The 115,343-nt window shown below is 34.3% G+C and carries 109 protein-coding genes, 15 pseudogenes and 1 other annotated feature (2 of these 125 only partly in view); of the genes and pseudogenes, 96 read left to right on the top strand and 28 right to left on the bottom strand.

The annotated features are described in order from the left end of the window. Positions 1-96, bottom strand: partial view of a glucose PTS transporter subunit IIA gene (locus tag AADV52_RS03260; RefSeq protein WP_003626438.1) — the start only. It extends 1,839 nt beyond the left edge of the window; 96 of the gene's 1,935 nt are visible here — the first part of the coding sequence; the start codon lies at positions 94-96; its stop codon lies off the left edge, out of view. Between the two features lie 195 nt (positions 97-291). Between AADV52_RS03260 and treR the strand changes: the two genes are divergently transcribed. Together treR and treC are read left to right on the top strand one after the other, a co-directional pair. Continuing rightward, the gene (gene treR / locus AADV52_RS03255) at positions 292-1,017 is read left to right on the top strand and encodes a trehalose operon repressor (protein WP_003626436.1); all 726 of its coding nucleotides are present in this window, start codon (positions 292-294) and stop codon (positions 1,015-1,017) included. Positions 1,018-1,027: 10 nt separating this feature from the next. Continuing rightward, on the top strand, positions 1,028-2,689 hold the full coding sequence (treC, locus tag AADV52_RS03250) for an alpha,alpha-phosphotrehalase (RefSeq protein WP_014918827.1): 1,662 nt from the start codon (positions 1,028-1,030) through the stop codon (positions 2,687-2,689). Between the two features lie 46 nt (positions 2,690-2,735). On the opposite strand, the gene AADV52_RS03245 is transcribed toward treC, so the two are convergent. Beyond that, a complete protein-coding gene (locus AADV52_RS03245; protein ID WP_227028422.1) occupies positions 2,736-4,307 on the bottom strand; it encodes an SH3-like domain-containing protein in 1,572 nt (523 codons plus the stop codon). 157 nt (positions 4,308-4,464) lie between these two features. Between AADV52_RS03245 and AADV52_RS03240 the strand changes: the two genes are divergently transcribed. The 7 genes and pseudogenes from AADV52_RS03240 to AADV52_RS03210 form a co-directional block, all read left to right on the top strand. Continuing rightward, positions 4,465-4,902 (top strand): hypothetical protein, encoded by a 438-nt coding sequence (locus tag AADV52_RS03240; RefSeq protein ID WP_014918825.1) that lies wholly within the window; start codon positions 4,465-4,467, stop codon positions 4,900-4,902. Between the two features lie 160 nt (positions 4,903-5,062). Continuing rightward, entirely contained in the window at positions 5,063-5,632 is a 570-nt protein-coding gene (msrA, locus tag AADV52_RS03235) for a peptide-methionine (S)-S-oxide reductase MsrA (RefSeq protein WP_003626428.1), read from the top strand. Beyond that, a complete protein-coding gene (locus tag AADV52_RS03230) occupies positions 5,632-6,000 on the top strand; it encodes an ASCH domain-containing protein (protein ID WP_014918824.1) in 369 nt (122 codons plus the stop codon). The genes msrA and AADV52_RS03230 overlap by 1 nt, the downstream gene beginning before the upstream one ends. 29 nt (positions 6,001-6,029) lie before the next feature. Beyond that, the gene (locus AADV52_RS03225; RefSeq protein ID WP_014918823.1) at positions 6,030-6,413 is read left to right on the top strand and encodes a VOC family protein; all 384 of its coding nucleotides are present in this window, start codon (positions 6,030-6,032) and stop codon (positions 6,411-6,413) included. Between the two features lie 304 nt (positions 6,414-6,717). Continuing rightward, positions 6,718-6,915, top strand: coding sequence for a YSIRK-type signal peptide-containing protein (locus AADV52_RS03220; RefSeq protein WP_079227780.1), 198 nt, complete (start codon positions 6,718-6,720; stop codon positions 6,913-6,915). Beyond that, positions 6,821-7,369, top strand: coding sequence for an MBG domain-containing protein (locus tag AADV52_RS03215; protein ID WP_014918822.1), 549 nt, complete (start codon positions 6,821-6,823; stop codon positions 7,367-7,369). The genes AADV52_RS03220 and AADV52_RS03215 overlap by 95 nt, the downstream gene beginning before the upstream one ends. A 297-nt stretch (positions 7,370-7,666) precedes the next feature. Further along, positions 7,667-7,858: pseudogene (locus AADV52_RS03210) on the top strand (ISLre2 family transposase); the annotation flags it as partial. A 58-nt stretch (positions 7,859-7,916) separates the two neighbouring features. On the opposite strand, the gene AADV52_RS03205 reads toward AADV52_RS03210, so the two are convergent. Next, positions 7,917-8,375, bottom strand: coding sequence for a hypothetical protein (locus AADV52_RS03205; protein WP_014918820.1), 459 nt, complete (start codon positions 8,373-8,375; stop codon positions 7,917-7,919). A gap of 83 nt (positions 8,376-8,458) precedes the next feature. Between AADV52_RS03205 and AADV52_RS03200 the strand changes: the two genes are divergently transcribed. The 22 genes and pseudogenes from AADV52_RS03200 to AADV52_RS03095 all read left to right on the top strand — a co-directional run bounded on the left by AADV52_RS03200 (position 8,459) and on the right by AADV52_RS03095 (position 37,735). Further along, positions 8,459-9,391: a helix-turn-helix transcriptional regulator gene (locus AADV52_RS03200; RefSeq protein ID WP_014918819.1), complete on the top strand. Its 933-nt coding sequence runs from the start codon at positions 8,459-8,461 to the stop codon at positions 9,389-9,391. 72 nt (positions 9,392-9,463) lie between these two features. Next, positions 9,464-9,850, top strand: coding sequence for a hypothetical protein (locus tag AADV52_RS03195; RefSeq protein ID WP_006351716.1), 387 nt, complete (start codon positions 9,464-9,466; stop codon positions 9,848-9,850). A gap of 131 nt (positions 9,851-9,981) precedes the next feature. After that, on the top strand, positions 9,982-11,346 hold the full coding sequence (locus tag AADV52_RS03190; RefSeq protein ID WP_014918818.1) for an NAD(P)/FAD-dependent oxidoreductase: 1,365 nt from the start codon (positions 9,982-9,984) through the stop codon (positions 11,344-11,346). Positions 11,347-11,478: 132 nt separating this feature from the next. Continuing rightward, a pseudogene (locus tag AADV52_RS03185) lies at positions 11,479-11,765 on the top strand (zinc-binding dehydrogenase); the annotation flags it as partial. Next, positions 11,756-12,139, top strand: a pseudogene (locus AADV52_RS03180) (MATE family efflux transporter); the annotation flags it as partial. The pseudogenes AADV52_RS03185 and AADV52_RS03180, both read left to right, overlap by 10 nt. A 117-nt stretch (positions 12,140-12,256) precedes the next feature. Beyond that, complete coding sequence (locus tag AADV52_RS03175) at positions 12,257-14,143, top strand: heavy metal translocating P-type ATPase (protein WP_014918815.1); 1,887 nt, start codon at positions 12,257-12,259, stop codon at positions 14,141-14,143. 36 nt (positions 14,144-14,179) lie between these two features. Beyond that, positions 14,180-14,410, top strand: coding sequence for a heavy-metal-associated domain-containing protein (locus AADV52_RS03170; protein ID WP_014563600.1), 231 nt, complete (start codon positions 14,180-14,182; stop codon positions 14,408-14,410). Then, complete coding sequence (locus AADV52_RS03165) at positions 14,410-14,961, top strand: DNA-binding protein (RefSeq protein ID WP_014918814.1); 552 nt, start codon at positions 14,410-14,412, stop codon at positions 14,959-14,961. The genes AADV52_RS03170 and AADV52_RS03165 overlap by 1 nt, the downstream gene beginning before the upstream one ends. An 18-nt stretch (positions 14,962-14,979) precedes the next feature. Next, entirely contained in the window at positions 14,980-15,609 is a 630-nt protein-coding gene (locus AADV52_RS03160) for a Crp/Fnr family transcriptional regulator (RefSeq protein WP_014563598.1), read from the top strand. Positions 15,610-15,736: 127 nt separating this feature from the next. Further along, on the top strand, positions 15,737-16,489 hold the full coding sequence (locus AADV52_RS03155; protein ID WP_014918813.1) for a linear amide C-N hydrolase: 753 nt from the start codon (positions 15,737-15,739) through the stop codon (positions 16,487-16,489). Between the two features lie 158 nt (positions 16,490-16,647). Further along, a pseudogene (locus AADV52_RS03150) lies at positions 16,648-16,793 on the top strand (ISLre2 family transposase); the annotation flags it as partial. 40 nt (positions 16,794-16,833) lie between these two features. Continuing rightward, entirely contained in the window at positions 16,834-17,025 is a 192-nt protein-coding gene (locus AADV52_RS03145; protein ID WP_162470549.1) for a hypothetical protein, read from the top strand. 191 nt (positions 17,026-17,216) lie between these two features. Further along, complete coding sequence (locus AADV52_RS03140; RefSeq protein ID WP_014918811.1) at positions 17,217-19,184, top strand: DUF262 domain-containing protein; 1,968 nt, start codon at positions 17,217-17,219, stop codon at positions 19,182-19,184. Positions 19,185-19,301: 117 nt separating this feature from the next. Beyond that, a complete protein-coding gene (locus AADV52_RS03135) occupies positions 19,302-19,907 on the top strand; it encodes a DUF1819 family protein (protein WP_014918810.1) in 606 nt (201 codons plus the stop codon). Next, positions 19,907-20,506 (top strand): DUF1788 domain-containing protein, encoded by a 600-nt coding sequence (locus AADV52_RS03130; RefSeq protein WP_014918809.1) that lies wholly within the window; start codon positions 19,907-19,909, stop codon positions 20,504-20,506. Before AADV52_RS03135 ends, AADV52_RS03130 begins: the two co-directional genes overlap by 1 nt. 9 nt (positions 20,507-20,515) lie before the next feature. Next, a complete protein-coding gene (brxC, locus tag AADV52_RS03125) occupies positions 20,516-24,250 on the top strand; it encodes a BREX system P-loop protein BrxC (RefSeq protein ID WP_014918808.1) in 3,735 nt (1,244 codons plus the stop codon). Positions 24,251-24,336: 86 nt separating this feature from the next. After that, complete coding sequence (gene pglX / locus AADV52_RS03120; RefSeq protein ID WP_014918807.1) at positions 24,337-27,873, top strand: BREX-1 system adenine-specific DNA-methyltransferase PglX; 3,537 nt, start codon at positions 24,337-24,339, stop codon at positions 27,871-27,873. An 88-nt stretch (positions 27,874-27,961) separates the two neighbouring features. Then, complete coding sequence (locus AADV52_RS03115; RefSeq protein ID WP_014918806.1) at positions 27,962-31,369, top strand: ATP-binding protein; 3,408 nt, start codon at positions 27,962-27,964, stop codon at positions 31,367-31,369. Further along, positions 31,370-31,690 carry a hypothetical protein gene (locus AADV52_RS03110; protein WP_014918805.1) on the top strand — a complete coding sequence of 107 codons (321 nt, stop codon included), beginning with the start codon at positions 31,370-31,372 and terminating at the stop codon, positions 31,688-31,690. 163 nt (positions 31,691-31,853) lie between these two features. Beyond that, on the top strand, positions 31,854-34,340 hold the full coding sequence (gene pglZ, locus AADV52_RS03105) for a BREX-1 system phosphatase PglZ type A (protein WP_014918804.1): 2,487 nt from the start codon (positions 31,854-31,856) through the stop codon (positions 34,338-34,340). Between the two features lie 59 nt (positions 34,341-34,399). After that, positions 34,400-36,277: a TerB N-terminal domain-containing protein gene (locus AADV52_RS03100; RefSeq protein ID WP_014918803.1), complete on the top strand. Its 1,878-nt coding sequence runs from the start codon at positions 34,400-34,402 to the stop codon at positions 36,275-36,277. Between the two features lie 198 nt (positions 36,278-36,475). Continuing rightward, positions 36,476-37,735, top strand: a complete 1,260-nt coding sequence (locus tag AADV52_RS03095; RefSeq protein ID WP_375162946.1) for a transposase — start codon at positions 36,476-36,478, stop codon at positions 37,733-37,735. A 153-nt stretch (positions 37,736-37,888) separates the two neighbouring features. On the opposite strand, the gene AADV52_RS03090 is transcribed toward AADV52_RS03095, so the two are convergent. Continuing rightward, positions 37,889-40,366 (bottom strand): 5'-nucleotidase C-terminal domain-containing protein, encoded by a 2,478-nt coding sequence (locus AADV52_RS03090; protein WP_014918800.1) that lies wholly within the window; start codon positions 40,364-40,366, stop codon positions 37,889-37,891. Between the two features lie 491 nt (positions 40,367-40,857). Here AADV52_RS03090 and AADV52_RS03085 point away from each other — a divergent pair, with 491 nt between their 5' ends. The 9 genes from AADV52_RS03085 (at position 40,858) to AADV52_RS03045 (ending at position 48,431) form a co-directional block, all read left to right on the top strand. Next, the gene (locus tag AADV52_RS03085; protein WP_014918799.1) at positions 40,858-40,965 is read left to right on the top strand and encodes a hypothetical protein; all 108 of its coding nucleotides are present in this window, start codon (positions 40,858-40,860) and stop codon (positions 40,963-40,965) included. An 830-nt stretch (positions 40,966-41,795) separates the two neighbouring features. Next, the gene (locus AADV52_RS03080) at positions 41,796-42,065 is read left to right on the top strand and encodes a hypothetical protein (RefSeq protein WP_014918798.1); all 270 of its coding nucleotides are present in this window, start codon (positions 41,796-41,798) and stop codon (positions 42,063-42,065) included. A 20-nt stretch (positions 42,066-42,085) separates the two neighbouring features. Further along, positions 42,086-42,634, top strand: a complete 549-nt coding sequence (locus tag AADV52_RS03075; RefSeq protein ID WP_014918797.1) for a SagB/ThcOx family dehydrogenase — start codon at positions 42,086-42,088, stop codon at positions 42,632-42,634. 4 nt (positions 42,635-42,638) lie between these two features. Further along, entirely contained in the window at positions 42,639-43,535 is an 897-nt protein-coding gene (locus AADV52_RS03070; protein WP_014918796.1) for a hypothetical protein, read from the top strand. Then, complete coding sequence (locus tag AADV52_RS03065) at positions 43,525-44,172, top strand: YcaO-like family protein (RefSeq protein ID WP_014918795.1); 648 nt, start codon at positions 43,525-43,527, stop codon at positions 44,170-44,172. The genes AADV52_RS03070 and AADV52_RS03065 overlap by 11 nt, the downstream gene beginning before the upstream one ends. Before the next feature lie 128 nt (positions 44,173-44,300). Then, on the top strand, positions 44,301-45,479 hold the full coding sequence (locus AADV52_RS03060; protein WP_012211245.1) for an IS256-like element IS1201 family transposase: 1,179 nt from the start codon (positions 44,301-44,303) through the stop codon (positions 45,477-45,479). A 50-nt stretch (positions 45,480-45,529) separates the two neighbouring features. Further along, positions 45,530-46,219 (top strand): YcaO-like family protein, encoded by a 690-nt coding sequence (locus AADV52_RS03055; protein WP_014918794.1) that lies wholly within the window; start codon positions 45,530-45,532, stop codon positions 46,217-46,219. A gap of 525 nt (positions 46,220-46,744) precedes the next feature. Next, positions 46,745-47,665, top strand: a complete 921-nt coding sequence (locus AADV52_RS03050) for an ABC transporter ATP-binding protein (protein WP_107775336.1) — start codon at positions 46,745-46,747, stop codon at positions 47,663-47,665. A gap of 1 nt (position 47,666) precedes the next feature. Next, positions 47,667-48,431, top strand: coding sequence for an ABC transporter permease (locus AADV52_RS03045; protein ID WP_014918791.1), 765 nt, complete (start codon positions 47,667-47,669; stop codon positions 48,429-48,431). Between the two features lie 392 nt (positions 48,432-48,823). On the opposite strand, the pseudogene AADV52_RS03040 reads toward AADV52_RS03045, so the two are convergent. The 4 genes and pseudogenes from AADV52_RS03040 to AADV52_RS03025 form a co-directional block, all read right to left on the bottom strand. After that, positions 48,824-49,994: pseudogene (locus AADV52_RS03040) on the bottom strand (IS256 family transposase). Positions 49,995-50,169: 175 nt separating this feature from the next. Continuing rightward, entirely contained in the window at positions 50,170-51,855 is a 1,686-nt protein-coding gene (locus tag AADV52_RS03035) for a hypothetical protein (protein WP_014918788.1), read from the bottom strand. A gap of 124 nt (positions 51,856-51,979) precedes the next feature. Next, positions 51,980-53,112, bottom strand: a pseudogene (locus AADV52_RS03030) (acetate/propionate family kinase); the annotation flags it as partial. A gap of 227 nt (positions 53,113-53,339) precedes the next feature. Continuing rightward, positions 53,340-55,286 carry a M13 family metallopeptidase gene (locus AADV52_RS03025; RefSeq protein ID WP_014918786.1) on the bottom strand — a complete coding sequence of 649 codons (1,947 nt, stop codon included), beginning with the start codon at positions 55,284-55,286 and terminating at the stop codon, positions 53,340-53,342. A 194-nt stretch (positions 55,287-55,480) separates the two neighbouring features. Here AADV52_RS03025 and AADV52_RS03020 point away from each other — a divergent pair, with 194 nt between their 5' ends. The 5 genes and pseudogenes from AADV52_RS03020 (at position 55,481) to AADV52_RS03000 (ending at position 61,542) form a co-directional block, all read left to right on the top strand. Beyond that, complete coding sequence (locus AADV52_RS03020; protein WP_014563576.1) at positions 55,481-55,846, top strand: pyridoxamine 5'-phosphate oxidase family protein; 366 nt, start codon at positions 55,481-55,483, stop codon at positions 55,844-55,846. Positions 55,847-56,120: 274 nt separating this feature from the next. Continuing rightward, positions 56,121-57,322, top strand: a pseudogene (locus AADV52_RS03015) (amino acid permease). Positions 57,323-57,363: 41 nt separating this feature from the next. Continuing rightward, the gene (locus tag AADV52_RS03010) at positions 57,364-58,611 is read left to right on the top strand and encodes a DUF2075 domain-containing protein (protein ID WP_014918784.1); all 1,248 of its coding nucleotides are present in this window, start codon (positions 57,364-57,366) and stop codon (positions 58,609-58,611) included. A gap of 66 nt (positions 58,612-58,677) precedes the next feature. Further along, on the top strand, positions 58,678-59,997 hold the full coding sequence (locus AADV52_RS03005) for an FAD-containing oxidoreductase (RefSeq protein WP_014918783.1): 1,320 nt from the start codon (positions 58,678-58,680) through the stop codon (positions 59,995-59,997). An 84-nt stretch (positions 59,998-60,081) separates the two neighbouring features. After that, positions 60,082-61,542, top strand: a complete 1,461-nt coding sequence (locus AADV52_RS03000) for an SLAP domain-containing protein (protein WP_014918782.1) — start codon at positions 60,082-60,084, stop codon at positions 61,540-61,542. Between the two features lie 63 nt (positions 61,543-61,605). Here AADV52_RS03000 and AADV52_RS02995 read toward each other — a convergent pair. Next, positions 61,606-63,129 (bottom strand): annotated as a pseudogene (locus tag AADV52_RS02995) (YfcC family protein). A 247-nt stretch (positions 63,130-63,376) separates the two neighbouring features. On the opposite strand from AADV52_RS02995, the gene hpt reads away from it, so the two are divergent. The 4 genes from hpt to AADV52_RS02975 all read left to right on the top strand — a co-directional run bounded on the left by hpt (position 63,377) and on the right by AADV52_RS02975 (position 65,320). Further along, positions 63,377-63,910, top strand: a complete 534-nt coding sequence (hpt, locus tag AADV52_RS02990; protein ID WP_014918781.1) for a hypoxanthine phosphoribosyltransferase — start codon at positions 63,377-63,379, stop codon at positions 63,908-63,910. Positions 63,911-64,121: 211 nt separating this feature from the next. Next, positions 64,122-64,283 (top strand): replication initiator protein A, encoded by a 162-nt coding sequence (locus tag AADV52_RS02985; protein WP_014918780.1) that lies wholly within the window; start codon positions 64,122-64,124, stop codon positions 64,281-64,283. 134 nt (positions 64,284-64,417) lie between these two features. Next, on the top strand, positions 64,418-64,969 hold the full coding sequence (locus tag AADV52_RS02980) for a metal-dependent hydrolase (RefSeq protein ID WP_014918779.1): 552 nt from the start codon (positions 64,418-64,420) through the stop codon (positions 64,967-64,969). A 111-nt stretch (positions 64,970-65,080) separates the two neighbouring features. Further along, entirely contained in the window at positions 65,081-65,320 is a 240-nt protein-coding gene (locus AADV52_RS02975; RefSeq protein ID WP_003626373.1) for a hypothetical protein, read from the top strand. Position 65,321: 1 nt separating this feature from the next. On the opposite strand, the gene AADV52_RS02970 is transcribed toward AADV52_RS02975, so the two are convergent. Further along, positions 65,322-66,512 carry a MalY/PatB family protein gene (locus tag AADV52_RS02970; RefSeq protein WP_014918778.1) on the bottom strand — a complete coding sequence of 397 codons (1,191 nt, stop codon included), beginning with the start codon at positions 66,510-66,512 and terminating at the stop codon, positions 65,322-65,324. Positions 66,513-66,628: 116 nt separating this feature from the next. Here AADV52_RS02970 and AADV52_RS02965 point away from each other — a divergent pair, with 116 nt between their 5' ends. The 4 genes from AADV52_RS02965 to brnQ all read left to right on the top strand — a co-directional run bounded on the left by AADV52_RS02965 (position 66,629) and on the right by brnQ (position 70,076). Beyond that, entirely contained in the window at positions 66,629-67,624 is a 996-nt protein-coding gene (locus tag AADV52_RS02965; RefSeq protein ID WP_014918777.1) for an SLAP domain-containing protein, read from the top strand. After that, complete coding sequence (locus AADV52_RS02960; RefSeq protein ID WP_014918776.1) at positions 67,581-68,105, top strand: FIVAR domain-containing protein; 525 nt, start codon at positions 67,581-67,583, stop codon at positions 68,103-68,105. Before AADV52_RS02965 ends, AADV52_RS02960 begins: the two co-directional genes overlap by 44 nt. Before the next feature lie 5 nt (positions 68,106-68,110). After that, positions 68,111-68,314, top strand: a complete 204-nt coding sequence (locus AADV52_RS02955; RefSeq protein WP_014918775.1) for an SLAP domain-containing protein — start codon at positions 68,111-68,113, stop codon at positions 68,312-68,314. A gap of 63 nt (positions 68,315-68,377) precedes the next feature. Next, positions 68,378-68,627, top strand: a binding site (T-box leader). 69 nt (positions 68,628-68,696) lie between these two features. Continuing rightward, positions 68,697-70,076, top strand: a complete 1,380-nt coding sequence (brnQ, locus tag AADV52_RS02950) for a branched-chain amino acid transport system II carrier protein (protein ID WP_014918774.1) — start codon at positions 68,697-68,699, stop codon at positions 70,074-70,076. 60 nt (positions 70,077-70,136) lie between these two features. Here brnQ and AADV52_RS02945 read toward each other — a convergent pair. After that, a pseudogene (locus AADV52_RS02945) lies at positions 70,137-70,867 on the bottom strand (DUF554 domain-containing protein). 89 nt (positions 70,868-70,956) lie between these two features. Between AADV52_RS02945 and AADV52_RS02940 the strand changes: the two are divergent. The 4 genes and pseudogenes from AADV52_RS02940 to AADV52_RS02925 form a co-directional block, all read left to right on the top strand. After that, positions 70,957-71,554, top strand: a pseudogene (locus AADV52_RS02940) (UbiD family decarboxylase); the annotation flags it as partial. Positions 71,555-71,567: 13 nt separating this feature from the next. After that, positions 71,568-72,128, top strand: a complete 561-nt coding sequence (locus AADV52_RS02935) for a UbiX family flavin prenyltransferase (RefSeq protein WP_014918773.1) — start codon at positions 71,568-71,570, stop codon at positions 72,126-72,128. A gap of 1 nt (position 72,129) precedes the next feature. Continuing rightward, entirely contained in the window at positions 72,130-72,399 is a 270-nt protein-coding gene (locus tag AADV52_RS02930; protein WP_014918772.1) for a hypothetical protein, read from the top strand. After that, positions 72,374-72,868 (top strand): ROK family protein, encoded by a 495-nt coding sequence (locus AADV52_RS02925; RefSeq protein WP_014918771.1) that lies wholly within the window; start codon positions 72,374-72,376, stop codon positions 72,866-72,868. Before AADV52_RS02930 ends, AADV52_RS02925 begins: the two co-directional genes overlap by 26 nt. Before the next feature lie 256 nt (positions 72,869-73,124). Here AADV52_RS02925 and AADV52_RS02920 read toward each other — a convergent pair whose 3' ends face one another. Further along, positions 73,125-73,958: a LysR family transcriptional regulator gene (locus AADV52_RS02920; protein WP_014918770.1), complete on the bottom strand. Its 834-nt coding sequence runs from the start codon at positions 73,956-73,958 to the stop codon at positions 73,125-73,127. 150 nt (positions 73,959-74,108) lie between these two features. Between AADV52_RS02920 and AADV52_RS02915 the strand changes: the two genes are divergently transcribed. Further along, positions 74,109-74,753, top strand: a complete 645-nt coding sequence (locus AADV52_RS02915; RefSeq protein ID WP_014918769.1) for a nitroreductase family protein — start codon at positions 74,109-74,111, stop codon at positions 74,751-74,753. A gap of 19 nt (positions 74,754-74,772) precedes the next feature. Next, a complete protein-coding gene (locus AADV52_RS02910) occupies positions 74,773-75,663 on the top strand; it encodes an SDR family NAD(P)-dependent oxidoreductase (RefSeq protein WP_014918768.1) in 891 nt (296 codons plus the stop codon). 75 nt (positions 75,664-75,738) lie between these two features. Here AADV52_RS02910 and AADV52_RS02905 read toward each other — a convergent pair. Then, positions 75,739-76,747 (bottom strand): annotated as a pseudogene (locus AADV52_RS02905) (zinc-dependent alcohol dehydrogenase family protein). A 168-nt stretch (positions 76,748-76,915) separates the two neighbouring features. Here AADV52_RS02905 and AADV52_RS02900 point away from each other — a divergent pair. Together AADV52_RS02900 and AADV52_RS02895 are read left to right on the top strand one after the other, a co-directional pair. Then, positions 76,916-77,047 (top strand): hypothetical protein, encoded by a 132-nt coding sequence (locus AADV52_RS02900; RefSeq protein ID WP_014563559.1) that lies wholly within the window; start codon positions 76,916-76,918, stop codon positions 77,045-77,047. A 157-nt stretch (positions 77,048-77,204) separates the two neighbouring features. Further along, a pseudogene (locus AADV52_RS02895) lies at positions 77,205-78,652 on the top strand (FAD-binding oxidoreductase). 67 nt (positions 78,653-78,719) lie between these two features. Here the strand turns inward: AADV52_RS02895 and pepV are convergent. Continuing rightward, entirely contained in the window at positions 78,720-80,123 is a 1,404-nt protein-coding gene (gene pepV / locus AADV52_RS02890) for a dipeptidase PepV (RefSeq protein ID WP_014918766.1), read from the bottom strand. A gap of 172 nt (positions 80,124-80,295) precedes the next feature. Here pepV and AADV52_RS02885 point away from each other — a divergent pair, with 172 nt between their 5' ends. Then, positions 80,296-81,339, top strand: coding sequence for a serine hydrolase domain-containing protein (locus AADV52_RS02885; protein ID WP_041808710.1), 1,044 nt, complete (start codon positions 80,296-80,298; stop codon positions 81,337-81,339). Positions 81,340-81,456: 117 nt separating this feature from the next. Then, positions 81,457-84,195, top strand: coding sequence for a phosphoenolpyruvate carboxylase (gene ppc, locus AADV52_RS02880; RefSeq protein ID WP_014918764.1), 2,739 nt, complete (start codon positions 81,457-81,459; stop codon positions 84,193-84,195). A 35-nt stretch (positions 84,196-84,230) separates the two neighbouring features. On the opposite strand, the gene AADV52_RS02875 is transcribed toward ppc, so the two are convergent. Further along, positions 84,231-84,404, bottom strand: coding sequence for a winged helix-turn-helix transcriptional regulator (locus AADV52_RS02875; RefSeq protein WP_003626363.1), 174 nt, complete (start codon positions 84,402-84,404; stop codon positions 84,231-84,233). Between the two features lie 101 nt (positions 84,405-84,505). Between AADV52_RS02875 and AADV52_RS02870 the strand changes: the two genes are divergently transcribed. Further along, complete coding sequence (locus tag AADV52_RS02870) at positions 84,506-85,201, top strand: hypothetical protein (protein ID WP_014918763.1); 696 nt, start codon at positions 84,506-84,508, stop codon at positions 85,199-85,201. 106 nt (positions 85,202-85,307) lie between these two features. Here AADV52_RS02870 and AADV52_RS02865 read toward each other — a convergent pair whose 3' ends face one another. Continuing rightward, the gene (locus tag AADV52_RS02865) at positions 85,308-86,537 is read right to left on the bottom strand and encodes an IS110-like element ISLhe4 family transposase (RefSeq protein WP_126096183.1); all 1,230 of its coding nucleotides are present in this window, start codon (positions 86,535-86,537) and stop codon (positions 85,308-85,310) included. Positions 86,538-86,852: 315 nt separating this feature from the next. On the opposite strand from AADV52_RS02865, the gene AADV52_RS02860 reads away from it, so the two are divergent. Further along, positions 86,853-87,053: a hypothetical protein gene (locus tag AADV52_RS02860; RefSeq protein ID WP_014918761.1), complete on the top strand. Its 201-nt coding sequence runs from the start codon at positions 86,853-86,855 to the stop codon at positions 87,051-87,053. A 158-nt stretch (positions 87,054-87,211) separates the two neighbouring features. After that, the gene (locus AADV52_RS02855) at positions 87,212-87,709 is read left to right on the top strand and encodes a GNAT family N-acetyltransferase (protein ID WP_014918760.1); all 498 of its coding nucleotides are present in this window, start codon (positions 87,212-87,214) and stop codon (positions 87,707-87,709) included. A gap of 35 nt (positions 87,710-87,744) precedes the next feature. Here the strand turns inward: AADV52_RS02855 and AADV52_RS02850 are convergent, their stop codons facing one another. Next, complete coding sequence (locus tag AADV52_RS02850; RefSeq protein ID WP_014918759.1) at positions 87,745-88,158, bottom strand: DUF3021 domain-containing protein; 414 nt, start codon at positions 88,156-88,158, stop codon at positions 87,745-87,747. A gap of 1 nt (position 88,159) precedes the next feature. Next, positions 88,160-88,597 (bottom strand): LytTR family DNA-binding domain-containing protein, encoded by a 438-nt coding sequence (locus AADV52_RS02845; protein WP_014918758.1) that lies wholly within the window; start codon positions 88,595-88,597, stop codon positions 88,160-88,162. A gap of 177 nt (positions 88,598-88,774) precedes the next feature. Here AADV52_RS02845 and AADV52_RS02840 point away from each other — a divergent pair, with 177 nt between their 5' ends. Continuing rightward, entirely contained in the window at positions 88,775-89,050 is a 276-nt protein-coding gene (locus AADV52_RS02840; RefSeq protein ID WP_003628700.1) for a hypothetical protein, read from the top strand. 195 nt (positions 89,051-89,245) lie between these two features. Here AADV52_RS02840 and AADV52_RS02835 read toward each other — a convergent pair whose 3' ends face one another. Next, positions 89,246-90,397, bottom strand: a complete 1,152-nt coding sequence (locus tag AADV52_RS02835; RefSeq protein WP_126096182.1) for an IS256 family transposase — start codon at positions 90,395-90,397, stop codon at positions 89,246-89,248. Between the two features lie 122 nt (positions 90,398-90,519). Continuing rightward, positions 90,520-91,149 carry an endonuclease III domain-containing protein gene (locus AADV52_RS02830; RefSeq protein WP_014918756.1) on the bottom strand — a complete coding sequence of 210 codons (630 nt, stop codon included), beginning with the start codon at positions 91,147-91,149 and terminating at the stop codon, positions 90,520-90,522. Positions 91,150-91,311: 162 nt separating this feature from the next. On the opposite strand from AADV52_RS02830, the gene AADV52_RS02825 reads away from it, so the two are divergent. From AADV52_RS02825 to AADV52_RS02785, 9 genes and pseudogenes are all read left to right on the top strand, one after another. Beyond that, positions 91,312-91,488: a helix-turn-helix transcriptional regulator gene (locus AADV52_RS02825; RefSeq protein WP_014563549.1), complete on the top strand. Its 177-nt coding sequence runs from the start codon at positions 91,312-91,314 to the stop codon at positions 91,486-91,488. Further along, positions 91,475-91,927, top strand: a complete 453-nt coding sequence (locus AADV52_RS02820) for a hypothetical protein (protein WP_014918755.1) — start codon at positions 91,475-91,477, stop codon at positions 91,925-91,927. Before AADV52_RS02825 ends, AADV52_RS02820 begins: the two co-directional genes overlap by 14 nt. Positions 91,928-91,938: 11 nt before the next feature. After that, the gene (locus tag AADV52_RS02815) at positions 91,939-92,802 is read left to right on the top strand and encodes an NAD(P)-dependent oxidoreductase (RefSeq protein ID WP_014918754.1); all 864 of its coding nucleotides are present in this window, start codon (positions 91,939-91,941) and stop codon (positions 92,800-92,802) included. Then, positions 92,802-94,067, top strand: coding sequence for a replication-associated recombination protein A (locus AADV52_RS02810; protein ID WP_014918753.1), 1,266 nt, complete (start codon positions 92,802-92,804; stop codon positions 94,065-94,067). The genes AADV52_RS02815 and AADV52_RS02810 overlap by 1 nt, the downstream gene beginning before the upstream one ends. Positions 94,068-94,161: 94 nt before the next feature. Next, on the top strand, positions 94,162-94,392 hold the full coding sequence (locus tag AADV52_RS02805) for a hypothetical protein (protein WP_014918752.1): 231 nt from the start codon (positions 94,162-94,164) through the stop codon (positions 94,390-94,392). A 116-nt stretch (positions 94,393-94,508) separates the two neighbouring features. Continuing rightward, positions 94,509-95,402, top strand: coding sequence for an NAD(P)H-dependent flavin oxidoreductase (locus AADV52_RS02800; protein WP_014918751.1), 894 nt, complete (start codon positions 94,509-94,511; stop codon positions 95,400-95,402). Positions 95,403-95,404: 2 nt separating this feature from the next. Beyond that, a pseudogene (locus AADV52_RS02795) lies at positions 95,405-95,954 on the top strand (RNA 2'-phosphotransferase). Positions 95,955-95,962: 8 nt separating this feature from the next. Beyond that, positions 95,963-96,823, top strand: a complete 861-nt coding sequence (locus AADV52_RS02790) for an Abi family protein (protein WP_014918750.1) — start codon at positions 95,963-95,965, stop codon at positions 96,821-96,823. 54 nt (positions 96,824-96,877) lie between these two features. Further along, positions 96,878-97,024 carry a hypothetical protein gene (locus tag AADV52_RS02785; protein ID WP_014563541.1) on the top strand — a complete coding sequence of 49 codons (147 nt, stop codon included), beginning with the start codon at positions 96,878-96,880 and terminating at the stop codon, positions 97,022-97,024. A 216-nt stretch (positions 97,025-97,240) separates the two neighbouring features. Here AADV52_RS02785 and AADV52_RS02780 read toward each other — a convergent pair whose 3' ends face one another. The 5 genes and pseudogenes from AADV52_RS02780 to AADV52_RS02760 form a co-directional block, all read right to left on the bottom strand. Further along, entirely contained in the window at positions 97,241-97,738 is a 498-nt protein-coding gene (locus AADV52_RS02780; RefSeq protein WP_227028476.1) for an amidohydrolase family protein, read from the bottom strand. Positions 97,739-98,048: 310 nt separating this feature from the next. Further along, the gene (locus AADV52_RS02775; RefSeq protein WP_014918749.1) at positions 98,049-98,726 is read right to left on the bottom strand and encodes a sugar O-acetyltransferase; all 678 of its coding nucleotides are present in this window, start codon (positions 98,724-98,726) and stop codon (positions 98,049-98,051) included. After that, positions 98,701-99,309, bottom strand: a complete 609-nt coding sequence (locus tag AADV52_RS02770; RefSeq protein WP_014918748.1) for a putative quinol monooxygenase — start codon at positions 99,307-99,309, stop codon at positions 98,701-98,703. Before AADV52_RS02770 ends, AADV52_RS02775 begins: the two co-directional genes overlap by 26 nt. 196 nt (positions 99,310-99,505) lie before the next feature. Further along, positions 99,506-99,580 (bottom strand): hypothetical protein, encoded by a 75-nt coding sequence (locus AADV52_RS02765; protein WP_227028481.1) that lies wholly within the window; start codon positions 99,578-99,580, stop codon positions 99,506-99,508. Between the two features lie 108 nt (positions 99,581-99,688). After that, positions 99,689-100,100 (bottom strand): annotated as a pseudogene (locus tag AADV52_RS02760) (MerR family transcriptional regulator). 374 nt (positions 100,101-100,474) lie between these two features. Here AADV52_RS02760 and AADV52_RS02755 point away from each other — a divergent pair. The 12 genes from AADV52_RS02755 (at position 100,475) to AADV52_RS02700 (ending at position 109,167) form a co-directional block, all read left to right on the top strand. After that, the gene (locus AADV52_RS02755) at positions 100,475-101,134 is read left to right on the top strand and encodes an amino acid ABC transporter permease (protein WP_014918746.1); all 660 of its coding nucleotides are present in this window, start codon (positions 100,475-100,477) and stop codon (positions 101,132-101,134) included. Further along, complete coding sequence (locus AADV52_RS02750; protein WP_014918745.1) at positions 101,115-101,789, top strand: amino acid ABC transporter permease; 675 nt, start codon at positions 101,115-101,117, stop codon at positions 101,787-101,789. The genes AADV52_RS02755 and AADV52_RS02750 overlap by 20 nt, the downstream gene beginning before the upstream one ends. Before the next feature lie 9 nt (positions 101,790-101,798). Then, the gene (locus AADV52_RS02745) at positions 101,799-102,539 is read left to right on the top strand and encodes an amino acid ABC transporter ATP-binding protein (RefSeq protein WP_014918744.1); all 741 of its coding nucleotides are present in this window, start codon (positions 101,799-101,801) and stop codon (positions 102,537-102,539) included. An 11-nt stretch (positions 102,540-102,550) separates the two neighbouring features. Then, complete coding sequence (locus AADV52_RS02740) at positions 102,551-103,411, top strand: transporter substrate-binding domain-containing protein (RefSeq protein WP_014918743.1); 861 nt, start codon at positions 102,551-102,553, stop codon at positions 103,409-103,411. 145 nt (positions 103,412-103,556) lie between these two features. Further along, positions 103,557-103,991, top strand: a complete 435-nt coding sequence (locus AADV52_RS02735) for a transposase (RefSeq protein ID WP_003626328.1) — start codon at positions 103,557-103,559, stop codon at positions 103,989-103,991. Then, the gene (locus tag AADV52_RS02730) at positions 103,973-104,212 is read left to right on the top strand and encodes a helix-turn-helix domain-containing protein (protein WP_227028475.1); all 240 of its coding nucleotides are present in this window, start codon (positions 103,973-103,975) and stop codon (positions 104,210-104,212) included. The genes AADV52_RS02735 and AADV52_RS02730 overlap by 19 nt, the downstream gene beginning before the upstream one ends. A gap of 16 nt (positions 104,213-104,228) precedes the next feature. Next, positions 104,229-104,546, top strand: coding sequence for a transposase (locus AADV52_RS02725; protein WP_014918742.1), 318 nt, complete (start codon positions 104,229-104,231; stop codon positions 104,544-104,546). Positions 104,547-104,670: 124 nt separating this feature from the next. Further along, a complete protein-coding gene (locus AADV52_RS02720; RefSeq protein WP_126096181.1) occupies positions 104,671-106,077 on the top strand; it encodes an ISLre2 family transposase in 1,407 nt (468 codons plus the stop codon). An 88-nt stretch (positions 106,078-106,165) separates the two neighbouring features. Next, positions 106,166-106,867, top strand: a complete 702-nt coding sequence (locus tag AADV52_RS02715; protein WP_014918740.1) for a DDE-type integrase/transposase/recombinase — start codon at positions 106,166-106,168, stop codon at positions 106,865-106,867. Positions 106,868-106,931: 64 nt separating this feature from the next. After that, the gene (locus tag AADV52_RS02710; protein WP_014918739.1) at positions 106,932-107,480 is read left to right on the top strand and encodes a DNA adenine methylase; all 549 of its coding nucleotides are present in this window, start codon (positions 106,932-106,934) and stop codon (positions 107,478-107,480) included. A 311-nt stretch (positions 107,481-107,791) separates the two neighbouring features. Then, a complete protein-coding gene (locus AADV52_RS02705; RefSeq protein ID WP_014563534.1) occupies positions 107,792-108,430 on the top strand; it encodes a hypothetical protein in 639 nt (212 codons plus the stop codon). A 116-nt stretch (positions 108,431-108,546) separates the two neighbouring features. Then, complete coding sequence (locus AADV52_RS02700; RefSeq protein WP_014918738.1) at positions 108,547-109,167, top strand: tyrosine-type recombinase/integrase; 621 nt, start codon at positions 108,547-108,549, stop codon at positions 109,165-109,167. A gap of 256 nt (positions 109,168-109,423) precedes the next feature. On the opposite strand, the gene AADV52_RS02695 is transcribed toward AADV52_RS02700, so the two are convergent. Both AADV52_RS02695 and AADV52_RS02690 read right to left on the bottom strand, forming a co-directional pair. Continuing rightward, positions 109,424-109,702: a hypothetical protein gene (locus tag AADV52_RS02695; RefSeq protein WP_014918737.1), complete on the bottom strand. Its 279-nt coding sequence runs from the start codon at positions 109,700-109,702 to the stop codon at positions 109,424-109,426. Positions 109,703-110,000: 298 nt separating this feature from the next. After that, the gene (locus AADV52_RS02690) at positions 110,001-111,341 is read right to left on the bottom strand and encodes a dihydrolipoyl dehydrogenase family protein (RefSeq protein ID WP_003626318.1); all 1,341 of its coding nucleotides are present in this window, start codon (positions 111,339-111,341) and stop codon (positions 110,001-110,003) included. A gap of 164 nt (positions 111,342-111,505) precedes the next feature. Between AADV52_RS02690 and AADV52_RS02685 the strand changes: the two genes are divergently transcribed. The 8 genes and pseudogenes from AADV52_RS02685 to AADV52_RS02650 form a co-directional block, all read left to right on the top strand. Next, positions 111,506-112,024, top strand: a complete 519-nt coding sequence (locus AADV52_RS02685; protein WP_014918736.1) for a GNAT family N-acetyltransferase — start codon at positions 111,506-111,508, stop codon at positions 112,022-112,024. 155 nt (positions 112,025-112,179) lie between these two features. Then, positions 112,180-112,788, top strand: a complete 609-nt coding sequence (locus AADV52_RS02680) for an alpha/beta hydrolase (RefSeq protein ID WP_014918735.1) — start codon at positions 112,180-112,182, stop codon at positions 112,786-112,788. Continuing rightward, on the top strand, positions 112,789-112,989 hold the full coding sequence (locus AADV52_RS02675) for a hypothetical protein (RefSeq protein ID WP_014918734.1): 201 nt from the start codon (positions 112,789-112,791) through the stop codon (positions 112,987-112,989). After that, positions 112,970-113,113 carry a hypothetical protein gene (locus AADV52_RS02670; RefSeq protein ID WP_023061128.1) on the top strand — a complete coding sequence of 48 codons (144 nt, stop codon included), beginning with the start codon at positions 112,970-112,972 and terminating at the stop codon, positions 113,111-113,113. The genes AADV52_RS02675 and AADV52_RS02670 overlap by 20 nt, the downstream gene beginning before the upstream one ends. Further along, entirely contained in the window at positions 113,103-113,336 is a 234-nt protein-coding gene (locus AADV52_RS02665) for an alpha/beta hydrolase (protein WP_023061129.1), read from the top strand. The genes AADV52_RS02670 and AADV52_RS02665 overlap by 11 nt, the downstream gene beginning before the upstream one ends. 151 nt (positions 113,337-113,487) lie before the next feature. Continuing rightward, on the top strand, positions 113,488-114,246 hold the full coding sequence (locus AADV52_RS02660; protein WP_014918733.1) for an NADPH-dependent oxidoreductase: 759 nt from the start codon (positions 113,488-113,490) through the stop codon (positions 114,244-114,246). A gap of 155 nt (positions 114,247-114,401) precedes the next feature. Next, positions 114,402-114,668 (top strand): ACT domain-containing protein, encoded by a 267-nt coding sequence (locus AADV52_RS02655; protein WP_014918732.1) that lies wholly within the window; start codon positions 114,402-114,404, stop codon positions 114,666-114,668. Between the two features lie 23 nt (positions 114,669-114,691). Next, positions 114,692-114,879 (top strand): annotated as a pseudogene (locus tag AADV52_RS02650) (DUF711 family protein); the annotation flags it as partial. Here AADV52_RS02650 and AADV52_RS02645 read toward each other — a convergent pair. Beyond that, on the bottom strand, positions 114,822-115,343 hold the 3' portion of the coding sequence (locus AADV52_RS02645; RefSeq protein ID WP_014918731.1) for a cupin domain-containing protein. The gene runs 156 nt beyond the window's last position; the window shows 522 of its 678 coding nt (coding positions 157-678); the start codon falls outside the window, past its right edge; the stop codon is at positions 114,822-114,824. The pseudogene AADV52_RS02650 and the gene AADV52_RS02645 overlap by 58 nt on opposite strands.

Here is a 115,343-nt window from a genome sequence, read left to right as displayed (position 1 = left end):
CATTGTTCCTTTACTAAAAATAGGATCGCTTGTTTTGCTTAATGCAATTACTTCTCCGTTAGCAGGTGCAAGTAATTCAATTTCACCATGTCCCATAAAAAAAGCCTCCTCGTTAACTTAAAAAACGCTTTCATTCAACTTGTTGATTATTATAATAAACATGTATATACATGCTGTCAAGATATTTTTTGAAAATGGTTACTTTACTGATAAATTAGTAAATAAAATAATTATTTACATGTCCATACATGAATAATATAATAAACTTGATTTGAAGAAAGGAAAGATAATATGGCTAAATCAAAATCAGATTTAATTGCTCAAGATCTGGCCTTAAAGATTCAGCACAAGCAATTTCAGTGGGGCGAATTTCTACCTGGTGAAAATCAACTGGCTGAGTTATACGGTTCCTCACGTGAGACCGTGCGTAAGGCACTAGAGCAATTAACTTCTTTAGGATTAATTCAGAAGATTAAAGGAAAAGGTTCAATAGTTCTGGACCTGGGAAAATATTCTTTTCCTATATCAGGGATTTCCAGTTTTGCGGAATTAAATAAGTCGCTGGGAATGAATGCTAAGACTGAATTGCTGGATTATGAAAAGATGGAAGATCTGCCTTCTTTATTTAAGAAGCATTTTCCAGAGCAGGAAAAGCAAGCGGGTACTTATATTGAACGTTTACGTTTAATTGATGGTGAACCAGAAGTGCTTGACTGCGATTTCTTATTTAATCCGCCAATTAAAGATTTACCTAAGGAAGCTGCTGAAAAATCTATTTACGTATACTTAGAAAATGAATTAGGATTAGATATTTCGTATGCAACTAAGGTAATTACTGTAGAAAAAATAGATAAAGAATTACAGAATAAATTGCAGTTATCAGATAAGATGGCTGTTTTGATTGCTAGTCATAATTTCTTGGCGGACACAACTTTGTTCCAATTAACTTTATCTTTCCACAATCCAGATAAATTCGAATTTATTGATTTTGCACGAAGACAAAAAATTAAGTTTTAGGAGGATTTATATGAATGATTTAGGCAAAAAAGTTATTTACCAAATTTATCCCAAATCTTTTTATGACTCTAATGGTGATGGAATTGGCGATATTCCAGGCATTATTCAAAAAATTGACTATATTAAGAAACTTAATGTTGATATGCTTTGGTTTAATCCATTTTTTGTATCGCCGCAGAATGACAGCGGCTATGATATTGCAGATTACTATAATATCGATCCTCGCTTTGGTACGATGGCTGATTTTGAAGAATTGGTTGCTAAATTAAAGGAAATCGGTGTTGGCGTCATGTTAGATATGGTGCTTAATCACTGTTCTACTGAGAATATTTGGTTTAAAAAAGCATTGGCAGGGGATGAAAAGTACCGCAAGTTTTTTTATTTGAGAAAGGCTAAGCCAGATGGCAGCGTACCTAATAATTGGCAAAGCAAATTCGGTGGTTCTGCCTGGGCCAAATTTGGTGATACAGATTATTATTACCTTCATTTATATGATCCAACTCAGGCTGACCTTGATTGGCATAATCCTGAAGTTAGAAAAGAGTTGTTCAAGGTAATTAACTTCTGGCGCAGCAAGGGCATACATGGCTTCCGCTTTGATGTAATTAATGTTATTGGCAAGGATGAAGAATTGGTTGATTCAACTGATCCAGTTGAAGAAAAAAGTTTGTACACAGATACTCCTGTAGTTCATAAGTATTTAAAGGAAATGAACGCTGCAACTTTTGGTCAAGATCCCGATTCTGTAACAGTAGGAGAAATGTCATCAACCACAATTGCTAATTCAATTGAATACTCCAAGCCAAGTGAACATGAATTATCCATGGTCTTTACTTTCCATCATTTGAAAGTTGATTATAAAGATGGTGAAAAATGGTCTAAGATGCCATTTGATTTTATGAAGCTCAAGGAATTATTTACTGAATGGCAAGAAAAGATGGACCAAGGTGGGGGTTGGAATGCGCTATTTTGGAATAATCATGATCAACCTTGGGCGTTGAATCGTTTCGGTAATACTGGAAAGTATCGTGAAAAGTCCGCAGAGATGCTTGCAACTGCAACTCATTTAATGCGTGGTACGCCATACATTTATATGGGTGAGGAAATCGGAATGATGGATCCAGATTATTCATCTATGAATGATTACGTTGATGTTGAAGCAAAAAATGCATTTAAAGAATTAACGGCAAAAGGCATGAGTGAAAAAGACGCTTTTGAAATCATTAAGACCAAGGCAAGAGATAATTCACGTGTGCCAATGCATTGGGATGATAGTCAATATGCTGGCTTTAGCGATGTAAAGCCATGGCTGATGCCAACTGATCAAAAGCAAGTTAATGTAGAGAAAGAACTATCAAGTGGCGAAATTTTTGACTATTATCAAAAACTAATTAAGTTGCGTAAGAATGAAAAGTTAATTTCTGATGGGCATATTAAGATGTTCTTGAAGGATCATCCACAAGTTTTTGCATATGAACGCTTCTTAGATAATAGTGATAAAAAATTATTAGTCTTTACTAACTTCTATGGCAAGGAATGTCAGGCTAAATTACCTAAAGAATATGTTAATAAGAACTATCAAGTTTTAATTAGCAATTATGAACATAACAGTAACCAATTTAAACAAGAGATCATCTTAAAGCCGTATGAGGCTTTAGCAGTTGTGATTTAGATAAGATAATAAAAAAGAATTGATAATCATAGTTAATTTGTGATTATCAATTCTTTTTATTTTGTTGATTTTTTATTTGTAGCAATTCGGGTCTGCGTGCCAATTCAATATAAGGGCGATCATTTTCTACAGCTATCCCTTCGGTTTCGCGCAAGGTATGAAATTGGTAGTGCTGTATGAGTTTTCCTGGATGGGTAATTATGAATAAATTATCGTTAAAAGCTAGGTAAAACTTAGAACGACTAGAGGTAAAGCCTTGCAGAGGTGAATTGTTTTTTACAAAATCAGATTGAGTTGCTCCGATTTCTGTTGGCATCCATGTATTTCCGTTTCGACTTAATTTCCAGTATTCATATAATCCTTTGCTGGCATTATGAAAAGTAACGTACATTAAGTGACTATTAATAAAGCAAGCGTTATGAAAATAGCGTGGATAATAGCTAGAACGATTCCATACTTTTATAGTCCAAAGATGGTTAATTTGGTAGTTTTTTCTAGAAATTTGAAAAATTTCTTCGGATTTATCGGGATTAGCTTCTTTGTTGCTGCTAGCCAGTACATAAATATATTTTTTAGTCATGCCGATAGATTGTCCGTGCCCCAGCTTCATATATGGAGATATTGCAATATTGCGTGATGTGTTTTTAAATTCTCGCCACTTCATAGTAAGTAAATTTTGTGATTTAAGTGGATCGGACAAATGATTGAGATTATAAGTAACTAGATGTCCCCATTCAACGTTAGGTTCACTGAAATATGAAACAGTTAATTGATTTTGTTTAAGGCTGATCCCTTGAGGAATAACTCCTATTTGATTAAGAGGAGTAGGTTGGGGCGTTAATGAATGAAAACGAGGTTGGTAAAATTGGGTTATCATCAAATTATGCTTATTATCATAATATCTATTAATTTTGGTTTCAGGCTGATAATTATTTTCGGGATTCCAATTTGGAGAAGAAGATTTGGAACTACCAGAGAATGTTTTTACTAAAGAAGGTCCAGCAATAGCAGTTCTGTTTGCGACAGTAATGCCTTCGTTTAAATTAGGTCTAACATGAACGTTGATTGTTGTTTTTAAATGATGGTATTTTAATTTAATTGTAAATTTCCCAGGAGTTGTAGAATTAACAAAATTTTGGGATGCAGATACTTTTTTAGGATCGATTAAGGTGCCGTGCTTGTCTGCAATATAAGAAATTGCATCCCTCACTGGGAAAGAGTAATAGGGATTACGAGTTAAAGATACATGCTTTGCCGCAAGTAGTTTGCTACGTAAAAAGAATTTTTCATTAACCCAACCAATTTGTCTACCGTTGACTGTTAATTGATAAAAACGTCCTTGCTTGGTTTGCGCTGATTTAAGAGATTGAAGCAAACCGTTCCTGAAATCCTTGGTAGAAGTGAAAGCATTGATACCACCGTCTTTAGAAATATTGCGATAAATTGGAAAATCATGGAGTCCAGCCAATTTAGTTTGAACATTAGTGTAAGTAGTTACTGGTGCAGGCTTTAACACGATAGATCCGTTTTTTAACGGATTAATTTTTAAAGGTAAATAAAAATATAGAATGAATAAAATTAATATCGGTAAAATTATAAAATATAAAAACTTTTTCATGATATTCATATTATCTACTAAATCTAAGGACGTGACTAAACTATTTAGATTATAGATGTAAGATTAAGAGGTTTAATTGAATCTTGAAAGCTTTTTTCATTGATAAAATTCTGTATAATAAAGCTTAAGCATATTAAAGGAAGTTGATTAATTAACTATGTTAAAAGAAGAGAAGAAATTTGATCAATTTGGGCAAAAATTATTTATGCAAGGCACTTTGCAAGAATTTGAAAAGAAAAATGGCCCAATTAAGGGTAGAATGGCAATTACTGAGGGTAAAATTCCACCTGAAATGTTAAATAAATTGCAACCTGAATTAATGAAAAATCCTAAATGGAAAGTAGTCGAAGGCAGTTTTGATTTTTCAAACTATACTATTGGGATGGTAGTAGGTCTTAATCCAATCAAGCCATTGAGTGAAGGATGGCTAGTTCCTCAATTAGGTCATCCCGGTGGACAACCAGATAAGCATTGGCAGGAATTCTTTATGGAAAAAGTAATGAATTTAATTGACGAAAATGGTCATATTGATTTGCCATTGTTTACTTGGATTTCAGATAAGAATGATTTGACGAAATCTGCAAAAGATATGTAGTAAAAAAGCCACTTAGAAGGATGAAAGACCTTCTTGGGTGGCTTTTTGCATTTTATTTTAAAAAATTATGAAAAATTATTATAATCTAGTTTATAATTCGGTTTAAGATTGAAAAACGAAAAAAACGAAAACTTCACGGAATTTGGAGGAATTTAAAAGAATGACAGAGAACAACAAACAAGCCAAAGCCACTGATACCAAGCCTAAAGGCGCATTAGACACGGCAATCTTTGCTGGGGGATGCTTTTGGTGCATGGTGAGCCCATTTGATAAGCTGCCCGGAATAGAAAAGGTAGTTAGTGGGTATACTGGTGGCCATGTTGCCAATCCAACTTACGAAGAAGTCTGCACGGGTAAAACTGGGCATACAGAAGCCGTTGAAATTACTTTCGATCCTGAAAAAATGCCTTATCAAAAGTTGCTTCAATATTATTGGCAGGTTACTGATCCCACGGATGCAATGGGGCAGTTCCAAGATCGTGGCGATCAATATCGTCCCGTAATTTACTATAACTCACCAGCACAGAAGGAAGCTGCGGAGAAGTCCAAACAAGAATTAGCTGAAAGCGGCAAGTTCGATGATCCGATTGTAACGCAAATTGAACCAGCTCAACCATTTTATCCAGCAGAAGAATATCACCAAGATTTCTATAAAAAAGATCCGCTTCGTTATGCAATGGAAGAAGCGGGTGGCCGAGAAAAATTTATCAAAGAACACTGGGATAAATAATGAAAGCTTTGTCTGTGCGTGGTGACTATGTCATGCAGATGATTAACGGCACCAAGAAAATAGAATATCGCACGTGGAAAACTAATTATCGCGGACCGATTTTGATGTGCTCTACGGCAAAAAGAGTGCCGAATTCTGCACCAGGATATGCACTTTGCGTGATGGATCTGTATCGAATAGACTGGAATGATGTCGATCAATGCTATTATTGGTACATTAAACTTAAGAATTTGATTGATCCGATTAAAGTAAAAGGACAGCTTAAGCTTTTTAATGTTGATGATGATGTAATTATTCCAATTAAGAGCTCAGAATTTGAAAAACAAGTTATTCCATTGATTTATCGTTCCAAAAATAAAAACGTTTAATAATATAACTTATGTAAAGCAGTGAAAATATGACAATTATTGCTTTGGATCATTTTGTAATTACTGTGACTGATTTAAATAAATCTAAGAATTTTTATCATGAAATTCTAGGATTGCCTATTGTTGATGAACAAAATGGCTTCGTTTCTCTTCAATGTGGTGATCAATTAATTCGACTGAGAAAAAAGACTAATGGGGTTAACGCAATTGTGGCTAAACAATTGGAAACGGGAGTTTTTGATTTTTGTCTTCAAACTGATCAACCTATTAAAAATGTGATAGCTAAGTATAAATCAAATAATCAAAAGATTATTTCAGGCCCAGTAGAGAAGCATGGTGCACATGGAAAAATGACTTCTGTCTATACTAGGGATCCAGATGGAAACTTGGTCGAAGTCTGTTCTTATGAATGATTACTATATAGCTAGTGCTAAACATTGAGAAAAGGTTCATTTTTTAATATTAAAAAATGAAAAAAGCTGATAAAACTTTGTTCTGTGAATGAGGATATCAGCTTTTTTCTGTCTTAAATCAAATATTAAAAAATAACAATTTTTAAGAAAATTAATATAAGCCCAATGGTACTCTTATTACATATTACTTATAAAAAGTAATAAAATACTTAAAAAAAGATATACATAATGATCTATTAATACTTATAGCTATGTTAAATATATTCATATAGAATAAACATGCTTTAAGTGATGTGATATTAAGATGTTATCTGAAAATAACTATAATGAGAAAATAAGGAAATCTAATAATAAAAGAAATAAATCTTCAATTAGGAAACTATCAGTTGGAGCTGTCTCAGCTTTGATTGGAGTTTCTTTTTTCTCAAGTAGTGAGTGCAGATACCGGAATAAATACTGCTGGTGCTATAAGTCATCATGTAGTATGTGCAGATACTGCTGATAATAGCAGCAACGGACATAATAATCCGGCAACTGATTCAGATACTTGGCAAATTGGAAGTCAAAACGCTAAGGAATATGACGGAAAAGAAACTAATAAGATTGATGTCAATAAGTTTAGTTTGTCAGATGGTGATAAAAAACTAAATACCAGCAGCATCAATAATGATAGCTTTCAATGGGTTGATAAAAATGGTGATGCTATTGTAGAAAATCCTAAAAATGTTGGTACATACTATGCTAAATTAACAGATTCAGTTGCTAAAAAGTTGAGAAAAGATAATCCTACTTTATCCAAAGATCCAGGAATTGTTGGTACTTATACAATTGCTCAGGGTAAGGCAAGCGCTGAATTAAGAGGCTATGATTCAAAAGCAGCGGATGCTGGATTTAATGCAGTGGCTAAAAGGTATGAAGATTTAGGATATGTGGTAGAAACCACAAAGACTGGATAATGATAAGCCAGTTCAACCTGAAACTGTTGAAACAAACGATAATTCCTTGCCTCAATCAGGAGAAGAATCACTTTCATGGCTAGGCATACTTTTATCAAATCTAGGCTTAGGCAGCATGTTTATTAAGCGAAAAAAGAAATAGCTATACTCATCAATGATTGCTAAGTGTAAAATAGTTTGCGGTAACGTTTAAATATAAATCAAAAAGAGTCAAATCCATTTTAGGACTTGACTCCAAAACAAAAAGACCAGTAGTCTGATGTTAAGAACAAAAAACACATTAGAAGCTGGTCTTTTATGGAATCTATTATAACTGATATCGTGAAAATTATTAAGTCTGAAAATAATGTTATTGCTCGTGAAAAGGCATTAATGTGCTACTTCTTTGATTTGATTAGAGAATTAATGAAATTAGCACTAGAAGAAGTTGATGCCGACTTAGTTGAAGAAACTAAAAAGCAAGGCTATCAGATTGAAAAGAAAAATAAGCTAGTCTTTCGACCAGCTTATTTTTTAATGCGGCAGTTATTTAAATAACTGGGCAAAACTAAAACTTAAATTTTCGCATAAAGATTGGATGGGTACGATGATCAAGATAGCCAGCCTCTAACGGAGTGATTTCCAATACTCTTAGATCTTCTTTAGCCACTTCAACGTTATCAGCATATATTTCATTTAAGTAATCGTTTTTTTCAAATATTTCATCAATGTATTCATGTCCAACATTTTGGATAGTGCCGCGGATAGAAAAGCCACATGAATCCATGGTGCCATTACCTTTGTAGTCATTAACGATGACCTTTGGTTGTTTGATTAAATCTTTGAAGAATGGATTTTGACTTGAAGTAGCGATATATAGTTTTCCATTCTTGTTTAAAAGCAGATCACATACTTGAGCACTTGGTTCACCACGATGAGTAGTGGCAACATCTACATTATGAATTTGCTCTACAGTGAAGTCTGAGAATTCTTGATTAGTAGTTTGATTAGTTAAAATATCCACCATAATAATACCTTCCTTGCTCTAGTAGCTTGTTAGTTTTATTATAAGCTTAAAGACTGACATGTTTTGACAGGAAAGACTAGAAAATGAAAAAATCTGAACGACTTAACCAAGAATTGATCTATCTAAGCGATAAAAAAGTATTTCACTTAAAGGAATTAGAAGAAGCTTTTGCTATATCTGAACGCACTGCTTTACGGGATATTGCGGATTTGGAACAATTAGGATTAGCTTTTTATAGTGAAACTGGTCGTAGTGGTGGTTATCACATTACTAATAGTAAACTGCTATTGCCAATTCGTTTTAATACAGCAGAAATTAATGCTATTTTCTTTGCCCTACAGGCGATTAAAAATATTAGTGAAACACCGTATAGTAATGCATATCAAAAAATTCAGGTCAAGTTATTAAAGAATTTGCCTACTAGGTTGCAGAAACAAATAAATCTTCAGGAAGAATTTGTTCAGTATGTTAGTCAGCCTAGTTTGAATAAAGTGACATTTTTTGATTTGCTACTTAAGGCATGCATTAATAATGATTTGGTATTGGCTGAAAATCAGCAGTTTATTAAAGAAAAACAAAAGTTGCAACTACTTGATTTGTTTTATCAAGCAGGGAATTGGTTCTGTCATGCTTATAATTTAGATTTGAAACGTTGGTTTGTTTTACGTCTGGATAAATTTAAGGTGGTCAAACAACTGAAACCTGATCGAGTAATAATGAGTAAAAATGAATTAAGTGAAAGCTACCAAGAATATGAACAAAAGCATTATTGTATCCCATATCAGTGTTTATTAACTAAAGCTGGCGAGCAGAAAGTAAAATATAATTCATATCCAATTATGAAAGTGATTCATAACCGACAAGGAATTTACTTAAATGGCAGTTACAATAAAGAAGAACTGCATTATCTAGTGGATTATTTGATTTCACTTGGTTCTGAAGTAAAGATAATTAAGCCAAGAGAATTAAAAGAAAAATATTTGGAAAAGTTGCAACGAATTATCCAGCAATATTAATTTTGAAATTCTGTCATAACTTGGCGGTGTTTAGGAATATAGTTGAATAGCAGAACATAGGAGGTAAAAATCATGACAAAAATAATGAACGAAGATTTTTTAGATGTTTTACAAGACAAAGGGCCGGCAACGATTGTCTCGATTAATGGTAATCCAGCTAGCGTAGTTAATACTTGGTCACAATATATTAACGTGGTTTCTGATGATATAATTTTGATTCCAGCTGCGGGGATGCACTCGATTGAACAAGATTTTGAAAAAGATCCAAAACATGAACTGATCATTACGATTGGTTCTTACAATTATTCAGGAACCGCTGGAATGGGTCGCGGTTATCATATTCATGGCAGTGGTCAATTCATTAATGAAGGCGCATATTTTGATCAAATGAAAGCCCAATTTGATTGGATTCGCGCTGTATTAGTTGTGAAGATTCATGATGTTGAGCAGAAGATATAGCAAAAAAGTTTGGAGCGTCAACTCCAAACTTTTATTTTTAATCAATTTATTGAGCAAAATATGATAGACATTAAGTAATAAGTGTTACCCTTAAAAATGTAATGAAGAAACTATTGTGTTAGGAGGATTTTATGGATAAACGTAAAATTGTAATTGTTGGTGCTTCACATGGTGGTCATGAATCAGCAATTGAGCTGTTGGATAAATATAATGATGTAGATGTAACTGTTTATGAAGCTGGCGACTTTATTTCATTTATGTCCTGTGGTATGCAATTATACTTAGAAAATAAAGTTACGGCTGAAGATGACGTCAGAAACTTTGCTCCTGAAGATGTTGAAAAGAAGGGCGGTCATGTTTATGCCAACCATGAAGTAACCGCGATTCATCCTGAACATAAGACAGTAACAGTTAAGGATTTAACCAATAATTCTGAAGAAGAAGTTCAATATGATAAGTTAATTCTTTCATCAGGTGTAACGCCAAAGGTTTTACCAGTACCTGGCAATGATCTTAAGAATATCTATTTAATGCGTGGACGTGATTGGGCTTCTAAGTTAATGAGTGCTGTTAACAATCCAGCAATTAAGAATGTTGCTATTGTTGGTGCTGGTTATATTGGTACTGAAGCTAGTGAAGTATTTGCTAAAGCTGGCAAGCATGTAACTTTAATGGACATGATTGATCGTCCATTAGGAACTTACTTGAACCCTGAATTGCTTGATGTTTTGGAACCTACCTTTAAGAAGAATATGGACTTGAAGATGGGTGTTAAAATTGAAGGCTTCAACGGTAATGAAAAAGTTGAAAGCGTCAAGACCGATCAAGGCGATGTACCAGCTGACTTGGTTGTTGTTTCAGCAGGGGTAACTCCTAATACTGATTGGCTAAAGGGCACCGTTGATTTAGATCAAAGAGGCTGGATTAAGACTGATCCATACTTGAGAACGAATGTTAAAGACGTTTACGCTATTGGAGATGCAATTTTGCCACTTTCTATTCCAGTAGGTAAGCCAATGCCAATTGCTTTAGCTACTACTGCTAGAAGAGAAGCACAATATGTGGTTGATCATATCTTTGAAGATAAGCTAGATCGCGCTTTCAAGGGTGTTATCGGTGCTTCAGCTCTTAGCGTCTTTGACTATCACTTCGCTACTGCGGGATTAAATAAGTTTTCAGCTGCTAAGAATAAGCTTGATTATCAAACTAGCTTCTATGAAGATCATATGCGTCCAGCTTATGTTCCAGAAGCAGATAATCCTAAGGTATATGTCAGCTTAACCTTTAATCCATATACTCACCAAATCTTAGGCGGTGCTGTCCTTTCTAAGTATGATATTACTGCTCAAGGCAATGTTTTAGCTTTGGCAATTAGTCATAAGATGCGCTTGGAAGACTTGGCTGAACAAGACTTCTTCTTCCAACCAGGATTTGACCGTCAATGGAGTTTGCTTAACCTAGCTGCTCAACATGCATTAGGTATGGCAAGATTCTAATTTAATCGTTAATAAAAATAAATTATAAAGATAAAAACTAGTCATGTTTTAACAACATGGCTAGTTTTTTTGGCTCTATAATTTTTCCTGTTGATTGCTTATCAATATGATAAGCTGTTAACAGGTTTTTTAGGTTATCATGCAGCACGTGTTGCTAATGTTCAACCAGGAGATTCGGTAATTGTGTTAGGTGACGGTGCTGTTGGTCTTTCCGCAATTATTGCAGCTAAATTGCGCGGAGCTAAACAAATTATTTCAACTAGTCGTCACGCAGATCGTGAAGCTTTAGCACATGAATTTGGCGCAACTGATAATGTTGCTGAACTGCTGAACGTGATGAGGAAGGAATCAAGAAATTGCTTGATGTTACTCGCGGCGGTGCTGATGCAGTACTTGAATGTGTTGGTAGCAAGTTATCTATGCAATTATTGTTGGTGGCTTATTGATCATCTTTGCGCGACCAGTAATTGCTTTATTCATGAATCAGCCTGATATTGTTAATGCTGGTAGCTATATGTTACTAGCGACAATAATTACAACACCAGTTGTGGGGATTGTCTTGGTTTATACAACTATTTTTCAATCAATTGGTAATGTTTGGGGTGCTTTCATCATGGCGATTGCTCGTCAAGGTGTGGTCTACTTCCTAGTTTTGGAATTAATGAAAATAATTTTAAGCTACCACGGAATTGTTTGGTCGCAGGCGATTAGTGATGTTATTACTTGCGTGATTGGTTTCTTGATCTACGAAAAGAGCTTGGATCTGAAGGATAAGATTAAAGATAAAGAATAATTTGTTAGTTTTAAAGCACTTAGTTTTTAATATTAAGTGCTTTTTTCTTGATGGTCGTCAATTTCTGCTAACAACATTTCTCCTAAACTAAAACATGAAAAGCAAAGGAGAATATAAATGGTAAAAATTCAACAATTTTTTGTTAAACATCAAAAAATAATTTTGGCACTTAATACTGTGCTGATTTTACTTGCGGAAGCAGCTAAATGGTTATTCCATATCAATGCTGCTTATCAAGTTCTGATGCTAGTAGTAGGAGTTATTGGTTTAATTCCAATATTGTTAACAGCTATTTCATCATTGAAAGTAAAATTAGTTTCCATTGATGTTTTGGTGTCATTGGCAGTAATTGGCGCTATTATTATTGGCGAATTTAATGAAGCAGCAATTGTTACCTGGCTTTTTGCATTGGGTGATGTTCTGGAAGAACTTACTCTTAAAAAGACGCGTAAAGCTGTATCTGATTTAACTAAAATGGCGCCACGAACCGCGTTAGTCTTGCAAGATGACGGGACAACGGAAGAAGAGGATGTAGATTTTATTGATCCTGGTGAAAAGATTTTGATTAAAACCGGAGATCAAGTCCCAGTTGATGGAAAAATTGTTGCGGGTTCAGGTTATCTAAATGAAGCTAATGTTAACGGTGAGTCGAAACCAGCCGATAAAAAACAAGGTGATCAAGTCTATGCTGGTACAATTCTAGAAGATGGCACCTTGACAGTAGAGACTACAGCAGCCGGAGATGATACTACCTTTGGCAAGATTATCGAAATGGTAGAGAAAGCTCAGGATTCCAAATCTCATACTGAGAAGTTGATCAATCGTTTTTCTAAATACTACACTCCTGCGGTATTAGTGATTGCGATTATTGTAGGCTTAATTACAAGAGACTTCAAATTAGCAATTACAGTAATGGTTCTAGGTTGTCCAGGTGCTTTGGTTATTGGAGTTCCCGTTTCAACTGTTGCCGGTATTGGTAACGGAGCTAAAAATGGCGTGATGTTTAAGGGCTCTCAAGTAATGGATGCAGCTCGTAAAGTCGATGAAATTGCCTTTGATAAAACTGGTACTTTAACAGTTGGTCACCCAGAGGTTAATAAAATTGAAGTTCTGAGTGGTAATAAGGACGAAGTTGTTAACCTAGCTGCTAACATTGAGTCTCAAAGCAATCACCCGTTAGCTAAAGCAATGGCTAAGCTTAGTGAGCAAAAGATTGATCAAATTGAGACTAAGACAGTTAAGGGCAAGGGTATGATAGCTGACTTAGATCGAGAAAAGTATTATTTAGGTAATTTAGCTTTAATTGAAGAAAATACTTTTGCTAATCCTGAATTAACTCAAGTAGTTAATAAACTAAGTAACTTAGGAAACTCTGTTGCAGTCTTGGCTAATAGTAATCAAAGTAAATTGGCTATTTTTGGCATTAAAGATCGCCTTCGTCCAGAAGCAGAAACCGCGTTAATGCAATTGAAGCAACTAGGTATCAAGAAGTTGGTTATGCTTTCAGGTGATAATCAAGAAACTACTCAACAAATTGCGGCTGATTTGCCAATTGATGAAGTTCATGGGCAAATGCTTCCAGCGGATAAAGCACAATTTGTTAAGCAGGAACAAGAAAATGGTCATCACGTTGCCTTTATCGGTGATGGGGTTAATGATAGTCCTGCATTAGCTAATGCCGATGTGGCTATTGCAATCGGTAGCGGTACAGACGTTGCAGTTGATGTTTCGGATATTGTCTTAGTCAAAAATGACTTGCGTAAAATTGCCTATGCTTTATCAATTTCTAAGCGGACCGTTTTAAATATGAATGAAAATATTGTAATTGCATTGTTAACTGTTTTGTTACTGTTCATTGGGTTATTTGCAGGTTATGTCGAAATGGCTAGCGGTATGTTTATTCATGAATTTAGCATCTTAGTCGTAATTTTAAATGGTATGCGCTTAATTAGAAATCGTCGAAAAGTTGATAACCATCAATTTTCTGATAAAGAAAAGATTTAGCATTAAACATGTAAGGAATAAGAAAGGAAGGTTTTTATGCAAAAAGTAATGATGAAGTTAGGTGGGATGACTTGCCCATCTTGTTTAACCAAGATTGAAAAAGCTGTTGAAGATGTCGATGGTACAGATCAAATTAAGGTATTATTTAATGCCGGTAAGTTAAAGTTCATGATGAATGCTGATAAGGCTGATGTTGATGATGTTAAAACAGCAATCGAAAAGATGGGCTATGAAGTTAAGGATGTAAAGGCAAAGGAGTTAAACTAATGAAGGCTGAAGAAGCATATAAGGCAGAGTTAAAGCAAAGTGACATTGATCATCATATGCCTACAGCTGGTGCAATGGTTGGTCACATTATTGCCAATTTACTGATTCACACTTTAAAAATTAATCAGGCCAAGTTCTTCGCCAAGGGTCAAGCTAGTTTGTTTTTAGAGCAGCATGCTGATGAGTGGATCAGATATGAACAGAATGAGTTTAACCAACTAAATCGAATTTTGGTTAATAACGGTGAAAGCATACCTACCATTACTGATCAATTTAAAGAATATACTATGCTTGAGGAAGACGGAGCAAGCAAGTACGAAGATGACCAAGACCAACTTTTTGCTTTAGTAAAAGATTTTGATACACAAATCTTATTTATTACTAAGGCAATTGCCTTAGCTCAAAAAGAAGCTTGGCCAGAATTGAATGCCAATTTAATTGAATTTCTAGCATGGATTAAGGAACAAATTTGTCAATCACAAAACTTCTTAGGTCATGAATTGCGTGAAGGATTATATACTGAAGAAGATGATGATGACGGTGATTTTTAAGTAAAGGAAGTTTTTTGGATGGCAGAGTTGTGTGTACACTTAGTTCCATTATTTAATGCATTACCGACAAATGATCAAATGCAAATAGAAGAGCTAGTTCGTCATCAGAATTATCAAAAAAGTGAATTAGTAATGGATCCTACATCAAGTAATAACTTAGTAATTGTTGCGCATGGTGGTGCTCGCCTTTATACTTTAGACGAAAATGGGCGCGAAAATGTTACCCAGATTTTAAAAACGGGTGATTATGCTGGTGAAAACTGGTTATTTGGTGAAGTAAATACAAATACTTATGTTGAAGCTACGGAAAATAGTGAGATTTGTTTGCTTAATCAAAATGACTTTTTAGCGCTAATGAAAAAAAAACCAGAGTTAAGTATTCAACTCTTAGAGCAAAATATCATTAAAGTACGTGCTATGCATAGGCAAATTCAATTACTTAGTTTGCCTAAGGTGGAAGATAGACTATTGAGTTATTTGCAGACTTATGCAAAACAAGTGAATAAAAATTCATTTACTTTGCCATTAAAAATGAAAGATTTAGCCTTGTATTTAGGTACTACTCCCGAAACTTTATCGCGTAAATTCGTGCTATTAGAAAAGCAAGGAACCTTAAAACGAAAACTACGTCACATTGATTTATTCTAATTATTATTAAAGATCTACGAGCCAAATGGTTCGTGGATTTTTTCATTAAGAATTATCGCATGGTAGTTTTTAAATTAGCGAAAAACCAACTCCTTTGATAAAATTTTATTTAGAGTAGGGAGACACTATGTCACTAATTTATATTCGTCAAGCTGCCAAAAATGACCTTGAACAAATTATGCCGATCATTGATGAAGCAAAAAAGTTTTTAAAAGAAGAGGGGAACCCGCAATGGCAGAGTGATTATCCCAATGTTGAAACAATTACAGCCGACATTGAAGAAGGCGTAGCCTGGGTCTTAATCGTTGATCAGAAAATTGCTGGCTACACTGCAATTACTGATGGACCTGATCCCAATTATAAAAAGGTTGATGGCAAATGGAATAATGATCTTGATCCTTATGTGGCCATTCACCGTGTAGCGATTTCTGATGAGTATCGCGGGATGCATATTTATGACGATTCAGTGAATGTCTTAACCAACTTTTCAGTTTTCCTAGCACAAATTGAAAAGTTGGCTGATTTTGCGGCTGTCTCACCAGCACAACCTAAGAATACAATTGTTCCTAATGTTGATTTGAATATGTATAGTAGAAGTCTAGGGACACGTCATTTGCTTGGCGGAATGGATTCTAGCTCACGCTTTGTTAAGGTAGCATTTACTTTGGCACATGCACCTAAGAGTGATGACGAAACTGAAAGTGTAACGAATTTCTTCAATATCTTGCATTCAGTCGAACAAGCAAAGAGATTGGACGAAATTGAACCTGGTAAATTTGAATATACAATGTATTCAGACTGTATGAATTTATATAAAGGAATTCTGTACTTTACTACTTATGATAACAATCAAATTGACGCAGTTGACATGAATAACTAAGTGTATAATTTTTTGCGGTAAGTTGAATAAATAATTAAAAAAGCTCAAGTCCTTTGAATTTGGACTTGAGCTAAAACAAAAAGACCAGTAGTCTGATGTTAAGAACAAAAAACACATTAGAAGCTGGTCTTTATGGAATCTATTATAACTGATCTGATATCGTAAAAATTATTAAGTCTGAAAATAATGTTATTGCTCGTGAAAAGGCATTAATGTGCTACTTCTTTGATTTATTAGAGAATTAATGAAATTAGCACTAGAAGAAGTTGATGCCGGCTTAGTTGAAGAAACTAAAAATTGGGGAAGAGCTAGCTTTTGGAAGGCACATGGCATTAAATATTTGAATGATGGGCTGGATGCAAGGCGCTGGTGATGGTACTTTCTACGGCCCTCATACTGAAAATGATCAACCTGTATTAGTGATCGGTGAAGGTGCTGGTCTTTGGACTAACTGCGTTACTTGGAAGAGTCCACAACTTGCACAGCAATATAAGCATAAGAAGTTTAACGATTTGTATTATCAGGATGATGAATAGGTAGTTGTTTGTTAGATGAAGCATTCCGAGGAGGGATGCTTTTTTATTTTTGACTAATTTTCAGTAATCGTAATTACGATAATTATAATTACTGTAATTTAAATTACTGAAAAAGAAGATTCCTCGTGATGATTGGAAAGAGTGTTGGCAAAAGATATATAATAGCATAAAGTAAAATGGGAGTATTTAAATTGAAGGCAGACAGTATTAACTTATTTGATTTTTTAGGAAACGGAAAAACTATTTTTGAAATTCCAGTCTTTCAACGGAATTATGAATGGGGCAAGCCCCAATGCGAACAACTTTTTAATGACTTGTTAACAGCAGAAAAGGAAGATCAAGATCATTTTATTGGTGCAGTAGTTTACGTTACTGACTCAGGTAAAAAAATGAGTCATATTTATCGAATTATTGATGGGCAACAAAGACTAATGAGTTTGACTCTATTGCTTAAGGCTATTTCTGATATTGATGCAGAAAATAAGGATGAAATTGAAGAACAGTACTTAACCAATAAATATTTGGATGCAAATAATCATCTTAAGTTGAAGCCCGTTGATCATGATGCTGATGCCTTCTTTGCTGTAATGAATGGTAAAGAATATAATAACCCATCTAAAGTAGTAGAAAATTATAATTATTTTAAAAAGAGAATAACTGATTCTGGAATTAATACTCCTCAGCTTTATGAATCTATGGATCATTTTGCAATGGTATATATTGAATTAACAAATGATCCTGGGGATGAAAATCCACAAATTATTTTTGAAAGTCTTAATTCAACTGGCGTGTCTCTTTCAGCTTCTGATTTAGTAAGAAACTTTTTATTAATGAGCTTAGATTCAGAAAATCAAGCATATCTTTATAAGGAATATTGGATTAAAATAGAACAATTCTTTACTACAAATGCATTTACTGAATTTTTACGTCATTATTTAATAATGAAAACTCACAATTTAGTAAAAAGAAACAAGGTCTATGATACCTATAAAAATTATTTTCACACACATAATCTAGATTCAGAGGCGGCTTTAGCAGATTTATATAAATTTGCTAAGTTTTATAATGAAATGCTCAATTGCAATACAGAATCTTCTGAGTTTAATAAAATTCTAAGACATGTAAATGTAATGGAAAGTAAAGTAATTTATCCATATTTCTTAATGTTATTAGAAATGCGCCAAAATTCTGAAATTGATTGGGATAAATTAATTGAATTAGCACACATTATGGAGAGCTATTTGTTCCGATTGAAAGTTTGTCGTCATGCTACTAATGGAGTAAATAGAATAGTTATTGCGCTATGTGATAAAGACAAGGCAAAGTCTGATTTACAAAAAAATGAAATATATAAATTAAATAATAGTTTCCCTGATGATTCTGATCTTAAAAATAGTTTATTAGAAGTAAATCTTTATAAACAAAGAAATAATCTAGCTAAATTAGCTTTAGTAGTCTTAGAAGAAAACAGAACAAGGGAAACTATTAACTTTGATAATGCTCAAGTAGAACATATTATGCCACAACGTTTAAATAATGATTGGCGTCTAGAAGTCAAAAATGCTGATAAAATAAATGATCAACTAGGCGGTACAATAGGAAACTTGACTTTGACTATGTATAATCAAGAAATGAGCAATAAAATATTCAGTGATAAAAAAGAATACTATAGCAAATCCAATGTTTCTTTAACTAGAGAAATTCCTGAGAGATATGATCAATGGAATAAAGATACAATACTTGATCGTACAAAAGATTTATCTAATGAACTTTGTCAAATTTTTGCCAAACCAGATATTAAGAGCGAAGAAGCTGAAGATATTGCTGGAGAACATACCATTAATGAAGAAGTTGACGTAACAGGTAAGAAGCCTGTTCGTATTACATTAAATGATCGAGATTACTCAATTGACTCTTGGCGTAGTGCTTTAGTAATTTTTCTGAACTATGTTTGGGCAATTGACAGTCGTAATTTTGAAAAAATTCGTCAAGACGATTCATTAGACATGAAACTATTTTCTCACTTTAATCGGCCAGCAGTACTAGCAAACAATATAAGAGCAGAAACTAATCACTCTGCTACAACAATTATTGCAATAATTTCAAAAATAGCAGATTTATGTGGTATATCTGATCAAGTCAAATACACAATTAAATAGTAATATAGGAAGATCAAACGGGATAATCTTAATTTGATCTTCCTAATTTTTTCGTATGTAATTCACTTCCTATCATTGATATAATGAAAATGTTACTAAATTGAATGAGGGATTATAATGTCACGCAGTTATAATGGTGGAATTGCTTCTTATGCAATTTGGCTGCCAGAACTTACAAAATTTATTGAGCTTTATCAGTCAGGTTATAGTATTAATGATATTAAGCAAATGAGTGATGAAGAAAATATCTTTCAAATGCCAACGAAAGCACGTGCTAAAAGATGTTCCAGAAACCTTGCCGTCAGAGTAAAAGCATTGCCTGAATCAGTTTTAAATATATTCTCGCAACTTGATACTTCCAATCAAAAAATCATTTCTTTATTGTCAGTAATGTTAACTAGTCGTATTTTAGATGAGTTTATCTATGAGGTGTATCGTCCCAAAGTGCAAATGCGAGAGGATATTTTGAAAAGCTATGAAGTGGAAGCATTTATTAATCAAAAAAGGATAGAGAGTCCTACAATTGCTGCGTGGTCGCTAAATACTTATAAGCGAATTAAGGGAGCACTAAAGACATATATGCGGGATGGAGGATTGATGGAGATTGATCCTCAAAATAAAAAACAAGATAAGCTTCTGTTTCCATTACTTGATTCTCAATTAGTTTTAGCAATGAAAGTTGCAAAGTTAGATTATGAATTAGCTGCTTTAGGAGGGATGTAATGACTGAGAATATTAAAGTTAGGATCGAACACTTAAAAGAAAAAATGGACGATTCTAAGTTTCGACATAACGAAGGTTTATCAAATGAAGTAGGCTATTATGTTTTTGATTATCCAGCAGATCAGGAACTTTATATGCGGAAGCAGATTGATAAAATTCAAGAAAGCCCCCGTGCAGCAAGAGTTAATCTAAAAGTATTTGATATTTATGACATTATGATGCATTTGCTCAAGGATCAAGAAAAATATACTGGATCTGATCCTATTCCGATTTTAGAGGATATTGAGAAAAATCAAGGATTCGATGTTTTAATCGAACAAATAAACAACATTCTTGAAATGAGTGAAAATAATAATTTGATTGTTGGATATATTAAAGAAAGAATTCCAGAAGGGGATGGACAATGTATTGTATTTCTGACTGGACTAGGCAAAGTCTATCCAATTATTCGCGCTCATAAAATTTTAAACACTATGCATCAAGTATTAGATAATAATCCAGTTGTTATGTTCTATCCTGGAAACTACGATGAAATGAGCTTGCGTGCATTTGGCGAAATTAAGGATCAGAATTACTACAGAGCATTCAGAATAGATTAAAGGCATATTATGATACAAATAAAAGATATTTTTGCAAAAGATATAAATAGAGATATTCGTGGCGTCATTAAAATTGGTCAAGATAGTGATGATATTAAACAACAAGAACTCGAAGAATATGTTGTAACTGATGAATTAAAACGTAACTTTACTCGTTTTTTTGATGCTTATGATAAGAGTATTAATAATCCTACCGATGAAATGGGAGCATGGATTAGCGGTTTCTTTGGATCAGGTAAATCTCACTTCTTAAAAATCCTTTCCTATTTATTAGAGAATGATACGGTAAAAGGACGTCAAGCAATTGATTACTTCTTACAAGATGGTAAATTCGATGATGATCATTTAGCTGATGCCATTAATAAAGCTACTAGTGTACCGACCGAAGTTGCTTTATTCAATATTGATTCAAAGGCTGATTCGAACGCTGCAAATAATGATAATTCAATTCTAGATGTCTTTCTTAAAGTCTTTAATGAGCAATTAGGATATTCACCAATTGCAGTAGTAGCAGATATGGAACGCTGGCTTGATAGCATTGGTAAATATGAGGCCTTTAAGCAAGCTTTTGCAGATTTAGCTACAACGGATCATTCTAGCTGGGTTGAACTTAGAAAAAATTATGCATTAATGTCAACTAAGATTAAGACTGCTTTAGTAAATTGTGACGCATTAGATGAAACAGATGCAGATAATTATGTTAAAACTTTGTTAACTAAAAAATTTAGTATTGATGCAACAGCTTTTACTAAGTTGGTTAAAGATTATCTTGATAAACAAGGCAATGATGCTCATTTTGTATTCCTAGCTGATGAAGTTGGTCAATTTATTGGTGACAATAATAGTAGAATGCTTAATTTGCAGACGATCGTTGAACAATTAGGTGTCCAATGTCAAGGTCGTGCTTGGGTAGTAGTTACTTCTCAGCAACAAATGGATGAAGTCGCCAGCAACTTTTCTAAATATGAACGAGATTTCTCTAAAATTCAAGGTCGTTTTAATACTTTGATCAATATGAGTTCTGCCAACGCAGATGAAGTTATTCGTAAAAGATTACTGACTAAAAAGCCACTAGTAAGTGATCAATTGGCAGATATATACTCTCAAGAGCAATATAGCATTAATAATAAGATTAATTTCAGTGATGCAATCAAGCGTCAAAAATTTGATAATGCTCAAGAATTTGTCGAAAACTATCCGTTTATTCCTTATCAATTTAGTTTATTGAAAGAAGTCTTGACAGCAGTTCGTCAACATGGTGCAAATGGTAGCCATATGTCCGATGGTGAACGTTCAATGTTGGGAACTTTCCAAGAAGCTACTAAAAGATATGAGGATGATAAGTTAGGTAGATTAGTACCATTTTCTGCATTCTTTATCGGGATGAAAGAGTTCTTAAGCCATGATCACCAAGTGGTATTTGATCGAGCTCAAACCGATAGGTATGTTAACAAAAATAATGAAGACTATTGTTTTAATATTCAAGTATTAGCCGTTCTCTTCATGGTACGTTATGTTGATAATTATCCTTCAACTTTAGAAAATATAGTTACTTTACTGCTAGATAGTGTTGATCAAGATAGACAAGCTTTAACTGCAGAAGTTAAGGACGCTTTGAATGTCTTAATGAGACAGAATTATATTCAAAAGAAGCTAGATACTTACCAATTCTTGACTGATTCAGAACGAGAAGTTAATGAAGCAATTAATGCAATTGAAGTTGATGATCGTAAGGTAGCTCGAAAGATTGGTTCATATTTATTAACATCTAATTTGATTGACGCCAAATATACTTACCCTCATATGAAGAATCAATATATCTTTGAGTTCAATGAATATATTGATGAAATGGGGTTAAACCGTTTAAGCAATAATCTCAATATTCAGATTATCTCTCCATTGATTGCTGATGATTATAGAGAAATTGACTTCCAACAAAAGGCTAGTGATGGTAAGAACATCATTATCGTTCTTAAAGACGATGATCGTTATATTGAAAACTATCGTCATATTGAAAAGATTAATGCTTACTTGCAAAAACCGGAAAGTCGATCAGATGATAAAAAGCAAGAAATTGCCTTTAATAGAAAGGCTGAATCTAAGCAGGTAGAGGAAGCCACTCAGAAGATGATCAAGGATGATCTGATTGATGCTGATATTTATGTCTTGGATGATGTTTTACCTAAGGGTAGTAATTTTGAAAGTCGATTAGAGCAAGCCAAGAAGGAAATAATTGATAGTAATTATCGTAATTTACATTATTTGACTGCGGTTAAGACGGATCAAGATATCCTTGATACCCTAAAGGGTAAAAATAAAAATGACTTGTTCAGTGATGATGAACAGGCAATCAAAGAAATCATCAACTATATCAATGTACAAGCCAGCAGCATGAATAATGTCTCATTGGCTAATGTGATTAAACGTTTTGGTGAAATCCCTTATGGTTATAAACCAACTGATATTGCTTGGATGGTAGCTAAAGCATTTGTTAACGGTAAAGTTAAGCTCTATTTTAACAATGAACAGATTTCATTGACTAGTGCTCAAGAGGATCCCAAAGGAACGCAACGTTACTTAATCGGCAAGAATAATATCGCTAAGTTGACAATTAAGCCAGTTAAAGAAATATCGATGCGTCAAAAGAGGGATGCAAAGGACTTTGTCAATGATATCCTTGATATGCGTTTAACAGTAGATGAAAATACTACTTCTGAGCAAATGGCAACCGATATTAAGGAAAAGACAGATTATTTTGTAGGTCGGTTGAAGGCATTAATGCGTAAAAAGTATAATTTTGATACGCCTTATCCTGGTCATAAATTATTAGCTGAAGGTGTTAATGACCTAAATGCTATTGTTAACGTTAAAGATAGTGACCGTGTCTTCCAGATTATTTCAGATCATTTAGATGATTATGAAGATTGGCATGAAGAACTCGAAGATAAAGCTATTCTTGAGTTTTACGGGGATGTAGAGCAAACAAGTAACCAACAAGCAATTTGGAATAAAGCACATCGTTATCTTGATCGCTACAATTACGCTAAGAGTATAATTGAAGACCAAGACTTAATCGGAATAGCTCAAAAGATTAAAGGTTGCCTAGAAAATGATAACTTCAACAATACAATTCCTAAGCTTAAAGAGTTAAACACTCAGTTTGCGGATAAATACAATGATATTATTCAAGAGGCTTACGATAAGATTGAGGCACAAATTCAAATAAGTCTTGATGTAATAAAGAAGAGAATTGCGGAATCAGATTTTCCGGAAGATAAAGACCGCGAATTAAATGATATGGCGGAAAATGTCTTCAATACTTTATTGCAAAAAGCTAAGGAATACAGCAATAGCGCTAGTGAAGATGCTTATGTATCATTGGTTGGACTAAAAACTAATATTGATGGTCAAACCAATGAACAGAAGGAAAATATTGCTCGAGTTAGTTCAGAATTAGCTGAACAGGCTAGAAGAGAGCAAGAACTACGAGAAAAGAAAACTGTAGTAGAAGAAAATGAGACTAACAATGAGGGAGCCTCTACTTCTGCAGCTTCTGTACCTGATAAGTCTAAGCCGATTGTTAGAGTTAAGAGCAATAAATCTAAAGATATTACTGAACTAGTTCATGAAGACTCATGGAAGATCACGAATGAAGAAGATCTTGATAAATATTTAGCTGAATTGAGAAAGAATATTGAGCAAGAACTTCAGCATACAGATATCTTAAATGTAGACTTCAAATAAAATTAAAGACACTCAGAGCACATTACTCATGAGTGTCTTTAGTTTGCTATAATTTAGATAATTATATAAATTAAGGAATCAACTAAATGGATAAGAATAAGATTAAAAAATATGCGATTAATGCAAGAACAGAATTAATTAATGCTATTAAAGTTAAACTAGCAACTTTAGGCATTGATGAAAATGAGATTCAAGACAAATTGTCGATTTCAACCCCAGACAAGGAATACTATGTTGATGATAATGAAGCTAATGCATTAACCGGTGCACAAATTGGCTGGCGCAAAGATATTGTAGCAGAATTAAATCGCCACGGATATCAAGAAGACTCTAAGACTGCATATAAGGATTTTGTAGAAGAAGTAGCTTACACTTGGTTCAACCGAATAATTGCTATTCGTTTTATGGAAGTTAATAATTACTTGCCAAGTAGAGTGCGGGTTCTTTCTAGTGAAGAAGGTAGAAATGAACCTGACATTATCAATGAAGCAATGGAAATTGGTGATGATCTTGGTGGCTATAGTATTGAAGAAAAAGAACTAATCACTACTGCATTAACAGAAAAGACTCCTGAATTAATGGATAGTTTGTATACCATGCTATTTATTAAGCAAAGTGATGCATTAAGTGAGATTCTTCCTGGATTGTTTGAAGAGACATCTAATTATTTGAAGTTGTTGTTCACTCCACATTATGATCGTGGCGTCATTAAAGAATTGGTTAATGAAATTCCAGAAGAATATTTTGATGTCAAAAGGGAAGGACAAGTTCAGATTATTGGTTGGCTTTACCAATATTACAATAGTGCACCTCATGAAGAAGTAGTAAATATGAATGGTAAAGCTATTCAAAAAGATGAAATTCCTGCTGCTACACAATTGTTTACCCCAGATTGGATTGTTAGATACATGGTAGACAATTCATTGGGAAAATATTATCTTGAAAGACATCCTGATAGTGCAGTTAGACAAGAATTAAAATATTTATTACCAGATGAAATAAAAGCTATTAATGAAAATCAAGATATTATTGACTATAAATTACTGGATAATGCAATGGGATCAGGTCATATCTTGGTATATGCATTTGATCTTTTCATGAAGATGTATATTGAGCAAGGATATTCAAAGAGGGATGCTGCTCAAAAAATTATTGAGAATAATCTTTTTGGATTAGAAATCGATAAACGTGCATTTCAGTTAGCTTACTTTTCTATCATGATGAAGGGGAGAGAGTATGATCGACGCTTTTTAAGAAGAAGTCCAACTACGAATCTTTATTATTTTGAAGATCTTCATGTATCTGATGAATTTTATAATTTTATTTCGGATAAAGTGGTTAGAGGCAACTTAAAGAAAGTAGTTAAGGATTTTTCTGACGCAACAGAATTAGGATCAATTATCAAAATTGACGAAAGCATTGATTTGGATTCTATTGAAGAAGTAGTTGCTGGATTAGATTTTGAAAGTGGTCTTGATGTTTTTGGCTATAAGAAAATACAAAAGCAGATTCTTAAGACTCTAAAGATAATTAAAGTAATGACTACCAAATATGAAGCTGTTGTTACTAATCCACCTTATATGAATAAGTTCGATAAAACATTGAAGAAATATTTGAGAGATAATTATAAGAATTACTCTAAGGATCTGTTCTCTGTTTTTATTTACCATAATGTACATCAATTAGTTAAAGGCGGATATGCAGGCTATATGACACCTTTGGTTTGGATGTTTATTAAGACATATGAACCATTAAGACATGATATTATCAATAATTTTAAGATCGATAGTTTAATTCAGATGGAATATTCAGCTTTCGAAGAAGCTACAGTTCCTATTGATACATTCGTGTTAAAAAATTCAGATGATAAAATTGGTACTTATTTACGCTTGAGTAATTTTAAGGGCGGAATGATTGTTCAAGAGCAAAAAGTTCTAGAAGTTATTAGTGATCCAACTGTTAAGTATTTGTATCATACTGATCAATCAAATTTTGATAAGATACCTGGCAGTCCTATTGCTTATTGGGCAAGTGAGAATCTGATTAATGATTTTGAAAAGGGAACATCCTTAGGAGAAGTAGTTCAAGCAAAAGTAGGATTACAAACTGGGGATAATAAACGTTTTTTACGTCAGTGGTTTGAAGTAGGAATAGATAATATTAGCTTTAATTCACATAGTATTAAAGATTCAGTAGAATCTGGTAAAAAGTGGTTTCCATATAATAAAGGTGGTTCATATCGTAAATGGTATGGAAACTATGATTATGTAGTAAATTGGCAAAATGATGGTTATGAAATAAGACATTTTGCTTGGCCTAATGGGAAGCAACGTTCTGTTGTCAGAAATTCCCAAGTTTATTTCAAAGAAGCGGTTACTTGGTCAGATATTACTAGCGGCAGTTTTGCAATGAGATTTAGAAAAAACGGAAGTATTCATGATGTAACAGGTATGTCTATATTTTCATTGCAGAAAGATAAATTGTATATAGTATTAGGAATTATGAATTCTAAGATAGGACAATATATCTTAAAAATATTAAATCCTACAATTCACACCCAAATAGGAAATATTGTTAATATACCAATTTTATTAGATGTTGATCATAATACTACTTTCATTCTTCAAAGTAATCTTAACATTTCTAAAACCGATTGGGATGCATTTGAAACTTCATGGGACTTCCAAAAAAGTCCGTTTCTAACTCAAAATGCTGCATCCCTCCACCAAGCCTATAATAGCTGGTCCGACGAGGCTCTAACCCGCTTCAACCAGCTCAAATCCAACGAAGAAGAACTCAACCGCATCTTCATCAATCTCTATGGCTTGCAAGATGAATTAACTCCAGAAGAAGACGACAAAGAAGTATCTGTTCGTAAAGCAGATCAAGTTCGCGACATCAAAGCATTTTTGTCTTACTTTATCGGCTGTGTCTTTGGTCGTTATTCATTAGATCAAGATGGTTTAGTCTATGCTGGTGGCGACTGGGATGATTCAAAATATACGACATTCAAGCCAAACTCAGAAAATATTATTCTATTAACTGATCGTCAATCCTTTGATGATGATCGTGATATCATAGTTCGCTTGAAAGAATTCTTGACTAAGACCTTTGACCCTGAAACATTGACAGAAAATATGGACTTCATTGCTCAAACATTAGAACCTAAAAAGTTTGAACGAGGTACAAGTGCAGAAGATATTATTAGAACTTATTTCTTAAATGATTTCTATAAGGATCATGCTAAGATCTATCAGAAGCGTCCAATTTACTGGGAATTTAATTCAGGTAGAAATAAAGGTTTCAAGGCATTGATGTATCTGCAGCGTTACAACACAGAACAGCTTCCAATGGTACGTCATTATCTGCATGAGCTTCAGCCTGCAATGAATGATCTAATTGAAGTTGATCAGAATTTGCTTGATCAAGAAACAACAGCTAGTGCTAAAAGTAAATATCGTAAGGCGATTGCTACTCTTAATAAGCAAATGAACGAGATTATGAAGTATGATCAGATTCTAGACCACTTATCTCAAGACCCAATTGACCTTGATTTGGATGATGGTGTACTTGTCAACCATGATAAATTGCAACAAGGCGAGAAGCTGTTATCGAAGTTATAAGGAGATTTAAAATGAAAGTCTTATCTGTGAAGCAGATAGGGCTTTTTGTTATAATTTAAACAAAACATATATTCTGAGGTGATCATATTTGACTGAATTAAATCGTATAGAACAAGCAATAAAAGAAATTGATCCAGCTACTTTTCAAAAACTTTGTGATGAATATGAAAGAATCGAATGTAAAACGAAAGGTATTGATGCTAGCATAGTACCTCTAGGTTCAGAAGATGGAAAAAATAAAACTACTAAAGGTACTCCTGATTCATATATAATTACCTCAGACGATAAGTATATACTAATGGAGTATACATCTCAGAAAAAGAAAATATTTCAAAAGGTTAAAGATGATTTATCCAAAATTGATAATAGTAGTATCGATAAAGATAAAATTAAGAAGATAAAATATTTTTCGGCAACTTCAGATATTGAACCGAAGGATATACAGGCAATACAAAACCTTCTGAAAAAGAAAAATATAGATTTTGAATTTGTTTCAAATTATGATTTGGCAACAGATATTAGAGATAAGTATAGAAGCCTTGCAGAAGAATATTTAGGTTTCGTATTAAAGCCACGACAATTAATGACTGCTAAAGAGTTTGAAAAAGACTTTAATGATCAATATACTGGGGCATCAACATATAATTATTTTGCATATAGGGAAGGTGAGCTTGAACAGTTAAATGATAAGCTACAAAACAAAAATGTGGTTATATTAACTGGATCAAGTGGTGTTGGAAAAACTAGACTAGCATACGAGTACACTAAAAAATATGGTGATCAAGTTTTCTTTGTGAACAATGTCTTCGATACAAGAGCATTAATTTCCGAAATTCAAAGCTATATTGATGATTCTTCTTTGAAAGTCATAGTATTTGACGATGCAAATCGAATTAATGATTTAGAAAAAGTCTTTCAAGCTTTTCAAAGAAAAATAAAAAAATCAGATATAAAAATCATACTGACAGTACGAAATTATGCAAAGAATGATGTTTATGAAGAACTGGGGCATTGGGTTAATGCTGATATATTGGAATTAACACAGCTTTCGGCAATACAAGTTCGAGAATGTATTGAAAAAATATATAATATTAAAGATGATATAGTCTTGGATAGAATTGGGGCGATATCACATGGCAATTTAAGATTCGCATTACTCTCAGCAAAAGTCTTTAATAAAAGACATCGACTTTCAGATATTAGTGACTTTAGTCAAGTATTTAAGCAATTATTAGGTGATGTTTTAGTTAGAAAACATTTAGATTTACGTAGACTTATTTCTTTGGGCATAATTGCTTTTTTAAAGAATGTTGATATTAAAAGAATTAGCTATTATAAACCGGTATTAGAAAAATACAAAATTTCAGAAGAAGAATTCAAAGAAAATATTGACATGCTTACCCAAATGGAATTAATAAATGTGGTAAATCATAGATATGTATTTTTTGAGGATCAAGTTATTTGTAGCTATGTATTAAAGACAGTGTTTCTTGATCGACAATTAATTTCTCTAAATTTTATGATTAATAATTATTTTGGATATGTTTCTAACATTGTTCGTGATAATGTACAAACTTTGCGTGGCTTTTTTCAGAATGAAGAAAATAATAGCTATGTTACACAACAAGTAAAGAAGTCATTTCAATTCTTCCATGATCAAGATGAAATTCTATATTTGCAATTTGTTTCTATGTTTTGTAGCTATGATATTAATTCATCTGTTAGCTTAGTATTGGCTAAAATAAAAAAAGTTAAGCCAGTAAAAGTTGATATGGACAATAAAATTGAAAATGACACCTTTCTATATGATTATTTACTAAAAATAATAGGAGGTATATCATATGACGAGCCCGAGTTAGCAGCAGAACTTTTTTATAAATACCTTGTTAAAGTGCCACAAAAAGTATCTCAGTTTAAATTGGCAGTAGATGAATTCTGGTCAATACAATTTAATACTTTTAGGTTTTATAAATTTACACAACAAATTGCACTTATTAATGAACTAATAAAAAATTTTCCTGAAAAATCAGCACAAAGAATTTTTCTGGCTATTAGTCCCGATTTTTTTAAATTGAGTTTTCACACTGCAAGTGAGATTCCAAATGAAAAATCTTTTCTGGTAATGCAGAATTTTCCTGCTTTTAAAACTCCAGAATATGTTAAATTTAGAGAAAATATTTGGCAAGGTTTAATAAGTTTAGCTAATCAGAAAACAAATCATAAGACAATTAAACATTTGATTGCTGATTACAGTAGAAATTTAAGATTAACTATTATTAATAACTCAAATTCAGTGCATTCCGTACATGATGTAATAGAAAATGACAAGAGATATCTGGTAAAGATTATCCCAATAGTATTTCATTCATCAAGCTTGACTGATTGTGAAGCAGTTGCAAATATAGTAGAGTCTCTTAATAAGTTAAATATAGGAATGCAAAATTTAAAAGAATTTAGTGAAAATTCCATTTTTAAAATCTATCAAAAAATAAGTATTCAGATTCGTTCAAAAGATTTTGATGAAAGCAAATTCATTAGAGAATTTCCAGATAAATTAGGGTTACTAAGGCAACTTGTAGATTTATTGGAAAAAATTGATAATGGTATTATTGCGTATGAAATATCCGATATACTTCAATCTCTAATAAAAGATATTGAAGATAATCATTTAGATCTTTTGGGTGCTGCCGAGATTATTTTTAAAAGTAAAAAAACTGTTGAGTATGTCAATATACAAGTTTTTAACTATTTATTTAAAGAATTCGAATTAAAACAAATAATTAATTTAATACAAGATTCTAATGTCGATCATCAAGATCTTCTCTGGTATTATTTCTTTAGCAATATTCCGTATGACAAAGTAGATGAAGAGACATTTGAGTTGCTTAAGAGATGGCTTAATAATGAGACAGAGGAAGACGTGGGCAATACTATAAATCGTAATATATTATTTGCTCAGAAATTCAATAGAGTTAATAAACAAGCATTAGAGGAATGCTGTTCTATTGTGTGGTCCAAAGGAGAAAAGTTTCGAATAATTTATTTCAGATATGTATCTTTAGATGAGAAGCAAAGTTCAGTTCTTGTAAAATCTTTTCAAAATATTACTCTTCTAGAGGATATATACCTATTTATTTTAAAAAGAAATAGTCAAAATGGAGATTATTCGGGTTACTTATTTAAGGACCTTTATAAAGAAGATACTAATGTTTTAATCAGATATATTGATGATATTTTGATACCTCAACTGAAAAATACTTATTCAGTGAAAAATAAATATAAGCTAGTTAATCTGATGGCAGGTCAATATGGACAAACTGTTTTATGCACTATATGGAATCATATTTATCAAACAAGACAGACAGTTCTTCAAATAGCTTATCTTAGATTCTTGATAAATCAGTTATGTAGTGTACAAGGTGAGGCAAGCACGCAGATAAATAAATGGCTGACCACATTGATTCAAAAAAACAATGATAATACTGCGAAAATGTAGATGATTTTTGATGGTTTAAATGAGTGCGATGATCTATCAATATACCACAGATATATTAAAGTCTTAATTTTAACTAAACCTGATCCTGATTTTTTTAATAAGATACGTCTTGATAAAAGTAGTTTATCCTGGGATGTAAGTGAAGCAGGAATAAATAAAGTGTTTGGAGGGGAAATTGAGCAACTTCAACAATTATCTACTTGGACAAGTACGTTAGGAGTAGATTATTTTGAATATAAAAAAATAATTGATCAGCGAATTGAAGTGATTCAAAAAGAATTAAAAGATCTTCTTGATAGATTAGATGCAGGAATAGATTAAGAAAGAAGCTATTTAATATAAATACTCAAGACACACTTTTGTGATCCTCATATATTTATTACGAGTGCATCAAGCACCAAGACCTCGTCTATTAACTCGATGAGGTCTTTTTTGCATCCCCGCCGACTGTTATAATTTATTTAACAGATTTAGGAGAAGATTTATGCCTACATTAACTACTGATAAGATTATTGCGAAACTTAATAGCTACTTTACAGATAACCAATATGTTTTTTGGTACGATGATAAGCAAGAATTCAAGGATATTATTGATTCAATTGCACAGCATTTAAGCTCGGTTAAGCTTTATAAAGCTCAAGCAAATCAACAATTCAAGAGTAAGATTGACCTGCTAAACGATTCAGAGCATAAATATTTAATCTATGCACCATACAAGAGACCTGCAATTCAAGAGAATTACCTAACTGATATGGAACATTATTCTAAGCTCTTCACTGCAGATGCTACACAAATTATCTTGGAAGAACTCCAACTTCCAGAGAATCAACTGCTTTTTGTTAAGAAGTATAATAGTTACTTTGGTGCTAAAACTAGAAGAGCAGATTTTGTTAAGTATTGGTCTGATACTTTTGATAAGACACCAGAAAAGGGTATTATTGCTGCAATTACTAAAACAGAAAAGCTCGATATGAATGAGTTGTTGATGAAAGTAATTGCTGCAGGTTATACTAATAATCATTATATTTTTACGTTCAGTAAATATGATGTACTTGATACTTTTTGGAAGCTGGTCATGAATTACTTCGGTGGTGAGGCTGATAGTGAAGTTGATCTGAAGTATCTAGTTGAGCGCATTTTTATCACATATTTAGCCAATGAATTAAACAATAAGCTCCCTGATAGATTTAAAAATTATTATTTTAAACAACAAGATAATGTTCAAATCTTTATTGATCGTATTGCTGATTCAAATAAGTATCAGCAATACTATGACAACTGCTCATCTACAGTTTGGCGCGATTTGAATTTGAATACCGTGTTGAAGCATGAACCAGCCATGATTTTGACTAAGATTAGCATATTCGAAGAAATTAACCATTTAATTTTGGCTAAGTTAGTCGCTAAATTTGACGGCAAGAGAATTACTGATTATGAGCAACTGCTTGAGATCATCGATCAGATGCTTGATCATACACGTAATAATTTCAATGGCGGAACTGAACCCGAATATAAATTCTTACGATATGCTGCAGAATTATTGAATTTAAAAGTGCCAATGGTTGATGATTGGCAAGATGAATTGAATGATTACTTAGATAATAGCTACAAAATTGACACGATTTATCGTAAGAGTTTGCTAGCTTACACTAATATCATTGATACTGATAATTATATTGATATTAAAAAAACTATTGATCGTTATTATGGCAATATGTTGCTTGATAGCTCTGTTAAGCAGTGGAATGAAACTTTTGATCTAAAGGAGGTTCCTGTCAAGCTGAAGCAAGAACGCTTTTATCATAATTATGTCAGGGATGTACGAGAGAGAGTAGTTGTAATTTTCTCTGATGCCTTGCGTTATGAAGTAGCTAAAGAATTAGAAGAAGAGCTAAATAGCGATGATCGTCTGACAATGAAGATGAATCATGCAATTACGGTTTTACCATCCGTCACTTATATGGGGATGAATGTGATGCTACCTCATGAAACTTTAGAATGGGATAATAAAACTTCTAAGGTTAAAGTAAATGGTGAAAATGCAGAGAATACTGACAGTCGGGACAAGTTACTTAAGTCATATGATGAAAACAATCTTGCTTTTCAATTAAAGAATGTCCTGGAAATGTCTTCTAAAGAGATTAAGCAAATGATTACGGGGAAAAATGTAATTTACCTCTATCATAATCAAATCGATGCCAAAGGACATGAATTAAAGACAACTAAAGAATTAGTTGAAGCTACTGAAAAGGCAATTGATGAAATTAAGCAAGCTGTTCAAGTCCTAAGAACTAATGGTATAGCTCATATCATCATTACTGCTGATCATGGATTTATTTATCAAGAAAAGCCAATTGAAGATAAAGATAAAATCGATCTTCAAGGGCAAAATTATGAAGGAAATGCTCATTTAAGATATTTAATCACTCCAAGTCAAATTAATGTAATGGGTGTTAAAAATACAACAATGGGTGTCAGTTTAAATAATGATGATCCTACCAATGTCTATTATCCAGTAAGTCCGAATGAATTCGTGGCTAGAAGTGGAAGCAAGAATTATGTTCACGGTGGTTCTTCTATTCAGGAAATGTTAATTCCTGTTTTAGATATTAAAGCAACTTCTAGAAGATCTATCGCTCAACCGGCAGAAATTAAATTGGCGGCAACAACATTTAGAATTAATAATTTGAAGATGAATCTGTTGTTTAACCAAACTGCGCCGATTAGTGATACTGTCTTACCAGCAGAATATCATGCTTACTTCACCGATGAAGATGGCAATTTGATTTCTAACAATGTAATTATCGAAGCAAATCGAACTGGTTCTGCAGCTGATCGTACAATTGCTATTACGATTACAATGCAAGACATGCAGTATGATCTTGATAAGAAATACTATTTAGTAATAGATCGTGAAGGTAGTACAGAAGAGCCAAAACGATTTGAATATAGTATGGATTTGATTAATTAATGGATTAGTGAACAGATTAGCTTAATATCTAATCTGTTTTATTTTGAGGGAAATTAGTAATGAGAAGAAGAAGTGTATTTCGCAAGCCATCACTGAAGGCATCGTTTAAAGCACGAACTACAGGTAGGGCTAAGAGAGCAGTTAAACGAGCGATCATACCAGGATATGGTAAAAAAGGCACAGGATTCATTAAAAATCCAAAACGTAGCATGTATAATGCGGTTTATCATCGAACAAGTATTGATACTTTAAAACCAATTAAGAACAAGAAAAGAACTACACAAGGTCAGGGAAATCAACAATCATCTAGTTCCTGTCTTTGGTGGATTTTTTGGATAGTAATATTGATATTATGTTTAGCCAACATTCATATAACCTTAGGAATTCTTGCTGTTTGCGGAATAGTTTGGTTAATAGTCAGATTATTTAAAAAACATGATAAAATCAATTCTTCTAATGCAGGAAATGTAGATCAATCTGTTGATTCAACTGATACACCAAAAAGTACTGCTAAACCTGTTGTACATGAAGGAAATTTAGTAGCAGGAAATAAAAGTTATAATATAAATCCCAAAATTCTGCCATTATTGTATTTCACTGATGGTCAACTAAAGAATATTGATTCAGAAGTAGGAGAACCATCAGCTATTTCGATAAATTTCCCAGTTGCAGAAGGTCAATTTCAAAAGTTGAGTTATTATCCTAGTTATTCAGGATTAACGTCCGAACAGAGAAATGGATTCTTAACATGGCTGACGACAGATTTATCAAATGTTCCCGATATTGGCTTTGCTTTTCTGCTGTTGTATTGCTTAGAACGTCATATATTACATGATGAATATTTAGAAGAGTCTCTTAAAATTATTTCAAAACTACAAGGTCAGATTAGTAATGGCTCATTTGATTATTATTCTTCAACGTCCATTGGATACATATTCTTTATTCATAAGCGATTAGATTTACTCAAATATGTTGATTTGAATAAATGTGATATAAAACTTCAAATTTTATTGAGTCATAAATTATCTGCTGACCAATTAATATCATTGGCTACAGAGGTTGATTTTAGAAATCGATATTATATAAAAGAGTATCCAGAATTATTCAAAAAAGCTTTGATTGAAAGCTTGAAGAGAGAGTTTGGTTCAGAATATTTTCAATATGAACTTTCAAATATTCAAAAGTTAAAGAAAGAACCTTATATGTTTTCAAATTATTCATTACGAAAAGGTAATAATCGACCAGATCTATTAATGCCAGATCCGTTGTCTGATAGAAAACTTTGCCATGATATATATGCTGAACTGCAGAAAGCTCATGATCAAGTTAAAGGATTTCTTGAAATAAAGAGGGCAGTAGAGCCAAAGAAGGATAAAAGCAAGAAGAAAATTGCTAAGCCCAAGCGAATAAATTCTAAGACGGGTTATCCAATGTCAACAGATAAGCAAATAAAAAATGCTACAGAGCAGCTTAAATTGACAAGAAAATTTTTAAAGAATAATCAGACTAATCCTTATAAATCAAGAAATTCACAAGAAAAGATAGAAGATTGGTGTTGGAATAATTCTGCTGAAAAGATGGATAATGCTGATCTTGAATATAAAAAAGGTGAGTGGGATAAGGCAGAAAAATTATGGTTAGCATGTGTGGCTATTAATTATCGAGCAGCAAACAGATTAAGAATAATGTATCAAAAAGAACATAGATTTAACGATGCTGTTCAGATTATTGATTTTGCAATAGATTCGCCTGTATTACGTAAAGTTAACAATGACTCTTATGTTACGGATTTTAAAAAGAAGCTAGAAACGGCTGAACAAAAATCCATGAAACATGAGAATAAAGATCAATCAAAATTATCTGAGGAAGATTTTAAAAAATTAAATAGTGATTCGGATTATTGGTTTAAGAAAGTGAATAATATTACTTATTCTTAAATTACTAAAAAATGATATCAATGCAACATGCAAAGATATCATTTTTCTTTTATCTCAAATTCTTTAACTGAAACTTGAAAGCTAGAAATCACGCTCTTTCCGCATGGTTTCTAGTCTTTTTTGCGTAAAAATAAAAACGCAGGATTTCTCCGCGTTATACTTTAAGTGTCAAATCCAAAGTAAAGGAGATCCTACACAATAAAAAGTATAACGCAATTTAACCAAGAAAAGGACACTAAATCTTTAATTTCTTCATTTACTAAGTTAATTGGTCTAGGTGATTTGAGTAAAAAGGTAAACTTCAAACGACATTCCCTGGTTAGCCTGTTAATGGTTATTACCTGGATGATCAAGGCTAGATTTGCGCGAAAGTCGCTCTATCGCTGTCAGCGCGCCAAGAATTTTACTGCTAAAACTGGCAGAAATGTGCTCAATGATGGCCGCATCAACTGGCAGAAGCTGGTCTGTTTGGCTGCTGTCAAACTGATTTCTGTTTTGAAACCGGTAATTGATCGACGTAGAAGATTGGCTTTAATCGTTGATGACACGCTAATGGCTCGTTCTTGTTCTAAGAAGACCGAATTATTGGCTAAAGTCTATGATCATGACAAGCATGAATTTTTAACCGGCTATCGTGGTCTAACTGTTGGCTGGAGCGATGGCAATACCTTCTTGCCGGTTAATTTTGCTTTGATGTCAAATAAGAAAAAAGAGAATATGATTGGCAATCAGCCTGTTACTGCTGATCAGTGCTCAATTGCCGGTCGTAGAAGAACCCAGGCTCAAAGACCAATGAACGCTGTCACGGTGGAGCTGCTTAAGCAGGCTGTCGCGCTGGGCTTACCGGCTGAATACGTCTTATTCGACAGCTGGTTCTCTTTACCTAAAATATTCTGGCAGCTGAAACAATTAGGGTTAGACAGCGTAGGCATGCTTAAGCAGACCAAGAAAGTTTATTATCGTTACCGCGCGACCGCCTTTATGATGTCAAAGGCCTGTATGAACGTTTGGCTGCCGCCAAAACGCGGCAGTAAAGGAAAATATTTAGTACTGGCAACTATGCAATACAAGCTGCATCCACAGGAAATCATTCAGCTCTATGGCCGCAGATGGCAGATCGAAACTTATTTTAAAGCAGCTAAGCAATACTTAGCCTTAAACAAATCACAGATTCAAAGCTATGACGGGCAATGCGGCTACATTGCCGTGACAGCTCTAACTTATGATCTGTTGGCTTGGCAAGAAAGACAGAGTATCGATGATCGAACCTTAGGCGATTTACTCTATTTAATGAATGAAGCGCTGCCTGATTTAGCCTTTGAAGAGGCATTGGTCTACCTGCTTACCGCTCTTAAAGAAGTAAAAGCAGAGATCTCCGCCACAGTGGAACAAATATTAGACAACTTTATTAAGTTATTGCCGGTTTTCATGCAAAAGCAGCTGCTGCGGACAGCTTAAAAACTAATTTAAGAGACAAAAAGCCAGATCCAATATGGATCCGGCTAGTTTTAGTGCTTTCAAGTTTCAGTAAAATAAATTAGAATCGAATATTAAAAAGCTAGAAACAACACATTTTTAAAGTGTTATTACTAGCTTTTAGTTTTCACTTATTTATTCGAAGTTTGCCACTTTGATAAATTGATTTTTCCCAATTTGGTAGTATTTACTATGACCGATTTTTACAATAGAAGTAGCTTTCACTCTTACTTTTTTGCCCTTCTTCAATAGAACCTTCTTCTTACCATTTTTAATTGTTTTTCCAGATTTTGAATATAGATATGCATTGTGCTTTAAACGCAAAACTATTGTTTTTCTTTCAATAGTATTTGCTACTTTGACAAATTCGTTTTCGCCAATTTGATAGTATTCGTGTTTGTTAATAAGTACTTTTGCTGCATTATTTAAAGGACGAATATGGGAGCCTTTCTTTAAGAATAGATTTCTTCCTAGCTTCAATACAAGCTTACCATTTTTATCATATACAAACGCATTGTGAGTTAATGTGATTGTTTCATCTTTTGTAAAGTTATCTTTTTCAACATTGACTTGGTTATTGGCTGAAGTATTATTTGAATTTGTATTAATTGAATCAATACTATTGTTTAACTCTTCGTTATCTTCAGAGGAGCTATGGCTCATTTTGTTTAATTCATCCTGTGCTTCCTTAATTAGTTGCTTAGCTTCTTCTGAAGTAACTGCTTTCTTACGGCTAAGAATAGGGGCAGTGATTAAGTTGCCTTCTTCTGTTTGATGTTTAAGGTAATTAACGAAAATATCAGTATCAACCCCAATATCTGCAACCTTTTTTGCACCTTTCAATTGACTAGTTGAATCAACTAAATAATTGCTTGTAATCACGCGATAAACTTTATTTGGATTAACAGGGTGATTATTGCCGTCATAAAGAACTGCAACCTTCTTTGGAAAAGCTTTATCGTTTTGTGTAGTGTAAACATAATGCATTCCACTCAAAAGATAATATCTGCTTTCATTGCTAGAATCATATTGTGAGTTAAGTAGATCATAAAGTTGCTTTCCAGTTACTTCGAAAACTTGAATTTGATTACTAAAAGGCTGGACTGATTGTGCTGATTGCCACTTAATTGAGCCATCCTTTTCGACTTTTAAGTCACTTCTTACACCACCACCATTAGTTATAGCAATATCAGCAACAATACCTTCTCGCTTAGCTTCTGCCATTTGCGCATCAACTACTAGATCGCCAATTGCATTTTCGGTATCTGAATTAAGATCTTTGGTAATATCTTTTGCGGCTGCTGCTTTACCAATCACACTATTAGTGATCTTAGAAGTTCTTTGCTCGGCATCTTTTATGACTTGTTCTACAGCTGGATCAGGCTGAATTTCTTTATCATCAGTTGCTGACATAACAGGGTAAACATGAGTGATTAAACTTCCTTTTACAAAATCATTAGTTGATGGATCGATATAACCGATAGCATCATCATATGCTTTTGTAAAACTTGCAGCTTGGACAAGTTTTGTATTGCCAACTCCACCATTTGCATATTGATGTGAGTGAGCTGCAATATATAAATCGACTGAATTATCAGGATCGATACGACATAGTTTTTGTAAAATTTTAACCGCATCGCCTTGAGTCTTTCCTTTATAAGTTTCTACACCGGTATGTGCTAAAACAATGATTGCATGAACACCTTGATCTTGCAGAATCTTGTCATATTTAGCAATTGATTCAGCTTCATCTAGCACATCATAATCCTTTAGATTTTTGGCAAAAGTTAATTTAGGTAAATCTGTTGTATCAATTCCGATAAAACCAATTTTTGATTTTTTACCATTGTATTCTAATTCTTTGATTATATATGGCTTCCAGCCAAAAGGAACCTTTCCATCGGACTTTCTTACCAAATTAGAAACTACAATTTGAATGCCAGAATTTTCATGAGGATAATCCTGTTCTTCTTGGTTAAACTGTCCTTTCTTAGGGGCTTTTCCTTCTAAAACTCTATCGAATTCATCTAGTCCTTCATCAAATTCATGATTACCTAAAGTACCAATTTCAATGTGCATCTGCTTTAGTGCATGCATTGTAGGTTCATCTTGCAATAATGAAGAAGTTGCTGGAGATGCTCCCACAATGTCACCAGCTTCAACTCTGATAGTTGTTCCATTTGGATTTTTCTTTTTAAAATCAGATTCGGTATTGTTCAAATATCCAGCCAATCTGGCAGCATTACCTGCGTTTTGGTAGGAACGATAGCCAATCCAAGTTTTACCAGTGGTATCAATATTTCCGTGTACATCATTGATACCTAAAATTTGTACAGGAATGGCATCTTTATATTTAGCGGGATTTGACCAATGATCATTGTTCGGCTTTGACTGGTGATCAGTGTAACTGACTACTGGTACTTCTTTCGAGCTTTCAGTATAAACAGTAGTTGAAGATTGCTTTGTTGAATCAGCATTTTGCTGAGTAGTTTGAGCAACTGGTTGCTGAACTTGTTGTGTATCTGCTTTAACTTGGACACTTGTTAAAAATAGCCCCATTAAGGCACTTGCAGCTAAACTCGTAATGATTCCATTTACATGACGTGATCTCATTTTATACTCCTCAAATTAAATTAAACAATATTTATTAAGTAAAGTATAAAATGTGAACAATTTAATTTCAATTATCAATTATAGTTAATAACTGGAACTTGAAAGCTAGAAATCAAGAAAACTGTATGTACCTAGGAAATAGTGATGCTTAATGAAGCAAAAAATCCTATTAATTCAAGGTTAATACCAAGATTTAATAGGCTTTTGTTATTTCTGAGTTTTTTCCCAGACTCTTTTTATTATTTTACCCTAAATGATCAAGTTACTAATCGAATGCTAAAGATAGTGACAATCAAATTATTACTGAATATTTTGATGGCAGATGCGAGGTTAGATTTAACCTACCACCGGCATTTATTACTCCGCAATAGGTACGAGAATTATGTGATGCCTATAATCAAGCAATGTAAGTTGGTACAATCTCGCCCTTACTGCTATCTGGATTTTATTTTTGATTTTGTGTCGATCCCTCCCAAGATAGTAATGGACGTATGTCACGTCTATTAATTTTATTGACAATGTATAAGGCTGACTTTGATGTAGGAAAATATATCAGTATTGAAAAATCTATTGAAGATACTAAAGCTGATTATTATTGAGCATTACAGGAGAGTTCTTTTAATTGGATGAATAAGGAGAACGACTTATTTACCGTTTTAGGATTATTTTTTAGGTGTGGTTTTAAAAGATTATCGAGATTCCAATGAACGGTTGAGCCCCATTATCAAACAGATTTGCTTGTTGATAAATTAAGCTTAAAAGTAATACAGAGCCATTGTCAATTAAGGAGCTAAATGAGCATATTCCACAATATAGTGAAGTTACAATCTGTCGTGCACTTAAGAAGCTTCGAGAAGAAGAAAAATTTGGTAATGCTCGAGCAATAAAGTATGGATTAAAGATATAAAGTAGTTCTAAGTTCCTAGAAGAATATAGTATTAATACTATTTAGTGTAAAGATAATAAAATAATGACACTCCGTAAAATTGAAGACAAAAAATCACCTAAGCAATTTGGTCATGATTTAGGCGCCTTTTTTGTATGGAAGACATTTTAGTTCTATTGAATGATTATTTTATAAAAAATAATTTAAAGATATATTGACAGATTAAAAATATGGGAATATTATTAAACCAATTTCTAGATAAGATTTATTTAGAAATGATTATTATTTTAACTTTTTTACAGGAGGTTTTAATTATGAAGATCAAAGATAAAAGTCGTAAATTTGATGAAGAAAAGAACTTGAACAGAGAATTGCCTGCTGCCGGTTGTTGTTGCTGTTGTACAAGTGACAAACCTACAAAAACAGACGATTAATTACAAAAAAAGAGGCCTTATAATATCTAAGACTTGTAGACAATATATTTTTATTTTCTATAAGTCTGATAGGTAATTATTAGGGCCCTTTTTTATAAAGAGGATTAGCATGAAATATAATGATATATATAATTATGGTAATAAGATTAAAAAAATAAGTTTTAATAGAATTGTATCTTTAGATTCCGGTGAAAAGGAACATTATTATAATCGTTTCATTACAAATACCGATTCTCTAAAGTTAGACTTAGATAACGATTTTAATTCTAGCAAATATGCTAAAAGTTTTGGAATGTATGGTGATGCTATCAATAAAGAGTTTTCAACTTCTTTTAAATTACATGAAGAATTAAGAGGAGCAATTTTTTACCTCCTGTAGAAAAGAAAAATTCCTATAATTTGGAAACTCTTTTTAATAGCAGAATTAGTAAAAGAAAATTTACAAATGCTAATTGGAATTTACAAAATTTGAGCAATTTGTTTTCTGGAATTAGGGTATCATCAGATGGTCATCGTGGATATGCATCTGGCGGAGGACTTTATCCCGTAAGTTTATATTTTTTCACTCAGGGTATTATGAAACTTGATGATTTTTCGGTATATAAATATCAGCCATGCACGAACAGCGTAATCAAAATAGAAAATATGCCAAATAAGAATTTATCATCTTACGTACATATAGAAAATTTGAGTCATTCTGAAAATATTAAGTTAGCTATTTATCTAGTAGTTAATAGAACCAAAAATGAATTTAAATATGGTAAACGTGGTCTAATTTTTTCAATGATAGAGTCAGGAGAAATGATACAGAATATTGCATTAAGTGCAGCTCAATATGATTATAAAATGTGTCAATTGGGTGGATACGATATAGAGAAAAGTAATATAGCATTAGGAATTGATGGTTTTGCTAGCTTTATAACTGCTTGTGCTGTTCTTGGAGGTTAATAGAATGAAGTATGTAGAATTAAAAGATGGTAGTGTTAAATATCGTATAAGTAGAGACTTATTGTATATTCGATTAGGTATATGGGATTATACGGAAATAACTCTTGATAGACAATCATTTGTTAACAATAATTCAAATTTTGATGAATTTACACAGTTATTTTGTCAACTCTTAGATGGGCAGAGAAAAAAACTTAGCGATTTTGAAGATCCATATTGGGGCTCTTTAATTGATGAACTTATTGAAGGTAACTTACTTATTGGATACGAAGAAAAAGCAAAGTCTAAAGTTTATGTAATAACTGATTTTCAAGAAAGTCATAAAATACAAAAATACAGTGCATTATGTAATCAAAGTGTAGAAGTTCATTCTATGGATGAGCCAATAAATATAAATGATCAGTTTAATTATCTAGTTATATTAAATAATTTAGAGGTCAACCGTTTAAAGAAGATAAATCAAACATTTTTCCAAAATAATAAAAGTTGGAGTATGGGTATTATTGACGGAAAATTTATGCATTTATCTACTTTTGAGCCACATATTACAGGATGTTTTGAATGTTTTGCACTGGGAAATAGCTTAAGAATGGCAGATTATGAAAATTATATAAGTTACCTAAAAGAGGAACGTAATTTACGTAAAGCTAATAATTCAGATAGTTTATCTTTATTTGCCTATCAACTTCTTTTAATGCTTACTATGCAAAATATAAATTCATTAAAAGGACAATTATTAAGTATATATATACCAAAACTTGAATTTAATTTAGAACCTCTACATAAAAGCGCTTTGTGTAATTTAGATGGTTTAAAAGCTCAAGAAATATCGGAAGAGTTAAACGTTGATGCACAAAATATTATTCAAAAGATATTAGAGGAAAATAAAAATGAAAAATAACTGGCACTTCTCCTCTTTAGGAATTGATAAGGTAAAAAAGTTAAGTGGGAAATATACTGGCCTATTAACAGATGAGGTATTTTATACTCAAGGATCAAATACAGGTATTCATATGAATATTTGTACTGCTTCATTACCTAATTATGAAAAATTCATTGTTAGCCCAAAATCAGAAATAAATTATCATTTAGCTGGATATGGTACTAATCTAAATGATAGTCTTACTAGATTAGGAGGAGAAAGTGTTGAACGAGCTGCAGGAGCAGTTTCACAGTTATATTTAAAGAAAAGAATAGTTAGGGCAACTTATTCAGAGTTAAATGAGAAAGCTATTAATTTAGAATATTTAACTCCCTACACTAATGAGCAACTTAAAAGATTACATAGTTTAAACTCTGATTTTTTATCTAAAAACCCAGATTTTGAGACACAACAAGATTGGGTAAGGGCTAATTCATTATTTTATCCTCAACAAAGTATTTATATACCTAAAAATACTTTTCTTTTTGGGTCTCAAAGTAAAAAAAGAACTTTTTTAGCCGTTTCTACTGGAACTGCAGCACACATTAATTGGCAAAAAGCTTTATTGAATAGTTTGATAGAGTATATTCAAATAGATGCTTTTATGTATTCCTGAGACTGTAAAATAGTTTGTGTAAGGATGAATGATTCCTTAAATTAATTTCTTAAAACATTAGAAAAAGGAGTTCCTTTCTCGTATGATTGGTTTGAACAAAAAACACATACAGAAAGAAGAACTCCTTCATGAATGATTTTACCAAAAATATTGCTCAAGCTCTATTCAATCAAGACAAAATTAATGATTTATTGCGTAAAGAATTACAACAAGCAGTTAATGACTTGTTAGAAGCTGAATTAACCGCCTTTTTAGGTTATAATCCTTATGCAAGAGACGGCTGGAATACCGGCAATTCTAGGAACGGTACCTACTTTCGCAAGGTGGATACGCAGTTTGGCAAAATTGAAATCCAGGTGCCACGAGACCGCAACGGCCTGTTTCATCAGCACACGCTGCCTGACTACAAGCAGCATGCAGATGTGTTGGAAAACATGATCATCAAGCTTTACTCTAAAGGCGTAACTACCAGAGAGATAGCTGATTTGATTGAAAAAATGTATGGCAGCCATTACAGCCCCGCTCAAGTATCCAATATTTCTAAGCAGATGATCCCCAAGGTAGAGGCCTATCACAAGCGTAAGCTTAGCGATAAGTTCTTCTGCGTTTATCTAGACGCTACCTACGTTCCTCTGCGCCGAGAAACTTTTGAACGTGAAGCTGTCTATATTGCCATTGGTATCAAACCTAATGGCCACAAGGAAGTTATCGACTACTGCATTGCGCCCAATGAAAACATTGAAGTCTGGACGGAGCTGCTCCAAAGCATGAAGTCTCGCGGCTTAGAGCAAGTAGAGCTTTTTCTTTCAGATGGCGTTGTGGGCATGAAGACAGCACTGGCAAAGACCTATCCTCAAGCTCATTTCCAGCGTTGCTTGGTTCATGTCATGCGTAATATCTGCGCTAAAGTACGCGTGGAGGATCGCGAGGCAATTATGAACGAATTCAAGCAGATTCACCAGCAAGCCAATAAAGCAGCTGCTGTTGATGTATTGCATGCCTTCTATGCCAAATGGGACAAGAGTTATAATCATGTCATAAGAAACCTGAAAGACATCGAGCCGGACCTGCTGGTCTTCTATAATTATCCTAAGCAGATCAGAGCTTCAATTTACTCTACCAACATGATTGAATCTTTTAACAACGTCATTAAGCGCAAGGTTAAGCCTAAAGCAGAGTTTCCGACTGAACAGTCGCTTGATACTTTCATTGGCATCCAAGCAATGAGTTACAATGACCGCTACTTCAACCGAATTCACAAAGGCTTTGGTCAGGTTCAGGACACCTTAGAATCTTACTTTGATTAAATAAAGAATAAAAAATCAATCTATGAGAAAGATCTATTTACACAAAAGATTTGACAGTTTCGTATTCCTGGTATTCAGCTAAAAAATATAATGGTATTTATTTGGAACAATTAAAGGATCGTAGTTTAACAGATAAATTATTTGAGTTGCTAGGAATTTATAAAAATTATTATAGATGTTTAATAATTGATATTTCTAAATATGCTCAAGTTCCACTTAATATCTTTGGCATTTTTCTTATCTCTAAAGATAAAAATGGTATACCTGCGCTTTCTTTCGGATTACAAGGAGGCCTGAATAAAGAAGAAACTCTAATTCGTGCATTTTCTGAGGCATTAGCAGATATAAAGATGGCTGAAACTAATTTTATTAAAAATTCTAGATTTTCAGAAATAAATATTGATAATATCATTAATTTCGATAAAAATGTAGAGTATTTTGCCAACCCTAAAAATTATAAAAAGAATGTAGAGTATTTATTACATAGGATTAATTTAGTACAAGAGCTAAATAATGATGAATCAGTAAAGAATTTATCTGAAATAATAGAATATTTAAAGAAAATAGCACCGCAAACATCCTTTCTCGATATTACTCCACCTTATGTTTACGGATATAGAGTAGCTCGAGTATTTATACCAGAATTTCTAGCAATGACATATCCTTCTTTTCCTCAGCTAAATCATCCTAGATTAAGGAAGTATGCTCATGATAGTTTTTATATTCATCCTATGCCTTAATATTCTTATTACCCTATTTTCAAGCACAATTTCAGGATATATATTTGCTTATACTAGGTGGTCCTTTTATAAGATATATAGTTGTTTCCTCTTTTGCTTGATATTATTTCAATTAATAGAAATACACGGTAGGTTGAAATTATCTTCGTTTTTTCAATATAAATGGCTAAATATAATTATCATAGTTCTTACATTTATATTAGTAGTAATCGAAATTCGAAAAAATAATTTTTTAGCATTATCAGCCGTTTTAGAAGAAGGAATATATAGAATCATAGCTGTTCCGTACTTTTTAAACATCTTCAAATCGCCTGGTATAGTAGTAGTTTTAATTAGCATAATATTTATGTTTAATCACATATATATCATATATATATCTTTAAATCGCTTTAAATCATTCCTAATCTTACTTATATTAAATATTTGTTTGATTCTTTTAGCTATGTATGTCAATGTTTGGGTTTGTCCATTAATACATCTTATATATGATATAGAAGTTATTAAACGGTAAGAGGAGGTCAAATCATGACTTTATTATCTGTAAATAATATTTCAAAAACATATCAAAAAGCACACAAAAAGGCAGTATCTGATATTTCATTTAAAGTTGATAGCGGTGATATTGTTGCCTTCTTGGGTCCTAATGGTGCAGGGAAAACCACAACATTAAAAATGATTCTTAATTTAGTCAGTCCTGATGAAGGGACGATTGTATTTGACGGAAAAAATGTAACTAGCAATAATCTCTTTTTATTAAAAAATACTGGCGTTTTATTAGAAGGATCTAAAAATATGTTTTGGGCTTTGTCACCAATGGAAAATTTTGTTTATTGGGGAGGGCAACGTGGTCTGAACAAGAAAGAAGCAGAAAAAAGAGGAGAAGCTCTCCTCAAACAGTTTGGCCTACTGAATAAGAAAGATACCTCTATTACCAGATTAAGTAGAGGTATGCAACAGGTTGTGGGAATCTGTTGTGCTATGATTGCCGAACTAAAACTTTTAATTTTAGATGAACCAACTTTAGGTTTAGATCTTAATGCTACACAAATAATGGTTAAGAGTCTAAAGATGTTATCCACCAAGGGAGTAGGAATTCTAGTTACTACTCATCAAATGGAATTTGCTCAAAAAGTAGCTAATAAAATTTTATTAATCAATCACGGTAAGCTTGTCTTTTCTGATAGTGTAAAAGATAGTTTGGAGAAACTGAATGAACAAGAAGTTTTTGAAGTACATTTTAGCCAAGAACTTACTACTTCAGAAAAAGAAGGTATACTTGCAAGCTGTAATCTTACAAAAAAGGCTGATGGGGTTTATCGTTTGAGTGTTAAACCGCAGGTATCCCTTTCACATGTTTTTAAATTATTGAGTGAATTACCAATAAATAAAGTACAAACTGTGACTAGGGGATTAGATGAAATTTTCAAACATTATACGGGAGAATAAAATGACAAGTTTTAAAGCTGAATTTTGGCGTCAATTCTATTTATACAAGAGATACCTCTTTAATTATATTTCAGATTTTTTCTTACTAATTTTAATGTTTATGGCTATTTTTTGGGGTGGTAGTCTTGTAGGTGGTGGCGTTTTAGGAAAATCATTAAATGCCTTGGTAGTTGGCTATGTTTTGTGGAGTTTAATTGAAAATACTGTTAGTCAAATGGGATCTGCGGTAATGAATAATGCCAAAAGTGGTATTTTGGAACAACAATATCTTATGCCAATTTCTTCTAGAAGGCTATTTTTAAATAAAAGCATTGCTAATATTGTTTTGGCACTCGTTCAAGCAATTTTAATATTAATCGTTATAATGGCATTTTCTGATCACTGGATTAGTTTTCCAGTAATAATGATTATTCCATTCATGTTAGCTTTACTAACTACGGTTGGTTTAGGTTACTTAATTGTCAGCTTAGTTTTACGGTTCAAAAGAATTGGCAGTACCTTAGTAATTTTTCAATATATTTATTTAGGCGTATTATTAATCAATTTTGAAAATTACTCAAATCTTACAAAATATTTATCTTGTTTATTGCCAATCTGTTCAATGGTTAGTTGGATGAGGTTAGCAGTTAACAATCGCCCATACAATTTAGTATTTTATTTGAGCGGATCTATATTTAATGCCATACTGTGGTTGATTATTGGATTGTTAGTGTTTAATTTAACTGACAAATATGTAAAGAAAAATGGAACTTTATCTTTTTATTAGTGCTTTGAATCGTTTATATAAAATATTGCTATATCAACATTTTCCTAAATATAAAAAAGCAATAGTATTATAATTATAAAATAGCATAAAATGATACTATAGCTAAAATGAAGATGGTTAATGCTGAGAGGAGCATTCTATGGTCTTTAAAATTTATTTGGTTCAAATTTTTAAGTCATTTATGATGCTTAAATACAGTTAGCAACATGGAGATAAAATAACATATGAGACAGATAGTTAAGCCAATCAAAGATTCTTGGGTTTTGCGCTCAGTTCAAGAATCTCTTTTAAAAGATTTCGATCTGGGATTCAGGAACTATACTATTTTTCGAAACTGTCAAATTTTTTGTGTAAATAGATTTTTCTCGTAGATTAATTTTTTAATCTTTTATTTAATCAAAGTAGGATTCTAAGGTATCCTGAACCTGACCAAAGCCTTTGTGGATTCGATTGAAATAGCGCTCGTTGTAGCTCATCGCCTGAATGCCAATAAAAGTATCAAGCGACTGTTCAGTTGGAAACTCTGCTTTAGGCTTAGCTTTACGCTTGATAACGTTGTTAAAGGATTCGATCATATTGGTGGAGTAAATTGAGGCCCTGATTTGTTTAGGATAGTCATAAAAGACCAGCAGATCAGGTTCAATCTCCTTGAGGTTTCTAATGACATGATTATAAGCTCTGTTCCACTTGTCATAGAAGGCGTGCAAGACTTTGATCGCAGCTTCTTTATTTGGCTGTTGATGGATTTGCTTGAATTCATTCATGATCGTTTCGCGATCATCTACGCGTACTTTAGCGCAAATATTGCGCATGACATGAACTAGACAGCGTTGAAAATGAGCTTTCGGATAAGTCTGCTCCAACGCTGTTTTCATACCAACAACGCCATCTGAAAGAAAGAGCTCAACCTGCTCTAGACCGCGAGACTTCATGTCTTGAAGCATTTCCGTCCAATTCTCAACGTTTTCGCTGGGAGCAATGCGGTAATCGATAACTTCCTTGTGACCATTAGGCTTGATGCCAATAGCAATATAAACTGCTTCACGATCAAAGGTTATGCGACGCAAAGGAATGTAAGTTGCGTCTAAATAAACGCAGAAGAACTTGTCACTGAGTTTGCGCTGATGATAGGCCTCAACTTTTGGAATCATCTGCTTGGAGATGTTAGATACCTGAGCTGGGCTGTAATGACTGCCGTACATCTTTTCAATCAAGTCGGCTATTTCTCTGGTGGTTACGCCTTTAGAATATAGCTTGATAATCATGCTTTCCAAGACATCGGAGTGCTGCTTGTAGTCAGGCAGCGTGTGCTGATGAAACATGCCATTGCGATCCCTAGGCACCTGAGTTTCAATCTCGCCAAATTGCGTATCAACTTTGCGAAAGTAAGCACCATTGCGTGAATTGCCGGTATTCCAGCCAGTTCTGGCAATAGCCTAAAAACGCAGTCAGTTCAGCTTCCAATAAGTCATTAACTGCTTGCTGGAGTTCTTTGCGCAATAAATCGTTTATTTTGTCTTGATTGAATAGAGCTTGTGCCATATTTTTGGTAAAATCATTCATGAAGGAGTTCTTCTTTCTGTATGTGTTTTTTTGTTCAAACCAATCATACGAGAAAGGAACTCCTTTTTCTAATATTTTAAGAAATTAAATTAAGGAATCATTCATCCTTACACAAACTATTTTACAGTCTCAAAAAACGACATCCACGCTAAAAAGCACAGATATCGTCGTACGTCTATCTTAAATTATCATCTTTAAATTCTGCTACATTGCCAATGCTTTTCTTTGCAACTATATTAGCCTTGAAGCTCACCTTATCATTAGGTCTCATCAAGTTAGCAAAATCATAGTCTGATGTGTTAACAGTATAGATGGTATTGCTATTTTTCAGCGTGAACATCACCTTGTTTTGGTTAGAAACCACGGCTACTCGGTCAACGATTCCTTTAATATTTTTTAAAGTAGCTTTATCAGTATTACCAATCTTGGCACCACTGTTAACCAGAGCTTGTCTGAATGCATCAATTGCACTAGTTGGAGTAGATCCGGTGCCATAGACACTCTGATCCGCTGCGTCTAAGTAATAGTAACCACGAATTGCGCTAGTCGAATCAAGAATCGTCATTACCCAAGTTGGGCGGCTGTTGACATTATATAGAATCGGCATATTTGCCTTCCATTGCTGCGCCTTATAGTCTTGGTTGGCATTATTTTTAGCACCGTCACTGTCCATGATATTGTTAGCACGATAGAAGGTAAGTTTACCTGTTCGTGCATTGATCATGCTATAGCCGAGGGCAGAATCTGAACCAGTTTTATCAGTGGTGAAATCAGTGAAGTAACTAATCGTACCATTTTGATTGAAAACGGAGGTTACACCGTCTTCAACGCCATTACCAGTTGGCTTCATCACGCCAGTTTTACTGAAGTTCCAAAATCCATACTTGTATTTACCAAAATCAGTATTTAGCTTATTGGCAATTGCAGTAGTAATGCCTTCATCAATGAACTTTGGCATATTTTTAATTGAATAGATCTTAACTGCACCAGATTGAGCATTCATCACTGCGACATGTAATTTCTTGTAGTTGACGCGATGACTTAGAAATTCTGACTTGTACAAAGTTTGCACCCAATATGGCTTGCCAGCATTATCAATTTCTAATTGCGGTGAGCCAAGATCAAGCCAACTAGTGGAGTGGCGATAGATTTGTCGAGCTGCATCTTTATTGAAATATGCACTGGTGGCGTAGCGATAAGGTCGCTTAACAAAATGGGGCGTCGCGTTTTGTCTGGTGGCGTCAATGATGAAGTAACCAGGGATGCTGCCAGCTTTAGTCATTTGCCAAAAGCCACTGTATTCAACAGGCACTACGTATACAGGTTTATTTTTGAAAAATTGTGCCTGAACTTGATTTGAAATTGAATAATATTGACTGTGTGGAATATCAGAAGAAGCTTTTCGCACACGGTTAATGACTGTCTTTGGTGCTAAAGCAATGGGTGTTTCACCGCGCTTAAAGGTTGGAGCTTCATTACTTTTGGAATAAACCTTATTGATCGAATTCCAAGTAGGCTTAACTGATAAGAATGAATGAAGAAATCCACCAGCAGAAACGATGGCTAAAACACCAATTGCGATTGAAGCCGTTTTAAAAATTAGTTTTTGTCGTGGACGTTCTTCCTTAGTAAAATTCAGTAAAAAATAGATTATTACAGTATAGATAATGCCATAGACTAGATTTCCCCAAATGATACTTAGCAGATTTTTGGATGTTAACCTAAAGTAAGTGATGCCAAATGCAATTACGTATACTAACGCCATTAAGCCGATGGGTAGAAGCTTATGTCGTGTGAAAATGATAATACTAATCATTAACAAGAGCGGTAATAGATTGTATAAAAGTGCGACGGTTAACATTTTTCCTCCTCATAGACTTTATGAATAATAAAATAAGACATATTTTACACCATTTTTCAAAATCCGAGCAGAAAAAATAAGCATCCCAACAATAAAGTCGAGATGCTTATTACTATCCAAAATTCTACTTCAATCCAGCGATTCTGACTACGTCGCGCTCAATCATTAACTCCTCATTGGTTGGAATTACCATACCAGCAATCTTGGAATCTTTCTTAGTGATGAATGTATCATTCTTCTTGTTAGCAGCTAGATCGGGCTTTAAGCTAAGAGCTTCAATGAATCCATGACACCTTCACGGATGCCGTAATCGTGTTCACCAACGCCAACCGTGAAGATGATGCTATCGAGTCCGCCCATTTCAAGAATATAGCTACCAACATAACGGATGATTCGATTAATAAAAATATTCCGAGCTAAATCTGCTCTGGCTTTCTTTTCACCCTTAAGAGGAGTCATATTACTACGTAAATTACGCTTACTACGTAAATTACGCATATCGGGTGAAATTCCTGAAATACCGAGTAAGCCCGATTTATGGTACAAAATCTTCATCATCTGATCAATGTTGATGTCTTCTTTTTTCATAATAAAGGGTAATAAGGAAGGATCGACATCACCTGAACGAGAGCTCATAGTGATTTCGGCTACTGGTGTGAAGCCCATCGATGTGTCGTAAGACTTGCCATTTTTAACAGCGGTGATTGAAGCACCAGATCCCAAGTGGCAGACTATTAATTTCAAATCTTTGATGTCAAGGTTCAAAATTTGCGCAACTTTTTGACTAATATATCTGACGGAAATACCGTGAGCACCATACTTTCTTGCCCCATATTTTTCATAATACTTGTAAGGCAGGGAATATAAATAATGAACAGGGTCTAAACTCTGGTGGAATAAAGTATCGAAGACGGCGACTTCAGCTGCATCTGGCAAGAACTTCATAAAAGCTTTGATCACATCGGCTTCTACGGCATTGTGCAAAGGAGCATATTGCTTCAAATCATAGATCTTTTGCAGCGTTTCCTGATCAACTAGAGCTGAATCTTTAAATTCCTCACCACCAGCAACGATCCGATGTCCGATACCAATAATTTCTTTAGGATCATCAATTAAGTTATATTTTTTGAGCTTTTTAAGTAAAATCGTGACCGCAGTTTCAGAGTTTGGAATTGCGATTTTTTCTTGATGTTTTTCACCATTAACCTTAATAGTGAAGGATGAATCATCCAATCCGACTCGATCAGCCATACCTTTATTTTTGTGACGTGAAGTAGCGTCAATTATATAACTGATACTTTAATAAATACATTATCCAGTCCATGTAACCCTTTACATTTATTTCCATACTAATTAAAAAATAAATAAAAATCAAGAAAACTGTATGTACCTAGGAAATAGCGATGCTTAATGAAGCAAAAAATCCTATTAATTCAAGGTTAATACCAAGATTTAATAGGATTTTAGATTTATTGATTAAAGATTTACCAAATGACTACGCGCTTAGCAGGGTCAAGCCACATGCCATCTCCTTCTTGAACATTGAAGGCTTTGTAAAATTCAGGTTGGCATTGCACTTGAACGTTAACTCTTACAGGACCTGGAGCGTGAACATCGAATGCGGCAATTGTCTTAATGATTTCAGGAGATTCTTTACTTGCCCAAATGCGAGCATAGTTTTCGAATAGTTCTTTCATGTCGCCATGTTCATTCTTATTAGCTTCAATACCTGCAGTTAAACCACCTTGGTCGGCGATGTTTTCACTAACGATTTGTTTACCATTAAGAGTTACAGGACCATACTTAATGCCATCGAACAAGTCGATTTCAGCTTGAGTACGCTTTTCAAATTCCGCAAAGTCTTCCTTGGTCCACCAATTCTTCATGTTGCCGAATTCATCGTATTTGGCACCGTTGTTGTCGAATGCGTGAGAAATTTCGTGGGCGATTACCACACCAATACCGCCATAGTTAGTAGCACGAGAAGCATTGATCTCGTAGAAAGGTGCTTCCAAGATAGCGGCAGGGAAGGTAATATCGTTTCTCTGTGGATCGTAACAAGCATTGATCAAGTTTCCTGGCATGTACCATTCGCTGCGGTCAACTGGCTTGTACAGTTTATCGAAATTATGCTTCAAGCTGATTTCACGAATATTTGCTTGATTACTGTAGAGGTTGCCACCTTCATTTGCTGGAGTAACTTGGAATAAATCGTAAACGTGATCGATTTTATTAGGATAACCAATCTTTAAAACCAAGGCGTGCAACTTAGTAATTGCCTTTTCCTTAGTAGCAGGTGAGAGCCATTCATTATTGGTTATTCGTTGTTCGTAGACATCGATCATGCGATGAATCATATCTTCAACGTCGGCCTTGGCATCTTCGCCGAAGTAAGTGCGACCATAATAAACGCCGATTACATCATCAAACAAATTATTAGCTTTGTAGTAAGCTTCCTTTTCTTGACTAGGCAATTCTTTTTGACCATAAGTAGCTTGCTTAAATGGGAAGGCAGCTTGACGGAATTCTTCTGATAAAAACGCGGCAGCTTTATTAATGAAGGTAGAGATTAACCAACCTTTAAGTTCATCGAAGCTCTCTTGATTAAATAATTCGTTGAAGTGGTCCAAGAATTTTGGTTCACGTACTACAACGTAATTTGGCTTCTTTTCAAAGAGCTGCTCAAGCAACTGACCCAAGTTCAAAGAGCTAGTCTTTTCTTCAAATTCGTTAGTCTTGATTGGGTTGTAAAGAGCTACATCATCGGCACGTTCTTCGGCTGATTTTGCAACCTTAACGATTTTAGCATCGAGTGCAATCGCATCAGTGGCGTATTTCTTAGCAGCAGCTTCTTCAACACCAGCCATCTTTAACAAGTTTTCGGTTTGCTTTTGCCAAACATCGAGCAATTGCTTAGCAGCAGGTGATTGGTAACTAGTAGTGTCAGGCAAGATCAATGAGTTGCGGTCAAAGGAAAGAGAATTGGTCTTCGTATTCTTACGATCAGGTTCAACTTCGAATAAAAACGGAAAGCTAAAGCGCAAGAATAATTTTGCTAGATTTTGCTTGACGTCATCGACATCTTTTAAGTTTATTAAAGTTTCAAGATCAGCTTGAGCAGGTTGAAAGCCATCGGCATCTCTTTTGGCGAAATCTTTAGCTAATTTATAAACTTCGATTGCCTTGTCAAAGTTAGGAATATCAGGCAAAGCTTTTTTACCAGAAGCAAAATCAGCTAAGTCGTTCATCAATTCTTTTTCGATTTTTAAATCAATTTCACTGAAACTACTGATTAATGGACGATCGGCAGGGATCTTGGCTTTAGAAATCCAGTCAGAGTTAACGGCTAAGTATAAGTTATCTTGAATGCGGGCATTGAGATCGGGCTTGGTGATATCACCAGCACCGCCGCGGATTTTTGCTAAATTCATATGTTTCTCCTTTGTTTTTTAGTTGGTTAAATCATAGCATTTTTTAAAATAAAATGAAAATTTAATTTTGCTTATTTATAGTAATAAAAGCATTTTGTTAAATAAAAATAAGGATGTAAGCACATCCCTAACACCTGCTATTAAATTGATGTATACTTATAGTGTATTGATAAAACAGAAGGGATGTATTATCTATGAAGAAATTAAATACTAACAAGCTTACTGAAGAACAAGTAAATCTTTTCAAGAATAACTTAGTTTACTTATCAACTGTTGATGCTGACGGCAACCCACAAGTTGGTCCTAAGGGCTCAATGACTGTCTTAGATCCAAGTCACTTCCAATACCTTGAAAAGACCAAGGGTGAAGCTTACGAAAACATTAAGCGCGGTTCAAAGGTTGCTCTTGTTGCAGCTGATGTTCCATCACATACTGCAGTTATGGTACTTACTACTCCAGAAGTTCACGAAGATGATGACTACGCAAAGAAAGTTTTAGCTAAGACTGAATTTCCAAATGCATTCGTAGTTAACTTAAACATCGAAGAAGTATTTGCATAAAAACTTAATTAAAATAGCAATCAAGCTGGGACATTTTCCCCAGCTTTTTTGTTTAAAAATATCTTGCCATATTAAAAAGCTCATGATTTTCTAATAAAAATGAATTGAAAGAGGAAAAAATCATGTTTTATCTTAACGCCAATGTAGCTTCAACTTCATCTAGCTCAAGTTCTTCCCGTTGAACTTGAGTAGTTTTGGCATACAGATAATTCATAGCCTGAACCTACTCATGATAATTAAGTAGGCTCAGGCTTTTTTCATGGAGGAAATAATTATGGCAGATAAACACCCTAACAATAACCTAAAACGTTCAATCGGTTTTGGTTCAGCCATTTCAATCGTAATCGGTATAATCATTGGTTCAGGCTTATTTTTTAAGCATGCTTCCGTATTGGATAGTGCCGGTTCAAGTACAATGGCAATTATCGCCTGGATTTTTGGTGGATTGATCACGCTGACAGGTGGATTAACGATTGCTGAAATCGGTACCCAGATGCTATACACTGGTGGTTTATATGTGTATATTGAAAATCTGTATGGTCGAATTTGCGGCTTTATGGCAGGATGGATGCAGATCATCGTCTATGGTCCTGCGATTATTGCTTCAGTAGCCGGCTTCATGAGTATTTTGATGGCTAATTTTTATCGAAATGGTTGGTTTCCTAATGGATTCAGCGGTGTATTTACAACAATGTTGACAGTAAACTTCGCTTTTTCAGGTACTGAATTAATTGGGGTACTGCAGGTGAAGCAAAAAATCCTCAAAAGGCTATTTCTAGTGCAATCAAGACAACGCTTTGGCGGTTGCTTATTTTCTTCATTGGTAGTATTGCTGTAATGTCTGCGTTGATTCCATATAAGGTTGCCGGCGTTACGCAAAGTCCATTTGTTTACGATTCAATTCATGTGCCTTTTGCGGCTAATATCATGAATTTTGTTGTGATGACTGCAATTATTTTAGCTGCCAATTCTGGCTTGTATGCATCTACTAGAATGTTATGGTCTCTAAGCAATGAGGGAACTATTCCAGCTATTTTTAAGAAAACCAATAAAAACGGCATTCCTGTTTAGCATTAATCTTCAGCATGCTTGGCGGTGTATTTGCATTAGTATCAAGTAAGATCGCAGCTGACACAGTTTACTTAGTCCTAGTTTCAATTTCAGGACTAGCAGTAGTTTTTTCGTTTGGATGGCAATCGCTTGGGCAGAATTGAATTTTAGAAAGCAATTTTTAAAAGATGGGCATCAATTATCTGAATTAAAAAATTATCTGAATTAAAATATAAAACTCCTTGGTATCCTGTTGTGCCATACTTTGCTTTTATTGCTAGTTTATTATCATGCGTTTTGATCTGGTTTGATCCTACGCAAAGAGTGGCACTGTATTACACGATTCCGTTTGTGCTTGTTTGTTACTTAGGACACCGTTTTTGGTTGAGGCGTAAAGACAATGAAGTAGTCAAAGAGGCAGAATAGTAGTGGTAAAATATTTCTAGCTAATGTTAGGGGAGTTAGAAATGCAAAATACAATTATCAATAGTGCAACAGAAAAACTGTCGCCGTTTAAAACTTTAACTGCAGAACAAGAGAATCTAGTTAATGATATTTTGTCTTTTACTACAAAACACATTAAGCAAGATTATCCTGCTATTTTTACGGTTTATGGGGATGCAGGAACAGGAAAAAGTGTTGTATTAGCACACTTATTCAATGAAATCCAAGTTGCCGCAAGAACTAAGGAAGATTCACCACTTTATCAAACGACCAATTATTTTGTGGTCAATCACCCAGAAATTTTAAAAGTATATAAAGAAATTGCAGGTGATTTGCCCCATCTTTACAAAAAAGACTTTACTCGTCCCACTTCTTTAATCAATCAACTCGATAAAAAAGATGAAACAGTAGATGTCGTTGTAATTGATGAGGCTCACTTATTATTGTCAAGATCAGATCCATATAATAACTTTACTTACAATAATCAATTAGTAGAGCTCATCAAGCGGGTTAAAGTTGTAATTCTTGTATTTGATCAATATCAAGTTTTACGCACTAAGACTTTTTGGACCAACAAGCAATTAGAAAAAATTACTCATCAATATCCTCATGAAGATTATCATTTAACTCGCCAATTTAGAGTCAATGCCAGTGATGATCTACTTAATTGGTTTAATTATTTTACTGATGAAGAGAAAATCCTGCCATTCCCTGAGGATGCGCGACACAATTATGATTTTCGCATTTTTGATGATGCAGAAAAGATGCGGCAGGAGATAGTTAAACGAAACAATGAGGTAGGATTATCTAGAATTTTATCTACTACCGGATATCCTTCGACTCTTGATGGTGGTAAACACTATATCACAGAAGGCAAGTTCAAAATGCCGTGGGATCAGTATAATTACACATCTAAACCTTGGGCTGAAATACCAGAAACTATTAATGAAGTTGGTTCTATTTATACTTGTCAGGGTTTTGATTTAAACTACACCGGAATCATTTTAAGTCCGCCAGTTACGCAAATTCCGAGTACCAATAAACTGAAGGTAGATCCAAGCAAGTTTACAGATATTGAAGCCTTCAAAAAACGTAAAGATCTATTCAATGATCAAGAACTAAATGAAGCTAAGAAGCGGTTATTCATGAACATGATCAACGTTTTATTCAAGCGCGGTGTTTATGGTACCTATATCTATGCCCATGATCCATTATTGCGACAGACTTTATACCAAAATTATCAAAAATTAATTTCTAAGCATAATAGGTGACATGAATAGTTTTTATCAGTATTATTAGATAAAAATAGCAATTACTTTTAGTAAAAGGATGAGATTATGAAAACTATTCAAAATATTATTATCGGCTTTGGCAAAGGCGGCAAGACTCTAGCAAAATTTCTCGCACAAAAGGGTGAAGAAGTTTTAGTAATTGAAAAGTCGAATCAAATGTATGGCGGTACTTGCATTAATATCGCTTGCTTGCCATCTAAGCGGTTGATCATTGAAGCAGATAATGGCGTAAAATTTACCGATGCTGTTAATGGTAAAAATCAAATGACTACTATGCTGCGTGGTAAAAATTATCACATGTTGGCTGATGAACCAACTGTCACTGTGCTCGATGGTGAAGCAAAGTTTATTGCAGATCATGAGATTGAAGTAACAACTACCGTAGAAGAAAAAGAACAATATCGCGGTGAAAGAATCTTCATTAATACTGGTGCATTGCCAGTGATGTTGCCTATTCCTGGCCTAGCTGAAAGTAAGGCAGTTTTAGATTCTACTGCTGCAATGGATCAAAAAGAAATGCCTGAAAAGCTGGTAATTATTGGTGCGGGGTATATTGGTCTGGAATTTGCTTCTATGTTTGCAAAGTATGGTTCAAAGGTAACAGTACTAGATTTGCATGAACAATTTTTGCCACGTGAAGATAATGACATCGCTAGTGAAATCAAGAAAGATATGGAAAATAGTGGTGTAACTTTTGAACTTGGCGTCAAAATCAATAGAGTTGATGGGCAAACTGTTTTTTATGAAAAAGATGGTCAATCACACGAAATGGTCGCAGATCGTATTTTGGTAGCTACTGGTAGAAAACCAAATACAGAAAATTTAGGCTTAGAAAATACTGCAATTCAATTAACTGATCGTGGTGCAATTAAAGTAGACGATCATCTTCAAACAACTGTGCCTAATGTCTGGGCAATTGGTGACGTTAAAGGTGGATTGCAATTTACTTATATTTCCTTAGATGATTTTCGGATTATTAAGGATCAACTATTTGGCTCAGGCAAGCGCAGCTTATCTGATCGAATCAATGTACCATACAGCGTGTTTATTACTCCATCCTTGTCTCGGGTTGGTTTAAGCGAAAAAGAAGCAAAGGCTCAAGGCATTACTTATGAATTAAAGAAATTGCCAGTAGCAGCTATTCCAAAAGCTCATGTGTTAAAAGATCCACGTGGATTATTCAAAGCCTTGATTGCCCCTAAGACAGGTTTGATTTTAGGAGTAACCTTATATGGTGCGGAATCATATGAGTTAATCAATATGATTAGTTTAGCAATGAAAATGAAAATTCCGGCAGCTATTTTACGAGATGAAATTTACACTCACCCCACAATGAGCGAAAGTTTCAATGATTTATTTAAGTAATGAAAAAGCAGGCATTCTATTAGTGAGTGTCTGCTTTTACTTGCTATAATTGAAAGTATAAGTAAATTCTGATGAGGTAAAGAAATGAAATTAAAGCAAAAGATTGTATTAACTTCGGTAGCTACTTTAATGGCTGTTACTCCTGCTGTTGGAATGCTTCAACCGTCACAAATGGCTTATGCGGCTACTAATAAACAGCAAATTAGTCAAAAAGATAAATTGAAGCTTAATCATAATGCTTATATTTATAATAAACAAGGTAAGCATACTAAGAAGCTTTTACGCAAAGGAGCTTTAGTTAAGTATCAAGGCAAGATTAGTCAAAATGATTTTGCGGATAACCTGTACTTTTATCAAAATTATTCGAATACGCACAGATATCAATTAACTATAACTAAGATCAAAGGCACAGATTATTTTAAGATTGGTAAAAATCAATATGTTAAAGCTGCAAATGTTGATGCTATTGATGGCAATAAACTTTTATTTAATCAAACTACAGTAACGGTTAAAACAAAAACACCGCAACTTTTTAAAGCTAGCAGAAACAGAGCTTTGACTACCGGAAAATACTATAAAAAAGGTCAAAAGCTAGTTGTCGATCAATTAGGCGGAATGGATGTGTTAGCTAATGGTTTCCCTAATGCTTATCATATTAAGGGCACAGATTATTATATTTGGGCAAGGGATGTCACTGCTCGCCAAAATATGGATTCTATTAATTATGCTGAACGCAATGGTATGGTCGTTTTAGCTAAAAAAGATAAAATTCCATTTTACTCTTTTACTGGTCAAAATATTACTCCGAATAATTTTGCCTGGATGAGAAGTCAGGGATTAAGAATAAACGGCGCTATTTATTTATGGAATGAACAAGAAAATAAAGCAGAACTTTACTATCATGTAGTTGATCGTTATCAAAAGATGGCTAACTTAAAGACATCACCTGGATTCCCTGAAGTAGTTAAAATTAATACGGTAAATATTGGAGATGCTTTTGTCAAAGTAAGTGATGTTACTTTTGCAAATGGACTGCATTTAAAGCCAATTAATAGTGCTAGTCAAGCTGAAGATAATGCTAAAATTGCTATGTCTGAAAGTGAAGAATTAGACTTAAAGGATTTAATTAATAAGCATGCAGTGGTACAAGGTAGTATTAAGTACAAATTATCTAGCTTTTACAAACGGTATAACTATGATCAAGCAATTGATGAGGCAAGATCCGCGTTGGATAAAGGTACTATTTCAGCTACGCAAGCTCAATACTTGATTTGGAACATTAAGACAGCCCAAGACGAATTAGATGGAGCAAAGGTCAAAGTAGGCAATCTTAATAAATTGACGCAAGATGAAAGACTGGCTATTGAACTGCTAGTTTCAAATATTTACTCTAAGGAAACCGATACTGAATCACTTTATGGTCAGGTAACTATGAGTGAAGCGGATGAGTCTGTCTTTGAATTAAGCATTGAAAATGAAAGAGATCATAATAAGGTTGTTTCTACGAAGATGATGAAGACTAGCGACTTTGCGGAAGAGCGTTAAATATTTGGAGACACAAAAAATGGGGATGCAAGATGCATCTCTATTTTGTTTTGCTTATTTTTACTAATATATCAACAATCCGATGCCAAGGAAAACTAAACAAAGAACAAACTCAATGACTAATAACTTCCAGCACCATTTAAACCATTTGTTAAAGTCAATATTAACCATCATTAAACTCATCAAAATCAATCCGGTTGGAGCAACTAAAGATATGAATCCCAATCCCCAGTTGTAGGCGTCAATAACACTAGCGCGATCAATCCCAATAACATTGGCTAATGGTGCCATGATTGGCATAGAAAGAACCGCCAAACCAGATGATGATTGGATGAAGAACCCTAGAATAATGTAAACAATGAATAAGAACCACACGAAAATCAATGGACTCATGCCGGATACTTGTTGACTGAAGAAGTGCATGATCGTATCGCTTGTATGACTGGTATCCATTACGATTGAAACGGCTCGAGCCAAACCGATGGTCAATGCCACTCCGAGCAAATCACTAGCCCCGTCGACAAAGGCTTGCACCACTTTATGTTCAGTTAATCCTGAGAAGATGGCCATCAAGTAGCCAGCTGCAAGGAAGACAACAGAAATTTCAGTGAAGTACCATCCTTTTTGCTGAACACCCCAGATCATAACAATGAAAGCAACAGCAAAGATAATTAAAGTTAATTTTTACTTCCAGGTAAATTTGCCTGTTTTTCTATATCAGCGCCGCTTAAATATTTTTCTCTGTTTTGTTCATATTGGTCATACACGACAGACTTAGTAGGATCTTTGCGTACTTTTCCGCATAAAAGATTACATAGAGCATCCCAACCACAGTACAAATAACCCACATGGTAATTCTAGAGCAAAGTTTACACCAGCAGTGTTGGAAGCAATAATCGTTGAGAAAGGATTAATTGTTGAAACCATCGTCCCAATACTCGTCTCGAGGAAGATCGTTCCTAGTACTGTCATCGTATCATAACCAGCAATCAAGAAAACTGGAATCAGAATAGGGTACATAGCCATAGTTTCTTCAGCTAGGCCAAAAGTTGTCCCACCTAAAGAGATCAACCCCATAACTAAAACAATCAACAGAACTTGTTTACCTTTAATTCACTTAGATAGGGTTTGCATCCCTGAATTAATCGCACCATTTGCATGGACTACTCCGATACATCCCACCAAGGATTAATACGAAGGCAATAATGTCAACACCTTGACCAATTCCTTGAACTTGTGAGGTAAAGAATTGAACAATCGCTTGCCATAAATTTGGCTTTTTCAAATTGATTCGCTCATAAGAATTGGGAATAGCCACTGGTTTATATATTGTGCCATCCTTAAATTTCTTAACAGCTATATTAACTTTATATTTCTTTAAAGTAGCCTGGGTAGCAGGAGCTTTATCTTTTTCACCGTTAGGCTTAGTGATCACAAAATCTTTATCGGACGTGTCATAGGCCAATGTAGCATAATTACCGGCAGGTATGACAAACGTCAATAGTTGAACTAGTAAAAGAGCACAATAATGATGACCGTATAGGCCGTCGGAAATTGATGCTTTTTCTTCTTTTTTACAGCAACCATCTATATCCTCTCCTTAAACAATAAACAACATCTAATCCTATTATATAAAACTAGCAGGAAATATGTTACCGCTTACTTAAGGTGAAAACAAATATCAAAGTCGCTATATAGTAAAACACGAACAATTATCACTATAAACAATAATATTTTTAGTCAATTAGTAGTATATTTGACCAAAATACTGTAAATATTTAAAAACATATGCTAAAATCTGATCATTAGATGAACAAGAGGGGAAACATTTATAATGAACAACGATATTGAAAAAGTATTATTTACTCAGGAACAACTTAATAAACGGATGGATGAAATGGCTGAACGCTTGAATAAAAAATATGCGGGTCAAGAGCCTATAGTTATTCCTGTTTTAAATGGAGCAATGCTTTTTGCCAGTGATATGATTAAAAAGTTGACTTTCAAGTTAACCATTGATCCAATAAAGGCCTCAAGTTATGCCGGAGCTGCTTCAACTGGTAAAGTCAAGATCGTCCAAGATATTAAATCTAATGTAAATAATCGTCCGGTAATTTTTATGGAAGATATTATTGATACTGGCCGCACATTAAAGGCACTTACTGAAGTAATGGAAAAACGCGGTGCTAAAAGTATCGAAGTAGTTTCTATGCTTGATAAACCAGAAACACGTGTAGTAGATTTCAAAGCTGACGATTATGCTTTTAAAGCACCAAATGCATTTTTAGTAGGTTATGGTCTTGATTACAACGGTTGGTATCGTAATCTTCCTTATGTGGGCATCTTAAAACAAGCAGTTTATGCATAGTTTTAAAAAAGTGTAAAAACCAAACCTCTATTTTAAAAATAGTTGATTTTAACAGTACTTTATATTACAATAATCGCTTTTACTTATATAAAAATTAATATAGAGCTATAATGATTTTGTAAAGTAAGCGTTTTATCAACTAAAGAGGTTAGTAAAATGAATAAAGATATTCAAAAATAAAAAAAAGGAATTGAGTACCCAGAACAGCAAAATGGAATTCCACAATTCTAAGTATAAAAGATTGGGTACCGATGCTCGTTATTTATATATGATTTTTACACTGAAGATAACTAAGTCACCAAATAATGGCTGGGTAGATTCCGACGGAAACATGTATATTATTTATCCTGATAAAGATTTGATGGATGTGTGAGTGAAATTTATAAATAGAAGATTTAGCACATTATTAATAAAATAGTGTGTTTTTTCTTGCAAATAAGAATGCTGTCATCTCTTATTTTTGTATGTTACAATATGAATATATGTTCTAACGAAGAGGTGACTAACATGCTGACGCGCTCGCATCGTTTATGCAGTATTGCGCTTGTCGAATTAGGGGTAATCGCTAGCAATGCATTTATTGCTGACCCTGCATCTAATTTAATAATCCTATTGGCTACCGGAGTAGGCGCGTCTTTACCTGATATTGATGAATATAACAGCACGACTAGTCGTAAATCTCCGATCAATTTTAGCTTATTTTTACGACATCGTGGGGTAACTCATTCGTTTTTAGGCTGGTTAGTTTTTTCAATTGGCTTATATTTTATAATGAATCACTTTATTCCTATCCAATTTCGTTCTTGGCAATTGCCGAATTGGTGGGGCAGTATTTGGCTAGGCCTGATTTTAGGCTATTTCTTGCATCTAGTTGAAGATAGCTTCAGCAAGCGGGGAGTAGATTGGTGGGCCCCATTTGTTAAAAAAAGAAGACATCACTCTATATTTCGGTACAAAGTAGGCGGCTTTTTTGAGAAATTCATTACTCTAATTGCCTTTTTAGGAATTATAATGATGTCGTGTTATTGGCTATGGCTACTTGCTGCACCTGAGATATAAGTAAAACGTGTACGTTTATTTAGTAAATATCTTTACTAGATATGGTGAATGATACTACTTAATGTTATACTAACGTTGTTGGAAATATTTTAAGAAAAGAGATATATTAAAATGAATCAAATTGCTTTTAACCAACAATTATCAGATAAATTAAATGAAGTACTTAACCCCACCTTGTATTCAACTCCAGGTAAGGGTGAAATTACTGTTGTTGCTAATGAAAAGAATGACTTGCGTGAATACCGCATCATTACTGAAAACAACAAGGTTGTTAAAGTCGAGGATGCTTACGATGCTAAGCATGATGCAGACTATGATAAGATGATGGATTTCCTTAAGGACTATCGTTAATTTAAAAATTTGAATATAAATACAAAAAAGAACAGAATCGATTTTGATTCTGTTCTTTTCTTTTACCATTTGAAGTTGGACCTTGGAATAGGCCGCCATCTTGCCAGCCGATGCCGTAATCCCAACCACGTTGCAATAATTCCTTTTGCGTTTTGCCATGTTTCTTTAGCCAATCTGTGCAATCCAGGAACGTACCTTCGGTCTTAAAGGTTGATACTCCATCAAAATGCTTAGTTACGTAGTCGTAAGCTATGTTTACGTTTTTTGAAAGAACTGGCAAAAGTTGATCAAGCCAGTTGTCGCCTTCGTCGCTGTAAGCACCGATTAAAGCATGTTCTGAAAAGACGTTCATACTATTGTAAACAGTCTTTTCACCAACACTTTGGATGCGTTCACGGATAGGCTTATTGTAAATAACACTGTAACTACCAATTAATCCTGCGATGTTAAAAGTTTTAGATGGAGCATAAAAAGCTGCAGTATGTTGCTTAGCCCATTCGCTAACTGATTGGGTAGGAATGTAATGGTGGTCGTTCATCATCAGATCGGACCAGATTTCATCAGAAATAACCCAAACGTTGTTTCTCTCATAAACTTCCATTGCCTTGGTAATTTCTTCTTTAGTCCAAACGCGGCCAGTTGGGTTATGAGGATTACAAAAGATTGCAACATGAATTTGATTTTCCTTAATCTTATTGTCCATGTCCTCATAGTCCATGCGCCAAGTACCATTTTCATCTTTAATTAAAGGTGAGTGGACAATTTGGTAACCATTGCTTAAGACAGCGTTAGTAAAACCCATATATGTTGGTGAATGAAGCAAAACTTTATCGCCTGGTGCTGCGAAGACTTTTAAGGCGGAAACAACACCACCAAGTACACCGTTTTCGTAGCCAATATCTTCTTTAGTTAAACCTGACACGCCCTTGCGCTTTTTATGCCAATCAATGATTGCTTGGTAGTAGGCGTCGCTTGGTTGGAAATAACCAAATAGGGGAGATTGGTTATCTCTTTTAATAATTTCTTCCTGAATTGACTTAGCTGTAGGGAAATTCATATCGGCTACCCACATAGGGATCGTATCAAAGCCTTCTTTTGGTTTTGATGGTGCAAAACCAGGTAATTTTCCGATTGGCATAACTGCAACATTACTTGCGGTTGCGCCAGTGGCAAGGGTAGTTAATTTGCCCACAAATAATATCGTTCAAGCAGCAAGACAGACAGCTAGCGGCAAAATCAAAGTAACTTAAACTTACGCTAGTTATTTTGCTAACGGTAAGAGACACCCGGTTAAAAAGGGAAAAAGTCTTGAAGTATTATGGTACGCCTAAATATAAGCCATTTGATCCAGGCAGCTATTATTTTGGTGAGTTGCAATATAATTTAGACAATGGTGAAACCCTGTCTTCTGACTATGTTAAACAAATTTCTGGTAAAAACTGGATTACAGCCATTAACAATGGTCATTTGTACAACGCAAAAGGCAAACGACTATCTACTAAGATTAAACGTGGTCAAACTTTAGCTTACAGTGGCAAAATTAAATCCACTAAGAACGGCAAATACTACTTTTATGAAAATAATAAGAAAAAGCGAATCCCTTATTACAAGATCAAGGGACGCAAATATTACAAACTCGGTCGCAATCGCTATGTGAAAGTGGCTGATGTGATTGCTGTTAATGGCAATTACTTAATGACTACTGGAGAGACGACAGGCGTAGTTAAAAATAATAATGTCAGAACCTTCATCAATTCTAGTGACTACAGTAATGACAGTACTATGGCACCTAGTGATAAGTATTTAAAGAAGGGGCAAAAGCTAACCTTCGATCAGGCAGTTACTTTTGTGAGTCAATTAGACGATTTTGATCATAATCCTTATGACTATTACCGTATTAAGGGCACACATCTCTTTGTTTCTGCAGATAATTTAAACTTGTCAAAGGCATTGCCGGTTCACGAATTTGAAGATCTGTATTCTAGTCGAGTTGAATTAAAAGCCAAAACCCCAATTTACAATGCAATGGGTGAAAAGACTGATCAACTTTTACCATTAAACCATGAAGTGGCTGTCGTAGAAGAGACTTCTATGGCTGATTTAAATCACGTTGACGAAGAAGTATATTTGTGGGTTCCTAGTGAAAATAAAGCAGAACTCTTCTATCACGTGATCGGTTACCCTAACAGCAATACCAATGAGCTGAAGGATTACGGTTATATTAAAACCAGTGAAGTAAAGAAATTTAGAGGATTAAAGCTTGAGCCAATTAATACTGCAGCAGAAGCTAAGGCTTACATATAAATCAGCACTAGAAAAAGCGATTGCCAGTGCCAAGGAAACTAAGAGGACAACTAAATATAAGTTGACTGACTATGATTTGAAAGTCAGATTTAACTCTTATTTAGCCAATGCAGAAAAGATTAATACCAACAATCAAGCAACTGTTTTGGTAGTTAAACAAGCTCAAAGAGAATTAACTAATGCGGAAAAAGCATTAAACGGCAAGAAACTTAAGGTTGGCCGCTATGATCAATTGACCATGACAGAAGTACAAAAGGTTTTGCGTTTGGGTTATAACTTAGTTAAAACCGAACACAAGGGATATGTTCTGCCTAATATCTATAACAGCAAGAATAATTGGCAATATGTCACTGATCGTCCTGTTTGGAATTTTGGCAAGGATAGTCATTTTTGGTTAGGATATGCCGCTGTGGATGTGAAGAAGAAGCAGCCATTAAATATCAAGGAACTTGCTGAAGAGAGTACAAAAAAGCGGCTTTAAAGAAGTTGGTCAAAGAATATTATGGCCTTAAAGGTAATCAATACTTTATCTATAATCGTCAAGGTAAATTAGTCAAAAAGTTAAAACTCAAGAAAGAAAAGGTCTTTAAGATTAGAGGCCACCGGATCGTGAAGGACCAATATATGTACCAGATCGGTAAGAACCAATATACTCCAAGTTTAAGCTTTCGTTGGGTCATCAAAAAATAATATTAAAAAAGTGTTGACAACGATGATAATTCGATTAAAATAATTATTAACAATTTAATCAATCTGAAAACAAAGAGAAAGAAGAGTAATTTAATTCGAATTTACAGCGAGTCTCGTTAGGTGTGAGGAGATAAAGGTAGAATTAAATGAAAATCACTTTCGAGTTCTATTTCTTAATGTTTTAGTAAGAAATAGTGGGAGCACCCGTTATAGTGCCTGCGTATCGCCGAAGTTTCTTCGGCCGCACGTGAAAGGTATTGCTAGTAATAGCAATATAAATAAAGGGTGGTACCACGCTAGAAGCGTCCCTCAATCAAAGCAATTTTGGTTGAGGGACTTTTTTTGTGATCAGATAATTCTTAATTCTCAGGAGGACGAGTGTATGAATGATGAAAAATCTCGTAAGTTGACCTGGAAGCAATATCTAGTCGTTGCTTCTTTACTATTTGGATTATTCTTTGGGGCAGGTAACCTAATTTTCCCACTTCATTTGGGACAACTTGCTGGCGCAAACTGGGGGAGCGCCGCAGTTGGATTTCTGATCACTGGTGTGTTATTGCCTTTACTATCAGTACTTGCCGTTGCCATCACTCGTGCAGGTGGTGTTTATGACATTGGTAAGCCGTTAGGTGCTGGTTTTGCAGTAGTATTCATGGTGTTAATCCATGCGACTATCGGTCCTTTATTTGGTACACCAAGAACAGCTACAGTTTCATTCACAGTTGGTATGGCACCATTTATCCCTAAGGACATGCAAACTGTCTCACTATTAGTATTCTCAGCAGTATTTTTCTTATTGGCATTTGCATTTGCATATCATGAAAACAACATCTTATCTAACGTTGGTAAAGTTTTAAACCCATTATTTTTAGCACTTTTATTCTTAGTTTTCGTTGTTGCATTTCTTAATCCATTAGGAAATTCACAAACTGCAGCTGTTACCGCAGCTTACAAGCATTCTGCTTTAGTAAATGGTTTCCTTGAAGGGTACAATACTATGGATGCTTTAGCTGGTTTAGCTTTTGGTGTTACTGTTGTTACCGCCGTTCGTTCAATGGGTCAAAAAGATCCAAAGAGTGTTTCCAAGGTAGTTGCTAAATCTGGTGTGGTTGCAATGGGAACTGTAGCTCTAATCTACTTGCTTTTGATCTTGATGGGTGCGATGTCATTAGGCCACTTCAAAGTATCAGACAACGGTGGTGTTGCATTTAACCAAATCGTTAATCAATACGGTGGTCTCTTTGGTCAAGCATTACTTGCATTTTTGCTAACTGTTACTTGTTTGACTACTGCAGTTGGTTTAGTTGCTGCATTTGCTCAAGATTTCCATAAGCATTTTCCAAAGGTTAGTTACCACGCATGGCTTGCACTTAGCTGTTTAGCATCATTCTTAGCTGCTAACTTTGGTTTGGATCAAATCATCGCTTGGTCAATTCCAATGCTCATGTTCTTGTACCCATTATCAATGGTCTTGATCCTTTTATCAGTATTTTCACCATTGTTTAAACGTGATGGCGTAGTTTACTTCTTCGTAATCTTGTTTACAGTAGTTCCTGCATTAGGAGACATGGTTGTAGCATTTCCAGCAGTTGTTAGCCAAAGCCAATTTGGTTTAATGGTTGCTGCAGTAAGAAGTTCTTTACCACTAGCAAGCATGGGACTTTCCTGGTTAGTACCTGCTTTAGTTGGTTTGGTAGTCGGTTTAGCATTCCATGTCTTTAGACGAAAGAACTTGGTTGCTGCACAAGAAGAATTTGAATAAAAATAAAAACTTATCTATTCATCTTTGGGTCTGAGTAGATAAGTTTTTTCGTTTATATATTTAATGAATAAAATTCAGAATTACGTTGCCCCATAACCAAGATAATGGCATGACCAAAATCATGGCTGGAATCATTTCCGCAATAGGGAACATCTTTAACTTGACGATTCTAAAGCCAGTAGCTAACATTAAGAATCCACCACAAGCCTTAAAATCTAGAATCATCGTTGAATTAGTGTAAGGCAAAATGAATCTTGCTAAGAAAAATAGAATTACAAAGATGATGAATTGAGGAATTGCAATAATTGAAACTGCATAACCTAAACTAGCTGCAAAGATAGCAGCAGTGAAGAAATCCAAAATAGATTTAGATACTAAAATTGTAATATCACCTGACATACCTTCATCCAAAGCACCATAAATACCGGTACCACTAGCACAAAACAGAACAGTTGCAGTGACCATTAAACTCATAAATTCATCTTTGGAAATTCCTAGATTTTCTGTGGGTATCATTTTAGTAATGGGTCTTTGCATTAATAAAGCACCTTTGTTGAACCATTTTCCTAAATGAATTACCAATCCGACAATGGTTCCCAAAATAACTGCAAAAATGACTGCAGGCATATATTTCATAGGTGCAATAGAAAGATTCCCATCCCCATAGAACAAGCTCCGAAAATCATATTTAGTTTTTCTTTGAAATCTTCGGAAAGTTTATTACCGAAAAAAACACCAAACATTCCACCCAGTAACACTGATGAAGCATTAACTATTACTCCAATTGGCATTTAATAAACCTCTTTTCTTTTTGTATGGTGTCAGTATAGTGCTAAAAAGAACTTGCTCTCAATTCTAAATTGAGTTTTAATAAGTCCAAGATGGACAAGCTAATCCAGCGGTTAATGTCGTTAAGATTACAGCAGTAACGCATAGAAAAGATAATCCAATTATGCAATCTGTAATTGGCCCTAGTGAAGAACATGTATCAATGTCAGGAATTCCTACAGAAGCTTCAATTTTAGAATTAGTAGATAAAGCCATTCCTGGGAAAGTTGTAAATGTTTATAATCCTCCAGCAGGTGGTGGTAAGTTTGATGACCATCATGCAAATCCATAAAGATAATCCTGCTGATGAAGGTATCCAACGACAAGCAGCAATTTTAGCTTTTGGTGCCTTTAAAGAACTAAAGACGGTTTGGCTAGTAGATGAAGATGTAGATATTTTTGATATGAATGATGTGGTCTGGACAATGAATACTCGCTTCCAAGCAGATCAAGATTTCGTATGCATCCCTGGAATGCGAAACCATCCATTAGATCCAAGTGAAAGACCACAATATGATCCTAAATCTATCAGAGTTAAGGGGATGAGTTCAAAGACCATTATAGATGGAACTGTTCCATTTGATATGAAGGATCAATTTATCAGAGCTAAATTCAAGGAAATTCCTGATTGGAAGAAATATTTGAAATAAGGGTTGATTAGTTTTGAAAAAAATCGTTATTGGCATTTCAGGAGCTTCTGGAAGTATTTATGGAATTGATTTACTAAAGAAGCTAAAACAATATAAAGATGTTGAAACTCATTTAGTAATGAACAAATGGGCGATGGAAAATATCAAGCTCGAAACTCCCTATGATCCTCAAAACATAATAGAGATGGCTGATTTTTACTACGATAATAATAACCTGGGTGCTTCAATTTCTAGTGGCTCTTTTCAAGTTGATGCAATGGTCATTGCACCTGCTAGCATGAAAACTGTAGCTGGGATCAGTATTGGTTTTGATGCAGATTTGATTATGCGAGCAGCGGGGGTAATGATCAAAGAAAATAAACAACTTATCCTAGTCCCTAGAGAGACACCTTTATCTGCAATTCATCTTGAAAATTTGACCAAACTAGCAAAATTGGGTGTACATATAATTCCCCCTATACCATCTTTTTATGATAAGCCAAAAACTATTCAAGATATTATCGACCATAAGTCAATGAAGATCCTTGATTCTTTAGGTATTCAAAATAATATCGAAACAAGATGGGAAAACTAATATGCTTGCTAAAACTTTTAAAGTTGCAAAAGAAGACTATGAAATTAGTGCAGATGTTCTATTGGAAAATAAAGATTTATTAGTCTCCTTGACTGGAAGAGATATTCCTCATCTTGGTGGAGTGGTGACATTTGATTTCAAGTCAAAAAAGATAAGTAAAACATTTTTTGAAAGTCATGATGGAAGAAAGCACAAGGATATTTTCCTAGCAGAGCAGTTTGCTGAAAAAATCAAAGATCATTTAAATGGCAATTTATTATCAAGCTGGTGAGTTAAGTTTTATGATTCACGATTATCAACATGCAGAGAATATGGCAGGTAATGTTGGTGGCAGTGATTCAGCTGTAGCTTTTGTTAAGCAAGTGAATGCTCTTGATAATTATGACGATAAGACTGATGGCTTGTATGCTTTTAATATTATTAATTCTGGCAACTTAAAAGCACTTAAATTGTTTCATGATTATTGTTGGAAAATAGCTGTTTTAATTTTGAATATACAAAGTGTAGTTGATGTAAATAAAGTAGCAATTGGTGGTGGCATTAGCGCACAGCCAAAGTTGATTAACGGAATTAATCAAGCTTATGATGAATTAACTAAACGTAAAAATCCTATGATAGGTGCAACGTTGGTTAAACCAAAAATTGTAAAAGCACATTTTCAAAATGGTGCTAATTTATTTGGAGCATTAGATAATTTGTTGTTGCAAATCAATCATGAAAATAAATATGCTTTAAATTAAAAAGATGGCAGTGAGTAAGCATGCTAAATGTTTTTTTGAATATCATCAGTGATTTCGATGTTGATGTATGTAGCCTATATTGTTCAGACTAAATCTAAATGATATTGATTATTTATTTTTCACCTTTAAACTTTTCTGGATGAGAACTTACAGTTTGCCTTACTTCTTCAAGCGTCCATCCAACTTTCACTTTGCCAGATTGATCATAAGGACGATAGGATTTTTTATCCTGTTGTCTTTTTTTGGCTCTTGAAAGTTATAGTGCTGATAAAAACTGCTTTATTGTGTTGCTTGGATTTTTTCGATAGTAAATTCCATAGTATGCCTTTTGTTTAATATTTAATGGTTTAACAATGTATGGTTTGGCCGCTGGTGCCATTCCTTTGGGAATGCACATTAAGTAATTATGGTATAGAGCTGTTGCAAAGAATGATGAATTATACACGCCGAAACTTTTTATATTGATTTTTGGATTGCGTTTAAGAATATTGCCGATTTTATCTCCCATAGCTGATATGCCAGTTTTTTCAATGGCCACAGTGTAATTGCTTAGATCTTTAAGTGTAATGCTGGATTTGCACGACAATGGGTGAGAAGGTGGCATTGCAATGTAAATAGGTTCTTCTCGTAATTTTAGAAAATTAAAGGAATGATCCAAATACTTGGTGATTTTATAGTATTCAATGATATCGATCTGGTTATCAACGTTTTTTATATTTTTTACTTCTTGAAAATTGATATTAAAATCCCTTAATTTTGAATTATTTTTTTGAAGCACGGTGTTAATTAAAATAGGTTTTTCAAGATAGATTGTCCCAATGGTTAGTGTATGTGAGTAATCATGCATTGTTTTTATTATTTCTGATTCTTTTTCAATTATCCCTTTAGCTAGTGGCTGTAATGCTTTACCAGCATCGGTTAGATTTACTCCACGTGAAGTTCTTTCAAATAATTTGATTCCAAGTTTTTGTTCTAACTTGTTAATATGCTGAATTATTGCTGATTTAGTAATAAAGTCGTTTCTGGCAGTTTCGGAAAAATTTTTAGTATTGCATACATCTAAGAAAATCTTGTACTCATGAATATTCATTAGTTTTTGTCCTTTAGTTAAGTTACATTATGTAGAGTTAAGCAAATACTTAACTCTGGGATAAAATAATAGATCACACTTATGATTTAAATCTATTATACTAGCAAGTGAAAGCGATAACAAATTAGTGAATAGAAAAGAGATCTAATTATGGCAATTGTAAATAATGACTTTCACGAAATTCTAACTGGTAGACATTCAGTACGCAGATTTGATCCAAGCGTAAAGATCAGTCGTGATGAAATGAAAGAAATGCTGGAAGAAACAATTACAGCTCCATCTGCATGTAACTTGCAGGCTTGGAAGTTTGTCGTAGTTGATACTGATGAAGGAAGAGAAAAATTACATAAGTACTTTATGAAGTTCAACTTCCCACAAGTAGATAAAAGCTCAGCCGTCGTTCTATTCTTCGGCAATACTTTAGCTTATAAGAAATACAGTCAATTATGGCACAGCATGTATGAAGCTAAGAAAGTAACCAAAGAAGCAATGGAAGCAGCTTTGAATACCTTTATGCCACTTTATGAAAAAGCAGATCAGCAAATGCTTGTAGCTGACTCAATGGTTGATACATCATTAGCAGCAATGCAATTTATGTTAATTGCACGTGAACACGGTTATGACACAAATGCGATGGCTGGCTATGATGCAACAAAAGCAGCATTAACTATGGGGCTTGATCCAAAACAATATATCCCTGTAATGGCTATTGCAATTGGCAAGCATGATCCTAATGCCGAGGATGAAATCACTACTAGCAGATATCCATTATCTGAATTAGTAGATTTTGAATAATCAATAAGAGGCAACCATAATGAAAGATTTTAACGGAAAAGTAGCGTTTATTACAGGTGCAGCCCATGGCTTTGGAAAAGCTATTGCAACAAAAGCAGCTAGTCTTGGAATGAAATTAACTTTGGTTGATCAAGATAAAGAAGCATTATCTAAAGTTGCTGACGAGTTAAGTAAATCAACAGAAGTATTAAAGATAGTAGCAGATGTTACTGAAGAGAAAAACGTTGATAATGCTGTAGATGAAGCAATGAAGAAATATAATGAAATTGATCTTCTAGTAAATGATGCTGGTGTTGCAGTTCCTGGTCCTATCTGGAAATTACCAACGCGAGATTGGGAATGGATTCTCCATGCTGATCTTATGAGCCAAGTTTACGCATTAAAGAAAGTAATTCCTATTATGATGAAGCAGGAAAATGGTGGAGATATTCTTAATGTTGCTTCTGCTGCCGGCTTATTAACTGCTCCTGGTATGCCGGCTTACTATGCAACCAAATTTGCTGTCGTAGGAATGACCGAAGCTGTAGCATATGATTTGCAAGCTTATAAACAAGATAAGATTCATATGCATGTATTTACACCTGCTTTTGTACAAACTCATCTAATGCATTCAGAAGAATACAGACCTAAGAAGTATACTGATAAGACTGATCCATATTATCAAAGTAAAACCTTTAAGATGGGGCAAGAAATGGCTAAGAAAGACTTAACTACTGGTTTACCTATTAAAGGTGTTGCAGACACTATCTTTAAAGGATTAGAAGAAAACAAATTCTATATCTTAACTCATAAAGGTATTGCACCATTAGTAGTTAAGCGCGCTAAAGATGCAGTTGAAGGTAAGGCACCAAACTTAGTTGATTTAATGAAATATCCAGATAAGACGCATACAGATACATCTTTAGACTAGAGTTTGTTTAAATCTTAAAAAGTCTTCAAGTTATTGTAAAAATGCGGATAGTTGCCTTTTTACTAGTTTTAGCTATTATTTCAAATCGTTAACCTTTACAACCGCTTTTGAAACATCCTTTAATTTACCAGAAGTGAATTGTTCGACTTCACCTAAAGATAATTCATGAGAGATTAATGGTAAAACGTCAACTTTGTGAGCTTCAAGTAAATCAATGGCATCTTCAAAGCAATATGGATTAATAAATGAGCCTTGAATCGTTAATTGCTTTTGATAGATTTCATAAGAATTAATCTTAAATTGTGACTTAGGGTTGGCTACACCAAACATTAAGACTTGTGCACCGCGACGAGTTGCGGCAATTGCTTCTTCTTGGGTAACAGGATTACCAACAGCTTCTACTACAATGTCATAAGTATTGTTAGGAATCTTGTCTCCTTGTGCAGTGTTAAAAGTAGTGACGCCAAAATGATCATGATTGAGCTTTAATTTTTCTTCAGAAATACCAGCTAAATCAACTTGATGAACGCCCATTGCCTTTAAGGTTTGAACAAATAATTCGCCCATAAAGCCGTCACCGATGACTAATGCTTTTTGATAGGGATGCAATTTTAATAGATTTACACCGTGCATAGCACAAGAAAGTGGTTCGGTTACTGCAGCGGCTTTAAGCGCAAGATTATCTGAAATAGGGTAGACACTTTTGCAGGGGCTGTGAAGTATTCCGCAAAACCGCCATCACGGGTAACGCCTACGGCAGAAAGGTTTTCACAAAGCTCTGGACGAGAGGTGCGACAGTAGTAACATTGACCACAATAAATATTAGGATCGACTGTTACTCGGTCTCCTGGTTTTACATTGGTGACATTTTTACCAATGGCTTTGACAATGCCAGAGTTTTCATGGCCTAAAATAATAGGTGGATTTGCTTGAGCAGACCCTGGCAAACCATTATATAGTTCACGGTCAGTGCCACAAATACCCGCATAAGCCGTATGAATTAAACCTCATCATCTTTTGCCTGTGGGGTAGGAAATTCTTTTTCTTCTAATTTTTTAGTTGCTGTTAAAACTAATGCTTGCATAATTTTTCCTCGATTCTTTATAAATAGGATAACCCATTTAGAGGTAAATGTACCTTCATAGATGAAAATTATGAATTATTTAAGCTTGACTAAATAAAAGCAGAATATATGTTTTTGTCATTTGAAAACTAATATAATAGAAGAAAAATGAAATGAGGTAGCATTATAATGAAAAAAATCGGTAAATTAGGCTTAGGGGCGGCTGTAGTTAGTCTTTTTGCTTTATTAGTCGGAAAGAAATTAAATGATCAAGTAGATAAAGCTGATGCCGAAGATCGTGGTGTCAGTAAAATAGATTAGTAAAAATCTGGATGGAAGCGTACCATTCAGATTTTTTTGTTTGATTGTTAGAAAAATAAATGCATCTCACTTTGTAAGCGCAGACAGTAACAATTATAATAACGATAGTTACTTAATTAAACATAACAACAGAGTATATACAAAGGAGAGAAAAATAATGGAGTATCATAAGATCAATCAAGATGATTTAAAAGTTTTAAGTTCTTATATTTCTGATCCTGCACGTTTTATTACTAATCCAGCAACTCACTGGGACTATGATCAATTCAATACTGTTCGTGCTATGCCAGATTTGGTCATTCAACCAGTTACTAATGAAGAAGTACAAAAAGTTGTTAAATATGCTAGTGATCATAATATTCCAATTGTTCCAAGAGGCAATTCAACTGGCTGGATGGGTGCTAACTTAACAGTTGAAGGTGGCATCTCACTAGATATGATTAAAATGAATAAGCTGCTTGAATACGATCCAACTTCTTTAACGATGACTGTACAAGCAGGGATGCGGCTAATTGATATTGAAAAATTCTTAGCTGATAAGCCATTCTCATATATGCCAGCACCAGTTATGCACTGGGCTTCAATTGGTGGGAACGTTGATACAGACGCCGGCGGATTAAAAGCTGTTAAATATGGCGTTACTCGTGAACATATTCGTCAATTAAAGGTAGTTTTAACTGATGGTAAATTATATAAGTTTGGTGCAAAAGCTGTTAAGTCCTCATCTGGTTACTCACTCAAAGATTTGATTATTGGCTCAGAAGGTACATTAGTCGTTGTTACTGAAGTAACAATGCGGCTTTACCCAACACCAAGAAAGTCAATTAATGCTTTGACCCAACTCTGGATGATGCTATTAAATCAGTACCAGCTATTTTAGATTCAGGCGTGGTACCAACTACCGTAGAGTTTATGGGTAGAAAAGTAATTAATCTCTGGGAGAAGTACTATAATCAAAAATTCCCAGTTGATGAAGGAAATGGCTTCATTTTGCTTGGCTTTGATGCTTTTACCGATGGTGAAGTACAAGCAGAATTGAAACAAGCTGTTGCTACAACGAAGTAATTCAAGTCAGCAACGCCAATCGTACTTGACGCTGACTCAGAAGAAGCTAAAACTATTTGGAAATGTCGTGAAGATTTACTTTTAGCTATTCAAAAATTAACTCCTAAGATGGATGAAGTTGATATTTGTGTACCAATCAATCATATTCCAGATGTTTTGCATAGAGTTGATGAGCTTGAAAAGGAAACTGGAATGAGAATTCCTAACTTTGGTCACGCTGGCGACGGTAATTTACACATTTACCTTTGCTCAGACAATATGAGTGATGCAGAATACAAGGAAAAGAGTGACAAAGTGATTACTGAACTCTACAAGACTGCTAAGGCACTTGATGGTAATATGTCTGGTGAACATGGTATTGGCTATGCTAGAAAAGATTGGTTCGAATGGTACTATGGTGAAGATTACACTAACTTATTAAGAAAGATTAAGAAGGTCTTTGATCCTAACTCCGTTTTGAATCCAGATAAGATTTTCCCATTAAAAGATAATGCTAAGTTGACAAATCTAACTTATGTAAACGAATTAGTAATGAGTTAGAAAAATAATCTAAAAGGACAAAAAAAGATGATCATTTTCCTGTTTGGAAAAAGATCATCTTTTTATTTTAGGCTTCTTTTGTTAATTCGTAGATTGCTTCTGCATAAATAGCGATTGAATCAATCAAGTCGTCCACCTTCATATATTCGTTAGCTTGGTGCATAACCATTGGTGCATCTTCGGGTTGAGCACCGAAGGCTACACCATGCTTGAATAATCGACCATAAGTACCGCCACCGATAACTACTTCATGACCTGGCTTGCCAGTTTGATGTTCATAAACTTTAAGCAAAGTCTTAACTAATGGATCATGGCCTGGAACGTAGTGAGGTTCTTCGAATGAATTAAATGAGGCAGTTAAGATATCACTGAATTTTTCTTCCACTTGCTTAACCATCTTATCTGGATCAGTGCCTTGTGGGTAACGGATATTGTCCTTTAAAATAGCATCACCATCAGCTTGATATTCAAAGATACTTGGAGCACTTGAAAGATCACCCATTAAGTCATCATGGTGGGCAACGCCAAGCTTTTCACCCTTAAAGTCTTCATGTTCAACATTAGCTAAAAAGTTAAGGTAGTTTTTGTCACGACCAGCAAAATCAAATTGATTGAGAAACTTACCTAAGAAGGTGGCAGCGTTGCGACCAACTTGAGGAGCAGAGGCGTGAGCACCTTGACCTGTAAGCTCGATTTTAGCTTCATCACCATTAATTTCGAAGTTTCCTTCTAAGTCGTTATCAGCTAAAAACTTAGTGAATTGTTCTTTAATGTTTGCCAAATCAGCGCCGCTAATAGTAGCGTAGGCTTTTTGTGGAGTGACGTTTTCAGCAATACCAGCTGTAAACTTCTCAAGTTTAACTGATCCAGTTTGGGCATCGTCTTTAAAGTTAAGGATTAAAGTGTAAATACCTTGCTCACCGTTAATGATTGGGTATTCTGCATCAGGAGAGAATACTTGGTCTGGAGTAGGTTCGTGCTTTAAGTAGTAGTCAATACCAACCCAGTTGGTTTCTTCATTAGTACCAACGATGAAGTCGATCTTCTTTTTAGGAGTAAAGCCAGCTTCTTTTAATAAAAGCATACCGTAGTATGCAGCAAGAGCAGGACCTTTATCATCTGCAGAACCACGACCGATAATCTTTCCATCCTTAATCAACATCTTGAATGGGTCAGTATTCCAACCATCACCTGCAGGAACTACATCCATGTGACCAATGATGCCAAGACGTTTTTCACCATCACCATAGTCGACGCGGCCAGCATAGTTGTCAACGTTCTTAATGTGAAAGCCATCTCTTTTAGCAAATGATAAAAATTTCTTCATAGCCTTAACTGGGCCAGGACCAACAGGATATTCTGCAGAAGTGTTGTCTAAATCTTCAGAAGAATCAATCGAAATCAATTCATCTAAATCACGCAAAATATCATCTTTTTTAGCAGCAGCTAGTTTCTTGTAGTCTAAATTCATATATTTCTCTCCCTTAATTAAATTGATTAATAATATTTTATCAGAAATGTTTGATTCTTACTAAAAATAAGATACAAATAAATTTGTTTTTCAAAACAAAGATAGACTATCATGAATGTACAGTTGATCTTGAAATATCACCGGAAGTAAAAAAATGAGGTAAAGAGCAACCATGCATCGAAAAAAATTCTTCTTATATAGTTTGATAGGACTCTGCGCTTTTTTGCTATTTTTATTCATTATACCTTTAAGCGATAGGATGGATAGTGGACTTACAGATTCACCCAAGCAGCTTAAAGATTACATGAAATTTCATCATATTAATGGTGTAATGCTAGTCAATGACAAAAAAGATAGAAGTCGACCTATCGTTGTTACAAATAAGGAAACTTCTAATAAAAGTCAAATAGTGAAGACAGATCAATTATTTCCAATTGCTTCGTTGCAAAAAATTATGACAGGTACAGCAATCTATCAATTGCAAAAGCAGAAGCAACTGGATTGGAATACGCCTTTATCAAAATATTTTCCTCAAGTTCCAGGTAGTAAAAGTATCACTATTCGCGAACTAATGAATCATACAAGTGGCTTAATTAACAATGCTCGTCCGTCAAAGCCTCTTAAGAATCAGCAGGAACAAATTGCGTATATGTTAAAGTACATCAAGTATGACCACATTCATACTTGGGATTATCAGGACGTTGATTATGAACTCTTAGCAACAATTATCAGCCGCTTAAGAAATACAACTTATAATAATTATGTTCAAAATAATTTTGCGGAGCCTCTTCGTCTTCGTAAAATTAAAGATTTTTCCGAAGTTTCTCAAAGTGAGGTCCCTCAGCCGATGGTCAATAATGTTAACTGGCATAAGGTGACTGTCACCACTTCTTCTGATTTTGGTGCCGGTAATTTATTCATGTCACCCAACGATTATTGGAAATTCGTATATGACCGTGTCCTAAAAAATCCTAAGATGATTAATAAATATGCTCACCAAGCTCAACATCAAGAAGTAGCTTACTTTGGCGGTGTATATTTTAAAGGAAATGTTATTCGCGCAGATGGCAGTATTCCTGGATATAATTGTTGTTTTGTTGCTAATTACAAAACTAAGCGCATGATCATGCTTTTTTCCAACAATATTAATTACTTCACTCTGAAAAGAGCGGCTGATCATATTCTCCATGATTATATGGGCGTAGGATTATTTTGATGAAAAATAAATTCTTGTTTTATTAAAGGAAAGCTTAAATTCCTTTCCTTTTTTAATTTATTTTTTGCACTTTTCATGGTATTTTAGTCTTAGTAAAAGTAGAAAGGAATTTCGAACATGACTGTTAAAAAATTAGAAAATAGCAGCGATGTAAATGTAGTGACTGAAGAAGTTAAAATTTTAACTAACTTGCTTAACGAATCTACAGAACAATTAATTGGTAAAGAACTTTTTACTAAGATTCAAAACCTGATTAAAATTTCTGCAAATAAAAATTATCAAGAACTCGAAGATCAAATTGCGAGCTTAGACAATCGTGAAATGATCGTGGTTGCTCGTTATTTTGCTACATTGCCACTTTTGATTAACATCTCAGAAGATGTGGAATTAGCCAGCAAAGTCAATGTGTTGAACAATACCAACCAAGACTATTTAGGCAAATTAAACGATACCATTGATATTGTTGCTCAAAAAAAGAATGCCAAAGAAATCTTGGAAAAGGTGAGTGTAGTTCCTGTTTTAACTGCACACCCAACTCAGGTTCAAAGAAAGACTGTACTTGAATTAACAGATAAGATCCACAAGCTTTTGCGTAATTATCGTGAAGTTAAGAACGGCATTATTAACCGCGAAGAATGGACAGAAGAATTACGTGCTTGCATTGAAATTTTAATGCAGACAGATATTATTCGTGGTCATAAATTAAAGGTTTCTAACGAAATCACCAATGCCTTGACCTACTATCCTAAGTCTTTAATTCCGGCAATCACTAAGTTCACTGCTCGCTACAAGGAATTAGCTAAAAAGCATGGCTTAGATATTCCGGATGCTACACCTATTACGATGGGGATGTGGATCGGTGGAGACCGTGACGGTAATCCATACGTTACTGCAGATACTTTGAAATTAAGTGCAACACTTCAAGGCCAAGTTATCTTTGAATATTACATTAAACAAATCAATCAACTTTATCGTTCGATTTCTTTATCCACTTCTTATATGAAACCTTCAACAGAAGTGATGCATTTATCCGAATTATCAAATGACGATTCACCATTCAGAACTAATGAACCATATAGACGCGCGTTCTATTACATTGAGAGTCGTTTAGTTCGTAGTGAACAAAAATTGCTAAATATCACTAACCAACATAGTTTCCTTAAAGAACGTGATGTTGAACATTTAGATCAGATTCCTGCTTATGAAAATGCGCAAGAATTTAAGGCGGACCTAGAGATTATTAAGCGGTCATTAGAAGAAAATCGCGATCAAGCAGTAGTTAAGAGTTACTTTACCGAAATTTTAGAAGCAATTGATGTTTTTGGCTTCCATTTAGCTACAATTGATATGCGACAAGATTCTAGCGTTAATGAAGCATGTGTAGCCGAATTGCTTAAGAGTGCAGAAATTTGTGATCATTACAGCGATTTAAGCGAAAAAGAAAAGGTAAGTCTTTTACTTAATGAATTAAACAATGATCCACGTAACTTACATGCAAATAACAAACCTAAATCAGAGTTATTGCAAAAAGAATTAAAGATTTACAAAACCGCTCGTGATCTTAAGGATCGCTTAGGCGAAGATGTAATTAAGCAACACATTATATCTCATACTGAGAGTGTTTCAGATATGTTAGAACAAGCAATCATGCTCAAAGAATATGATTTGCTTGATAATCAAAGTGCTCGAGTTCAAGTGGTACCTTTATTTGAAACAGTCGAAGACTTGAATAATGCACGTGACATTATTAAGGAATATTTGAACCTCGATATCGTTAAGAAGTGGCTCGTTTCTCAACATAACTATCAAGAAGTTATGTTAGGCTATTCAGATTCTAATAAAGATGGCGGTTACTTAGCCTCATGCTGGAACCTTTACAAAGCACAAAAAGACTTAACTGCTATTGGTGAAGAATTAGGTATCAAGATCACTTATATGCATGGTCGTGGCGGTACTGTTGGCCGTGGTGGTGGTCCTTCTTATGAAGCAATCACCGCACAACCATTTAATTCAATCAATGACCGCATTAGAATGACTGAACAAGGGGAAATCATTCAAAACAAGTATGGCAACAAGGATGCTGCTTACTACAATTTGGAAATGCTTGTTTCAGCTACTGTTGATCGAATCGCTTCAAAGCAAATTGTTAGTGAAGAATATATTGCAGATTTCCGTTCATCAATGGATGAAATCGTCACAGAAAGTAATGAGATTTATAAGAAATTAGTCTTTGAAAATCCAAACTTCTTAGATTACTTCTTACAAGCAACCCCAATTAAAGAAATTTCTAACTTGAATATCGGTTCACGTCCAGCTTCAAGAAAGAAGCTTTCCGACTTCTCTAGTTTGAGAGCTATTCCTTGGGTATTCTCTTGGTCACAAAGCCGGGTAATGTTCCCAGCTTGGTATGGTGTAGGTTCTGCCTTTAAGCACTTTATTGATGCAGATAAGAACAATTTGCAAGAATTACAACACATGTACCAAGGTTGGCCATTCTTCCATGCTTTGCTTTCCAATGTAGACATGGTTTTATCAAAATCTAATATGGAAATTGCTAAACAGTATGCTGAACTATGTCAGGATGAAAAGACTAAGTCAGTCTTTGACATTATTTATCAAGAATGGAAATTAACTAAGCAGATTATTCTTCAAATTGAAGGTCACGATGATTTGCTTAGTGATGCACCAAACTTGAAGAACAGTTTAGCAGCTAGAATGCCATACTTTAATATTTTGAACTATATTCAATTAGAAATGATTAAACGTGATCGTGAAGACGAAATCCAAGGCGTCTTCCAAAGCATCATTCCAATTACTATTAACGGTGTGGCTTCTGGTCTTCGCAATTCGGGATAAAAAATATTTTATATATACAAAAATGGTTGAGCATCTTAGTGCTCAACCATTTTTTCTTTCTTCGAATATAATTCTTGTCCCCAATCAAATAATTGATTCATCGTCATGGCTAAATCTTTTCCAAGTGACGTCAAATGATAGGTAACAGATGGTGGAACCTGATGATCATCATGTCGAGTAATCAATCCATCAGCTTCTAATTCACGCAAACTATTTGACAGTGTCTGATTTTGCGCAAGTAGAAACAAGTATCATATTAAATTTGCTTCTGATACAATTACAGGTATTTTCTACAGTTAAGGGATGCAATTTGCTAGGAAAATTTTATTTTAATACTAATACCGAGGAAAGCGAAAAATTAAAGTTTAGAGAAGTTCACGCTGAAAGCCATGATCAAGGAATTAGTCAAAAAAAGCGAGGGGATAACTTGCTAAAACAAATCCAGAAATTTTGGCAAGATAAAGAAATCACGCTACTTGATCGAACTCAAGAAAACTCATCAGCAATAAAGACTATATCTGATTTCTTTGAACAAAACTATCCACTAAAAATCACTTCTAGCCAAAAAAGCAGCCATTATAATTTAGTATTAATTCATGATCTAGATTATTATGCAAAAGAAGATAATAAAGATAAAACAGATGCTTACTACAGCAGTCAAACTGAAGTTGTTCAAAGCATGACCGTTGAAGGAGTAATGCATAAAAGTGGAACGGTAGTAAAAAGTGCACTAGTCAATGCAGTTAAAGAATTGACTATAAAAGCTATTTTAGAGTCAGAAGATTTTTCACCCTTAAATACCGAAATAAATTTAGATGATTTTATTTTTTATAAATATTATCCTGAAAGTAATCAAACTTTAGAATTTACTAGTCATGAGACTAATTTCAAAATTCAACCAATTACTTCTAATTATGACGATCCTTTTTTCTACCTTAAGTCAAGTAATATCAATAATTTAATAGATTATTTTATTAGAATTATTGGTACGAATGAAGCTAATTAAGTTAGAAAACTAAATTTATTAATAATTATATGTAACACAAATAAGCCTATGAGTACTTGTAGTTTTTTCATAGGTTGTTATACTGAAGTTGATCATTTGATTTCAACTAAAGTCTTTGGTTATGTGTGGCTACGTTGTAATCATATAATTGATCATGTTTGATAAGAGCAAACATTGTACGTATCAGTTTATGAACTGATGCAATGGCGATTTTCTTATAGCCCCGGCTATTTGAAGATCGTTTTTTCTTATCATAATAATCAGTGATATGACAAGGCTGAGTAGCTTTGACAGTTTCCATTTGAGTAATTGTTCGATAAAGAATCTTTCTAGCTAAGTGATTGCCATGTTTGGTTATTCCTAAATGACTGTCCTTTTCACCTGATTGATAGCGGCCTGGATCAATGCCAACAAAGGCATCAATTTGGGCTGAAGTATCAAACCGTCTTAAATCACCTAATTCGGCTACCAACCTAACAGCAGTAGTTTTGGCAATGCCAGGAATACTCTCATAGATATTCAAAGACCGTGCATTTGCTTGCATAGCAAGCTTTTCCATATAATTGATCACATTATCTCTTTCGGCACTTAGAGAAAGCAAATTGGCAATATTACGCTGAATTGCTCGAATAGTAATACTGCTTTCATTGTCATATGGATAAGCTTGTCTGGCTAAGGCATAGAGCCTAGTTGTTAAATAATGAGCTCTTTGTCTGCCAATTCCTGAAATGGCCAACAAACTTTGAAAGATCTGGTTTTCATTGTGATTTAAAACATATTGGGCATGCGGGAATAAGCTGACAATCGTCCAATAAACTCTGCCAGATGAAGTTGAAAGGATGCTCTCTATCTGAGGAAAAGTAGACTGCAAATTACGATGGAGCTGATTTTTATTGATTATCAGGGCTTGAGTAAGCTCTTCGTAATAACGACTCGCATTTTGCAGTTCATGATATTCCTTAGGTTGAGGAGCACGCAATTTTTGTGGCGCATTGAATTGAATTAAAGCTAACCGATAAGCATCAACTTTATCGGTTTTATTATGCCTTAGATTATTGTCCATCAGCTTCTTAGCCTTTAAGGGATTAAGCTTTAAATACTTGATATGATAATCTTCTAAAAAAGCCTGTAAACTCAATGAATAAACTCCCGTAGCTTCAAAAACTACTAAAGGCGTGATCAAGTATTGATTTAAACGATCCAATAGATCTTGATAGCCAAAGGAATCATTAGTAATCTTAAAGGTTTCACCTTGCTTAATTCGATCAATTACTACACAAACTGTAGACGATTTACTGCTAACATCAATGCCAAAGATAATATTTTGTTTCATCATTCTAACCTCCAAGTGAAGACAAACAGTTTTATCAACCTATTAATTCTCATTTTCTGAACTCGGCATCAAGTGCCCACAGACTTCGAAGAGACTTATAAATAGGCGGTAAAGCAGTCCGTTTTCTTTGCGACGTTACACGTCCAAAAGAACCAAGACTTTATTTGCTTTATCTTCACTTTCTATTTTAGACAAAATAAAAAGTGCCAGATCATGAATCCGTCGATTCATAATCCAACACTAGGTTAGTATGTTTTCTTAAATGATTTACTTATTAAACGGAATGATCGACTAACAACAGATGTTGAATATATTCTTTTGGATAAGCAAAGTGAAAATTATTATGCCGTAAGTAAAACGACATTAAAGCCATTACCGGCACCATCTTTGTATGGAGCAGCAACTAATCAAAAGGGGACTTTAGCATATCGTGGTAAAGATGCTAGAAATAAATATTTAGCTGGCTTGATTAACTTAAACTACTTTTATCAACATGATCAGTTGTTCTATAATGTTTAAACAATAAAAATCTATCTCAATTATTAAATGTGCAACAACTTTTGCAATCAATGGATGTCGTCTGGGTAAGGTTCAAGAATTTGACCGTTCTGCCATTTCCGATTAAACTGATGAACGAATATATTAGAAAAAATCAAAATAACGAAAAGAGATAGATTTTGAATTTAATAATTAGACCAGTAACCCAGGATGATTTGGACGCGATAGTTGCCATTGAATCTGATGCTTTTAACATGGGTAAGGATATGACTAGAAAAGACATGATCGGTAGAATTGCGAATTATCCTGATACTTTTCTAGTAGCGGAAATTGATCATCAAGTAGTTGGGCATGTCTTTGGACCAGCGTTTAATCACCGGTATATCAGGGATGAACTCTATTTTAAAAATCATCCTAATCGTAAGGATGATCAATACCAAACTGTTTTAAGCTTAGCAGTGAGTCCTAAGTTTCGAAAGCAGGGAATAGCAACTAAATTATTAGATGAATTATCTAACGTAGCTAAAAAGCAAAATAGGGTAGCTGTTACTTTAACTTGTTTGCCAAAGCTATTTTCATTTTATGAAAAACGTGGCTTTGTAAATGAAGGTAAAACTAATGAAGATATTCCAGATCCAAAAGATGTAAGTAGTTATAACATAGTAAAAGAGCTATAGAAAAAAGGATTTTCCTTCAAATGGGAAAATCCTTTTCATAATTTTTGATTAACTTTTTGAACTTGAGATTTAACTTTTTTATAGATAATCAGCCAAATGATTACATACCCAATAATATAGATAACAGTAAACACTAATAATGGGGTTACCATAATTGGTATCCAATTGTTGATTAAGTAAAAGAATAGATAGTCAACATAAACCACAATCGCATCAATTAACGTTGCAACTCCTAGAGGAATTTTTTCGACTTTAAAAATAGCTCCAATTCCGCCCGCAATAAAAGCCATTACTAAACATGATAGTATATTGATATTCACTTCTGTCATTGGCCGACTAGTTACATTTTCAGTTAATTGATAACCATAATAAATGATCACTAAAATAAGTGGACCAAATCCTGCCGCAACTAATCCTCGTAAAGTAAAATCCTTGATGAATCGTTTCATATTAATCAAGCTCCTTTCTAATTTTAGAAAAGCAACGTCTGGAAACATAATCCGATAATCCGTTTTTCATAATCACATTTACTCCTGCTGATTTAGTTTCCTCAAATTGCTTAATCTGATAGCGATTAGCAATGCTAGACTTATTAATTCGCCAAAAATGGTTGGGTAATTCATTAATTAACTGATATATTCTCTTTTTCAAACGAAATTTTTTATTATCAGTGCAAATTGCCCAGGTCTTATTATTAATAATGGTAATTAAGGTGATCTTATCCATTGAAAGAATAATTTGATCTTTGTCATCATAAGCTGCAATTTGATTGGAATCACCATTAGTAAGCACAAAATGTTTTAAGTCATTGGTAAAACTGTTTTCCTGATGTACCTGTGCTTTCACAATTTCATCTTTGTCTGGATTGATTAATAATTTGAACCTCATTTTTCCGCTCCTTTCATTTTGAATTATATGAAATTTCTTCAATAAAAACTGGCTTTTAGAACTATTCGGTAAAAAATCAAATTAATCGGTCATAGGCATAAATAATGTGTTTAAATTCTATATCAGATATAATTGTTAATAAAGAAGTGACAATTTTATATAGAAAAAGGTGATTATATGATGAAATGTAAATTAGGCTGGATCTGTGCGGGTATCGGTGCCGTAAGTGCAATGGTAGCAAGTTCTATCTATTTCTACAAAAAGGATAAAGAAAAGCGTGAAGCTGAAAAGAATTTTAACACTCACACTTTATTTTTAGAAAATACTCCTAATAATGCCAAAGATGAATTAATGAAATCCGAATTAGCAGAAGACGACCAAGTTAAATCACAAGAATCTGAATTTCCACGGGTTTCTCTTGATGACGACAAGAAAAATTTATTTGAAGACTAATGAAAAAAGGCAAGACAATGAAATATTTGTCTTGCCTTTTTAACAGGTTTAGATTATTTATGACTTTAGTTAGTGATTACTAATTGATAATTCTTCAAAAATGATTCGAAACTGTCAAATAGTTTGTGTAAATAGATCTTTCTCGTAAATTGATTTTTTAATTTTTTCTTAGTCAAAGTAGGATTCCAATGTATCCTACACTTGGCCGAAGCCTTTATGGATTCGGTTGAAGTAGCGATCATTGTAGCTTATTGCCTGAATGCCAATGAAAGTATCAAGCGACTGCTCGCTTGGAAACTCTGCTTTGGGCTTTGCCTTGCGTTTAACGACATTGTTAAAGGATTCAATCATGTTGGTGGAATAGATTGAGGGTCTGATCTGTTTGGGATAGTTGTAAAAGACCAATAGATCAGGCTCAATGTCTTTTAGATTCCTAATGACATGATTGTATGCCTTGTTCCATTTGTCATAGAATGCATGAAGAGTTTGTACAGCGGCTGTCTTGTTAGGCTGCCTATGAATCTGCTTGAAATCGTTCATTATTGTCTCACGATCGTCAACACGCACTTTATTGCAAATATTGCGCATGACATGAACCAGGCAGCGCTGAAAATGTGCTTTGGGATAAGTCTTTGCCAGAGCTGTTTTCATGCCGACAACACCGTCAGACAAGAAAAGCTCGACTTGCTTCAAACCCCGCGATCTCATGTTTTGAAGCATTTCAGTCCAAACTTCGACGTTTTCGCTGGGTGCTATGCAGTAGTCGATTACTTCTTTATGGCCATTGGGCCTGATGCCGATGGCAATATAGACGGCTTCACGCTCAAACGTTTCTCGGCACAGCGGAAGATACGTTGCGTCAAGATAAACGCAAAAGAACCTGTCGCTAAGCTTGCGTTTGTGATAGGCTTCAACCTTTGGAATCATTTGCTTTGAAATATTTGATACCTGAGCCGGACTGTAATGGCTGCCGTACATCTTTTCAATCAGATCGGCTATTTCTCTGGTAGTGACGCCTTTGGCATAAAGCTTGATAATCATGCTTTCCAGGACGTCCGAGTGCTGCTTGTAGTCAGGCAGAGTGTGCTGATGAAATTCGCCGTTTCTGTCTCTGGGAACCTGAATTTCGATCTGGCCAAACTGCGTATCAACCTTGCGATAATAGATGCCGTTTCTGGAATTGCCAGAGTTCCATCCGCTTTTTGCATAAGGATCATAGCCTAAAAAGGCAGTCAATTCAGCTTCAAGCAATTGATTAACTGCAGTTTGAATTTCCTTGCGCAAAAAATCATTAACTTTGTCTTGATTGAATAGTGCTTGAGCCATATTTTTGGTAAAATCATTCATGAAGGAGTTCTTCTTTCTGTATGTTGTTTTTTTGTTCAATCCAATCATACGAGAAAGGAACTCCTTTTTCTAATGTTTTCAGAAATTAATTTAAGGAATCATTCATCCTTACACAAACTATTTTACGGTCTCAATGATTCATTAAACTGCTCAGGCAGCTTATATTTTTGTCCAAACATATCGATCATTGCATGAAAATTTTGATAATTACGTAAAGTAAAGTCAGTCAAATTTTCTTCAATGATCTTTTTTGCTTTCTCATATGGAGGAATATCTTGCCAACCTAGGCAAGTAAATAATCTGCGTGAATATTGATCGACCACAAATTCGCCTTTACGTAAACCATACATCAAGATCACATCCGCAGTTTCAGGTCCAATTCCTTTAATGGTCAGAATTTCTTTGCGCAATTTCTTTTTATTCTGCTCCTGAGCTACTTCAAGATCATAATTAAAATTATCTTTGAAGTATTGAGCAATATTTTTGAGGGTCTGAGCCTTACGAGTATAAGAACCAGCTGAGGCAATCGTTTGTTGCAATTCCTCATCGCTCATTTTCAAAATATTCGCAGGTAGAAAATTAGTTGCTTTATATAAAATTTTCAATGCTTTATCAACATTTTTCCAATTAGTATTTTGAATTAAAACTGTCGACCAAATCACCTCCCAATCAGAGCGGCCAGGCCACCAACCATTTGGATCAAGATGGTAATACATGATGTCATAAAGCCGATTTAAAGTGATTTCTTTCATGGTAAACCTCATCTTATTAGCTAATTTGACTACTTCTATTGTATTGCAAATTTAAGAAAAGTGGTTAAAATATGAAGTAAACTACATGAAGTATACTTCATGTTTTAGAAAGGAGTAATTGAAATTCCTAATCTAGTTAAACAATACCGTAAAGAAAAAAAGATGACGCAAAGAGAAGTTGCTGAAAAAGTTCGCGTGACGGAACGAACAATCATTTCAGTTGAAAAAGGGAAGTATAAGCCATCTATTGTTTTAGCTTATAAGCTAGCTAAACTTTTTGGGACAGATATTGAAACCTTATTTTGCTTAGAGGAGTTTGTTGAAAATGAAGAAGAATGATAAAAAGAGAAAACTTAAATATGCTATAAGTACAGTGTTTTTCTTAATAGTAACTATTTTAGACGTGTTTGATTTATACAATGATATTTTTAATGGACGTGGTCACACCATCAAAGATTTAATTTGGTTAGTCATTTTGATTTTGGCTACCTGCGGTAATTATTATTTAATGAAAGACGTTGGTACAATTGATGATGACGATGAGCGTGATGCTTACGTTGAAATGAAAACTAATTCGATGATGTTCAATATCCTTAATTGGATCATAATTATTGCTAGTATAGTTTTTTCAGTTTGGGGAGTTATCCTATATTCAAGAAACGGAAATGAAGCTTTGGCGTTTACTTTAATTATTATTGGCGCAGTTTTATCAGCAATTTGGATATTAACGATTATTATTAATTTTATTGTATGGGCGGTTAATTATCATAAGAATTAAGGAGAAAAATAATGAAAATTGGGTTTATCGGTACTGGTGTAATGGGCACCGGCATTATTAATAATTTGCTAAAGAATGATTATGACGTAACAGTTTACAACAGAACTAAGGCACATGCACAACCTGTTTTAGATAATGGAGCTAAGTGGGCAGACAGTCCTGCAGAATTAACTAAAATGGTTGATATTTTATTCACGATGGTAGGCTTTCCACAAGATGTTGAAAATATTTACTTTGGAGAAAACGGGATCTTCGAGACTGCTAAAGCTGGACAGTTTATTATTGATATGACTACTAGCAAACCTAGCTTAGTCCAAAAGATTGGCCAAACAGGTGAGGCAAAAGATATTCATATCCTTGATGCACCTGTTTCTGGTGGTGATATTGGTGCCAAAAATGGTACATTAACTGTCATGATTGGTGGACACAAAGAAGACCTTGACCACTTACGGGATATCTTCATGACCTTTTCAAGCAAATTGAATTACTTCGGTCCCTACGGCAGCGGTCAACATGCTAAAATGGCTAACCAAATCATGATCGCAGGAACTATGACTGGGATGACAGAAATGTTGGTTTATGCCAAAGCTGCTGGGCTTAATTTAGAACAAGTTTGTCAAACACTTCAATCAGGAGCCGCAGAAAACTTTAGTCTAGGTTCTTATGGTCCTAGAATTCTTAAGGGTGATTACACGCCTGGCTTTTTTGTAAAACACTTTTTAAAAGACTTGCGGATTGCTCTTGAAGAAGCCGAAAAGATGAACCTAGATTTACCTGCAACTAAGGAAGCTAAGCGTTTATATGAGATTTTAGTAGATGATAAAAAATTAGGTAATGATGGAACACAGGCTTTGATTAAATTGTGGTGGAAATAATGTCTTTTAGAACACCTCTGGCAGATAAAATGCGCCCGCAAACTTTAGATGAAGTAGTTGGTCAACAGGAGTTGCTTGGTGAAGATAAACCATTGCGCCGCATTATAGAACAAAAAGTAAATATTTCTCTAATTTTATGGGGACCACCTGGAACTGGAAAATCTAGCTTAGCTCAAATCATAGCCAAGCAATTTGATTATCCTTTAGCCAAGTTCAATGCTTCAATTGATAATAAGGGAAAGCTGGATCAATTTATCAAAACTTATCCTTATCAGCCTTTCGTCTTGCTCATAGATGAGATTCATCGGATGACTAAGAATTTACAAGACTTTCTTTTACCGTATTTGGAAAATGGTCATATTTTACTGGTCGGTGCAACAACTGAGAACCCAATTATGTCTATAGTTCCAGCGGTCCGTTCTCGTTGTCAGATTTTTGAATTTAAAGCATTAAATGATCAAAATATTGAAATAGTATTAAAACGGGCCGCAACAGAAGTTCTTAAACTGAAAAAAGAAGAAATTGAATCAGATGCATTAAAATTGATTGCTATTGCGGCAGATGGTGACTTACGCGTTGCTTTAAATATATTAGAGACAGTTCACGCAATCAATCCCGAAGAATTAACTATTCAAGGTGTTAAAAATTTTGCTAAAGGGCAGAATTTTAGTTATGACAAAAAAGCAACTAAGCATTACGATTACTTAGCTGCCTATTCAGATTCTATGGCTGGTTCAGATACAGATGCAGCACTTTATTACTTAGCAGTTTTATTAAAAAACGGGGATTTGCCATCTGTTGTCCGTCGGTTAAGAGAAATTCCATATACTTATATTGGTTTAGCCAATCCGCAACAGGTTACCCAAATAGTCACGGCTGCTAATCAAGCTGAGAAGGTGGGAATGCCTAAAGCCAAATATCCTTTGATGTTTGCCACGATGTTGATGTGTATTTCTCCAAAATCCGGCTCTTTTGATGAAATTTGGGATAGGTTAGATAAAGACACTGAACATCCTAGTCAACATCCCATGCCTCGCGGCTTACGTGACATGCATTATAAGCATTCTGAAGAAATTACTGGTGGTGGCTTAATTAAAAATCCGTTTGCTCAGCTTCATCAGATTGCTCGACAGAATTACATGCCTAAAGGGTTAGAAGGAAAGAGATATTACTATCCTAAAGATAATGCCAATGAAAAAAGACTAGGCGAGCAGTATTTAAAATTGCATCGATACATCTATGATGAAGATTATAAGAACAAATAATATTTAAAATTATGTAAACTAACTTTCAGTAAGCTTGATAAAATTGATTCCTTTAGCTAAAATAATTTTAGTTAAATTATAGGAGTTGAAAGTAATGACAGCTAACGAAAAAATTATTGCTTTAGTAAAACCAGAATACTTGAAGAAGATTCCAGCAATTTTTCGCAAGCATGCAACTAATAATACTTGCAAATTAATTGCTAGAGAACATCCAGATTTATACGCCGCTTTTGAAAAAGATCCTAGTGATGAACAAAAGCAAGAAATGACCAAACTTGTTAATGGCATTTTCGAAGAAAGAATGAAAAAGCATAGCATGCTTTAAAAAGAAAGAAACTACAGGCTTGCAAGATGTAAGTACTGTAGTTTTTTGTTTGCTAAAATTTTGAACATTGATCATACTAAAATAAGAATTACTAATTCAAAAAGGCAGGTAAAACTATGAATCGAGTGACAGCAATCTTAGGCACTAAATATCCAATTATTCAAGGAGCAATGCAATATGTTGCAAATGGCAAATTGGCAGCTGCTGTGTCTGAAGCAGGCGGATTGGGAGTAGTCGCTGCTGGTGGGATATCCAGTGAACAATTGATTACAGAAATTAATATAGTTAGAAAACTTACACAAAAACAATTCGCAGTTAACTTAAACTTACAATATAAGAACGTACCCGAACTAGTTAAAACAGTAATTGAACAAGGTATCAAAATTATCACTACTGGAGCAGGTACACCCAAATATTACATGGACGATCTTAAAAAAGCTGGTATTAAGGTAATTCCTGTTGTTCCTAACCTAAAAATTGCACAGAAAATGGAAAAACTTGGTGTTGATGCTGTAATTGCAGAAGGAATGGAAGCAGGAGCTCATATTGGTCAAAACTCTTCCCTTGTTCTTTGGCCACAAATTGTTCAAAATTTATCAATTCCAGTAATTGCCGCTGGTGGGATCGCAACTAGAGCTGGCGTTAAAGCCGCATTTGATCTGGGCTGTGAAGGAGTGCAATCCGGAACTGTTTTTTCAGTTTGTTCTGAAAGTCCGGTAAGTGATCAATGGCGTGAAGCTATTTATCAAAATAATAATGAACCGGCAACCTTGGCTTTAGGAATGCCTGCTATTCGTGTCTTGAATACTGCACGTGCTCAAGAAATAACCCAAAAGAATTTATCACAAGCTGAATTAATGAACAATCTAAATCAAGACTTCATGACTGCTTTTAAAGATAAGAATGTAGAAAATGGAGTTATCTTTGCTGGAGAAGATGTCAACTTAATTCATCAAAAACAATCTGCTCAACAAATCATTAATGAACTAGCTCAAGGACTTGAAAAATAATCATGATCAATCAGTATAGTAATACTTTTATCAGCAAAAAGATGTCATACTGCTTAAGGCATAACCCAGCCAAATATGGGCTCAAACTTGATGAATATGGTTTTGTTGATCTGCAAGACTTTAATGAACCACATGCATCATTTTCAACCTAAACTGAACGAAATGAAGATCCGTGAGATTATTCATTCCAGCAACAAGAAACGTTTTGAAATTAAGAATGGAAGAATTTGTGCGTTATATGGGCATTCTGTTCCTGGAATTATCAAAAGAAGAGAAGCTGTTCCACCTAAGATTTTGTATCACGGCACTGCACATAGATTTTTACCAAGTATTCAAAAAGAGGGACTATTGCCAATGGGCAGGCAATATGTTCACCTCTCTGCAGATATTCCCATGGCCGAATCAGTTGGCAAAAGAAGGGATGATAATCCCGCTATCTTACAAGTTAATGCTAGTCCAGCTTATAAGGATGGCATTCAATTTTATATTGGCAATGAAGAAGTCTGGCTATGCGATCATGTACCAGTCAAATATTTAAAACAGATTAAGTAGGTGTTGAAATGGATCCACTGTTTGAATTGAGATTAGGTCTTTTGGGAGATTTGGGGATAATTATTGATGATCCAGATTATTTTGAAGAAATTACTAATCGTTACGGCTATCATGAGGTAGTCTGGCAATATCTTGATCATTTTATTAAACGCGTGAACAAAGAAAGCATTACTTTCAAGCATCCCACTACCTTTGAAGAAATCTATGATTTCTATTGCCTAGATCAACATCTCAAAAATCAAGTAATGGTTAGTCTGCAACTATTCGAGCAATCATTTAAAGTGGCTTTAGCTGAGATCAGCTTTCTAGGTAAAAATAGACAACTTGCTAAAAATATTAACCCACAGACGACGTACCCGCAGCAATTTTTAAAGGAAAAGTATCTGTTAAAAAATGGACGCGTAATTCGTCGCGGTGATATTAAAAGTCGCATTCGTCACATCAAGCAAAACTATTTAGAGCCATATGATGGTTACAGGGAGATGGCTGGTGAAGCTACTTACTGGGTTATCTTCAAAGAAATGTCCTTTGGCGTGGCAACAAACTATTTCTTTTTGATGCCTATTAAATATCAAAAACAAGTTTTAGCTAGAGTATTCAAATCTCATATTACTTTACGTGAGTTTGAAAAATGGCTGGAAACGATCAGATATTTTCGAAGACGTGCAGCTCACAATTATAGGCTACTTGGCATTAAAGTGGGACGGAAATTTCTTTATCAAAAAGTAGTTGATAACTTATCTCTTTTACAAAATCCGGAACCATACGGTTTACTTACGGTAAAGATACCACAAGTTACTGCTAATTATCTAAAGAAATATCCACATGATGAAGACTTTTTAAGTAAAAATCTTAAATTTAATGATTAAATACTCTGTCTTGTGCCTTATTTATAGGTATATTAAGGAGGTATCATCAAACAATTGGAAGATGAACTTTTGGATTTTAAAATTGAACAAGAAGCTGAAAAAAGAATCGAAAATGGACATTCTAAATATTCTGAGGAAGATATTTTTGGAAAAGATGGGTTAAAGAATGTAAAGCTTGATGAAAATGATGGCTGGGAATAATCTTTGGTCAAAATCCTCAAAGTCATCAAATCGACATCATTGATATTGTGGCAATTGGTAAAAGAGAAAAGCTTGAAGTTTATCAATTGGCAGTAGAGAGAATTAATCGAACAAAATCTTAGGTATTTATAGAATCAAATAAGCTCCTAGTCGTTGAGGACTAAGAGCTTATTTTTATTAATTAACTAATTGTTGATAATTTTCAGAAAATATCTTTTATGAATCTTTATTTGATAAATGTAAATCATCAATCGCTTCTACAATTATGGCATTTGCCCCAGCTGGCATTACCGCAAATGGCGCATCAGTGCCAAAAAGGACGTGATCAATGTCATAATAGTCGATTGCAAGCTGCAGGGCAGGGAAATTACCCAATATTGCAGTATCAACATAAAACTTCTTAAACATTGCAGCATGTTCGGCATCAAGAATATGATCAATTCGACCGCTGAAGAAGGGGACCATGGCACCAGCATGATGAATCAATATTTTTAAATGAGGGTATTTCTTAAAAATATTGCTCTGAACTAATTGCAACATTGCTTGGGACAATTCATATTCCCAAGAGAAGACCAGATTATTATCAGGTTTGCGTTGATCAAAAACGGGATGCAACCATAAAGGCAAATTTAATTTCGCAGCTTTTTTAAAGATGGGGTCAAATTCTGGATCTGCAATACTTTTGCCTAAGTTGCCGGGTAAAAATTTGAGCACCCACTAAGTTGGGATCAGCTTTGACTTTATCTAAAATATGCAAGCTTGCCGGGATATTATTCATAGCTAGCATCCCCACACCAACTTCAAATTTATCTGCATGCTCTTTAACGATTTATGCCAATTCTTTATTTCCTTTGTCAGCTAATTTAGCTGCTTGGTCGGGGCCAACAAAATCTTCTGGATTGATATTAGCAAAAGAAATCACTTGCTTCATGTTGTCATCTGGCCAAGTATTTAATCTTTCATCAAGATCAACAAGACTTTTAATCCTAATGAAAGGGAATTTCTGTGGGATCGTTGGTTCAAGTTATAGCATTTTTTGATAAAAGTGGGGAGGTAAAATATGTGCAAAAGCATCAATTTTCATAATTTTGCCTCTCTGATTTAGCGGTTTTAAATCTTTAATCTTCTTGGCAGGGATGCCAACAACAACAGTGTTATCTGGTACATCCTTGGTTACAACGGCACCGGCACCAATGATGACATTATTGCCAATATGAACACCGCCAATGATTGTAACATTCCCGCCAATCCAAACGTCGTTACCAACAGAAATAGGTCCAGTAAAAGAGATTAAATACTTTTGACCATTTTCATAGGTGCCCCAACGTTTAGTGGCATCAATTGCATGCTCTCCACAATAAAATTTAACATCCGGAGCGATAATTACACGATCGCCTAAAGTAATCAAGTTTGAATTTTGAAAGCGAACGTTATCGTTGATAAAGTCATTATCACAAAAACTAATATGATTGCCATAAAGAACATCGATTTTACCATTGATAGTCAAGCCTTCACCAACATGACCAAATAAATCGTTAATTGCAGTTTGACGTTTTTCAAGATCAGACAAATCGTTAATCACTGGCATTAAACGATGAGCTTTCGCAATCATCTTTCTTAATTCTAGATCACGATAGTCATATTCTTCACCAGCTAAAAGTTTCTCATGTTCTGTTTTAGTCATTATTATTGCTTCTTTCATAACTTAAACTTCCTTGATCGACTAGGATATCAACCTTTAGCTTGATTTGATCAAGGATTTCTGCTTTATCTGCTAAGTTTAACTCAGCTATTGAACTAGGAGAGAGCCCCAAGACCCATCCTTCACCAGTATTCTTTTTATCTTGACCAGCCAGAATAATTTCCGTATTGCTATTCGTTAGCTTATCAAAATTAGTTTCTTTTCTTACCTTAATCTTAGTTAACATCGCATTTATATCTTGATCTTCAAATACTCTAAAAATAGTAGTACTAGTTTTTACCAATTCTGGTTTTAAATTAATCATTTCAGTACCAGTAATGATCTTTTTAGCAACTTGACCATAATGCTTGAATTGAGGTGAATTTGCATGGATTTGATAATGCTCTTCGTCTTGATAACACTCAATCACATGATTACTTTCACCTAATTTATCATCATGTCCAGCAAGCATAAATAAAGTTCCTGGTTCATTTTTAATTGACGTCATCATATTATGCTTACCTTCATTTACAAAAGCCGTTCGATTTGGGGCATTAATATTTAAATGAAAGATCCGCATAATTGGTGCATTGATTAATTTCATAATATGCCTCTTACTGTAAATCTAAACGCACCGTTGCCGTAGCACATTTGTCTGATACCATCATATCAATTGGATATTGACCATGATACTTTGCTTCGTAAGCATCTGTTACTGCTTTGATTTTATCTTCATCCTCAACAGCTACATAATTTACTGGACAGGTTTGATTATTAAATTCAATGGCACCACCGTTTTTTTAACCCGACTTGTACCATTTGCTTTCTTTGCCTTTACCAGCTCTTAAATAAACGTGATTATTGTTGGTTACCACCCAAATAGGGGACTCTGGCCCTCATCATCATTAGGATGGTTTTGGACAGTAGTTATCTTGTTTAAAACATCTAATTCTTCTTTAGTCCAATCTTTCATTTTTTTGCTCCTAATCATCTAAAATCTTATATTCTTCAAAATAACTTTTACCTTGCTTGATTTCTCCGCTTTCATAAAGAGAAATTTTATGCTCTAAACGTTTAATTGAACGATTCAAATTTTTCTTTTTAGTTTCAAGTAAAGCAAGTTGCTCTTTTAATAAATCTTCACGAGCTTGCAGGGTAGAATCACCTTGCTCAATTAACTTAACCTAATCGACCAATGCTTCTACGGTAATTCCAGAATGCCGCAGACAAACAATCATTTCGATCGACCCACTTTTGTAATCCTTCGTTATAGTAACGATTGCCATTCTTTTTACGAGGAACAGCAGGGATTAAGCCAATCCGTTCGTAATAGCGAAGGGTATCTGGTTTTAAGTGGTATTTTTCACTAACATCTGTAATAGTTAGATCAGTCATTTGATTCACCTCTTGAATTTAAGATACTACTTGGAGTTAACTCCAAGTCAAGCATTTTTCAAATATTTCATAATCGATTTTTATGCTCAATTTATAAAAATCAATTGACAATAAGTAAGCATGAGTTTACACTAATAGTTAACAAGAGTTACTAAAAGTAAGAAAGGAGTACTAACATGTTGAATTTACAAGCTGTATGTCAAAACTGTGTATGTTGTCCAAAAGACAATACTTTTTTGCATACGCTAATTCAGCATGACGTACTTCGATATAATCTATAGTTAACTTGATTTTTTTATTTAGCTATTTAAGGATCTACGAACTGAATTGGTTCGTGGATCCTTTTTTGTTTGGTCTTTGGGAGGTAAGATCTTATGAATTGGTCAATCATACAACAAGCGTTGCCATTATTTGCCCATGCATTTGGACTCACGATCTGGTTATCGCTAATCGGGATAATAGGTTCGATTATTGTTGGAATAATCGCTAGCTTCACACAATATTTTAAAATATCGGTAATTAGTCAGATCATGACAGCATATGTTGAACTAGCACGAAATACGCCACTTTTAATTCAATTATTTTTCTTGTACTACGCTTTTCCTGTTATCGGAATAAAAATGTCCGCTGAAGTTTGCGGTATTATCGGTTTAATTTTCCTAGGTGGAGCATACATGGCTGAGGGATTTACTGGTGGTTTCAATGGTATCTCTACTAGCCAAATTAACAGCGGAAAAGCATTAGGAATGAGCCGTTTTCAATTAGCGCGCTATGTTGTTTTCCCACAAGGCTTTGCATTAAGCTTGCCTGCTTTAACAGCTAATATTATCTTTTTAATTAAAGAAACATCCATTTTTTCAGTAATTGCAATCCCTGAATTAACCAATACAGCTTTAGATTTAATCGGCATGTACTACCGTTCCAATGAATACTTACTGATGTTGGTTATTGCTTATGCAATTATCTTGATCCCAGTAATTCTTTTATTAACTTGGCTTGAAAGGAGAGTTCGTTATGGTGCATTCGGGAATTAACGTTTTATTTGAAGGGAGCAATTTTGCTCGTTTAATGGCAGGTCTTTGGACTTCCATTTGGATTGCAGCTATTTCTTTAATAATTGGTTTAGCTATTGGAACTATTTTTGGTATTCTTAGAACTTTGCCTAATAAAATCATTCGATTTGTTTTACGAATTTATCTAGAATTCTTCAGAATAGTACCTACAATCGTTTTACTTTACTTGGTCTATTATATTTTGCCACGAACTTTTCATGTTAACTGGCCAGCAACTTGGATGGCAGTTTTGGCATTTTCACTATGGGTAGCAGCAGAATTCAGCGATATTGTTCGCGGAGCAATCGAATCAGTACCTAAGAGCCAGCGTGAATCGGGACTGGCATTAGGCTTAAGCAAAATCCAATTATTTAGATATGTATTATTGCCACAAGCAGTTAAGTTAGAGCTTCCTGCAACAATCAACTTAGCAACTAGAGTAATTAAAACCACTTCACTTTTACTTGTCATCAGCATTATGGAAGTAATTAATGTTGGCCAGCAAATTATCGAAGCAAATAATCAGCAATATCCAACTGGTGTTTTCTGGGTTTATGGACTGATATTTATCTTATATTTTGTCCTCGACTATCCATTATCAGCTTGGGCTAAGAAATTAACTAAGGAAAGCAAATAGGTGAGCACAATGACAGAAGAAATTTTAAAAGTTGAGCATTTAGATAAGTTTTATGACGACCGTCAAGTTTTACATGACATCAATTTTTCGTTGAAAAAAGGTGAGGTATTAACATTACTTGGACCATCAGGTTCTGGTAAAAGTACTTTGCTTAGAACTTTGAATGGGTTAGAGGATTATAAAAATGGAGCTATCTATTTCCATGGAAAGAAAATTAATCCTAGTCCAAAAGAATGGCAAATGCTGCGACAAAAAATCGGTATGGTTTTTCAAAGCTATGATCTTTTTCCAAATCTTACTGTGATAGAAAATGTTTTGCTTGCCCCAGTGAAAGTACAAAAACGAAATGAAAACGAGGTTAAAGAAGAAGCAATTAAACTGCTAAAACAAGTGCGATTAGATCAATATCTAAATGCTTATCCTAGAGAATTATCAGGCGGTCAAAAGCAGCGAGTAGCCATCGTTCGTGCATTAGCAATGAGGCCGGAAGTAATGCTTTTGGATGAAATCACTGCATCCCTTGACCCAGAAATGGTACGCGGTATTGAAGAAATCGTTGAACGCCTTTCTAAACGTGACCATATGACGATGATTATTGTTACCCACCAAATGAACTTTGCTTCTAGAATTGCGGACGAAGTACTTTTCTTAGAAAATGGACATATTTTAGAAGATACTCCAGGAAAAGACTTCTTTGATCATCCTCAGACGCAAAGAGCTAAAGAATTCTTAGACAGCATGGATTATTAAGGATAAAGCCAATGAAAAAGAAAAATATTTTTAACATTATTATGGGTATTGTTGCTCTAATAGTCGTGGTAAGTGCCGCTTATTTTGGTTTTACACAACCTAACTTAAACAGCGGTACTGCTGGCAGCCGTTGGAGCAATGAGAATGGCGTCTCAGAAATCAAACGTCGTGGTTATATCAGAGTTGCAGTTTTTGGTGATTTACCACCATATGGCTGGGTAAATGATCAAGGCAAGAGAGTAGGCTATGATGTTTACTTGGCTCGCAGAATTGCCAAAGATTTAAACGTTAAAATTCGTTTTATACAAGTCAATGCCAACAATCGTGTAGATACTTTAAATTCAAATAAAGCGGATATCGTTTTAGCTAACTTTACAGTAACTCCTGAACGTAAAGATGTAGTTGATTTTGCAAAACCATATATGAAAGTATCAGTTGGAGTAATTTCACCTAAAAATGCTCCAATTAACAGTGCGCAAGAATTGAAGGGCAAGAAGTTAATCGTTACCAAGGGAACAACTGCCGAAAACTATTTTGCAAAGCAATCTGGAGTTAATTTATTAAAGTTTGATTCTAAGACGCAGCAATTCAATGCATTGAAGAATGGTCGTGGTGCAGCTTTAGCTGATGACAATTCTTACCTTTATGCTTGGGTTAAGAAAAATCCTAAGTATGTAGTTGGCATTAAGAGTATTGGACCTCATCAGTATGTGGCCCCAGCCGTAAAGAAGGGCAATCGTTCACTGCTTAAATGGACAAATAATGAGATTACTAAACTAACGAAGGAAGGCTTCTTTGTACAGAATTATCAAAAAGAATTAGCGCCTTACTTTGGTAAGGATATTAAGCCAACTGATATTGTATTGAGATAAACATTTGAAAAAAACTATTTTTAACAGGTTCTAGACTTCTACTCAAAAACAAAATCCTATTAGATTAAGGTTTTGATATGATCCTACTTAAGTAGACAACACAAATATATAAAAGTGTTATCTATGAAAGTAGGATCATTTTTTTATATCCAGAAAAAGTAAATTCAGTTATGAGGTTAAGCTTGCTGCAGTCCAGCAATATCTGAATAGTGGATTGTCATATGCACAAATTGCTAAGTCAATTGGTGTTAGTGGTAGAACTGTCAATCAATGGATGGACTCCTTCAAATTAAAGGGACCAGATGCTTTAAAAGTACATAAACACAATCAGAGTTATACTAAAGAATTTAAACTTAAATGCATTAAAGCATACCTAAATGGCCAAGGCTCCTATGAGCAATTAGCTAATAAATACGGATTAAGAGGTTCTACTCAATTAAAAAATTGGGTTTCTAAGTATAATAGTCATCGAAGACTTAAAAATTATTACCCTACTCCAGAGGTTTACAAGATGACTAGAAAGAAAACAAACCAACAAGAACGAGAAGAAATAGTTAAGTATTGCGGTACCATGATTTAAATTACAAAGAAACAGCCAAGAAGTACGGCTGCAGCTATGCCCAAGTCTACAATTGGTGCAAGAAATATGAACACAAAGGGAATGAAGGACTTAAAGATAATCGTGGCCGCAAACGTTCACAAAGCGAATTATCTGAACTTGAAAAGATCCAGCTTCAAGTCAAAGAATTACAAAGACAGCTAGAAATAAGCCAAAGAGAAAATATGCTTTTAAAAAAGTGAGGGACTTAGAAAGGGAGTGGTTGTTGGACCAAAACAAAGGCAAATAGCGTTTAGACATGATTTAAAACAAAAAATATATCAATTGATCAAGGAATGCCATCAAGACTGCAGCTGGCCAATTGGTTGGATCTGTAAGACTGTTCAAGTGGCTAGATCGGCTTATTATAAGTGGCTCCATCATAAACCGAGTAAGGGAGAAATTCGTGATCAAAAAATACTTAAGCAAATCAAAGAAATCGCCAAGAGCAATAATAGCCTCTTTGGTTCACCTAAAATGACCATGGCTTTAAATGCTCAGCGAAAAGAAGGAGAACCTGTTGTTCTAAGTGTATAATTTTTTGCGGTAAGTTGAATAAATAATTAAAAAAGCTCAAGTCCTTTGAATTTGGACTTGAGCTAAAACAAAAAGACCAGTAGTCTGATGTTAACGAAAAAAACACATTAGAAGCTGGTCTTTTATGGAATCTATTATAGCTGATATCGTAAAAATTATTAAGTCTGAAAATAATGTTATTGCCCGTGAAAAGGCATTAATGTGCTATTTCTTTGATCTGATTAGAGAATTGATGACAGCAGCACTAGAAGAAGTTGATGCTGGTCTAGTTGAAGAGACTAAAAAGCAAGGCTATCAGATCGAGAAGAAAAATAAGCGTTCAGTGGTGACTGCCTTTGGTGAAATCAGCTATTGGCGCAGAAGATATGCTTGTCCTGGCAAAAAGGCTAAATATCCACTGGATAAGCTGATGGGCTATGACAAATATAAGCGTTACAGTGTTTTGGCAGTGAAGGATATTTTGCAGGTTAGCGCCGTGGCAACTTACCGCAATACTGCTTTAGCTGTTAATACTCTCTCCTGTTTCAATATTAGCCATAGTCAAGTTGGCAAGCTGATTGTGCAAGCAGGAAAACAGATTAAAGCACAGCAGCAGTCTGAGGAAAGATACGATGGTATTGCTCAAAAGAAAAAGGTGCCAGTGCTTTATCTTGAAGGCGATGGCGTTGTGATTAAAGGCACCAAGAAGCGACTGGAATTTCATCGCTATCAAGTCTGCGAGGATATTATTAATTTAAGCAAGACGCGCAGAAAGAGAGTACAGGCCAAAGAGTTTGTTTCTTTAAGCCGCTTGGATGCTTTGCAAGAAATTAAAGCTTATTTAGCCAATACCTATGACTTAAGCGATACTTTAATCATCAGTAATGCCGATGGCGGTGCTGGCTATGCCAAGAAAGACTTTGATGAAATAGTTGGCTATTGCCGGCAGCACGAACACTTCTTGGATGTCTTTCACTTGAATAAAAAGATTAAAGATCGTCTAAGCTTCATGCCGGCTATGCCAAGCAAATTGATCAGTGCAGTTGAGTTTAAATATGACCGTCACTTGACTGACGTGATTTTAGACACGATTGAAAGCAATCTGATTGATGAGCTGAATACGCCAGAAAATCATGAGAATTTAAGGCGCCTGCGCAGCTATCTTCATCGTCGCTGGGTGGATATTAAGCCGTTTAAGATGCGTCATTTGTCAGTAATTAAGGCAATTGGCTGCTGTGAGAGCAATCACCGCAAGTATACTTATCGCGTCAAAGGGCAAGGAAAATACTGGTCAGAAGATGGTGCCGAAGGAATTCTGCGTGTGCTGACTTGCATTAAAAACAAAGAGCTGGAATACTGGCTTAGCAGTGAATTTGCAGGTGGACAGCTCGATATTGTTGATCAGGAAGAATTGAAAGGTGCAGTTCGTGCCAGCCTAAGAAAGACGCATGAAGCTCATCTGGGCATTCATCACGGCGCCATTGAAAGCTTAACAGCAGGACATAGCTATTTAAACGATTTTAGCAGAAAAATAAATCAAATAAATATTTAAGAAATTAAGGTCAGACTAATGGTTAATAGCCTACCGCAAAAATATTGACACTTACCCTGTTGTTTATCGCAGAACAGTTTCCCGTATTATGTGCGTTAATGGAATTAGAACGAGCAAAGGTCGCTTCAATAAAAAATATCATTATAAGCCGTCAACGCCCGAAGAGACAGCAGAAAATTTGCTTAAACGTGATTTTAATGCCGACAAGCCCAATCAAAAATGGTGCACAGATATCACGGAAAAGAAGATTCCTGGCCACGATCAAAAAATATTTCTTTGCACAATTTTTGACCTTTACGATAGATATCCAGTTGGCTATGCCCTTAGTAGACGTAATGATATAGCGTTAGTGCAAGCTGCTCTAGACGATGCTTGGGCTAAAGAACCAAACAGTCATGCCATGCTTGATAGCGATCGTGGTTTTCAATTCACTCGCAAACCATTTGCACAGAAACTACAAGACCATGGCATGACCCAATCAATGTCGAGAGTTAGCCGCTGTATTGATAACGGTCCAATGGAAGGATGGCAAGGATTAATAAAAGAGATGCTTGATGTACTATATCCAGATGTTAAGACTTATGATGAAATGAAAGATGCATTTGATAAAACGATAGATTATTACATCAACTGTGATCCTCAAGAAAGATTTGGTGGTAAAACAGCTGGTCAAGTAAGAGTAGAAGCAAAAGCAGATCCAGAACATATAAGTACTTATAAAATTGTGTCAGATAAACGTTATAAAGAATGGTGGGATAAAATCAAAGCAAAGAAAAACCAGCCTGCATAAACAGGTTGGTTAATCAATTTCATTTTATATATTTTAACTGTCTACTTGACACGGTACGGATCATTTGTCTATTAGATCGGTAGACCGTACAGGAGAAATATTAAGGTACTCAAATGTACACTTTATTTACTTAAATAAGGCTGGTTACAATGGGCTGTGGAGAGTTAACAGCAAAGGGCAAAACAATGTACCTTATGGTTCTCACAAAAAGATTAACGTTCCAGAAAAAGTAATTATACAAGATAGTAAATATTTAAAAGAAAATAATGTAAAAATTCTAAATCAAAATTATACGGAGGCTATCACTTCTGCTAAGGAAGGCGATTTTGTATATTTTGATCCTCCATATATTCCTGTCAATCAGACAGCAAACTTTACAAATTATACTCCTAATGGGTTTGGATTAGTTCAACAAAAAATATTACGTGATACAGCTCTACAATTAGCATCTAAGGGTGTTAATGTAATGCTATCTAATGCTGATCTTCCATTAACTGCAAAGTTATATTCAAATCCAGAATTTAAAATTCACCATGTACAAGCAAAAAGATCAATCAACAGTAATGGCACAAAAAGAGGCAAAGTTGGTGAAGTAATTATTACCACCTACTAAACTATTTGATCTTTTTATTGAAAATTAGCTGGATTCATCGCGGGATTACAAACCTGTGATGAATCCGGCTTTTTGATTGTTTTAACTTATCCTTGTTTTTAGCATTTGTTTCTGCTAGTGTCTTTCCATAGAAAAGACACTAGTAGAAACTTTTAAAAAGCTTGATGTAACAAGGAGTTACACTGAATCTAAAAACATCTAATGTTATAATTAAAATATACATAAAAAAGACATTAGATGTAGGAAAACGTAGGAAGCTCAAGGAGTTAGCCCTGTGGATAACTTTAAACAAATGGAAAGGGCCGAAGAATATGACTAAAAGTAACGACAAAATTATAAAAGTAGATTTTGGAAACAAACAAAAGACAGAAAGTATTGATAATGGACTTTTAGATTATTTTGGATTTAATGAAAAAAACAAAAATAAAACAATATTACCCACAATTACAATGCCTTTCGATTTAAGTGCTAAAACTTCAATTATCTTTGAAAGAGAATATTTTATTTGGATGTTAATGGATAAGTTCAAAGACACTAAGAATCGGAGCGTTAACAAAATGCCCTTACAAAGTGTATTATGCTATGACTTGGATGAACTGTTGGAAGAAAAGCAGTTTGATTTATTTGTCCCGGATAAGATTCAGAAATGTGAAAATATATTGTTTTTGGGAAATTTGGATGTTCAAGGAATCAAAGAATTTAAAGTACTTCAGCAGCAACAAGCTTTAAAAAATATTCGACCTTGGATTAGTATGTATGAAATTATGATTGAACGAAGTCAATATGATAAAGAAAAAAGTTTTGAATTAAAAGAAGATATTAGTTCTAGTGAATTAAATGATTTTAGTAAATACTTTGATCCTGAAGTTGCAAACAAAATAAAGAAAACAATGAAAATTGATAAAAAAGGTATTTCAGAAAAAATCTTGAAATTAGATGATTTTGCGTAAATTCCAGATGCTGAGAGAGCGATTCTAAGAGCCTTAAAAATATAGCAGGTTAATAATTTAATCAAATGTAGCTTTAAATTGCTAATTTGTAGTTGAAATAAGGAATGAACTGAAAAGTGAATAAAAAAGCCAAAATCGTTAAACCTATCAAGGATGCTTGGGTATTAAAAAGTGTTCAAGACTGTCTTCACGATAAGTTTGAAACTGGAGTAAGAAATTACACCATTTTTCAAGTGGGTAAAGCGACACTACTAAGAGTTAGTGATGTTTTAAAATTAAAAAAGTCAGATGTATATGATTATGATGGTAGTATGAAGCGGAACGCATATACTATTGATAAGAAAACAAAGAAAAGAAATGTTCTTTATTTAAAACCCGTAGTTAAAGATTTACAAGAATATTATGATTGGTTAGAAAAGTGGCAAAAAGATCATCCAGCACAACAAGTATTTACAAGCGAGTGGTTATTTCCTTCTTTCACTAACCCTGATAAACATATAGACAGAAAAAGATATTATATGATTATGCATAGAGTAGGTGAGATATTAAATATTCCTTATTTGGGAACTCATACTATGAGAAAAACTGGAGCTTTTAAAGTTTATGAACAAACTAACCATAATATTGGATTAGTGATGAAGTTACTTAACCATAGTTCTGAAGAGGTAACGTTGACCTATCTTGGGTTAGATCAAGAAACAAGAGAACACATATTAGATACTATAAACTTTGACTAACTATCACAACCTTTCTATGAAAGAACGGATAATATGATGAAAGTGAGCAGAAGGGCTAATAAACTCTGCTCACTTTTTCTTTTTAAAATAAAAATAAAAAGAACCGAATCATTTGATTCGGTTCATAAAGTCAGATTTGTCAATGTTTTAACTTAATGACATTGACAAAAGACGGTCAAGTAACTCAAATCAAGAGTTAAAATGATCGTCTTTTCGTATCTGAGAGTTAGTTATTTCCCAGACACTTTTTAGACATTTAATATTTATTTCTCTTAATATGAGAAATTTCAAAATAAGTAATTATAGAGTCAAAAATAAACACCAAATCTACAGGCAAAAGAAATAATAGCGTGACCTTGCCAGACCAGTTCCAAGCTACTAAATTCATAACTACTAATATTGCTATTGGTACTAGTGCATTCCAATAACCTAATTTTCTTTGAAGCCAATAACGATAATTTTTATAGGTTGGGGTAGCGCCAGTTGCTAAAATTATTATTAATAGAATTGCAGACACCCATATTTTATTTTCCATTTTTAACTACCTCGTGTATTTAAATCTTAAAATGTATGGAACGAATATGTAGAAGTGTAATTCAAATCAATATACACTTTACTATGTTTATGTGCTTTATTATAGTTATATAATCTATTACTCATAGATGTAGCAGCCAAACTAAAAGCATCAACTAACGTTCCTGCAATTTTCATGTCCAGTAGCATGTGCAATCATTGCTGAAATATCAGCAATTGTGGAACCAGCACTTAATTTACCTCTCTTTTTTGACTAAGAACGTATTTACTAATGATACTTGAATTAACAACAATTTTCTTTACCCCATAAACTCAGTCTTAAAGTTTACAGCAGGGAAGATTAATTGATAACTATTGTTTAATTGTTCCTTGGTAATCTTTAAACCGATCAGTGGGATGATACCATTCAAGTCATCAATGGCATTTTGACTACTTTCAGCTGCACCAACTAATTGATTTTGCTTGTTGTAAACCAAGCTTAATTTAGCGCTTTGATCATTTTTACCAGCATATTCCATATCTGTATTAAACATATGATCCATATCTACAACGGTATATTCATCATTATCTCTAGCTTCATCAACACTGACACCAACTTGAGCTACTTGTGGGAAAGTGAAAGCAGATGCCCCAATGATTGGATAATGAATTGGATCATGTTTGTCATTAACAAGCTGATCGCCTAAGTATGTTGCCTCAAAGTGTGCAGTTGGAACTAGTGCAGGCTGTTTCTTTTCAATGACATCCCCAGCAGCATAAACTCCTTTAGCATTAGTTTCAAGATAGTCATCAACAATAATGCTGCCGCGCTTAGAAAGCTGCACATCAGTATTTTCCAGGCCAAGTTTATCAACATTAGCAATTCGGCCGCTAGCATCAACTACATAGTCAGCAGTTAGCTTAGTTCCAGCTGAAGTAATGACTTCATATTGATCATCGTTTTTCTTAATTTCACTTACACCCTGATTGAAGTAAAAATCAATTCCACGCTTCTTCATGTCTTCAACTGTGTTCATGACATGTTTTTCACTAAATGCCATCATTGGGCGACTTAAGAATTCAACGATGCTTACTTTACTGCCAGCAGCTGCGAGCAAAGTAGCCATTTCCATTGAAACAATGCCGGCACCAATGAAGACGGTCTTCTTGGGTAAATTATCCAAATCTAAAACATCATTACTATTGTGCGTATATTCAGAGCCTGGGAAATTCAACTTTCTTGGCTTTTGACCAGTGGCAATCACGATCTTATCAGCTTGATATTGTTCACCATTCACTTCAACAGTATGATTATCAACAAACTTAGCGTAGCCATGTAAGGTATCGATGCCTAAGTTCTCAAAGCCCATTTCTTGAGCAGCAGGCATATTCTTCCAAGTAGCTTTCTTAGTCTTCATTAAGGTGTTCCAATCAATCGTACTTGCTTGAGCAATACCACGGTTTTGCAACAATTGACTAGATAAAACATTTCTGACTGCACCTTCAAGGAAAATCTTAGGTTCACAACCATAGTTAGGGCAGGTACCACCAAATTTATCGCCTTCAATTGCTAAAATCTTTTTGTCTGAACCTTGAGTGGCTATACTAAAATTGATTGCAGCTGGACCTGCACCGATAAGAATAATGTCGAACTTTTTCATTTTTAAATCCTTCTTCCATTTACTTACTATAATTTAAGATAATACTTAACCGAAAAGAAGCAAAATTATCTGCTTAAAACCTTTTAAATAAGCTTAAACATCAGATCCTTAAAATAGAAACTATTAAGTATTCTGATAATATTTATTCAAGAAGGAGAAACATTATGTCACTAATTTACATTCGCAAAGCCGCTAAAAATGACCTTGAGCAAATTATGCCAATTATTGACGAAGCCAAAAAGTTTTTAAAAGAAGATGGCAATCCACAATGGCAGAGTGGTTATCCCGATGCTGATGCAATTAATGCAGATATTGATCAAGATGCTGCCTGGGTATTGATTGTTGACCAAAAAATTGCTGGTTATACTGCTCTTGCTTCTGGTTCTGATCCCAATTATCATCAAATTGATGGTTTATGGAAAAACGATCTTGATCCTTATGTTGCTATCCACCGTGTTGCCATCAGCAATGAGTATCGGGGGATGCATCTAGCAAGTTATTTACTCTCCAGTTTGATCTCTTTACATTATGCCGAGAGAGTTAGAAACTATCGTGTTGATACTTTCAGAAGAAATGAGATCGTACAACACTTGGTTAAAGATGCTGGCTTTGTCAAACGAGGAAACATTAAAAATGATGATCCAATTGATCCTTACCGTGTTGCATATGAATTGAATTTATAATCTTTATAGAACTCAGCTTAGCTGGGTTCTTTTTTAATCAAAATAATAATATATAACTTTTACCTATAGCTTGACCATGATAATAAGTATTTCACATAACTAGTTGAAGTTCATATAATTAAGACAACATTAAAAAACACCAAGAAGGGATTTTTATGAAGAAAAAGGGGATAGGTATTATTAGCTTAATTTTAATTATTATCATCGCAATCGTTGCCGGAATTAAGATCAAGCAAAATCATGATGAAAATGCGGTTCAAGAGATTCAACCAGTAAAAGTTAGTTCAAAAACTGTTCCAACTTTCTTCTTTCATGGTTGGGGAAGCAGCTGGCACGCAGAAGATACGATGGCTCAAGCAATAAAAAGAGCAGGAGCTACTAATACAATTGTCAGAGTTAATGTAAATAAGAAGGGCCATGCCAGGTTGATCGGCAAGATTAAGAAGAATGCTAAGAATCCATTAGTTGAGGTTAACTTTTCAGACAATAAGCTGACTAACTCACAATATAATGGACAATATGCTAATGCATACGACTCTACGGGAGCGCGCTATGTTAAAAATGCTATCGATTTAGTAAGAAACAAATATCATTATTCAAAAATTAATATTGTAGCTCACTCAATGGGGAACTTAGAAGTTGCTTCCTACATTAAATTGAATGCTGGGAAAAAGAACTTTCCACAAATCGACCATTTAGTAGCTATGGCTGAACACTATGATGGGATTATTGGTATTTGCGGTTTTGGGGTGGTATTTCATTAAATGCCGCTGCTAACGACCCAGGCAACTGCGACTATTACCATGTACGATATGCCACGTGTTGGTGCTTGGGGATACTTCGACAAAGGTACAGCTGATGAACGTTATCAAAATAAGAAACAAATTGCAGAACAAAGAACCAAGGAATACGGTACTGGCAAATTTGCTAAAGCTGGCGGCTGTTTTGAATATCCAGCTCGATGATCAACCAGACTACGTTAAACAATACAGTGCTTACTACAAGACCAAACGCGGCTACCACAAACGATCAGTTAACTCTAACGAAGGTTGGGTATTACAAAAGTATGCCTGGTTGGATGAATACTAAGATTTTAGTTCATCCCGAAGATCTTAAGAATGCGGTGTTGATCGTCCATGGTGAAAAAGCTCACTCACGTTACATGGGTGAAGATACCTTTAAGAAATTGAAAGGCGACAATAAAGAACTAGTAATCGTACCTAACGCTACTCACACCGATCTATATGATGGTGGCGATCATGATTACATTCCATTCGATAAAATTGATAATTTCTTTAAGAAAAACCTCTAATAATCAATAATATATATCCATATAATTCCATAACTAACAAAAAACGAGCAATGACTTTATCTTCTAAAATCAAGTAAAGTCATTGTTCGTTTTTATTAATCTTCTGTTACAATATAATAGACTTACAAATAGTTAGAAAGAAGATTAATACATGATTCATAATCCAACCATTGATGCCCAACTCAACCACAGATCTATTCGAAAATTTAAGGATATTACTTTAAATCAAGAACAACTAGCAACTTTATACACTGTTTTTAGCAGAACAGCTACCAGTATGTTCATGCAAAATGCATCCCTTTTGCACATTACCGATGAAGCAAAAAAGAAAAAGATTCAGGAACTCTGCGGTCAAAACTACGTAGGTGCAGAAGGAGACCTGTTTATTTTTATCGTTGATCTTTACCGCAATCAGCAAATCAGAACTCAATTAAATAAAGACGATGGTAGAGTACATACAACTGATATTTTCTTTCAAGCCATGGAAGATACGCTCCTTGCCTTTCAAAATGTAGCAAATGCTGTCGAAAGTATGAATTTAGGCTATGTACCTTTAGGTACAATTAATGATCATCCTCTGCAAATGCTTGAAACGCTTGATTTACCTAAGTTGACTTTTCCTATTTTAGGGATGCAAGTAGGCGTAGCTGATCAAGAGCCACAACTGAAGCCACGGTTGCCACTTAAATTTACTTGCTTTGAAAATTCATATCCAAAAGATTTTGATGTCAAAGATTTGAAAGATTATGATCAAGTAGTTACTACTTACTACGATTTACGTGATAGCAATCGCAGAATTGATTCTTTCACTAAGCAGATTACTGGAGCTAAACTTAATAATCATGAAACTGATCGTGATCAATTGGTAGAAGAACTACATAAACAAGGTCTTTGCTTAGATTGGAAATAAATAATCAATCAGATATTTCATAGAACTAATGAAATATCTGATTTTTATTTTTTCATTAATATCATTTTGTCTCCGTATTTAATGTACATATATATTGCTTGTACATCTTAATTATTTCTCCTAAAATCAGGTTAGAGAGAAAAGAGGGATGGCATATGAAAGCTATTTTAACTATAAGTGGCGAAGATAAAATAGGCATTATCGCTCAAATAAGTAAAATTTTAGCCGAAGAAGAAATTGATATTTTAAACATTTCACAAAACTTAATGGATAATAATTTTACAACAACCATAATGATAAAAATTACAGACGGTAAAGACTTAAAGAAGATTGATAAGCGTTTTGATAATTTAGGTAACCAAATGGGCGCCAAAATCAATCTTCGCAATGAAGAAATTTATTCTGCAATGAACTATCTATAATCCAGAGAAAAGAGAAAAACATAATGGAGTTAAAACAAATTTTTGAAACAAATCAAATGTTCTCTACTGAAAATCTCGATGTTAGAACTATTACAATGGGCATTTCACTTCTTGATTGCATTGATAGTGTAGCGATCGTGCTTGTCAAAAAATTTATGATAAAATCACGACTAAAGCTCGAGATTTAGTAAAAGTAGCACAAGAAATTGAAACAGAATATGAGATTCCTATCGCAAATAAGCGTATAACTGTTACACCTATTTCATTAATATCACGTTGAGCAGGAAATAGTTGCAATAATTTATCTTTTCTTGGTACATAAATTGCACCATCATTACCATCTGGAAGTTCTGTAGAGATTTGTGAAAATCCAACTCCATTATTTTCAGCAGTTTCAATCGCAATAAAGGTTCCTGGATCAGCATAAAAGCCATGAACTTCATCTTTATTTTTATCAAGTCCTAATCTAACTTTATAATACTGACCGTTTTGAGTAAAGCAATGAACTATCGCAGCATCCCCAATAGAATACATCCAAGATTGCCCATATTGTACCGTATGCAATAAGGAAGGATGGTCCTTATCGATTGTTAAATACATTGGATGGCTGCCTGGTCTAATACCACTATCTACCATGTAATTAGGGTAAAATTGCTGCATAATTTTATCTTGCTT

This window comes from Lactobacillus helveticus (genome assembly GCF_046109915.1).
GTDB classification, from domain to species: Bacteria; Bacillota; Bacilli; order Lactobacillales; family Lactobacillaceae; genus Lactobacillus; species Lactobacillus helveticus.
This window is presented reverse-complemented; position numbering and strand designations above follow the sequence as displayed.

Coding starts and splice junctions, on each gene's coding strand:
- AADV52_RS02695 (WP_014918737.1), bottom strand. CDS start 109,702: ATGGAAAATAAAATATGGGTGTCTGCAATTCTATTAATAATAATTTTA.
- AADV52_RS02755 (WP_014918746.1), top strand. CDS start 100,475: ATGAATTGGTCAATCATACAACAAGCGTTGCCATTATTTGCCCATGCA.
- AADV52_RS02900 (WP_014563559.1), top strand. CDS start 76,916: ATGAAAAAAATCGGTAAATTAGGCTTAGGGGCGGCTGTAGTTAGTCTT.
- AADV52_RS03205 (WP_014918820.1), bottom strand. CDS start 8,375: ATGGTGGATATTTTAACTAATCAAACTACTAATCAAGAATTCTCAGAC.
- AADV52_RS02775 (WP_014918749.1), bottom strand. CDS start 98,726: ATGAAAGAAGCAATAATAATGACTAAAACAGAACATGAGAAACTTTTA.
- AADV52_RS02820 (WP_014918755.1), top strand. CDS start 91,475: ATGAAGAAGAATGATAAAAAGAGAAAACTTAAATATGCTATAAGTACA.
- AADV52_RS03045 (WP_014918791.1), top strand. CDS start 47,667: ATGACAAGTTTTAAAGCTGAATTTTGGCGTCAATTCTATTTATACAAG.
- AADV52_RS03225 (WP_014918823.1), top strand. CDS start 6,030: ATGACAATTATTGCTTTGGATCATTTTGTAATTACTGTGACTGATTTA.
- AADV52_RS03000 (WP_014918782.1), top strand. CDS start 60,082: ATGAAATTAAAGCAAAAGATTGTATTAACTTCGGTAGCTACTTTAATG.
- AADV52_RS02655 (WP_014918732.1), top strand. CDS start 114,402: ATGAAAGCTATTTTAACTATAAGTGGCGAAGATAAAATAGGCATTATC.
- AADV52_RS02920 (WP_014918770.1), bottom strand. CDS start 73,958: ATGAATATTCATGAGTACAAGATTTTCTTAGATGTATGCAATACTAAA.
- AADV52_RS03155 (WP_014918813.1), top strand. CDS start 15,737: ATGTCACTAATTTATATTCGTCAAGCTGCCAAAAATGACCTTGAACAA.
- AADV52_RS02665 (WP_023061129.1), top strand. CDS start 113,103: ATGAATACTAAGATTTTAGTTCATCCCGAAGATCTTAAGAATGCGGTG.
- treC (WP_014918827.1), top strand. CDS start 1,028: ATGAATGATTTAGGCAAAAAAGTTATTTACCAAATTTATCCCAAATCT.
- AADV52_RS02985 (WP_014918780.1), top strand. CDS start 64,122: ATGGAATTCCACAATTCTAAGTATAAAAGATTGGGTACCGATGCTCGT.
- AADV52_RS03190 (WP_014918818.1), top strand. CDS start 9,982: ATGGATAAACGTAAAATTGTAATTGTTGGTGCTTCACATGGTGGTCAT.
- AADV52_RS02680 (WP_014918735.1), top strand. CDS start 112,180: ATGAAGAAAAAGGGGATAGGTATTATTAGCTTAATTTTAATTATTATC.
- ppc (WP_014918764.1), top strand. CDS start 81,457: ATGACTGTTAAAAAATTAGAAAATAGCAGCGATGTAAATGTAGTGACT.
- AADV52_RS02845 (WP_014918758.1), bottom strand. CDS start 88,597: ATGAGGTTCAAATTATTAATCAATCCAGACAAAGATGAAATTGTGAAA.
- AADV52_RS03080 (WP_014918798.1), top strand. CDS start 41,796: ATGAAATATAATGATATATATAATTATGGTAATAAGATTAAAAAAATA.
- AADV52_RS03035 (WP_014918788.1), bottom strand. CDS start 51,855: ATGTTAACCGTCGCACTTTTATACAATCTATTACCGCTCTTGTTAATG.
- AADV52_RS02825 (WP_014563549.1), top strand. CDS start 91,312: ATGACGCAAAGAGAAGTTGCTGAAAAAGTTCGCGTGACGGAACGAACA.
- brxC (WP_014918808.1), top strand. CDS start 20,516: ATGATACAAATAAAAGATATTTTTGCAAAAGATATAAATAGAGATATT.
- msrA (WP_003626428.1), top strand. CDS start 5,063: ATGACAGAGAACAACAAACAAGCCAAAGCCACTGATACCAAGCCTAAA.
- AADV52_RS02915 (WP_014918769.1), top strand. CDS start 74,109: ATGGCAATTGTAAATAATGACTTTCACGAAATTCTAACTGGTAGACAT.
- AADV52_RS02745 (WP_014918744.1), top strand. CDS start 101,799: ATGACAGAAGAAATTTTAAAAGTTGAGCATTTAGATAAGTTTTATGAC.
- AADV52_RS03170 (WP_014563600.1), top strand. CDS start 14,180: ATGCAAAAAGTAATGATGAAGTTAGGTGGGATGACTTGCCCATCTTGT.
- brnQ (WP_014918774.1), top strand. CDS start 68,697: ATGAATGATGAAAAATCTCGTAAGTTGACCTGGAAGCAATATCTAGTC.
- AADV52_RS02885 (WP_041808710.1), top strand. CDS start 80,296: ATGCATCGAAAAAAATTCTTCTTATATAGTTTGATAGGACTCTGCGCT.
- AADV52_RS02975 (WP_003626373.1), top strand. CDS start 65,081: ATGAATCAAATTGCTTTTAACCAACAATTATCAGATAAATTAAATGAA.
- AADV52_RS02750 (WP_014918745.1), top strand. CDS start 101,115: ATGGTGCATTCGGGAATTAACGTTTTATTTGAAGGGAGCAATTTTGCT.
- AADV52_RS02800 (WP_014918751.1), top strand. CDS start 94,509: ATGAATCGAGTGACAGCAATCTTAGGCACTAAATATCCAATTATTCAA.
- AADV52_RS02930 (WP_014918772.1), top strand. CDS start 72,130: ATGCTTGCTAAAACTTTTAAAGTTGCAAAAGAAGACTATGAAATTAGT.
- AADV52_RS02720 (WP_126096181.1), top strand. CDS start 104,671: ATGGAATCTATTATAGCTGATATCGTAAAAATTATTAAGTCTGAAAAT.
- pglX (WP_014918807.1), top strand. CDS start 24,337: ATGGATAAGAATAAGATTAAAAAATATGCGATTAATGCAAGAACAGAA.
- AADV52_RS02835 (WP_126096182.1), bottom strand. CDS start 90,397: ATGAATGATTTTACCAAAAATATGGCTCAAGCACTATTCAATCAAGAC.
- pglZ (WP_014918804.1), top strand. CDS start 31,854: ATGCCTACATTAACTACTGATAAGATTATTGCGAAACTTAATAGCTAC.
- AADV52_RS02690 (WP_003626318.1), bottom strand. CDS start 111,341: ATGAAAAAGTTCGACATTATTCTTATCGGTGCAGGTCCAGCTGCAATC.
- AADV52_RS02925 (WP_014918771.1), top strand. CDS start 72,374: ATGGCAATTTATTATCAAGCTGGTGAGTTAAGTTTTATGATTCACGAT.
- AADV52_RS02910 (WP_014918768.1), top strand. CDS start 74,773: ATGAAAGATTTTAACGGAAAAGTAGCGTTTATTACAGGTGCAGCCCAT.
- AADV52_RS03005 (WP_014918783.1), top strand. CDS start 58,678: ATGAAAACTATTCAAAATATTATTATCGGCTTTGGCAAAGGCGGCAAG.
- AADV52_RS03175 (WP_014918815.1), top strand. CDS start 12,257: ATGGTAAAAATTCAACAATTTTTTGTTAAACATCAAAAAATAATTTTG.
- AADV52_RS02865 (WP_126096183.1), bottom strand. CDS start 86,537: ATGATGAAACAAAATATTATCTTTGGCATTGATGTTAGCAGTAAATCG.
- AADV52_RS02660 (WP_014918733.1), top strand. CDS start 113,488: ATGATTCATAATCCAACCATTGATGCCCAACTCAACCACAGATCTATT.
- AADV52_RS03220 (WP_079227780.1), top strand. CDS start 6,718: ATGTTATCTGAAAATAACTATAATGAGAAAATAAGGAAATCTAATAAT.
- AADV52_RS03165 (WP_014918814.1), top strand. CDS start 14,410: ATGAAGGCTGAAGAAGCATATAAGGCAGAGTTAAAGCAAAGTGACATT.
- AADV52_RS02770 (WP_014918748.1), bottom strand. CDS start 99,309: ATGAAATTAATCAATGCACCAATTATGCGGATCTTTCATTTAAATATT.
- AADV52_RS03195 (WP_006351716.1), top strand. CDS start 9,464: ATGACAAAAATAATGAACGAAGATTTTTTAGATGTTTTACAAGACAAA.
- AADV52_RS02715 (WP_014918740.1), top strand. CDS start 106,166: ATGTGCGTTAATGGAATTAGAACGAGCAAAGGTCGCTTCAATAAAAAA.
- AADV52_RS03070 (WP_014918796.1), top strand. CDS start 42,639: ATGAAGTATGTAGAATTAAAAGATGGTAGTGTTAAATATCGTATAAGT.
- hpt (WP_014918781.1), top strand. CDS start 63,377: ATGAACAACGATATTGAAAAAGTATTATTTACTCAGGAACAACTTAAT.
- AADV52_RS02850 (WP_014918759.1), bottom strand. CDS start 88,158: ATGAAACGATTCATCAAGGATTTTACTTTACGAGGATTAGTTGCGGCA.
- AADV52_RS03010 (WP_014918784.1), top strand. CDS start 57,364: ATGCAAAATACAATTATCAATAGTGCAACAGAAAAACTGTCGCCGTTT.
- AADV52_RS03200 (WP_014918819.1), top strand. CDS start 8,459: ATGAAAAAATCTGAACGACTTAACCAAGAATTGATCTATCTAAGCGAT.
- AADV52_RS03100 (WP_014918803.1), top strand. CDS start 34,400: ATGAGAAGAAGAAGTGTATTTCGCAAGCCATCACTGAAGGCATCGTTT.
- AADV52_RS03050 (WP_107775336.1), top strand. CDS start 46,745: ATGACTTTATTATCTGTAAATAATATTTCAAAAACATATCAAAAAGCA.
- AADV52_RS03065 (WP_014918795.1), top strand. CDS start 43,525: ATGAAAAATAACTGGCACTTCTCCTCTTTAGGAATTGATAAGGTAAAA.
- AADV52_RS02675 (WP_014918734.1), top strand. CDS start 112,789: ATGCCGCTGCTAACGACCCAGGCAACTGCGACTATTACCATGTACGAT.
- AADV52_RS03090 (WP_014918800.1), bottom strand. CDS start 40,366: ATGAGATCACGTCATGTAAATGGAATCATTACGAGTTTAGCTGCAAGT.
- pepV (WP_014918766.1), bottom strand. CDS start 80,123: ATGAATTTAGACTACAAGAAACTAGCTGCTGCTAAAAAAGATGATATT.
- AADV52_RS02685 (WP_014918736.1), top strand. CDS start 111,506: ATGTCACTAATTTACATTCGCAAAGCCGCTAAAAATGACCTTGAGCAA.
- AADV52_RS02705 (WP_014563534.1), top strand. CDS start 107,792: ATGACTAAAAGTAACGACAAAATTATAAAAGTAGATTTTGGAAACAAA.
- AADV52_RS02980 (WP_014918779.1), top strand. CDS start 64,418: ATGCTGACGCGCTCGCATCGTTTATGCAGTATTGCGCTTGTCGAATTA.
- AADV52_RS03025 (WP_014918786.1), bottom strand. CDS start 55,286: ATGAATTTAGCAAAAATCCGCGGCGGTGCTGGTGATATCACCAAGCCC.
- AADV52_RS02805 (WP_014918752.1), top strand. CDS start 94,162: ATGACAGCTAACGAAAAAATTATTGCTTTAGTAAAACCAGAATACTTG.
- AADV52_RS02740 (WP_014918743.1), top strand. CDS start 102,551: ATGAAAAAGAAAAATATTTTTAACATTATTATGGGTATTGTTGCTCTA.
- AADV52_RS03110 (WP_014918805.1), top strand. CDS start 31,370: ATGATTTTTGATGGTTTAAATGAGTGCGATGATCTATCAATATACCAC.
- AADV52_RS03060 (WP_012211245.1), top strand. CDS start 44,301: ATGAATGATTTTACCAAAAATATTGCTCAAGCTCTATTCAATCAAGAC.
- AADV52_RS02790 (WP_014918750.1), top strand. CDS start 95,963: ATGGATCCACTGTTTGAATTGAGATTAGGTCTTTTGGGAGATTTGGGG.
- AADV52_RS03085 (WP_014918799.1), top strand. CDS start 40,858: ATGTCACGTCTATTAATTTTATTGACAATGTATAAGGCTGACTTTGAT.
- AADV52_RS03160 (WP_014563598.1), top strand. CDS start 14,980: ATGGCAGAGTTGTGTGTACACTTAGTTCCATTATTTAATGCATTACCG.
- AADV52_RS03240 (WP_014918825.1), top strand. CDS start 4,465: ATGTTAAAAGAAGAGAAGAAATTTGATCAATTTGGGCAAAAATTATTT.
- AADV52_RS02810 (WP_014918753.1), top strand. CDS start 92,802: ATGTCTTTTAGAACACCTCTGGCAGATAAAATGCGCCCGCAAACTTTA.
- treR (WP_003626436.1), top strand. CDS start 292: ATGGCTAAATCAAAATCAGATTTAATTGCTCAAGATCTGGCCTTAAAG.
- AADV52_RS02830 (WP_014918756.1), bottom strand. CDS start 91,149: ATGAAAGAAATCACTTTAAATCGGCTTTATGACATCATGTATTACCAT.
- AADV52_RS03245 (WP_227028422.1), bottom strand. CDS start 4,307: ATGAAAAAGTTTTTATATTTTATAATTTTACCGATATTAATTTTATTC.
- AADV52_RS03230 (WP_014918824.1), top strand. CDS start 5,632: ATGAAAGCTTTGTCTGTGCGTGGTGACTATGTCATGCAGATGATTAAC.
- AADV52_RS02815 (WP_014918754.1), top strand. CDS start 91,939: ATGAAAATTGGGTTTATCGGTACTGGTGTAATGGGCACCGGCATTATT.
- AADV52_RS02840 (WP_003628700.1), top strand. CDS start 88,775: ATGATGAAATGTAAATTAGGCTGGATCTGTGCGGGTATCGGTGCCGTA.
- AADV52_RS03145 (WP_162470549.1), top strand. CDS start 16,834: ATGATGGGCTGGATGCAAGGCGCTGGTGATGGTACTTTCTACGGCCCT.
- AADV52_RS03020 (WP_014563576.1), top strand. CDS start 55,481: ATGAAGAAATTAAATACTAACAAGCTTACTGAAGAACAAGTAAATCTT.
- AADV52_RS03130 (WP_014918809.1), top strand. CDS start 19,907: ATGACTGAGAATATTAAAGTTAGGATCGAACACTTAAAAGAAAAAATG.
- AADV52_RS03135 (WP_014918810.1), top strand. CDS start 19,302: ATGTCACGCAGTTATAATGGTGGAATTGCTTCTTATGCAATTTGGCTG.